Here is a 115,343-nt window from a genome sequence, read left to right on the forward strand (position 1 = left end):
GAAACAAAGAGAGTCAAGAGAACAAGAAATTGTTTAGGAGATAGACAATGGAGAGTTTGATCCTGGCTCAGGATGAACGCTGGCGGCGTGCCTAATACATGCAAGTCGAACGCACTGATTAATCAGTGAGTGGCGAACGGGTGAGTAATACATAAGTAACCTGGCCTTGTGAGGGGGATAACTGCTGGAAACGGCAGCTAAGACCGCATAGGCAGAGGGGTCGCATGACCTCACTGTTAAATATCCCACGGGATAGCAGAAGGATGGACTTATGGCGCATTAGCTAGTTGGTGAGGTAGAGGCTCACCAAGGCGACGATGCGTAGCCGACCTGAGAGGGTGGACGGCCACACTGGGACTGAGACACGGCCCAGACTCCTACGGGAGGCAGCAGTAGGGAATTTTCGGCAATGGGCGAAAGCCTGACCGAGCAACGCCGCGTGAGGGAGGAAGTACTTCGGTATGTAAACCTCTGTTATAAAGGAAGAACGGCATATGTAGGGAATGACATATGAGTGACGGTACTTTATGAGGAAGCCACGGCTAACTACGTGCCAGCAGCCGCGGTAATACGTAGGTGGCGAGCGTTATCCGGAATCATTGGGCGTAAAGAGGGAGCAGGCGGCAATAGAGGTCTGCGGTGAAAGCCCGAAGCTAAACTTCGGTAAGCCGTGGAAACCAAATAGCTAGAGAGCAGCAGAGGATCGTGGAATTCCATGTGTAGCGGTGAAATGCGTAGATATATGGAGGAACACCAGTGGCGAAGGCGACGATCTGGGCTGCAACTGACGCTCAGTCCCGAAAGCGTGGGGAGCAAATAGGATTAGATACCCTAGTAGTCCACGCCGTAAACGATGAGTACTAAGTGTTGGGGGTCAGACCTCAGTGCTGCAGTTAACGCAATAAGTACTCCGCCTGAGTAGTACGTTCGCAAGAATGAAACTCAAAGGAATTGACGGGGGCCCGCACAAGCGGTGGAGCATGTGGTTTAATTCGAAGCAACGCGAAGAACCTTACCAGGTCTTGACATACCGATAAAAGCCTCAGAGATGAGGAAATAGCTATATCGGATACAGGTGGTGCATGGTTGTCGTCAGCTCGTGTCGTGAGATGTTGGGTTAAGTCCCGCAACGAGCGCAACCCCTGTTGCCAGTTACCATCATTAAGTTGGGGACTCTGGCGAGACTGCCTCTGCAAGGAGGAGGAAGGCGGGGATGACGTCAAATCATCATGCCCCTTATGACCTGGGCTACACACGTGCTACAATGGACGGATCAGAGGGAAGCGAGACCGCGAGGTGGAGCGAAACCCATAAACCCGTTCTCAGTTCGGACTGCAGTCTGCAACTCGACTGCACGAAGCTGGAATCGCTAGTAATCGCGAATCAGAATGTCGCGGTGAATACGTTCTCGGGCCTTGTACACACCGCCCGTCACACCATGAGAGTTGGTAACACCCGAAGCCGGTGGCCTAACCGCAAGGAAGGAGCTGTCTAAGGTGGGACTGATGATTGGGGTGAAGTCGTAACAAGGTATCCCTACGGGAACGTGGGGATGGATCACCTCCTTTCTAGGGAGAAGAGAAGACGTGGAGATCTGTTTAGTTTTGAATGTGCGTTGCGTGCATTCAAGGCAGGAACATTGAAAACTGAATAGCAAACTAGCAAAAACTTTTTACAACAGAAAAGAAGATAGATGAAGAAGAAACGAGATCAGGAAAGAGATTGAAGGTCGATTCATCTAGTTGCAAAAAACTAAGATAAACAAAAGAGAAAACAAGAAAAAGAACTTGAACACTTTAGGTTAAGCAAGAAAGAGCGTATGGCGGATGCCTAGGCACTAGGAGGCGAAGAAGGACGCAGCAAACGGCGAAACGCGGCGGCGAGCAGTAAGCAGGCTAAGACCCGCTGATGTCCGAATGGGGGAACCCGGCACATCGAGAGGTGTGTCATCATGCATTGAATATATAGATGCATGAGGCAAGACGCAGGGAACTGAAACATCTCAGTACCTGCAGGAGAAGAAAGTAAGAACGATTCCGTAAGTAGCGGCGAGCGAAAGCGGAGGAGCCCAAACCATCATAGCGATGGGGTTATAGGGGTGTCAGCAAAGTTGAGCGAGCATGATAGGAGAAGCGCAGGGGAAGGCGCAGCGAAGAGGGTGAAACTCCCGTATCCGAAATTGTGGGAGTGAGACGAGACAGACCCTGAGTACGTCGGGGCACGTGGAATCCTGACGGAATTATCGAGGACCATCTCGAAAGGCTAAATACTCCCTAGTGACCGATAGTGAACCAGTACCGTGAGGGAAAGGTGAAAAGAACCCCGGGAGGGGAGTGAAAGAGAACCTGAAACCATATGCTTACAAGAAGTCAGAGCCCGTTAAAGGGTGATGGCGTGCCTTTTGTAGAATGAGCCGGCGAGTTATGATATGGAGCGAGGTTAAGCAGGAGATGCGGAGCCGAAGCGAAAGCGAGTCTGAAAAGGGCGGAAGTTGCATGTCATAGACCCGAAACCGAGTGATCTAGCCATGATCAGGTTGAAGTTGGGGTAAAACCCGATGGAGGACCGAACCGACCCCCGTTGAAACGTTGGCGGATGAATTGTGGCTAGGGGTGAAATTCCAAACGAACTCGGAGATAGCTGGTTCTCCCCGAAATAGCTTTAGGGCTAGCGTCGCAGGAAGTGTCATGAAGGTAGAGCACTGAATATGTGATGGCCTCATCCCGAGGTACTGAGCATAATCAAACTCCGAATGTCATGAAGACATATGCGGCAGTCAGACTGCGGGTGATAAGGTCCGTAGTCAAGAGGGAAACAGCCCAGACCATCAGCTAAGGTCCCAAAATATATGCTAAGTGGAAAAGGATGTGGAGATGTCCAGACAACTAGGAGGTTGGCTCAGAAGCAGCCATCCTTTAAAGAGTGCGTAACAGCTCACTAGTCGAATGACTCTGCGCCGAAAATTTACCGGGGCTAAGCATAATACCGAAGCTATGGATTTATACGAAGTATAAGTGGTAGGGGAGCGTTCCTGACAGCGAGGAAGCATGATCGCAAGGACATGTGGAGCGTCAGGAAGAGAGAATGCCGGTGTGAGTAGCGGAACGTGGGTGAGAATCCCACGCACCGAAAACCCAAGGTTTCCAGAGGAAGGTTCGTCCGCTCTGGGTAAGTCGGGGCCTAAGGCGAGGCCGAGAGGCGTAGTCGATGGATAACGGGTGGAGATTCCCGTACCTGGCGAAGAGGCAATGGAGTGACGGAGAAGGCTAGGCGATCCAGCTGCTGGAATAGCTGGTGCAAGCGAGGTAGGGGACATCCAGGCAAATCCGGATGTTGAAACCCGAAGGCGTGAAGCGTATGGAACATTACGATAAGTACAGAAGTCGCCAAAGCAAGCTTCCAAGAAAAGCTTCTAGCAATAAACTCTTTGTCAGCCCGTACCGAAAATGGACACACATGGGTGAGGAGAGAATCCTAAGGTGAGCGAGAGAACTATAGCTAAGGAACTCTGCAAAATGACTCCGTAACTTCGGGATAAGGAGTGCTCAGTGAAAGCTGAGCCGCAGTAAAACGGCCCAAGCGACTGTTTACCAAAAACACAGCTCTCTGCCAAGACGCAAGTCGAAGTATAGGGGGTGACGCCTGCCCGGTGCTGGAAGGTTAAGAGGAGTTGTCATCCGCAAGGAGAAGCAATGAATTGAAGCCCCAGTAAACGGCGGCCGTAACTATAACGGTCCTAAGGTAGCGAAATTCCTTGTCAGGTAAGTTCTGACCCGCACGAAAGGCGTAACGATTTGGGCGCTGTCTCAGCTGTAGACTCGGTGAAGTCTTAGTACCTGTGAAGATGCAGGTTACCCGCGACTAGACGGAAAGACCCCATGGAGCTTTACTGTAGCTTGATATTGGATCTTGATGCATGATGTACAGGATAGGTAGGAGACTGAGAGACGGATACGCCAGTATTCGAGGAGTCGCCGTTGGGATACTACCCTTGATGCATTGAGGTTCTAACCGGACATCGTGAAGCCGATGACGGGACAGTGTCAGGTGGGCAGTTTGACTGGGGCGGTCGCCTCCCAAAGAGTAACGGAGGCGCCCAAAGATACCCTCAGCATGGATGGAAACCATGCGCAGAGTGCAAAGGCAAAAGGGTGTTTGACTGCGAGACCAACAAGTCGAGCAGGGACGAAAGTCGGGCTTAGTGATCCGGCGGTGCCGAATGGAAGGGCCGTCGCTCAACGGATAAAAGCTACCCTGGGGATAACAGGCTGATCTCCCCCAAGAGTTCACATCGACGGGGAGGTTTGGCACCTCGATGTCGGCTCATCGCATCCTGGAGCTGAAGTCGGTTCCAAGGGTTGGGCTGTTCGCCCATTAAAGCGGTACGCGAGCTGGGTTCAGAACGTCGTGAGACAGTTCGGTCCCTATCTGTCGTGGGCGTAGGAAGTTTGAGGAGAGCTGCCCTCAGTACGAGAGGACCGGGGTGGACAGACCAATGGTGCACCAGTTGTCACGCCAGTGGCACAGCTGGGTAGCTAAGTCTGGAAGGGATAAACGCTGAAGGCATCTAAGTGTGAAGCCCCCTCCAAGATGAGACTTCCCATTCAAAGCGAAGTAAGACCCCTCTAAGACGAAGAGGTAGATAGGTCATAGGTGCAAGCATAGCGATATGCTGAGCTGAATGATACTAATCGGTCGAGGGCTTAGCCTAGAAGAAGGGTTCAAGGAGAAAGAAGCTAGAGAGCTGTTCAGTTTTGAGTGCTCGTGCATTCAGGAGAAGGAAAGAGATCCGGTGGCGATAGGGTGATGGAGACACCTGTACCCATACCGAACACAGAAGTTAAGCATCACAGCGGCGAAGATAGTGCGCAAGTGCGACAATAGCAGGCTGCCGGTTCAATCCGGGAGAGACGTCAGTCTCTCCCTTTTTTCTTTGCAGAAATGTGGATAACTAAAAAACTATGATCATGAGGTCATAGTTTTTTTAGTTATCTTCAAGTGGATTCGAATGATCAATATCGAGTCTTTTAGTAAAGAGAATCATCACAATAGCAATTGATACGATAATAGCACCAATGAGGAATAGTCTGTAAGAACCGAAATAGTAATAGACATTTCCAAAGATATAACCAAAGACTGCCTTTCCAATATTCATTGCAGCATTAAGCAATGTAACTGCAGTACCAAAAACTGCTGGATTAACTGTTTCTTGAATATAAGCGAGAGCAGCAACTGTCGAACATGCGACACCAAGACAATGAACGATGCTCACAATAACGAATACATATGAATTAGGAACGAGTGCATATGTAAACATACGAATAGCCATTGGAATAGTTGCAAGTAAGAAGAACTTCTTATAACCTAGCCTTTTAATGACTTTTGATGCAATCATAAGGAATAAAAATTCAGGTAAGACTTGAACAAATGTCAACCAACTGATTAATGAATTATCCCCTTTTAATGTAACAATTAAATGGTTACCAGCGAAAGCACCTGAACTATCAACAACAATTTGGGTTATAATAACAAGCACTAACATAAATAAAAAGTTTTTATTAAGAAGTAAATCTTTAAAATTTCCTTTTTGTGGTTTCTCTTTATCAATATCCTTTGAATCAGCTTTAGGAAAGGTAAAACAAATGAGTAAAGCAATTCCTAATAATAACATATAGCTTGTAAACAAAGGACCATCTAAACCGAAAATATCAGCTAAAAAACCAACGGCCATACTTCCTAACATATAACCTAATGATCCCATTCCTCTAATGGAACCATAATTACCGTTCGTTTTTGCAGTATAATTCATTGCAATTGTATCTGCCATAGGTGTTGAGCCTAATCTAACAAGTTCTAACAATAATGCAAAGACAATACAGCCAATATAAACGGTCTGTTTTGAATAAAAATATAAAACAACAATACTAGCAGCTAATGAAAACATCAACAATAAATTGTATTTTCTTGTTTTATCACCAATAATCCCCCATAAGGGAATAACGCAGACACCTAATATTAATGAAATTGCAGTAATCAATCCTATCTCTGAACCATTAAGACCAATACTTTTTTCCAAATAAACATTAATATAAGGAGTAAAACATCCCACAGCCCCTATCAATAAAAAATAGAAGACTTGAAATTTCAGTATATTTTTATCTTTCATAAAAATTCCTCCCATATCATTTCTATTATACTGAATTCGTTTTGTAAACGCTTTATTATTTCAGAAATAGAAAATTTAATTTTACATAAATAAATAGAAAAATGTAAAATTAACTTTACATTAAATGTAAAGTGTACTATACTAATTGTAGGAAGTGATGAAATGAAGACAAAGATAAAAGAATTAAGAAAGAAAAATAAAGTGTCTCAGGATGAACTTGCTTTAGCTGTAGGGGTAACAAGACAGACGATTATATCTCTAGAAAAAGAAAAATATGTAGCTTCACTAGTTTTGGCATACAAAATAGCACGATATTTTGATTTGTCAATTGAAGAGGTATTTGATTTTACAGAAGTAGAGGAGGAATATAATGGAAGAATTTAGTAAAGATATTAAAAAGAGAAGTTTATTGATTAAAATTGTTTTATGTATTTTAATTATTTTTAATATTGTTTTATATTTATTTCAAAAAGATGCATCAAGTTTAGAATTTGGTTTAAGTTTTCAAATGGGAATATGTACAGGTTTAGTCCTCATGGGTGTGATTATTGTTTATAAATATGAGTCCGCTGTTAAACAAGATGAACAGTTAATGAAACTTTATATTCAAGAACATGATGAAAGAAAAATATTAATTAAACAGAAAATGTGTCAGTCTTCACTGATTGTTATTGTGTTATGCTTATTGATTGCTGATAGTTTGGCAGCTTATATAAATTTAGTTGTTGCGTATACTTTAACTATAACGATTTTTATGATGTTGTTTATTATTCTTGCTTTTAAGATTTATTACTTTCATAAATATTAAGGAGTGATTTATATGTGTCAAAGATCAAAGAAAACAAATTATTATCTTGTTGTGGGGTTATTGATCAGTTCTACGACATATCTCTTATATGATGCTGATATGATTCCACATTGGTTAAGATTAACATTATTAATAATTGCTATTGTAGTGATGTTATATGGTGTAATAAAGAAAAATACATGTAAAAATTAGGGATAGTCGTAAAAAACTATTCCTTTTGTTTTATATTTAGAAAAATTTCTTAATAATTTTGCCTTATAATAGTTATATCTATGATATAATAGAAAAAAAGAGAAAGGGGAATAGTTATGAATTTTGTATATGTATCACCTTCCTTTCCAAAAAATTTTTATCAATTTTGTGATTGTTTAAAAGAGAAAGGTGTCACAGTTTTAGCGATAGGAGATACACCTTATCATCAATTATCTGAAGAATTGAAGAATGCTGTTGATGATTATTATCAAGTATTTTCAATGGAAAATTATGATGAGATGGTGAAAGCAATGGGATATTTTATATTTCATTATGGTCATATTGATTGGTTAGAATCTAACAATGAATATTGGTTAGAACAAGATGCGAGATTAAGAACTGATTTCAATATAACAACAGGAATACATACTGATCATATTGAAGATATTAAATGTAAATCTAAAATGAAAAAGTTTTATGAAGAGGCTGGAGTTAAAACAGCAAGATATCATTTAACAACAACATTAGAAGAAGGTTTAAAATTTATTAAAGAGGTTGGTTATCCAGTTGTTGTAAAACCAGATAATGGTGTAGGAGCAGCAAAGACATATAAGATTTCTTCTGATGAAGAATTAAAGGCTTTTTATTTGGAAGATCATCCAACTCAATATATTATGGAGGAATTTGTTAATGGGTTGATTATATCATATGATGGTATAGCCAATCTTGAAAAAGATGTTATTTTTGAAACATCACATGTTTTTCCAAATCCAATAATGGATGTTGTGAATGATGCAAGTAGTATGTATTATTATTCTTTAAGAGAAATACCTTATGATTTAAAATTAGCTGGAAAAGCATGTGTTAAGACTTTTTATACAGCTGGAAGATGTTTCCATATGGAATTTTTTAGATTGTTAGAAGATAAAGAAGGATTAGGTAAAAAAGGTGATATTATTGGTTTAGAAGTGAATTTAAGAACACCAGGAGGATATACACCTGATATGATGAATTTTGCAAATGATATTAATGTATATGATATTTATGCAGATATGGTTGTAAAGGGAGAAAGTGAATATAATCATCATAGACCTTATCATTGTGTTTATTGTGGAAGAAGAGATTATTTGCATTATCAACATACTCACAATGAAGTTATGGAAAAATATCAATTTGATTTATTAATGGCTGAAAGAATGCCAGATATTTTAAGTGGTGCAATGGGGAATTTTACATATACAGCACGTTTTGAAACAATGGATGAAGTGAATGCTTTTGTGGATTTTGTGCTAGGATAGGAGGAATCAATATGAAAAAAGAATGGTTTAAGGAATATAGTGAGTGTTTAAATAGGGATATGGAGTTTATGGTATATGGACATGCTGGTCAACCTATTTTAGTCTTTCCAGCGCAGGATGGACGTTATTTTGATTTTGAAAATTTTGGGATGGTACAGACTGTTGAACATTTAATTGATGAAGGACGAATTCAATTGTTTTGTTGTGATAGTATTGATCCAGAATCTTGGTCTGGTAAAGGACTTGATCCTAGACATCGTACATATATGATGGAACAATGGTATTATTATATTGTTAATGAATTGGTACCAAGAATTTTTGAGATTAATTCTTATGGTAATGGTGGCGGATATGCTGATGGTATTTTTACAACAGGATGTTCTATGGGAGCGACGCATGCTGCTAATTTTATGTTTAGAAGACCAGATATTTTTAAGGGAACAATTGCATTAAGTGGATATTATGATAGTGATTTATTCTTTGATGATTATCATGATGATATTATTTATCGTAATTCACCTATTCAATATCTTCATGGGATGAGTTATGATCATCCTTATGTTGATATGTATCGTCATTGTAAGATTGTTTTATGTTGTGGTCAAGGAGCCTGGGAAGATGATATGATTAGAAGTACTGCACGCATGAAAGAACTTTTAGAATATAAAGATATTCCTGCATGGATTGATTTTTGGGGAAATGATGTCAATCATGATTGGGATTGGTGGCAAGTACAATTTCCATATTTTGTAGAAAGGGTGATATAATATGAATTTAATTTTTATTTCACCACACTTTCCTCTCTATTTTTATAATTTTTGTGATCGATTAAAAGCTCGTGGTGTGAATGTTTTAGGAATTGGTGATGCAAGTTATGATAATTTGCCATATCATACTAAAATTGCTTTAACAGAGTATTACAAGGTTGATGATTTAGAAGATTATGAGGAAGTTTATCGTGCATGTGCATATTATACTTGGCATTATGGTAAGATTGATTGGATTGAATCACAAAATGAATATTGGTTAGAATTGGAAGCAACATTACGTAATGAATTCAATGTAACAACTGGAACAAAGATTCAACATATGGCACCAATGAAATATAAATCAAAAATGAAAGATGTTTATAAAGCAGCTGGAATACCTACTGCACGTTTTAGAATGGTGGATGATTATCAGGCAACAAAAGCTTTTGCGAATAAGGTAGGTTATCCTGTTATTGTTAAACCGGATAATGGTGTGGGAGCAAGTTCTACTTATAAATTAAAAAATGATGATGAGTTAGATTATTTCTTTGCAACAAAAGATCCAGTGATTCAATTTATTATTGAAGAGATGGTACCTGGACATGTGGAGACTTTTGATGGTATTACAGATAAAGATAAAAATATCTTAATAGCGACAAGCCATGTTATGTTAAATTCAATCATGGATAATGTCAATGAAGCCTCTGATACAGCCTTTTATTCACAGCCAGTTGAAGGTTTGGATATTGCAGAGGTTGGAAAAAGAGCAGTCGAAGCTTTTGATACAAGAAGTCGTTTTTTCCACTTTGAATTCTTTCGTTTAGATGAGGATAGAGAAGGATTAGGTAAAAAGGGTGATATTGTTGGCTTAGAAGTGAATATGCGTGCTCCTGGCGCTTATATGCCTGATATGATGAATTTTGCTTATAATGTAGATGTTTATACAATATGGGCAGATATGATTAAGTATAATCAATGTTATTATGATATTAAAAGAGAATATTGGGTTGCTTATACAGGTCGTCGTGATGGTATTTGGTATATGTATAATTATGATCAGATTAGAGCAGTTTATGGTGAAAACATTGCTTTAGAAACAGATGTACCAGAAGCTTTATCAGCAGCTATGGGAAATCATGTTTTCATTGTCAAATCACGTACTCAAGAAGAACTGTTTGCAATGATTCGCTATATACTCAAACGAGAAGATGGAACTGATTGGATGTAAATAGTATTCATCCTTATGAATGATACTTATATTAAAAAAACAATGTAAATGTGTCAAAGGGAATGATTCATATTATTCCCTTTAAAATTAAAATAGAGACAAGAATTTGATTGTGATTTTCAATAGAAATGTTATGATAATAATGTATGCGTTTATGTTATAAAGAAGAAAAGAGATGGTTATATGGTAAATAAAAAGAATGAAAGACTTTCAACAAGAGGAGTTTATGTAATTAATGAACAATATCAAATTGTTTATTTTGATAATTCTTTAAAAGAGTTATATCCAACATTACAAAATAATTCTATCTGTTATCGATTATTAAGAAATCGTAGTGAGCCATGTTCAGATTGTCCACTTGTATTCTTAAATAATAGTCAAACAGTTATTCATACATCCATAAAATATAATGAATTGTATTGTGGATGGGATAATTGTACGACTTTAAGATTGAATTGGCCTCATGAAGGGGAATGTATTTTAGTAACCATGTATCCAATTAATGATGAAGAACATAAAGTCTTTTTAAATATAAATCAAGATCAGCACTATGATGAACTTGTTGAATTAAATGTTAATACACAGACATATCGTTATCTTTGTAATGATGGTTCAGAGGTAGATATTGCTAATGAAGGAGAAATTAAGGATTTAGTTGAACAATTTAGCACCAAATATATTTATCCAGAAGATATTGAAAGATTTAAAGCTTTCTTTGATTTAATTACATTAGAATATCGAACTGAGAATATGGGGCATATAGTAGATGATTTCCGAGTTTTAAGATCAGATAATAATTATCATTATTTTTCTTTATATTTGCAGCCAGTTGAAAAGAATATCAATGAAAAATGCTATCTTTGTTATGCTGTGAATGTCGATGAAAGATATAACGGACTTCAAAAACAACTTGATAATCGTTACCAGCAACAAATAGATCCATTAACATTTCTTTATAATCTGAACACTTTTCAAGAACTTGTTAAAGATAGATTAGCTAAAGATTTAGATACAGAATATGCAATTGTTTCTATTGATATAGAACATTTCAAACTCTTTAATGAATGGTATGGAACTGATCAAGGAGATAATTTATTAAAATATGTTGCGAGTTGTATCCGTCGTTTTGTAGAGTCAAATAATGGTTATGCTGCACGTAATGGGAATGATGATTTTCTTTGTCTTATTCCTTATGAATGTTGTCATGTAGAAATGTTAGAAAATGAAATTGTGAATTGGATTCAAAATTACAATATTGAATATAGATTTTTACCAGCTGCTGGGATTTATCCGATTCAAGATAGAAAAACACCTCTGACTTTGATGTGTGATCGTGCTATTATGGCTGAAAATTCAATTAAAGGAAATTATATTAATAGAGTTGCTTTATATCAAGAAAAAATGAAATTGAAATTAGAGAATGAACAGGAAATTTTGTTTAGTGTGAAAAATGGACTTGAGAATAAAGAATTTGAAATTTATTTTCAACCACAATGTAGTGCTAGAACTCAAAGAATCATAGGTGCAGAAGTCTTGGTGCGTTGGAATCATCCAACAAAAGGCTTATTAATGCCTAATACATTTATTCCGATATTAGAAAATAGTGGCTTTATTTATAAATTAGATTATTATGTATGGGAAAAGACTTGCCAGTATCTTCATGATAGAATTGTGAAACAGCAAGTGATTGTTCCATTATCAGTTAATGTTTCAAGATTAGATATTTACCAGTATAATCTGGTACAAGTCTTTGAAAATTTATGTACAAATTATCAAATACCTAAACGCTACTTAGAAATTGAAATTACTGAGAGTGCATATAGTGATAATTTTGTACAATTAATTGAAACAATATCTCAATTAAGAAGTCATGGTTTTAGAGTTTTAATGGATGATTTTGGAAGTGGTTATTCTGCACTAAATATGTTAAAGGATATTGAAGTTGATGTCTTAAAATTAGATATGAAGTTTTTAGATATGGATGAAAATAGTCTTAATAAAGGATTAAGTGTTTTAGAATCATCTATTCTCATGGCTAAATGGTTAAAAATGGGGCTTATTGCTGAAGGTGTTGAAACTGAAGAACAAGTTAAACATTTGTTGAATATGAATTGTGAATATATGCAGGGATTCCATTTTTACAAGCCGATGCCAGCGAGTGATTTTGATGAACTTCTTTCTCACTTACAAAATGTTGATACAAGAGATATTATGGTAGAAAGTTTACCAACATTGCAAATAGATGATTTATTTAAAAAAGATATTACAAGTGAATCTATGCTAAACAATATCATTGGTGGCGTTGCGATTTATTCTCTTGATGATCATGATAATGTGACATTGAAAACAGTTAATGATGGCTATTATCGTATTACTGGATGTAATCCAGTGGATCTTAATGAAAAAGCAGATTCGATTCTTTTGCAGGTACATGAAGAAGATAGAGATTATGCGATTGATATATTTAAACGTGCTGAAAAAAATGGGCATTTGGGTGCAAGTGGAACATTTAGAAGATATCGTTTAAATGGTGAAATTATGTGGATGAATCTAAAAGCATTTTTCTTACATAGAGAATCTCATCAACGTATTTATTATGGCGTAATTAATGATTATACTGAGCAGATGAATAGACAAAAAGAACTTCATATGATCTTAGATTCAATACCAGGAAATATCATTGAATATCGTGTGAAAGATGATCATCTGGCTTGTCATATTCTTAATTATGGACTTAAAGATTATTTAGGATATAGTCAACAGGATATGAATCAAATGGTTGGCAGTCAACTTGGGCTAGAGAGTATTTGTCCAGAAGATAGAGAAGCAGTAGAAAAAATCTTTGTTGATTTCAAGACTTGGGGAAAAGGGATGGATTTCTATTATTCATGCTTTAATCTTCAGGGTGAAAAGGTGTATTTACATCAACATATTGTCTATTATGACCAAGAAGAAGATACTAAGATATATTGTGGTTTATGTATGGTTATGAACAATGGATAATTAAAAAGGGAGTTCATAATTGATTTATGAATTCCCTTTTTAAACAAGAAATGGTAGAAATAAGTTAGCTAATTCTAAAAATATAAAGAATCCTAAAACATCAGTTGCTGTTGTTAAAAAAATAGAAGAAGCCAAAGCAGGATCGGCATGTAGTGCTTTTAAAACGACTGGTATAACAAATCCAAAGAAGCCGGATACTACTAAGTTTCCAATCATAGCAATACAAATAATAACACCTAAATAAAAGTTACCATAGAGTGCATAAACAATAATTCCTGTGACAAGTCCAGTAACAAAGCCATTAATAATCCCTAAAAAGATTTCTTTTCTCAGTGCCGGAAAACAATCTTTAAAATGGACTTCACCTAAAGCAATACTTCTAATCATGATGGACAATGTTTGACTTCCGGCATTTCCACCCATTCCTGTCACAATTGTCATTGTGGCTGATAAAGCTACAATTTGTTCAATTGTACTTTCAAACATTTTAACAGTAAATGATGCTAAAAAGGCAGTTGCAAGATTGATAACTAACCATGGAAGACGCATTTTAATAGACTCAAATAATGTTGAATCCAAAGATTCTTCCTTATTTACACCATGCATCTGTAACATATCTTCTGTATGTTCTTCTTGAATAACATCGATGATATCATCAACTGTAATAATCCCAAGTAATCCATTATTTTTATTAACAACAGGAATAGTTGCTAAGTCATATTTGGATACTAATAAAGAAACTTCTTCCTGATCTGTTTCAGGAGTTACAGAAATAACCTGATCATCCATAATAGATTCCAATGTTGCCTTTTCATCAGCAACTAATATATCTCTTAAATCAGCAGTTCCAATTAATTGCTTTTTATCATTTAAAACAAAAATAGTTTCAATGACTTCAGTTTTAGGAGCAATTTCTTTAATTTTCTTAAGTGCATTCATCATTGTTAAATGATCATTTAAAGCAATATACTCTGTTGTCATTAAACCACCAGCAGTATCTTCCTCATAACCAAGTAATTGCTCTATGATTTTCTGATCATCTGTTTTCATTAAAGTCATTAATTGCTTACGTTTACCAATTGGAAGTTCCCCTAAGATATCAACAATTGTATCCTTAGGAATCAAATTAAATAATCTTAAAATTCTTTGATTATTTAAACAATCAATAATATCAACTTGTAATTCTTCATCAGATTCTTCTAATATTTCTGATAATTTTTCATCATCAATATGATTACATAAATATTCCAATTGATTATCTTCTAATTCTTCAATTTCTTGTGCTAAATCAATTGTCTGAACATGATCGTAAATATGATCAATCTCTTTTGTATCATGTTTAATTAATGCTTGTAATAATTTTTCTAATTGAATTTGTGTTTTGTTTTCCATTTTAGACCTCCTTTTTTAAGAAGATCTCACATATGTGAGATCAGTTTTATACGGTTTGGGCTTGCCTTTATCCATAATCTCACATCCTTTCTCATACATTCAAAGTATGATAAAAATGAAGTCGAAAGTCAAGTTAAATATATATTTATTTTCTGGTTATTAAAGACTTATAAGTATGATATATTAAACACATTATACCGTTAATATTTAAAAGTATACTCTATAAAAGACAAGTTTAATGGAGAGTAATGGTACAGAATATATTATCAAATCAGAATGAAAAAGCCTTATAAAACGGAAAAACAAGTTTGACAGCGCTTTCAACGTATGTTATACTGAACTTGTAAAAGGATTGTCACTTCTTTGAAGGCATTACCTTAAATAGTAGATACTATTTTTGTGTATGTTTTTAAAGAAGTTTTTTTGTGTTAAGAAAGGATGAAAAAATGTTTGATTTTTTAAAAAAGAAAGATTTATCTTTGTATGCCCCAATGACTGGACAAATGATTGAGGTTAATAGTATTCCAGATGAAGTCTTTGCTTCTCAAATGCTTGGGGAGACAGTTGCATTTATACCTCAAGATGACTATATCTGTGCACCATGTGATGGAAAAATAACAATGATTGCTCATACTTTGCATGCATTTGGAATGGTGAGTGATATGGGAGTTGAAATTCTTATTCATATTGGTTTAGAAACTGTTCATTTTCATGGGAAGGGTTTTGAAATATTAGTTCATGAGGGCGAAAGGGTGAAAAAAGGACAGATGATTATGAGAATTGATAGGCAGTTTTTTAAAGAAAAAGATGTTTGTCTGATAACACCGATGGTGATTACGAATAAAAAGAATTATCATGTCCATATTGATTATAGAGATCATGTTATAAAAGGGGAAAATCGAATTATTGAACTTATATAGAAAGAAGGGAAATTCATGAAAGTGATCAAAAAAATAAACAATAATGTTGCTATATGTTTAGATAGTCATCAACATGAATTAATTGCTTTTGGTAAGGGCATAGGTTTTCCTAAAACACCTTATGAATTAAATGATTTAAGTCTTATTCACCGTACATATTATGGGATTAGTTCAAGATATTTAGCGCTTATTGATGAAATACCTGAAGAAATATTTGATATTTCTGCAAGAGTGGTAGATATTGCGAGAAATTATATTCGTTGTGAACTCAATAATAATATTGTTTTTACACTTGCAGATCATTTACACTTTGCGATTAAAAGACATCAACAGCATTTAAATCTTAAAAATCCATTGATTTATGATGTTCAATATTTTTATGAAAAAGAAATGGAAATAGGAATGATGGCTGTTAAAATGATTTCTCGTGAACTACATATTCATCTACCTAGAGAAGAAGCAGGGAATATTGCACTCCATTTTGTGAATGCTGAAGCGATGGGAGAAAGAAATTTAGATGATAATATGAATGAAGACATTATTAATGAAATCACACTTATATTGGAAAAAGAATTAAATGTTCATATTAAAAGAGATGATTTTAATTATTCAAGGTTTGTTTCTCATTTACAGTATTTATTAAAAAGAAAGAATGTAGGAGTAAGTATTTCAAGTGATAATATTAAAATGTATCAGAATATGAAGAAAGAATTTCCAAAGATATATCATTGTGTATTAAAGATAAAAACATACATAGAAGAAAAACTTCACTGGGTACCCAGTGAAGAAGAGCTACTCTATTTAATGTTGCATGTCAATCGATTATATGCAAGAGAGGAATTGTAACCGAAAGGGCATTATCCAACAAATAAAGAGACAATAGTCTTTTAATTGTTGGTTTTTATTTTAAAGATGAAAAGAGGAGAAAATTATGTCAAAAAAAGAAAAGTATGAACAACTCGCTAAAGAAATTGTTCAATGTGTTGGTGGTAAAGACAATATATCATTTGTGACGCATTGTATGACGAGATTAAGATTAAGTTTAAAAGATAGTAGTCTTGCCCAAACTGAACAAATTAAAAAGATACAAGGGGTTTTAGGTGTTCAATATGTTGGTGGGCAATTACAAATTATTTTAGGCCAAACAGTCCAGCTTGTTTATGAAAATGTTTGTGAATTAGGAGATTTTGCTATAGAAGAGCATCGTCATGATCAAGTAAAAGAAAAACTAAATATAAAAACATTAGGAATGAAAATATTAGATGGGTTAGCAGGATGTATGACACCACTCATTCCAATTATGATTTCAGCATCAATCTTTAAAATGTTGACAACAGTATTAGGACCAATGATGTTGAATGTTTTAAGTGAAAGTAGCGATTTATATATTCTCTTTGCATTTGTAGGAGATGCTGGATTTTATTTCTTACCTATTTTTACAGGATATACGGCAGCTAAAAAATTTGGTACTTCACCTATTTTAGGAATGTTTTTAGGAGCCATTTTGATTCATCCGACATTACTTGAATTTGTTGCACAATCGAAGAGCTTAAGTATATATGGGATGCCAGCAAGCTTACAAAATTATACAAGTTCAATACTACCTATTATTATGTCTGTATGGGTAATGAAACAGGTAGAAAAAATACTCAATAAAATCATCCCAAATATGCTTTCAACAGTCTTTGTACCAACACTTACAATCGCTATTATGTTGCCTGTCAGTTTATGTGTCTTAGGACCTTCTGGTGCATTTGTAGGACAATTTATTAGTGGAGGATTATTAAGCCTTTCTCAATATGGTGGTTTATTTACAATTATCTCCATCGCAATGATTGGAGCATTGTGGCAGATATTGGTAATGACAGGGATGCATGTTGTTTTAATGTCAGCTTTATTTGTTGTTTTTTCATCAACAGGATCAGATACAATCATTATGCCAGGGGCATTGGTTGCAGGAGCTGCTGTTTATGGGATGTGTCTTGGAGCTATTTTAAGAATCAAAAATAAACAAGAAAAAAGTTTAGTTATTGGTTACTTTATTTCCTGTTGTGTTGGGGGTGTCACAGAACCAGCTATGTATGGACTCGGATTACGATTTAAACGTCCACTTATTGGAATGGTTGCAGGTGGTTTTGTAGGAGGGATAATTATTGGTATATTTGGTGTAACTGTTTATAATTTGATTCCTGTTGCTAATGTTTTACATTTAGCCAGTTATGTTGGTGGATCAACTATGAATATTATTATAGGTGTATCAGCTGAAGCTATTTCAGTGATTGTTGCGGCTATTGTGACTTATTTCTTTGGCTTTGCTAAAGATGATCCACTTGTTCAAAAAAGTATAGAGGAGGTTTCAAAATGAAGAGTGCAATAGAAGTTGTTCGACATCATAGTTCTGTCATGCGTAGTCAGGATATCAATATAATTTTAGATGATTTTTCAAGTGATGCAATTGTGATAACCAATTTATTAGAAGAACCAGTTGTTGGACATGATGATATCAAAAAACTTATTGATGCAGAAGTTCATAAAAGAAATGAAAAAAAAGATGTTCCTCATTCTGAAATTTTATTACAAAAGGACTATGGAAGTTATGTTTTGCACGTTTTTAAAAATGAACAAAGGAACATTTTAGGAATTGAAACATTTGTAGTTGAAAATGAAAAAATTATATTTGAAAGTTCATATATTACAAAATTAAACAAGTAAGAGAGTCTCATTCATATTAAACAAGAGACTCTCTTGTTTTCATATAAACAAAATGTTTCAACTTTTGAAAAAAGAAAGCAGGTCTTAGTATTTTGATTATAATAAATTTAAATAAGAGGAGGAATAATTTATGACAAGAAAGTTTCCTGATGGTTTTTTATGGGGTGGTGCCACTGCTGCCAATCAATATGAAGGTGGATGGAATGAAGGAGGAAAGGGAGTTAGTGTCTCTGATTGTGCTAGACATCATTTAGATGTTGATGTTCAGGATTATAAGGCACATAATAGTATCACAACTCAGGATATTGAAGATGCTTTGTTATCTAAGGATGATTCTCTGTATCCTAAAAGACATGCATCTGATGGATATCATCATTATAAGGAAGATATCAAGATGTTTGCTGAAATGGGATTCAAGGTTTATCGTATGTCCATTGCCTGGACAAGAATCTTTCCTAATGGTGATGACAAGGAACCTAATGAAGAAGGCTTGAAGTTCTATGATGATATCTTTGATGAATGTTTAAAATATGGGATTGAACCATTAGTGACAATGTCACACTATGAACCGCCAATCAATTTGACACTCAATTATGATGGCTGGGCATCAAGAGAAGTGATTGACATGTTTGTTAGATATGTAGAAGTGATCTGTGAAAGATATAAGAACAAAGTGAAATACTGGCTGACATTCAATGAAGTGGATTCAATGATCAGACATCCGTATACAACAGGAGGACTGGTGGAAGATCGATTCCCAGGTCGCAATTTCCAGGAAGTGATCTTCCAGGCGATGCATCATCAGTTTGTAGCAAGTGCTTTGGCGACAAAGATATGTCATGAAAAGATACCAGGATCAAAGGTAGGATGTATGCTGACAAAATTAACATATTATCCATATACATGTAAGCCAGAGGATGTCTTACAGGCACAGCAGGATATGAGAAGTACATACTGCTATAGTGATACACAGGTCTTTGGGGAATATCCAGCATATCTACTGGCGAAGTTTAAGAATGAAGGATTGAATATCAAGATGGAAGAAGGAGATCTTGATATTATGAAAGCATATCCAGTTGATTTTGTTTCATTTAGTTATTATTCTAGTAGTTGTGTAGCTAAAGATGACGCTGGGCTCAAGAAAACAGCAGCTAATACAATGACAGCTATTAAAAATCCATATATACCAAGTTCTGACTGGGGATGGCAGATTGATCCAATTGGTTTGAGAGTTTCGCTAGTAGATTTATATGATCGCTATAGAAAGCCATTATTCATAGTAGAAAATGGACTTGGAGCTAAGGATGAATTAGTAAATGGAACAGTTGAAGATGATTATCGTATTGATTATTTTGATAAACACTTTAGAGAAATGTTAAATGCGATAGAGATAGATGGAGTTGATTTAATGGGATATACATCATGGGGATGTATAGATATCGTGAGCGAATCAACAAAACAGATGAGTAAAAGATATGGATTCATATATGTAGATTGTGATGATTTAGGAAATGGAACATATAAGAGATATAAAAAGAAATCATTTGATTGGTATAAGAAAGTTATTGAAACAAATGGTGCTTATTTATTTGAAGGAGAATAGAAATGTTAGAATTTAAATTTGATACACAGTTATTAATTGAAGGACAGAATCTAAATGAAGATGAAATCAATGATTATATAACTGAGAATTTTAAGGGAGATTGTTTGTTGGCTGTTGGTGATGATGAATTAATTAAGATTCATTTTCATACCAATGAGCCTTGGCTTGTTTTAGAGTATGCAGCAACACTTGGAGAGATTTATGATATTGTTGTGGAAAACATGGAAAGACAAGCAAAAGGATTAAAGGGATAGGGGGAAACTGTTGTGGATATTCAAGTTATATTGATGCAGATGATTCAATTGTTTTTAGTGATTGCTTTAGGTTATTTCTTGTTTAAAGTAAAGATATTAGATGTTGATTTAAATAAAAAATTGACAACTTTATTACTAACTGTTACAACTCCAGCAATGATTGTTTCATCTGTATTATCTACAACTGTTACACAAAGTTTTAATGATATTCTTTTTGTTTTCTTGATTGGTTTTGCAATTTATCTGATTATGCCAATATTAGGATTTATCATTGTTAAAGTTATGAAAATTCCTTTGCCTCAACAAGGATTATATATATTTATGACTGTATTTTCTAATATTGGTTTTATGGGATTTCCAGTGATGAAAGCAATATTTGGCAATGAAGCCGTTTTCTTTACAGCTATTTTTAATATGATTTTTAATCTGTTTGTTTTTACTGCTGGTATTGTTATTATGAATTATGGAACTGGTCAGAATGTGAAACTTGATCCTAAAAATTTATTATCTCCTGGAGTGATTGCTTCACTTGTTGCATTGTTGATTTACTTTACTGGTATTCATTTTCCAGATGTTATTTCTTCAACTGTAACAATGGTGGGAGATATTACGACACCTATGGCGATGTTACTGATTGGTTCAACATTAGCAAATATACCATTAAAAGAAGTCTTTACTGAATTAAAGATTTATCCCTATACAATTATCAAACAAATTATTGTGCCTGTCATAGCCTATCCTATTTTAAAACTGATTATAGGTGATCCATTAATTTTAGGGATAACATTGATTATGATTTCTATGCCAGTTGCTAATAGTGCAGTTTTGTTTGCTACTGAATATGATGGGGATGTTTCATTGGCAGCCAAAACAGTCTTTATGACTACGCTATTATCAGTTGTAACAATACCTTTAATTGTGGCTTTGTTCCTCGTTTAAGGGTGTCAATAAAAATATAAAATACGAGATAGAATTATTGGTAGAAGATCTAAAATAATTCCCCCCCTCGTATTTTTTAGTGTATAATAAACTTAGATAGGGATGAGAAGGACGTGCTATATAATGAGATTGTATGAACATGTAAAAAAAGTATTATATGCGGATGAATTTGTGACAATACATCGTGCAAAAGAGGAAAGACGAAATCAAAGAGGAATTGCTTTAATTGCTTCGGTTGCATTTTTAATTATGAGTATTTTAAATATTCGCCAGCAGTCTTATATAATGTTATGTTCTACAGTGGGATGTTCTCTATTTTTATTTATTGGTTATTATATGAGCAAATATCATAATTGTGATATATTTTTAAAAGCTGTTTATATTGTTATTTGTGTGGTGATTTTTACAAGTTATACAATTCTCGGTGGAAATGATGGTTTTGCTATCTTGTGGATTCTCATTGCAACTTATGCTTTTATGATCTCTATTGATTTTAAGGCTGGTTTCATCATTAATGTTTATTATTTAATTATGTTATTACTAGTGTTTATTGGACCTTTATCATTTTTATTACAATATCAATATAGTCCAACGTTTCTCTTAAGATTTCCTTTTTTATATGTCATTAATTTTGCTTTTGCAACATATATAGCTATTCGTATTCGAACTTATCAATATGAAATTCTTATAAATCAACAAAAACTAGAATTTCAAAGTCATATGGATTTAAGTACTGGAGTTAAGAACCGCAATAGTTTTATTCAATATGAAAAAAACTTTCAGTCAGCAGATATAGATCATTTAATTGGTGTTTTTATTGATGTGAATGGTTTACATGAAGTAAATAATCTACAAGGTCATTATGCTGGTGATCAAATGTTGAGATTGATTGCTGATTTATGTAAAGAACATTTTTTAAACAGCGAGATATTTCGGATGGGTGGCGATGAGTTTTTAATCTTATGTCCCAATGCATTGCTTGATGAAGTTGAAAAAACAATCAAAGAAGTGTCAAATAAGATTGATGAAGCAGGCTATTCTATTTCTTATGGTATTGCTTTACAAACAGAAGCATTAGATATTAATGAGATTGTAAAGATGGCTGATTATAAGATGAATGAATATAAAAAACATTATTATAAAAGTGTTAATTCTCGTAGACGTTAATTATGAGGATAAAAAAGTTGCTGAATATAAAAATGAAGCACTTTTTTTGTGTTTTTGAAACTGTAAATAGTGTTTTCATATTATCACAATGTTTACTTTTCTATTGTAAATCGTATAATAATAGTGAGTTTATTCATCATCAGATATGACAATAAAGAGAAAGGAGTTTAGAAATGAAAATACTTGTTGAAAATGGAAAAGTTCTTATTGACGGGGAAAAGGAAATAGAAAATGGAGCAGTTCTTGTTGAAGGAAATAAAATTATAGGTGTTTATAAAGATTATCAGAATATCATAGCAGATCAGGTCATTGATGCAAAAGGGGCTTATATTATACCAGGACTCATAGATACACATACACATGGAATTCATGGGTATGATTTTAATACTTGTCAAATTGAAGATATTGACACAATGAGTCAGGCTTTATTAGATGAAGGAGTGACTTGTTTTATGGCAAGTTTAACTGTTGAAAATCATGAAGATATGTTAAAAATATTAGATATGTATGATAATTGTGGGAATGCTCATTTATTAGGTGTTCATATGGAAGGACCGTTTTTAAATAAGAATAATAAGGCTGTTATGAAAGAAGAAGGGTTGATAGAACCAGATTTTCAAAAATTTGATGATTATTTGAATCATTGTAAAAAATTAAAAGCTATGACAATTGCCCCTGAATTACCTCAAGCTTTAGAACTGATTACATATGGGAATAATCATGGTATCGTTATGAATGTCGGTCATAGTAGTGCAACTGCTCAACAAGTTCTTGAAGCACAAGCTTATGGGGCAAAAGGGATTACTCATCTTTATAATGCAATGAGTCAACACTTACATAGAGGACCAGGAGTTGTTACAGGGGCTATAATATCAAAATTGTTTTGTGAATTAATTGTAGATGGATTTCATATTCATCAGGATGTGGTTAAAGCGACTTATCAGGCTATTGGAAAAGAGCGACTGATTTTAATTAGTGATGCGAACCCATGCAAAGGATTACCGGATGGACTTTATCAGTTTTCAGGAAAAGAGATAGAAATAAAAAATGGCAAAGCACGTGTAAAAGCAACAGGAAGAATAGCTGGCAGTACTTTAACATTAAATCAAGCATGTCATAATATGATGAAAATATGTGGATGTTGTATGAATGATGTTGTTTTCATGGCTTCTACTCACCCTGCCCAATTATATGGGTTAAATAAAGGAAAGATTGAAGTTGGCTATGATAGTGATATTTTGGTTGTTAATGATCATTTTGATATTTTAGCAGTTATGAGTCAAGGTGAAGTCAAACGAAACCAATTGTAATCAACTGTAAGTTGTATTCATATCAACGAAAAAGAGAGTCATTCAACTTATAGTCGCTTCCTTTTTAAGCATACATTTTCTATAATCTATTTATCAAAAGAAAAGAGGTTAATAATGAAAAAAACTTTAGGAAATAAAATGAATGAATTAAGAAAACAACATGGAATGACACAAGATGAAATAGCTGAAAAAATGGGTGTATCATCTCAAGCTGTCAGTAAATGGGAAAATGATTTAAGTATACCGGATCTATCTATACTTATTCAATTGGCTGATTTTTATCATATTTCATTAGATGAACTTGTAAGAGAAAAAGAAGAAACAGTTCACCTTGTAGCGAAAGAAGATCGTAAAAATATTAATGATATGTTATTAAGAGTTCATATCAATACTACTGCTGGTGATAAAATAAAAGTTAATTTACCATTAGCTCTTATAAAGATAGCGGCTGATATGAATGTTGAACTTCCTGAATTTAATGGCAGTGAGATATTAAAGCAAATTGATTTTCATATGGTTATAGCATTAATTGAAAATGGAGTTATGGGGACATTAGTAGAGGTTAATACTGCTGATGGAGATATAATTGAAATAACTGTAGAATGATGAGATTGAAGATAAGGACTAAAAAAGTTAAAATCAGTCTTATATTACCAAGATTTTTAGTTATCAATAGATTCTCTATTTGGATAGGAGCATTCATTGTTAAAAAATATATATCATTAACAAAAGAACAGCGAAAAATAATGAGAATAGGATTACATAAATGTTGTCAACAACATAAGAATCTATTAATTGTAGATATAAAGACACAAACTGGAGAAATTATAGAGATGAGATTATAATGTCATCTCTATAATTAAAGGTGTGATGAAAAACATGTTATAAAGGAACATAAAATGTTTGAGAAATGTTTAATGTATTGACAATTTCGCTTATTTTTGACTATAATAAATAAGGATAATTCATTTATGCCCAGAAATGAGGCGTTTTTTTATGCAGAAAAATTATGATGTTATTATTGTTGGGGCTGGACCAGCAGGAATTATGGCAAGTTATGAATTTTATTTAAAAGATCCAAGCAAAAAGGTCTTATTAATTGATAAAGGACAAGATGTTATGTTTAGGCATTGTCCAATTAAAGATAAAAAGATTAAAAGTTGTCCAATTATCAAAGATAATGAACCAGGATGTTTACCAGCATGTTCAATTACTTCAGGATTTGGTGGTGCAGGGGCGTACTCTGATGGAAAATTTAATATTACAAGTGAGTTTGGTGGTTGGTTAACTGATTATATGGATAATCAGGAAGTAGAAGATGTTATTCATTATGTTGATGAATTATATTTGAAACATGGAGCAACATTAGAAATTACTGATCCAACAACTGATAAAATTAAAGAGATTGAAAAAAGAGGATATGCAGTTGGTTTAAAATTATTGCGTGCAAAAGTTCGTCATTTAGGTACAGAAGAAAATTTACGAATTATGACAGAAATGTCTAATGAATTAAAAAATCATATTGATGAACAATTTAAAACAGCTGTAAAAGATATTATAGTAGAAAATAATGCTGTGAAAGGGATTGTTTTAGAAAATGGTGAAGAAATTTATGCACCCAATGTTGTTTTAGCACCAGGTAGAGATGGTTCAACATGGTTAACAAAAGTTTTGAAAAATCAAGGATTAGAACTTTATAATAATCAAGTTGATATTGGTGTGCGTGTTGAAACAAGCAATATTGTTATGGATGAAATTAATAGTAATCTCTATGAAGGAAAGTTTGTTTACAATACATCTGTAGGAACAAAAGTTAGAACATTTTGTTCTAACCCTAGTGGACATGTGGTTGTTGAAAATCATTCAGGAACAATGTTAGCAAACGGTCATGCTTATCATGATCCAAAACTGGGAAGTCCTAATACTAATTTTGCATTATTGGTATCACATATCTTTAGTGAACCTTTCAATGAACCTAATGAATTTGCCCATGAGGTTGCAAGACTTGCCAATATGTTATCACACGGAAGCATTATTGTGCAAAGATATGGTGATATCAAAAGAGGTAGACGTACAACTGATAAACGTTTAAAGGAAGGATATACAAATCCAACTTTACCAGAGGCAGTACCAGGTGATTTAGGATTGGTTTTACCATATAATACAATGAAATCAATTATCGAAATGATTGAAGCATTAGATCATGTCACTCCAGGAATTGCTAATGAACATACATTATTATATGGAGTAGAAGCAAAATTCTATTCAGCAAGACCAAAAGTGAGAAAAGGATTTGAAAGTGAAATTGATGGTTTATATGTTGGTGGTGATGGAGCTGGTTTAACAAGAGGACTTGCTCAAGCGGGAGCCAATGGTATTATTATTGCAAGAAGTATTATTGAAAAAAATAAATAGTGAAAAAGCAGGAAGTTTGACTTTCTGCTTTTTCATATAAATACCCATCCAAAAAAGAAAGAAAATATATTAGCAACAATTGTATAAGTGAGAATATCATTCTTTTTATGTGATATTAAGACCTTTTTATAAATGTATTTTTCAATTAGAATAACTAGAGTTTCATATATGAGATAGAAACATAATGCAAAGATACCAATAATATAAGCTCTACTCATTTCTAATAATAAATTAAGAATAATTTGAGTTAATATGTTTGCTCCTATAATACATAATATTTCTTTTTGAGTACGGAATTTCATTATAACAGCAACCAGCAATTCAATTATGATTGTTATTAACATTCTCATTACAAGCTCAAACATGGCTTCATTCCATATGTAGTTTGCTTCAACAGTGATTTCTGGAGTAGATATTGAATGAGATTCTACATTTAAATTCTGAGAGTTTAATGTAACTGTATAAAAACTATTGAAAGCATATCTTTGGTATATTTCTTTACTGACAATAAAAGTATCTGATTGAGGAAAATAAATTAAGACTTTAAATTCATCAGGTGGATAATAAGTCCATTGAAAATAATCAACACATAATTGGAAATATTGTAAGAAATAAAAACCATCAACATCTTTATAATCTACAAATGCCTGCCATACTTCTTGTGGACCATAATCCCCAAAATATCTACTATCATCATTTTGTGTTTCATAAACACCAAAAGGACCAGATTGTTTTTCCTTAGATAAAAGTGTCATATAAGCTTTTTCTTGAATACCATTAACATCGATTTTAACAGTTGGCTTTGGTCCCATGTCTGCTGATACATGCGAAGGCAGTAACATTACTGCCAAAATAAGGAAAATAAGTGTTTTTTTCATAATTTTTATAACCTCCTAGGATTGAAGATGGGTATAAGTGATAAAAAAGGCTTCATTATTTTCAATAACATTTTGATTAAGTTCATGATTATAAGCATATAGAGTTTCTTGATAGACACCAATTTTTTGATAATGGTATTCGCTTAATGCCTGAACTCCAAAGTCATCTCTAGTTGTGTCATAATAAATTGTCACACCTTTTTCAGGATTAAAATAAACTTCTGTTAAAATAGGATCACCTTCATCTGTTGAAATAGCAATACGAATATGGCAGGGTTGATTTTTATAAATATCATTAATAAATGAATCTAAGATATCTTGATGGAAGACTCTCGTATTAGCATAAACATAAAAATTCATATTTTGAAGTTCAATATTAGAAACATCATGAGGGATATCATTTAAAGTACAATTTATTTGATTGGTATTTTTGGGATTAATAAGTGTATTTTCTTTTTTTGATTGATTAAAATATGTGGAATGATAATGAATGCAATAATGCAAATTGTAACAATTGATAGAATCACTTTTGAATGTTTAAAAGATGTTTCATGACTAGAATTATGCAAAAGAAGATTATGTAATAGAATCTCTTTTCTATGGGGAGAAAGAGTTATTTCATCATAAGTTTGTTTTATTGTTTTCATATCATATTTTCACCTAACTTTCTTTTTAGTATTTTTCTAGATCGAGCAAGACGATTACGAACTGTAGAAGAAGGAATTTTGAGAATATGAGCAATTTCCTGATTATTATAACCCTCATAATAATATAAATAAGTCACCATTTTATAACGATTAGGAAGTTCTAAGACAGCTTCACGTGTTTTGTCTTTATCAAAAGGGTCAGTTGTAAGAATAATTTCTTTATCAATTCTTTTCTTATACCACCATTGTTTTAACATATCTTTACAAGTATTTTTGGCAGCTACAATAAACCAAGCTTTTTCATGTTCTAAAGAAAGAAACGGCTTATGATAATTTAAATATTTTATAAATGTCTGTGAAACAGCATCTTCACTATCGACAATATTTTTCATATAAGAAAAACAAATTCTATAGACCATATCAACATTTCTTTCATAGACATCAATAATTTCCTGTTCACTATGACTTTTATTTACATCCATGATTATCTCTTCTCTCATTATTAATACGATTGAAAGATTGAAAATGTCTCCTTTTTTATTATTTTAACATAAAAAGCCTCAAAAGAGGCTATTTTGTTTTTGGATTCACATGAATCATACAATGTTTAATATCAGGAAATTCTTTTTCTAAAGCATCATGGGTTTTATGAGCAATCATATGAGCTTCTTTCAAAGAAAGATTTTCATCAACACCAATCTCTAAATCAACATAATATTTCTCACTAAACATTCTTGTTTTCAAAGAATCAATACAAATAACATAATCTTGTTTTAAAATAAAATGAATAAGGGCATTGTTAATTTCATCAGAACAGCTATGATCAACCATTTTGATTGTTGCATCATAGAAAATACTAATACCAGGTTTTAATATAAACAAACAAATAACAATTCCAGCTGCTGGATCAAGCCATTTAAAGCCAAGCATAGCCCCACCAATTCCAATGAAACTTCCAATTGAAGATAAAGCATCACTACGATGATGGAAAGCATCAGCCATTAAGGCAGGAGAATGTATTTTAAGAGCATAATAACGGGTATACCAATACATGGCTTCTTTAATAATGATAGAAACAATAGCTGCAATGAATGCAATGAAATGAGGAATAACTATAGTTTGAGGATGAAATAGTGATAATAAACTATTATAGCCAATTTGAAGACCTGTAAAAACTAATAGAACTGATAAAAGAATAGCTGCAATACATTCCATTCTTTCATGTCCATAAGGATGTTCATGATCAGAAGGCATACTTGAAAAATGTGCCCCAATCATCACAATAACTGTACTGACAACATCACTTAATGAATGAATAGAATCACTTATCATTGCATGAGAATGACCATATAGTCCTGCTAGAAATTTAAAAATAGAAAGGATGAAGTTTCCAATCATTGTAAGATAGGAAACATGATAAATTGTTTCTTTATAAGTTAATTCCATAAAATCACGTCCTTTTATATCTTATGTTAATATTATGGAGATGTGATAAAAACAGATTTCTTCTTTGAGTTTACAAGAAACTTATTTTACATTATAATAAATACAACCAAGAGGGGGATTATTTTATGAATATTAACGGTAAAGAGATTTCATTAAAAAGAAAAGATGAATTAAAAATAAAAATTAATCAATTAAAAGAACAAGGAAAAAGAATTCCTAAATTAGTTGTTGTTTTGGTGGGAGATAATCAAGCAAGTCAAACATATGTACGTAATAAAGAAAAGGCATGTACATATGTTGGCATGTTATCAGAGGTTATTAGATTGGAAGCATCCATTTGTGAAGAAGAATTAATTGATGTTATTGAGAATTTAAATAAAGATGAAAATGTTGATGGGATTTTAGTTCAATTGCCACTACCACAACATATTCATGAAGAGAAGATTCTTGATTTAATTGATCCGGCTAAAGATGTTGATGGATTTCATCCATCAAATGTTGCTAAATTATTACTAGGTCAAAATGGACTAGTTCCTTGTACTCCACAAGGAATGATGGTTTTGTTAGACGAAATTAACTATGATTTAACTGGTAAAGAAGTTGTAGTTGTGGGAAGAAGTAATATTGTTGGAAAACCAGTTGCACTTTTATGTTTACATAAAAATGCAACAGTGACAATTGCTCATTCACGTACAGCTAATCTTAAAGAAGTCTGTCAACGCGCTGATGTTTTAATTGCAGCAATTGGACAAGCTAAGTTTTTTAATCATGAATACATCAAACCAGGTGCTGTTGTATTAGATGTTGGAATGGATCGTGATGAAAATAATAAATTATGTGGTGATGTTGATTTTGATGATGTTAAAGATATTGCTTCATATATTACACCGGTTCCAGGTGGCGTTGGACCAATGACAATCGCTATGTTATTAGAAAATACATTACAAGCATATCAACAAAGAGAGGGATAGAATATGGAATATGGGTTAAATGATATTGTAGAGATGAAAAAACAACACCCATGTAAAAAATCAAATCAGTGGCAAATTATTAGAATGGGTGCTGATATTAAGATTAAATGTTTAGGCTGTGGTGCAATTATTATGTTTTCACGTCGTGATTTTGAAAAACGTTTAAAAAAGGTTGTTGTTCATCATGTTGATTCAGTTGATTAAAGAAGAAGATAATGCTGAAGTAGAAAAACTCATTCGTGATTGTCTCATTGAATATGGTTGGAATAAACCTGGTTGTGCTTGGGATGATCCTGATTTGGGTCAATTTTATCAAGTGTATCAAGGGCAAGGTAAACAATATTTAGTAGCTAAAAAGAATGGACATGTGGTTGGTGGCTGTGGGATTGGACCGGTCAAAGGAAAAATAGGAGTTTGTGAGCTACAAAAAATGTACTGCTATAAAGAAGTACGTGGAACGGGATTGGCTCAGCAGCTTTTACAATTATCATTAGAATTTGCTAAAAAATATTATCAACAATGTTATTTAGAAACATTTGAAAACATGATTCCAGCCAATAAGTTTTATCTTAAAAATGGTTTTCGTTTATTAGAACAACCATTAATACAAAGTGATCACTACGCATGCGATAAGTGGTATATCAAGGATCTATAACAGATTGATTTTTCAGTCTGTTTTTTTTATTGACGTGCATACTATATTGTAATACAATATAGATGTAAAAGGTATCTTGCAATACAATATAGAGGAGTGATATGATGATATCGTCACAAATGTTAAAAGGAACATTGGAAGGATGTATTCTTGCGATTATTAGTCAGAATGAAACATACGGTTATGAAATTTCACAACAATTAGAGCAGTATGGCTTTGGGAAAATTGTTGAAGGAACGATTTATCCATTATTATTGAGATTAGAAAAAAATGGTATGGTTATGGCGACATATCGTCAATCAGATGTAGGACCAAAACGTAAATATTATTCATTGACCGAAAAAGGAAATGAAGAAATGAAAAGATTTCAACAAAGTTATGAAGAATTATCTACAGCTGTAGATAAATTGCTAGAGGATATTAAGGGGGAAAATAATGATGAGTAGAAAGGTAAATCAGTTAAGAAAACAAAATAATCAATTAGAAGAGAAGCTCAGTCAGGATAATCAAAATGTATTAACTGATATCATTGTTTATTTGAGAACTTCTCAAATAAGTGATTATCAGCAGGAAATCATTCGTAATGATATTACACAAATGATGATAGATGGGGAACAAAGAAACATGGATATGCATGATGTTATTGGTAATGATTACAAAGAGTTTTGTGATAATATTTTAGCAGAAGTTCCTAAACAAAGTATAACTGAAAAAATATTATCCATGATAGCTCCTATTTGTTTATATTGCTGGATTGTTCTTGTGATATGGCTAGTAACTTGTATTTTGGAAATCATTTTTGATCAAAATACTTTGCCATTATTGGTTTTAAAATTAGGAGATTTTGTGAGTTATGGGACTTTGATATTTGTATCTATTTTTATTGTTGATTATATTTGTAAAAATTCTTTTGAGATAAACAAAACAAAGTATAAGTTTGTTTTTATGCTTATTGTATGGATGATTGTTTTTAGTATAAGTCGTCTATTGCTTAATGATTTTGTTTTCTATATTCATATTTATATTGCGATTGGCTTATTTATGTTTTTGTTAATTGGTTATAAGGTATTTGATGAATTGTTTAATTAAAATAAGTGATTAGAGAGACTTCATAAAATATGAAATCTCTTTTTTTATTCATCTGATTTAAAATATTTAGCATAAACAGAAAATAATAGAAAAATATTTGTATTTATAAAATATTAACCTATCAGTGATATAAATTGTGAGAATAGAACGGACGTGCTATGATAATTTTAAGGAGTGGGATAATGTGTCATATTTGATCATATGAAAAGGAAGTGAAAGAATGTTATTTTTGAATGATGAAGTTGATTTAAAGCCAACAGAGATGGAAATTTATAATTATATTAACGCTAATTTAGATAAAGTTGTTTATATGCGTATTAGGGAATTAGCAGATGCAACATTTGTGAGCACAACAACTATTTTACGCTTTTGTAAAAAATTTGGCTGTCAAGGTTATTCGGATTTTAGAGTTAGATTACTAGATTATAGAAAGAGTATTAGAGAAAATAATCGATTAATTCAAGAACTTGATGAGACTGTATTTATTGAATATTTTAAACGTACAGCTTATCATGATTTTAAAAATATGATTCAAAAAGCAACTGATATTATTCTTGAATCAGATTTGTTATTTTTTGTCGGTACTGGAACATCAGGAGTTATGGCAACTTATGGCTCTATTCTCTTTTCATCACTTTTTACATTTTCACTTCCTGTCATTGATCCACAAAATAGTCCGGTTTATTACTTACCAGATCAATTAGATAATCATATTTGTTTAATTGTCTTTTCTGTAACAGGGCATAATGCTGAAGTGTCAGATTATATTAATCGATTCAGAGTTCATCCAATTAAGATTATTTCTATTACCAACAGTGCAAATTCACAAATCGCAAAATCATCTGATTTAAATATACCTTATTATATTAATACTGAGATGTATCAAGATACTAATATTACATCACAAATACCAGTTGTTTATATTCTAGAACGTTTATCTAGAGAAGTTTATTATCAAAAACATCTTCAAAATCAAATTTAATGGAAAAAGTCAAATTTATTTTGGCTTTTTTCTTATATCATATTTTGATGATTGATATTTGTAACAGAGTGTTTTTTTATGGTAAAAATAACAATTTTGTTAACAGTTTCCAATGTCCTTTGGAAATGTTTACATTATAATTAATGATTTATATAATCAAGGTAGAAAGAAGTTATAGAAAAGATGGGAGGACAGTATTATGAACAAAATGATGGATTGGATACAGGATAAGCTTATGCCACCATTAATTAAAGTTGCTAATCTTAGATATTTAGTAGCAATTAGGAACGGATTGGTTGTCACATTACCAGCAATTATTAGCGGAAGTGTTTTCTTGATTGTTGGAAACATTCCAATTGATGCATGGACAAATTTTTTGGAACCATATCAAGGAATGATTAATGCGGCTGTTAATGCGTCATTTGGAATTATTTCTTTGTTAGGTGTTGTAGGTATTGGTTATGAATTGGCTAAAAGTTATGATTTAAGTGGTATTTCTGGTGGTGGTTTGGCTTTAATGGCTTTTATTATTACACAATTAACGAATGATTTTGAATTATCAGCAGTAGGATTTGATTCAACTGGGTTATTTACTGCTATTATATCAGCTATTGTTGCAGTTGAGATTTATCATCTTTGTATTGTTAAGAATTGGGTTATACATCTTCCTGAAGGTGTTCCACCAGCAGTAGGAAATTCATTTGTTGCTTTAGTACCAGCATTCTTAACGTTAATATTATTTTGGATTGTGAGAGTTCCATTCCATTTTAATATTAATGCATTTATTCAATATATTTTTTCACCATTATTATTCGCATTGAATACATTACCAGGAATATTGGTTTATACGTTACTGGTTAGTTTGTTATGGTGTGCAGGTATTCATGGTGATATGACACTTGAAGGTGTTGCTGATCCAGTCTTTATTCAATTTGTTTCAGCAAATGCATTGGCTTATGCTAATCATACACCTATCCCCTATATTACTGCTTCAGGGTTTAGTTCATTGTTTGTCAATGTCGGTGGAACAGGTGCTACTTTAACATTGGTTTTCCTGATGTTAAGATCACGTAGTAAAACATATAAACAACTTGGAAAAATTTCATTACCTTCAGCAATATTTGAGATTAATGAACCAGTTATTTTTGGATTTCCAATTATTATGAATCCATTAATGATGATTCCATTTGTTCTTGTTCCATTGGTTTTAACAACGACTTCATTTTTAGTTATGTCTATTGGCTGGGTAAATCCACCAGTTGCCCAAATTCCTTGGACAATGCCACCAATTATTGGACCATTAATGGCTACAGGATGGGATTGGCGTGCCACTATTTGGTCAGCTATTGAAATTGTTATTGCAATTGTTCTTTATTTACCATTTTTCAGAGTAGCTGAAAAACAAATGCTTGCTACTGAAAAAGAAGAGCCAAGTGAATAAGTTATTAGACAACTTTTAATAAAGTAAAAACAATATATAATTATACTGCTTCCTAAAATTAAGATAATAATTTAATGGTTTGGAAGCAGTTTTATTATAGCTAAGTTATATAAGTATTTAATGCTGATATGGTAAAATATAGCTGTTATAGCTGTAAAAATAAAATTATGACATTTTTCATAATTTGCAAATAATTTGACGGTTAACTTTGTTGTTTCAAGTTGACAGTTATCTACTTTTATGATATGATTTTTTTGTCGATAAGGATTGTTACTCTTCGAGGCTTTACCTTTATAAAACATAATTATGTTTTATGGAGCCTCGAGGAGTTTTTATATTATAATCAATTATTGGAAAGGAAGTTCAATATGTTTAGATTTAAAAAAAATAAAAGTTGTGTTCTTTATTCTCCCGTTAAAGGAAAGAGTATTTTACTAGAAAATATTCCTGATAAAGTATTTGCAGATAAATTAATAGGAGATGGTATAGGCTTTTCTTTTGATGACAATGTTATTTATTCACCATGTGATGGCGAAATTATAATGATCGCAAATAGTAAACATGCAATTGGTATGAAAACAGAAAATGGTGTAGAAATTTTATTACATGTTGGATTAGAAACAGTTAATTTAGATGGTCAAGGTATTGAGGTACTCATCAATATACATGATAAAGTCAAAGCGCATGATCCCATTATGAAATTAGATAGGCAGTTTATGGATATGCATCATGTTGATCTTACCACACCATTAATTATTACTGATTTAAAAGGATATCATTTGGTAATTAGTCATCCTCAAAAAGTAGATATTTCAGATGTTGTTATTCAAATCAATTCTAAATAAGGGGTGAATGTGTATGAAAGTTATAAAAAATATCAATAATAATGTTTCTCTATGTTTAGATAATAATAACAATGAAGTTGTTGCTTTTGGAAAAGGTATTGGTTTTACAAAACCGCCTTATGAAATACCTGTTTCACAAATTCAGAGAACTTATTATGATATTGATCCTGTCTATATAAGTATGATTAATGATATTCCAATAGATATTATTGAAATATCAACTCAAATTATTGAATTTGCAAGAACACAGATAGAGAGTCCTATTAGTTCAAATATCATTTTTACACTTGCAGATCATATAAATTTTGCTATTCAAAGATATCAAAAAAATATGAATATTAAGATGCCTATTATTTATGATATTGAGCATCTTTACGAAATAGAAATGAAAATTGGACTTAAAGCAATTGCATTAATTAAAAAGAAAATGGAGATTTATTTACCGAGAGAAGAGGCTGCTTATATTGCTATTCATTTAATTAATGCTGAATCAATGAATAAAAATAATGTTCAACGAATAGATGAACAGCATATTCAAGAAATGACTGGAATTATTGAAAAGTATTTTCAATTTGTAATTGATAAAAAAGGATTTAATTATTCTAGATTTGTAACTCATATGCATTATCTTTTAAAAAGAGGACAAAATCATCATATGATACAAAGTGAAAATGTAGAATTGTTTGATATTTTAAAAGAAAATTATCAAAAGACATATGAATGTTCAATTTTAATTAAAAATTATATTGAAAAAGTATTAGATTGTTCTTTATCGCAAGAAGAATGTTTGTATCTTATTCTTCATATTAATCGTTTATGTTCAAGAGAGGATTGTAACCAGTAAGGGCTTTACCTCAGTACATGAAAACAACATGTTTTTGTACTGGGGTTTTTATTTTAGCAAATACAATAGGGTGCACACTGTTGTGGAGCAAATATATATTAATAAAAAAAGGAGGACAAAGAAATGTCGAAAAAAATGTATAAAGATCTGGTGAACAATGTGTTAGATCTGATTGGAGGAAAAGACAACTTAGTTAGTTTGACACATTGTGTAACACGTTTACGCTTTAGCGTGAAAGATAAGAGCTTAATCGAAAAAGAAAAAATAGAACAAACTCAAGGTGTTATGGGCGTTCAATGGGTAGGTGAGCAGTTGCAAATTATTATTGGCAGAGATGTTGATGAGGTTTATAAGCAAATCTGTGAAAATCATCATATAGAAGTTCTAGCTACTATAGAAGAAGATTTAGATGATGGTCAGCCACATAAAAAGTCAAATCAGTTTTTAGAAGTATTGGCTAATATTTTTACTCCATTAGTATATGCATTCAGTGCAGGAGGGATGATTAAATGTATAGCAATGTTTTTAGAAATGTTAAATATATTACCTACTAATGATGGAACTCTTATTGTATTAAATGCATTAGGAGATGCACCATTCTATTTCATGCCTTTTATGATAGGATATACAACAGCTAAACAATTTAAAATCAATGAAATTTTTGGAATTATGGTTGCAGGGTGTTTGATGTATCCAACTTTCTTAAATCAAACAGCAGGGCAAGAAATACAATTTTTGTTTTTAAAAATTCCATGTTTATCTTATGCATCAACAGTTTTGCCAGTGTTGTTAAGTGTTATTTTATTTTCGTTTGTATATAAGTTTGTAGACCGTTTTGTACCAAAAAGTCTTAATATTATTTTTACAGGATTTTTAAGTATGGCAATCTCAGCACCTATTATGCTTTGTCTAATAGCACCGGTTGGGAATTATTGTGGTACATTTTTAGCTCAATTTTTAGAAACTTTCTTTACAACATTTGGACCAGTTGCAGGAGCGGTTTTTGCTGGATCTTTATCATTCTATGTTATGACTGGAATGCACTATGCATCAATGACACTCATGATGCAAAACTTAGCATTGTTAGGTTATGATTATTTAATGCCTGCAATTTTTATAAACAATATCGCTGTTGCAGGAGCAACGTTAGGTGCTTCTTTACATATTAAGAAAAAGGAAATGAAGTCAGCAGCAGTTTCTAATGGTGCGATAGCTTTACTAGGAATATCAGAACCGGCATTATATGGAATAGATTTTAAGTATAAGTATCCACTTGTTGGCATTGTGGCAGGTGGTGTTGTTGCTGGTGCATTGTATATGATATTAGGTGTTAAATGTTATGCTTTTGGACCAGTAGGACTAACGTCATTTCCACAATATATGAAAACAACTGCTAATTTAATTGGAATAGTTGTTTGTGTTGCTGTTTCATTTATAGTTTCGTTTTTAAGTTCATATTTCTTTGGTAGAAAGTATAGAGGTGATGAGTAATGAAAATGTCCAAAGATTTTTTATGGGGTGGCTCATTGGCAGCTCACCAATGTGAAGGTGCTTATAAAGAAGGAGGAAAAGGTTTAAGTATTTCTGATATTCTACAAAAATGTGACAGTCATGGAGAAAGAGATATATTTCAAGGGTTACAAGAAGGAGTCTATTATCCGAGTCATAAAGCTATTGATTTTTATCATCGTTATAAAGAGGATATTCAATTATTTGCTGAAATGGGATTTAAATGTTTAAGGGTCTCAATTGCATGGACGAGAATTTTTCCACATGGTGATGAAGAAGAACCAAATGAAGAAGGATTGTTATTTTATGATCAGTTATTTGATGAGTTGAAAAAATATAACATAGAACCTATTGTTACTCTTTTACATAATGACTTACCATTATATCTTGTTGAACATTATGGTGGATGGAGTAATAGAAAACTCATTGACTTTTTTGAAACATATTGTCGTACTGTATTCATGAGATATCGAAATAAAGTTAAATATTGGATAACAATTAATGAAATCAATAATTTACTTAATGATGATTATCTTTTACTTATGTTTGTTTCAGCGGGAATTAGACTTGCCGAAAAGCCAGACAATAAAGATATTATTTATCAAGCGCTTCATCATCAATTTGTGGCTTGTGCAAAAGCAGTAAAAGTAGGGCATGATATCAATCCTGATTTTCAGATAGGATGTATGGTAGCTCATTTATCCATTTATCCAGAAACCTGCTATCCAGAAGATACTATTATAATGGAAAATGATTATAAGATGGAATACTTTTGTACAGATGTACAATGTAGAGGATATTATCCGAGCTATATGAAAAAGTATTTTGAGAAAAATAATATTCATATTATTTGGGGAAAAAATGATCAACAAATACTGAAAGAGGGAACTGTTGATTATATAAGTTTTAGTTATTATGTAAGTAACACAGTCAGCCATGATCCAGGTGAGCGTAAAAATAAGGCAGCTGAAAAGCTCATTAAAGGTGTTGTTAATCCGTATTTGCAGATTAGTGAATGGGGGTGGACAATTGATCCCGTAGGTTTAAGAGTTGCATTAAATCGCTTATATGACCGTTATCAAAAACCTTTATTTATTGTTGAATGTGGGTTAGGTGCACGTGATCATTTTGAAAATGGGACAGTCGAAGATGATTATCGTATTCATTTTTTAAAGGAACATATTTATCAATCAGAATTGGCAGTTAATGAAGATGGAGTTGATTTAATTGGACTAAGTACATGGAGTGCTATTGATATTGTGTCTGCTTCAACAGGAGAGATGGCAAAGCGTTATGGCTTTATTTATGTTGATGTAGATGATTATGGTTGTGGAACATATCAGCGTTATAAGAAGAAATCTTTCTATTGGTATCAAAGAGTCATTGCAACTCAGGGTGAAGAATTAGAGTGAACATAAATAACCTTTCTTTATAGTATGAAAAAAGTAACTATATTGATTGACATAATAGTATTAAATTTAATTTAGAATAAGGTAGTGTCAAAAATATTATAATGAGCAGTATATTAACATTGGCTATATCTAAAGATGTCTAATAAAAAAGTTAATATATTTAAAATTAAAATATATTTCAATCAATTTATAATCCTTCCAAGAGCATGAACTTAGTTATTATTTCTAAACTTCATGCTTTTTTATAATAGAAAAATATTTGTTTTAATGGAAAACTTTAGCCAACTACAAGTTATTCTTTAGGTACCTTGACAAATGGAAATAAGAGGTTTAAGATATAATCGTTAGGTACCTAAAGGGAGAGAAGTTTATGAATAAAGAAAAAATGGAAACAGGTAAAATTTTACCATTATTAATTGAATTATCAGTTCCTGCAATGATAGGAATGATTGTTAATGCAATCTATAATATTGTTGATAGGATGTTTATTGGAAATGCCCCACATTTAGGCTCAATAGGATTGGCAGGGATTACAATCTCTTATCCAGTGACCCTGATTTTAATGGCATTAAGTTTAATGGCAGGAGTTGGTGGAGCAACGCGTTTTTCAATTGCTTTAGGAGCAAAGCAAGATGATGATGCGAAATATTATCAGGGGAATGCTTTGATGATTACGGTTATCTTTGGTTTGTTTTTTATGATTGTTGGAAATTTGTTTATGGATCCTATTTTGACTATATTAGGAGCAAGTGATCAAGTTTTACCACATGCTAAGGCTTATTTAAGTATTATTTTATATGGTGCTGTTTTTCAGTGTGTGGCTATGTGTGGGAATAATTTTTCAAGAGCACAAGGAAATGCAAGAAATGCCATGGTATCACAATTATTAGGAGCTGGATTTAATATTCTTTTTGATTATATACTGATTGTACAATGTCATATGGGTATGGAAGGTGCTGCCCTTGCAACAATTGGTGGACAATTTTTAAGTATGGTCTGGCAGTTAATGTTCCTGTTTGGAAAACGTGGTCTTATTCAATGTCAGTTTGAACATATGAAATTAAAGAAACATTTTACATATATGATTATAAAAACAGGATTACCTGCATTTTTAATGCAGATGTCAACAAGTGTTTTAAATATTGTGATTAATGGAACATTAGGCACATATGGTGGTGATACTGCTATTTCTACAGTTGGTATTATTACAAGTGTACAAACGTTAATGTTGATGCCATTAACAGGAATGACACAAGGACAGCAGCCAATCATTAGTTATAATTTTGGAGCAAAATGTTATCATCGTGTCAAGGAAACATTAAAATATACCATTATTGGAGCAAGTCTTATCGCAGTAGCTGGATTCTTAGCGATTGAACTTTTTCCAGCACTCATTATTTCTATGTTTAATCAAGAGGCAGAGATTATTCATTTAGGAAGTACGGCACTGAGAATTTGGTTTCTATGCTTACCATTAGTAGGTTGTCAAACAATGTGTGCAAACTTTTTTCAGGCTATTGGTATGGTGAAACAGTCAAGTTTTCTTAATTTATTAAGACAATGTTTATTGCTTATTCCATTGATATTGATATTATCATTTGCTTTTGGATTGTATGGTGTTTTTGTAGCTGTTCCAATTGCCGATTTGGTTGCTTTTATAATAACAATGTATTTAATTAAAAAAGAAATGAAAACTTTTGTTGTACAGGAGAATGAATCATGAAAGAAATATGTACGCTTTGTAGTCAGCATTGTCATAAAAATCAATTACAATGTGCAAAAGGTGTTGCTTATTTTCAACAAAGTTCAGTTATCGCTCAAAATGATTTAACAGGAAAACTCATGAAATGTGGACATATTTTAATGCATAAGACCGGTAAAAAAAGAGGACAAGAAAATATTTTAGAAATCTTATCACAACATGATCAAATATCTCAAAAGCAACTGCAAGAAATGTTGGCTATTGAAGCAGGGTCATTAAGTGAAATTCTATCTAAATTGGAACAAAGAAATCTTATTCAACGTAGTAAAGATCAAAATGATAAACGAAAGTCTATTATTGCTTTAACACAAATGGGTTATGATAAAATAAAAAATAAGAAATCAAATGATGAGGACTTATTTGATATGTTAACAATTCAGGAAAAACAACAATTAGATTTGATGTTAGATAAAATATTGGAAGAATGGCATAAAAGACATATGAATATGCATAAGAAAGCATGATGAAGGACGATAATTGTCCTTTTTTAATTTAAGCTTAAAAATAATATTTTGAGTATAATTTATTTCTTTTTTTCACAAAAAAAGGGAAGATTTTTTATCATAATACATGAATATGTTATAATATTGTAATCCTTATGTAATCCTGTATTGTTTACAATATAAGAATACCTATAGAGAGGAGTTAGGCTAAAATGATAAGATATATAAATATTGCTTTAGAAGTTTTTAGTGGTTTAATTTCTCTATTAGTTGTTTTGAGTATTATTGCTGGTAATGATAAAAAAGATCGTCTTAATCAAAAATTTGTTTGTATGTTAATTTGTAATATTTTTGTTTTATTTAATGATTCTATTGCTTTGATTTTCAAAGGTCATATGGATTTAGGGAGTATTATTTTAGTTCGTATTGGAAATTTTTGTGCATTTGTTTTCAGTTATTTAATTCTCGCTACTTTTACAGATTACTTAATCTCATTTTTACAAACAAAAAAAGAGATATCAAGAATGCCTGCTAAGATAATGTGGGGACTTTCTATTATTGCTATTATTTTAGTATTTGTTTCACAATGGACAAATATTTATTATATTATTGATGAACATAATGTTTATCATCGTCAAGGTTTATTTTGGTTATCTCAAAGCTGGGGAATTATTTGTTTACTTATTAATAGTATTGTTATTTTAAAAAATCATAAAGTTTTAAGTAAACGGGAGACAATTTCTTTGATGGGATATATTCTTTTACCTGTTGTAGCAATGTTTATTCAAATTTTTGTTTATGGAGTTGCATTATTGTATTTATCAACTTCAATCTCATGTTTAGCTCTTTATTTGAATATGCAAATTGATCAAGCACAAAAAACAAAAGAGATTGAATTAGAATTAGAAAGACATAAGATTGAAATGATGATTAATCAAATTAAGCCACATTTCTTATATAATACATTAAGTACGATTCGATATCTTTGTGAAAGTAATCCTCAACAGGCTCAAATAGCTATAACACAATTATCACAATTTTTAAGATTAAATATAGAATTTCTATCAAGTACAGATCAAATTCCTTTTGTCCAAGAGTTAGAACATATTAAAAATTATCTTAATATAGAATGTTTACGTTTTAAAGATAAATTAAATATTCAATATGATATTCAAACAACTGATTTTACATTACCACCATTAACAGTTCAGCCAATTGTAGAAAATGCAGTGCATCATGGTGTATTAAAAAATAAAGATGGTGGAACTATTTGGATTCAATCTCAGGAAACAGATAATGATTATCGAATACTTATTAAAGATAATGGTGTAGGATTTCATTATCAGGAAATAGATTCTCAAAATGAAACTCATATAGGTATTTGTAATGTGTCTGAGCGTCTAAAACTTGTACGTCATGGGACAATTGAAATAGAAAGTTCTGATGGAGAAGGAACAACAGTAACACTTATCCTTCCAAAGGAGGAGAAATAACTTGAAAATATTAATTATAGATGATGAGGAAATGGCTTTAAAGGATTTAATGAGTATTCTTCAACAAGTTATTCCTTATTCTGAAATTTATCCTTGTCACTCTTATCAAGAAGCCCTAACTATTATAAAGACAACCTCTATTGATATTGCTTTTCTAGATATTGAAATTGGAGAAAAAAATGGAATTGTACTTGCTAAAGAAATGAAAGATTTACAAACAGATATTCATATTATTTTTGTTACTGCTTATGCAAAATATGCTATGGATGCATTTGCTGTACATGCTAATGGCTATTTATTAAAACCCGTTCAAAAAGAAGATATTCAAAGAGAATTAACTTTTGCTTATCAGGTTATCGCTCATACACGAATTAGAGTTCAAACATTTGGTGGATTTGAAATCTTTGTAGATGGTAAACCATTAATATTTAAGCGTTCTAAAGCAAAGGAACTACTAGCTTATTTGGTAGATCGGCGTGGAATAGGTGTCACAACACGTCAAGCTTGTAGTATTTTATGGGAAGATGAACCATATGATGTTAAACTTAAAAATTATTATCAAGTCATCCTTATGGAACTAAGGAATACTTTAAAAAAAGCAGGGATTGAGGATATCATAAGAAGGCATCGTAATTTCATTGCTATTGATCCTAATAAGATTGACTGTGATTATTATCGCTTTATTGAAGGGGATGCATGGGCAATTAATACTTATCGACGTGACTATATGATCTGTTATAGTTGGGCGGAGTTTAGTATGGGTGTTTTAGATGAACAAATAGATAATATGAATGATCAAAAAAATGATGGGGAGGAGGGTGTATGTTTAAAAAAGATAATCCTTTAATAAGAATTAATTTGTTAATATGTATTATTATTGTTGCAGGTTTTTCATTAATCGCATTTTTGAATTATCACAGTGATTATTATGCTTCTTTAGAGAGTATTGAAAGGGTATCATCCCTTGCTTCTCAAAGCATATATTATCAATTAGAATCAGTTCTATCTAAACCTCTTCATGCCTCTTTAATGATATCAAATGACAATGTATTAAAAAATGACTTGAGTCAGGAATTAAAGAATCAAGAATTTACTGGTATAGTGACTCAATATCTACAAAAATGTCAAAATCAATATCAATGTGATTCAGTTTTTCTTGTTTCAACACAAACAGATAGATATTATTGTTTTGATGGTAAAAATCGAATTTTAAATAGTCAAGATATTTGGTATTACTCGTTCTTAGAATCTGATCAAGATTATACTTTTCATATGAATGATGAAGAATCATCAAAAAATAATATAGCTTTATTTATTGATTATAAAGTCAAAGATACAAGAGGTAATGTTATTGGTATTATTGGTGTAGGAATTCATTTAGATTCGATACAGAGTATCTTAAAAACTTATGAAGATGATTTCAAAGTTAAGGCATATTTTATTAATGAGCATGGAAATATTGAAATTTCAACAAAATATTTGGGATATCAAAATAAAAATTTCTTTCAATTAATGAATTTAGAATCATTAGAAGAAAAAGTATTGAATAGTTGTGATGAAAAACAAGTGGGTAAATATTGGATTCATTCAAATCATTTAGGGCAACAAGATGATTTTATAGAGAGTCGTTTTATTAATGACTTATCATGGCATTTCATTATTGAAAAAAGTAACCAAGAAGCATTACAATTATTAAATAAACAATTATATACTACAATAGCAGTGATAGCGAGCATTTTAATTTTAATATTATTTGTTGTTACTTATGTTATTAAGGGATTTAATAAACTTATTGAAGAACGAAATATTGCCTTTAGAAAAGCAACTGAAAAATTATATGATAATATCTATGAATTAAATATTACCAAGAATTGCTCTGCTAATGTAAGTACACAAAGATATTTTGAGAGTTTAGGTGCTCCACCAAGTCTTCCTTATAATGAGGGACTTAAAGTTATTGCTCAAAAACAGATTAAAGATGAGTATAGAGAAGGCTATATTCAAACCTTTTGTACTGAAAATGTTTTAAAGCAATATGAATTAGGAAATACCGATTTAAGATATGATTTCTTAATAACAGAAGATGGAACACATTATTATTGGATGCGTATAGATGCACGTGTTTATTATAATAAGGAAGATAATTGTATTCATATGTTTACATATCGTAAAAATATTGATAAAGAAAAACGTCAAGAGATAGCTATGATGAAAGAAGCGAGAATTGATAATTTAACCCAATTATATAATCGAGCTTCAATCCAGACAATTATTGAAAAAAGATTATTAACAGATCCTCATCATCTTCATGCATTCTTTATCTTAGATATAGATCATTTTAAAAAAGCAAATGATTTATATGGTCATGCATTTGGAGACTATGTTTTGATGCAATTTGCGAAAACATTAAAAGATAATTTTAGAAGTGAAGATATTGTAGGTCGTTTGGGTGGAGATGAATTTATTGTCTTTTTACCTATACCAAGTATTGAATTCGTATATAAAAAAGTGAAGAGTCTACAAAAAGCATTAAATCAAGAAATTAATTTTGATGGAAGTCAGATGGAAATATCAGCAAGTATTGGAGTATGTATTGCTCCACAAGATGGTGTTGATTTTGTGACATTATACAAAAAAGCAGATCAAGCATTATATATTTCTAAGGAAAGTGGTAGAAATACTTTTACAATTTATAATGAGAAGTCATAAGTCATAAAGGAATTTATGGCTTTTCTCATATACAAATAAAAATATAATGATTATAATGATTGATAAGGAGATGAGTTGTATGCAAAAAATACTCATTATAGAAGATGATAATGATATTAATAATATGATTAAAGAATTTTTACAGGAGAATGGTTATCTTTGTTTTCAGGCATTTTCAGGAAGTGAAGGGAAATTGCTCATATCTATGAATCATTATGATTTGGTTCTTTTGGATTTGATGTTACCAGGATTATCAGGTGAGGAGTTGATCAGTGAGCTGGTTAAGCAAACAAAGGTCATTGTTCTTTCTGCGAAAAGTGAAATAGAAACAAAAGTGAATTTACTTGAATTAGGTGCAAATGATTATATTTGTAAACCATTCGATATCGATGAACTCTTAGCAAGAGTCAAAGTCCAGTTGCGTCAGGATGTTAATAAACAAAGACAACTGATCTATAAAGATTGGCATATTGATTTAGATTTGATGACTCTTGAAGTTAATGGGAAAATCATAGAATTAACAGCCCGTGAATTTAAAATTATTGAGTTACTTATGCACTATCCTCAAAAAGTATTTACCAAAGAAAATATTTATGAATATGTTTGGGAAGATGATTATATAGTTGGTGATAAAACAATCAATGTCCATATCAGTAATATTCGTACAAAACTCAAAACTACAGGAACAGATCATTATATTCAAACTGTATGGGGGATGGGGTTTAAACTTATAGAATAAAACTTTAACCTTTCTTAAACATTTCTTTACGTTTATTGAAACATTATCCTTTATTCTATAGTTAGAAAAGAAAGGGGTGTTGATATGAACACACAATATGTTGTGGAAACACATCAATTATGTAAACAATATGGTCAACAGTATGCTGTTCATCATATTGATATGCATATTCAAAAAGGAGACATTTATGGTTTTATAGGAAGAAATGGAGCAGGGAAATCAACAACATTAAAGATGATTGCAGGTCTTATTCATCCAACAATGGGTGAAATCAAACTCTTTGGAGGTCCAGCTCATGATCAAATGGCTCATCAGAGAATAGGAATTTTGATTGAAGAAGCAGGATTATATCCGCATATGAGTGCTTATGATAACCTTGAATTACAGGCTTTGTCATTAGGAATTATTGATAAAAATGTTATTCATGATGTTTTAAAGTTAATGAATTTAGAAAATGTAGGAACCAAGAAAGTTAAAAACTTTTCAATGGGTATGAAGCAAAGATTAGGTATTGCAATGGCAATGTTAGGAAATCCTGATTTTTTGATTTTAGATGAACCGATTAATGGATTAGATCCAGAAGGTATTAGAGAAATGCGAGAAACGCTTATATCATTGAATAAAGAAAAAGGGATGACAATGATTATCAGTTCACATATTTTAGGTGAATTAAACAAACTTGCAACAACTTTCGGAATTATTAAAGAAGGTGTACTGATTCAAGAAATCACAAAAGAAGAGCTAGATGATAAATGTAAAGAGTATTTACTTATAGAAGTTGATAATATTGAAAAAGCTTGTTTTCTTTTAGAAGAAATGCCTGAAAAAATAGAATATGATGTTTATGATCAAAAATGTCTTCATATTTATCAATATACAGATTCAGCTAAACTTATATCTGAGTTCATTAAACATGGTATTGCAGTATATTCATCTTCATTTCATAGCCAGGATTTAGAAGAATATTTTCTTAGCCTAATGGAAGGAGGAACATCACATGTTTAATCTTCTTCGTATGGATTTAAAAAGATTACAAAAATCAAGATCATCATATGTTATTTTGATTTTATCTATGTTGGTATCATTGATATTCTTTATGGCACTTTATATTGCATTGAATCCTGATTTACAGGCATGGATGAAAACTCATGGATTTATTTTTCAAGTGAGTGGGATGGATTCAACTCAACCTGCTATTTCTTTTATTGAATTATTTCATTTAACATATACTCAAAATTTCTTAGCCATTTTTATTGGAATTGCCGTTGTTCTTTTCAATTGTCATGAACATGAATGTGGTTTTTCAAAGAATGTTTTAAGCATTCATGTGAATAGATTTCATTATATTTTAAGTAAAAGTATAGCATTGAGTTTATATGTATTGGTGATGATGAGTATATGCTTTTTAGAGGCTATTATTCTTAATTTGTGTGTGTCAGCATTCTTTATATTTCCATCTGTTCAAGATATGTTGCTTTATGTTGGGTTATTATGCCTCATAGCAATTGCATTTGTTTGTATGTATACTGCATTAACAATTTGGCTTAAAAGCAAATCAGGATGTATTGGAACAGTGATTGTTTATGCAACTGGCATTTGGATGTCAATTGTTAATCCACTATTAGGAATACTTGGCTGGCAGAAGATTCTTGACTATACATTGATGAGCCGTTTAGGTATGTTAAGTCGTTATGTTCAATCAATAGATATGAATCAGATATTCATGATGATTTTCAATGTTGTTTGTTTTATCCTAATTTATACATTCTTAAGTACACTAAGATCTTATAAAAAAGATATTTAAAGGAGGAAAAGTCTATGGTATACCTGTTGATTTTATTGATAATTATCATTGTTTTATTGGGAGGATATTTAATACGCAGTCATTATGAAATCAATCATCTCATTCAACAATTAGATACTATCGCAACAGGTAGCCATATTCATTTCACTTCTCAGATTCATACTCAGGAATTTCATGAAGTCTATTTACGATTAAATAAGTTATTAGCGATTTATCAGCAACGAGAATATAAAACCGAACAAGCAGAACAACAACTTAAAATGACTATTCAAAATATGGCACATGATTTAAGAACCCCATTAACAAGTTCAATGGGATATATGCAAATGATGAAGAAAAGTCAGGATATAGAAAAAAATCAAAGATATCTTGAGATTTCTTTAGCAAAGATGGAAGAACTCAAGAATATGCTAGAAGAACTTTTCTTATATACGAAATTGACATCAGAACATTATGAATTAGAAAGTGAACCATTGTCAATCTATCCACTTTTAATGAATAGTCTTTTTCACTATTATGAATTTTTTGAAAGTCACCATACTGAACCACAAATCATATTTGAAGATCAAAATATTCAATTCTTTGTCAACCAAGAAGCAATAGAACGTGTCTTCCAAAATATTATTAATAACGCATTGATACATGGTGAAGGTGATTTTAAAGTCTATCAAAAAGGTCATGCTCTATGTTTTTATAATACTATGAAAAAAGATCATATTCCTGACATTGGACATATCTTTGAAAGATTCTATAAAGCTGATGTTGCAAGACATAAGACATCTTCGGGTTTAGGATTAGCTATTGTTAAAGAGTTTGTTGAAAAAATGGGTGGAACAGTACAAGCAAGAATTGAAGAGAATCAGTTTGTGATTGAATTGAATTTAAATTAAAAAAGAGTTCTTGATGGAGAACTCTTTTAAATACACTTTTTTGCTATATGTAGATTATAACTTCTTTGATAAAGTGCTATACATCTTCCAATGAATATGGCAGAAAGAATAGTCCCAATACCAATGCCAATAATATATCCTTTTGAGATTAAACAAAGGATGGTTGTTAATAGTATGGCTGTGATATCAAATATGTTTTTTATAGTTCCAAATTCTTTTTGATAAACTTCACTGATAGTATGAACAATGCCATCAGCTGGGTTTAAAACAATATTCGCTAAAATCATCATGAAGGCACCTAAGGCGGTTAAAATGATAGCTAATGAAAGAAGTAAAAACTGAGTCATTAGTGTATGTGGAATAATATTGAAAAAAACATCATAGAAATCTAATAAGATACCAAAGAGAAAGGAATAAGGTAATTGCATAATAATTTGCATATCTATTTTTTTGATTAAGATGAATTGAAGAATGATAAAAACACTATAAACAATCGTTGTAACTGTACCAAGGCTAATATTTAGTATATTTGATAAGGCATAAGGTATTGTATTAATTGAACCAACGCCTAGCATTGATTTGGTATTTAAAATGATGCCAATAGCTAGAAAATTCATTCCAGCAATAAAAACAATCCATCTCTTTATCACGATAAATCCTCTCCTTGACTAGCAATGACCTTTTTATACCAATAAAAAGAATCCTTTTTCATTCTTTTTAAAGTTCCATGTCCTTGATCATCTTTATCAACATAAATAAAACCATAACGTTTTTTCATTTCACCAGTAGAAGCACTTACTAAATCAATACATCCCCAAGGAGTATATCCCATTAAATCTACTCCATCTATTTCAACAGCATCTTTTAATGCTTGAATATGTTGTTTTAAATAATCAATACGATAATCATCATGAATCTGACCATCTTCAACTGAATCAACAGCACCCATACCATTTTCAACAATAAATAAAGGTATTTGATAACGATCATAAAGTTCATTTAATACACTTCTTAATCCTAATGGATCAATTTGCCATCCCCATTGTGTTGCAGGTAATAATGGGTTTTTACCACCAGTAAAAACATTTCCCTCAACTTGTTGTAAATCTTTTCCCTCAATTGAAGAAAAATAATAGCTAAAACCTATATAATCAACAATTCCTTCACTTAAAACTTTTTCGTCATCCTTTGCCATCTGCACTTTAGTGTGATATTTTTTCCATAATGACTGACAAGTATTTGTATATCTTCCTCGAACATGGACATCTCCATAATAGAATGTTAAGGCCATCTTGTTTCTTCTGGCAATCTGATCCTCAGGAGAACATGAAGCAGCATACGATTCTGGAATCAGCAACATACATCCTACTTGATTATGAGGATCAATCTCATGAGCAAGTTTAACAGCTTTAGCTGAGGCGACTAACATATGATGTGATGCTTGTATAGCCGTTTGCCAACGATCCTCATTTTCTTGATAAACAATGCCAGCTTGATGCCAAGGTCTAGGACTCGCAAGTGTTGCATTAATCTCATTAAATGTCATCCAATATTTGACTTTGCCTTGATAACGATTGAAACATGTTTGAGCATAATTCACAAAAAAATCAATTAATTTTCTATTTCGCCAAGAACCATATTCTTGAACAAGGACTAAAGGCGTTTCATAATGTGATAGTGTAACAATTGGTTCAATGTTATATTTTAATAATTCATCAAAAACATCATCATAGAACTTTAACCCTTCTTCATTAGGTTTTTCTTCATCACCTCTAGGAAAGATCCTTGTCCATGCGATTGACATTCTATAACATTTAAACCCCATTTCAGCAAATAAAGCAATGTCTTCTTTATAATTATGATAAAAATCAGTAGCTACATGTGAAGGATAATAAACACCCTCTATAACTCTATCATCAATTTGACGTGTTACACCTAATTGACTGCCTCTTTCAACATCAGCAATACTTAACCCTTTACCATTTTCGTTATATCCGCCTTCATATTGATTAGCGGCAGTAGCGCCACCCCATAAAAAATCCTTTCTCACTTTTCATTCCTCCTTGATGACTTTATTATAAATAAAGAGTCTTTACCTTTCTATATTTCAAACGTCACTTTAAACGCTGTTTAAATAAATTCAATATTTTATTTATTATTTATTAAATAAGATTTATAATAAACAAGAGGTGATGACATGCTTATTACACAAAAAATGGAACTTATGAAATTAAGTTCCAATGAAGAATTAATCTATCAGTTCATTCTCAACCATCCTGAACAATTAGAAAGATTAACAATTAAACAAATAGCATCACAAATTTATGTTTCACCTGCTTTATTTATTGTCTTTGCAAAAAAATTAGGATATTCAGGGTGGAATGAATTTAAACAGGATTTTATAGAAGAAAGAAAATATTTAGATAGTCATTTCCAACAAGTGAATCCTAATAAACCATTTTCTTCTCAAGATAATATTATGAATATTGCCTATAAAATTGCGACTTTACAAAATGAGACTATTCAAGATACTCTTCAACTCATTCATCATGATAATCTTCAAAAAGCCACTCAATTATTAAAAAAGAGTTCACATATTTATCTTTTTGGAAGTAATATGTCTTATATAGCATCACAGGAATTTTTTTATTCTATGAAACGATTAGGTGCTCATATTGAATATAATATCGATCCAATTGAACAAGTTTTTCAAGCTCAAATAATGCCACCACAAAGTGTAGCTATAGTCATTTCCTATACAGGTGAAACTGCACATGTTTTAAAAATCTGTCAGGATTTGCATCGACAGAAAGTTCCTATTATTACAATTACTGGTTATGGTGAAAATACAGTTATGCAATATAGTGATGTAGCCTTATATATGAGTACAAGAGAAAATGTTCATACAAAAATAAGTACATTCTCTACAAGACAAAGTATTCATACGATTTTAGATATTCTTTATAGTTGTTATTTTGCATTTCATTATCAAGAAAATTATGAAAAAGTTGTTGAAATAAATAACTCTGTTGAATATAGACGTTTTTCTTCTAATACAAAAATCAATCAATGATATAAGAAAAGTAATAATCACTTCATAAGATTAATTACACTGCGGACAAAATAAATTTTGTCCTTTTTCTATTTATTCCATATTGGAATAAATAGAGCCTGAATCGGAATTGCTATGAAAACGCTTTTATTTTAAAATGATAGTGTCAAAGGAGGGAGATAAATGTGGTAATTGATGCCAACATGTATTGGTTTGATGAACATATCTTTGAGGAATCACAAGAAACTGAACGTTTTTTATCAGAAATTCCTATTAGTTATGGAATTCATGGATACATGAAAGAAAATGAAGATCAATTCAAACAGATTGTCATTGAAAAACCCAAAGGCTATCAAAATTTAAATTATTTGGAAGGAGACTATTTATTAGAAAAACAACTTGCTGATATGGATGCAGGTAATGTTCAAAAAGCCATTCTTAAATTACCTGGGTGTCATGAATGGATGTCATTAGATATGTGTAAAAAGTTTAATGATGGAATGGCTGATTATGTTAGAAAAAGTCAAGGTCGATTGGTTGCCTTAGCAGTTGTTCCACCATTAGCTAGTGAAGCATGTTTTCAAGAAATTGAGAGATGCAGAAATGAATTAGGAATGTCAGGTGTACAATTATGTGCACATTATGGAAATCATTATTTAGATTCGGATATTTTTAATGACTTTTTTAAAAAACTGAATGAACAAAAAACAACAGTTTACATTCATCATACACCTGTTCCTGTACAATATGACTGTTTATATGATTATAATAATCTAAGACGTTCATATGGTCGATGTGTTGATCAAACAACAGCTATCTGTAGAGAATTATTTAGTGGTTTTTTTGATAGGTTTCCTAATCTTACATTTGTTCATTCCATGCTGGGTGGAGGATTCTTTGCCATTGAGAATATGCTTTTTCCACCTCATGCAAAGACTACTGAAAAGGTAGCAAGATTTGAGAGTAATCAAGATAATGTTTGGAAAGTGTATAAAGAACATATTTATTTTGAAACATCTCATGCACAGCCATGGGGAAAGCAACAGTTAGAATGTGCGATTCAAGTATTAGGTGCAGATCATATTATTTTTGGTAGTTCTTATCCAGTTAGGAGAGAATGGTTATTAGAAGGTGCAGAGTTTATAAAGATGTTAGATATTAGTGATGAAGAAAAAGACATGATTTTATATAAAAATGCATGTCAAATCTATCATATTGATGAATAGGAGATATAAAAATGAATGAAGATAAGTCATTAAAGGTTGGTTCGGCAAAAGAAAAATTATTATTTCCAAAAGATTTCTTCCCTGTTGAAAATTTTAGTTATATACATGATGATCTTTATGTTAGAGTTCTCTATTTAGAAGCTAACCAACCATTTATTCTCCTTTCATTTGAATTAACATCATTAAGAGAATATGTTATAGAAGAATTAAAAAAACGTATTTCTAAACAGACAGATATACCATTCAAGAACATTTGGATATGTGTAACACATACTTTTTCAGCACCTCATTCTCGTTCTGTAGATGCTCTTGAAAAAGGTGATCTCACTATAAAACAAAAAAATAAAGTCTTCTGTGATATTCTCTATAGTTCAGCAAAAAAAGCAGTGACTCTTGCTATTCAACAAAAGCAAATTGTATATGTTGGCTTTGGACACGGATTTTGTTCAGTCAATGTGAATCGAGATATTTCTACAAAAGATGGCTGGTGGTTAGGGGCTAATGATTTAGGAATATCTGATAAAAGCGTACCCATTATTAAATTTGAAAATAAACAGCATCATACAATTGCTCTTCTTTATAGTTATGATGTTCAATCCTCCATTATGGAGGGGTCTTTACAAAAAGATGGACGATATGCTGTTACAAGTGATCTTACTGGTGTAACAAGTCAATATATAGAAAGCCAATATGATGATTGTGTAGCAATGTATATTGTAGGAGCTGCTGGAGATCAGGCACCATTGTTTCAGGCTAAACATCATATTATTGATAAAGAAGGACAGATACAAGTCACAGATATACATGAAGATGGTTTTGTGTTTGTTAAAGCTTTAGGAACAAAATTAGCAACGCAAGTGATTAGGGCATGTGAAAGAATAAAAACAGTTCCATATATGGGAAAAATTCAGAATATTCAAACTCAGTTTATTTGTCCAGGACAGAAAATAAGAGATAGACAAGAATTGAAACCCACTCACCACTATAATTATTTGAATGATCAAGATCAGATGGTAGGAGTTGAAATCATTCAATTTGGTTATATTGTGATAGTAGGGGTTCAACCGGAATTATCTAGTGTAACTGCTATGGATATAAGAAAACAGTCTCCTTTTCCTATAACTATGATTTTAACAATGGTTAATGGAGGAGCAAAGTATATGCCAGATCAGACTTCGTATGATCGAATCACATATGAGGCTATGAATTCAAAATTTGCTAAAGGATCAGCTGAAATGCTGACTGAACAAATAGTGAAAACACTAGAAAATATAAAAATATAAGGAGGAAAATATGAGAATAGGACATGCAAGATATTGTATTTCACCAAAGCAGGAGTTTTATTTGATTGGATATCGAAGTGATAACCGAATGTATCCAGCCATTGGAATTCATGATGATATTTATTGTCAATCATTATTGTTTGAAAATAATGGTCAAATGTTATTTCTCTTTTCAGCAGATTTTTTAGAGTTTGAAGAAGAAATGGCAGAGGATGTGAAGACATTGCTGGCAGATCAGTTTGGCATTGAAAGAGATTGTGTTTTATTAAGTGCAACACATAATCATTCATCTGTCGTCTCTTATCACAAAAGTTGGTATACAGGTAAATTTAATCAAGATTATTATGATTATTTGATAAAAATGATTATAAAGAGTTTCCAAGATTGTCTTGAAAGTTTACAAACAGCATATGCAAAGTATGGGAAAGCAAACATTTATGGATATTATGGAAATCGTAATCATCCTGGACAACCAGCAGACAATGAGGTGATTGTTGTCAAGTTTTATAATGAAAATCATGAGGCTTTTGCAGGCATTGTGAATTGGGCTGTACACTCTACAGTCATTAGTGGTGAAAATACTTATTTAACAAGTGAATTAGCAGGACATGTTTGTCAATGTTTGTATGATGAATTCAAGTTTTATCCAATTATGATGGTTGGGGCGGCTGGAGATTGTAGTAATCGCAATGAAAGACAAGGTAATGATTTCATAGAACTTGAGAGAGTTGCACCATTATTAGCATCTGATATTGCACAAATTGATGTGAGTAAAACAATACAATTAAAAGAAATAAAATGTCAAACTCTATTTCATACAATTCATCATGATATGTCATTTGTTCATGATGAGTTAAGAGATGAAATTATGAACATGGAAAAACAGTTAGAAAGAGAAAATCAACAATCTAAAAAAGATTTTCTTATGAAAAAGATAAATAACCTTAAAACACAATTAGATATTCATGCTTTTCATCTTGATGCTAAAGCATCTGTTATCCAATTAGGAGATTTGCAGATTTTTGTCTTTCCAGGTGAATTAGGGTCTGCTTTTGGTATTCAAATGAAGAAAGAGTGCCCTGTATTAGGACTCATTTGTGGATATACAAATGGATATTATGAATATTTTATGCCAGAAAGTGAATATGGTTTATCTTTTGAAACAATGGGTTGTGCTATTCCCAAAGGGGAACCGGAAAAACTGGTACAAAAGTTTATACAAGCTTCAAAGTTATTGAATGGAGAGGGTTAAAATGGAAGAAAAGAATGTTTTATTAGCTCCTGTGGATGGAAAATGTGTTTCTTTAAACGAAGTTCCTGATGAAATGTTTGCTGAAAAAATCATGGGAGATGGAGTTGCTTTTCGTTATGAAGGAGATGCAATCTATGCACCGTGCTCAGGAATAGTAAGGGTTGTTGCAAATACAAAACATGCTATTGGAATTCAAAATGAGGAAGGACTGGAAGTTCTTATTCATGTGGGTGTGGATACTGTTAATTTAGCTGGTAAGGGTTTTGAAACACTTGTTGTACAGGGGCAAAAGATTAAACAAGGGCAGCAAATCCTTAGAATTGATAGAGCATTTATGGATCAGCAGCATATCAATCTCATAACGGCTATGGTTTTAACAAATTACAAAGATTTTCAATATGATATATTAAGTCTTGATCAGAACGTTGTTCATAATCAAACTGAAATCATTGAATTTTCTAAAAATAAAATAAAAAAAGTTGAGGAAAAGAAGATGAAATATAAGAAATTATGTGAAGATATTATTCAATATGTTGGAGGACGTGAGAACATTATTAATGTGACACATTGTATAACACGTTTACGATTTAAACTGAAAAATGAAGACAAAGCAGATACCAAAGCACTCAATCAATTAGATGGTGTTATGAAAATTATTCAGACAGGTGGGCAATATCAGGTTGTGATAGGGACACATGTTGATGATGTTTATGATGAATTGGTTGAAATTGGTCAATTAAATAAGGAAGTGCCATTGGATATAGATGAAGGAGATACTGAACAAAAGAGTATTCTCTCAAGATTTCTAGTTTTAATGAGTGGTATTTTCCAACCGATATTAAGTATTTTAATGGCAAGCGGGATGATCAAAGCTTTGTTGAAACTTGTTGTTTTAGCAGGTTGGTTGAATGAAACAAGTGGAACTTATACAATTTTAAATTCTCTTGGAGATGCATTATTTTATTTCTTCCCAGTTGCAATTGGATGGTCAGCAGCTAAGAAGTTTGGTATTAAAGAGATATATGGAATTACATTGGGTGCGTGTTTAACATATCCTGCCATTGTCTCATTATCTTCTGCAGAACCACTATATACACTTTTTGCTGGAACAATTTTTGAAGCAAGTGTTTTTACAGAATTTTTAGGAATACCTGTTATTCTACCAGGGGCAGGATATGCAAGTTCTGTCATTCCAATTATTTTAATTGTCTTTGTAGCAGCAAAAATCTTTAAATTCTTAAATAAAAAATTACCTGCAATGATTAGATCTTTCTTTGTTCCATTCTTAACATTAATTATTACTCTTCCACTAGCTCTCATTGTGATTGGACCAATAGCGATGTTTATTCAAGACTTATTGGGAGAATTAGTTCAATTAATCGTTGGATTAAATGCCGGAATAGCTGGTTTATTCTTAGGAACATTCTGGTCAGTCTTGGTAATGTTTGGATTACATATGCCTATCATTATGATGTTCAATGTCAATATTTCAACTTATGGTTATGATATCATAAATCCATTGATTTTCTCAGGTGCTTTAGCAACTATGGGTGCGGTTTTAGGCGTTATTATCCGTACAAAATCAGTTCAAGAAAAAAACATTGCAGTTCCTGCCTTATTTTCAACTTTCTTTGGTGTCAATGAACCATCATTATATGGAGTCTTAATTCCTAGAAAGAAAATCATGTTTAGTTGTTTCTTATCTGCTGGAATTGGTTCAATGATTGCTGGTTTCTGTGGAGCAAAATTATATGCATTTGGAGCTTCAGGTCCTTTAGGATTACCTTGCTTTATTAATCCTAATGGTATTGATATAGGATTTATTGGATTATGTATAGGGGCAGTTGTTAGTTTTGCTTTAGCATTAATTGCAGCTTTAATTATTGGTGATAAAAAGGATGCAAATGCAATTCAATTAGGAAAAGAATAAGAAAAATAGAAACTGTTATAATTCCATTATTCTAACAGTTTCTCTTTCTTTTTATGCGTATTTTTCTGATATTTTATTCTTGACAATTTTTCGAAAAGTTTTAAAATAGGAACGTAAAATAAAATCAAGCAACAACAATGTGTAGTTCAAAACGTAAACCCAATTGTTTTGAATTATGCATTTTTTTGTTGCTTATTTTTATACAGGAGGAAAGAAATGAATAAACAAAAAAGCGAAAAATTATGGACAAAGAATTTTATTATTATCATCATTATTAATTTCTTTGTATTTTTAAATCACTTGATGATTTTATCAACTTTTCCATTTTTTATTTCATATCTCGGTTATTCCGATAGTATGTCAGGAGCTTGTGCAGCAATTTTTTCACTAATTGCAGTTCTCTCAAGACCATTTATTGGATGGATGTTGGATAATGGAAAAAGAAAACAGATATTATTAGTGGGATTATGTGGTATGGTTCTGATGCCTATGGGCTATATCTTTATTTACACGACCTTAGTATCTATTGGACTGGTTATTTTGCTGAGGATGGCCCATGGCTGCTCATTGGCATGTTCAAACACATCAACTTCAACAATAGCAACAGATATTATTCCAAAGTCGAGATTTTCTGAAGGAATGGGTATGTTTGGGATGGCAACAGCTTTAGCTACAGCATGTGCACCAACTATTGGAGAAACTCTTATGAATATCAGTTTTGAACTTTTGTTTGTTGTTGCAACTGTTATTATGGTGATTTCATTAGTTCTTTTTTCATTATTAAAAACACCAAAGATAGAAATTACAAAAAAACCATTAAAAGTAAAAAACTTAATTGATAAAAATGCACTACCAGCATCATTTGTTGTTCTTATTTTTCTTTTGACTTATGGGTCGTTAGAGAATTATATTTTAAAATTTGCTTCTGAAGAAGCTGCAATAACAATTTCAGGAGGACTTTATTTCACAGTGATGGCGATTATGTTACTTTTGACAAGAATTTTTATTGGAAAAGTAGCTGATCAAAAGGGAGAAGCTATTTTCGTATATAGTTGTAATGCCTTTATGCTGGTGGCTCTCATATTATTAGCTTTCATTCCAAACAATATAACATTCCTATTGTCTGCTGTTTTATCTGGCTATGCTTTTGGAGGATTAGAACCTTCTTTACAGGCTATGGCAGTCAGTATTGCTCCCCTTGAAAGAAGAGGTGCTGCTAATTCAACATTTCTTTGTGCTTATGATATAGGTATTGGTATTGGTGGTGGAATAGCAGGCGTACTTATAGATATTTTAGGATATCATTATATGTTTGGAATATTATCAATCGCAAATATTATTTCTATTATTGCTTATATTATTTTTGGTAAAAATCATCCATCATCATTAACATTAAGGATAAAACAACAAAATCAAGAATCTATATAAATTGAATGAAATTATTGAAAAAGGATTGTAAGATATGCAATCTTTTTTTGATAGATAAAAAAAACATCTTAAGCCAGTTAAGATGCTTTGAATTGTTATTTATGCATTTGGATAGAATTAATAAAATGTCTAGCAGGTTGTGAGAGAACAACATCTTTTTTGTAGTAGATTTTAATCTGAGTTGATATTTTAGGATAAATATCAACTAATGAAATTTTTGGGCTTGAGAGATACTCAATTGGTTTTTTCATAAGTAATGAGACGCCCATTCCTTTTTCTATAAGATCAATGATATTTTCTGCTCTTTGCCCAGTATAAATAATATTTGGTGTGAAACCAGCTTTTTGACATTCTTGTTGGCATAGATTATATAGTAATGATGTTGGCTGCAAAAAAAGAAAATCTTCAAAACGAAGTTGTGTTAAAGAAATTTGTTTTTCTTGTGCTAATTGATGATATGCTGGTAAAACAGCAACCAGCTGATCCTCTTCATAAGCAATTTTTGCAAATTCATCGTTATTTTCATCTTCATCACGTATAAAAGCGAGTTCGCATTTATTATGTCTTAAAAGTTCTTTAAGTTCAGCAGATTCACCCTCAATAAGATTTACATAATAACTTTTATTTTCTCGTTTAAACTTAAGTATCTCATCAGTAATATGATAAGGGGCCATGACTGGAATAGAGCCTATTGTAATAGAATGTTTAATATTTTCTGATTGATTGTTTAAGGCGGTTGTATATTGATATTGTAGACTTGCGATTTGCTTTGCATATCCTAATAATATTTTACCATATTCATTGAGGTGAACTTTGCGTGTTGTTCGATCAAATAATGGATAACCCATTTCATTTTCTAGAACTTTTATATGTTTAGATAAAGAAGATTGAGATATAAATAAAGAATCAGAAGCTTCTAAAAAATTTTCTGTTTCAGCTAAAACAACAAACTCTCTTAAGTAATTTATTTCCATGAAATCACCTCTTTTTAATATTGTACAATATTAAAATAAAAAAAGCGAGATATCTTGTTCAAATGTTTTATTCATCCTTATTTTATTATCATGAAGATAATTATCTATGTTTTGAAATGAACTAATTAAAAAATAAGGATTTATAAATATAATATTTTTTGTTGACAAGGAAATAATTTTATCCTATATTGTATCCATGGAAACAATATAGGAGGTAAGATTATGTTTTATGATTTAACTTTAAAAATAACACCACAATTGATGAAAGATGCTAATGGAAATGAAAAAAAGTCATTAGTAGGACATCTTGGAACACATTTTGATGTGATGAATAAAGAATTTCCGTTATCTTATTTTCATTTACCAGCAATTATTTTTAATGTTTACAATAAAGAAGAGATAGATTGTAATGATATTGATTTCAATCAAATACAAGAAGGAATGTTTGTAGTATTTGCAACTGGCTTTATTGAAAAAGTAGGTTATGGTCATAAAGATTATTTTTCTCACCATCCACAATTATCAAAGGCATTAATTGAACAGCTTATTCAAAGAAAAATTGCTATTATAGGAATTGATAGCCCTGGTATTCGAAGAGGGAAGGAACATACACTAATGGATCAATATTGTGCAGATCATCATGTTTTTGTGGTTGAAAATCTATGTCATCTTGATATAGTTCTAAATCAGAAAAGTTTTCAATCTTGTTATATCAATACATATCCAGTGAATTATAGTGATATGACAGGATTACCATGTCGTGTTGTTGCGGAGTTATAATATGTATCAGGAATTATTGAATTTATTTGCTGAACAGTTAGAAAAGCAAGATCAACTCTCTAAATTAACAGAGAGTCACATTTTACATCCATATGGATATTCAGATGTTCACAGCATTGATTATATTGGAAAAAACAAAGATATGAATGTTACTAAACTCGCAGATTGCTTAAAAATGACGAGAGGGGCAGCTAGTAAGATTGTTAAACGCTTATTGCAACAAGAACTTATTGAAGTCTATACAAAAGAGAACAATAAAAAGGAAAAATATTATCGCTTAACAAAAAAAGGTCGAAAAATCTATAAAGAACATGAAAAAAGGCATCAGTTATGGATTAAACGTGATACCCAATTCTTTAAAAGATACTCAGCTATAGAAATTCAATATATTAAAGAATTTATGAAAGACTATAATCAGTATCTAGAAGAACAAATTGATGAGATTGGAAAAATGTAATAAATAATTAGTGTTTTTTCTTAATTGCTAACAAAAAACGTAAAATGAAAAACATGAAGCTATTTTCTTCATATTTTTTCATTTCATTAAAAAGCATTATTTGCTTATATAAGCAATTAAACGTGCACCAGGTCCAGCGTGTGTTCCAATAACAGGACCTACAAAGCCATGTAAAACTTCACCAAAGCCAAATTCATCACGAAGCGTTTGTTCAAATTTGTCTAAACCATCATCATGACCAGTATAACCAATACAAATAGGTTCATCAAAATCAATTTCACCATCTTCATGAATCAAATCAATAATTTTACTTGTTGCTTTTTGAGTTCCACGTGCTTTCGCAAACATTTCAAGATTACCTTCTCTTAAACCAATAATAGGTTTGAACTTTAATAAAGTTCCTGCTGTTGCAGCTGTTTTTGATAAACGTCCACCTTTATATAAATATTCTAAAGTATCTACAAAAGCAACAATTCTAATTTTGTGTTTATAATCTTCTAAGATATTGACAATATCTTTAACATCAGCACCAGAGTCTCTTAAACGAACAGCTTTTAAGACAAGTAATCTTAACATTTGAGTTGTAGCTAAACTATCAATAACATAAATATCATCATATTCAGCTAAGTCTTTAGCAATGTTTGCACTTTGATAAGTTCCACTGATTGTACTTGATAAAGTCATCACAATCACACTATCACCAGCTTTTTTCGCTTCTTCATAAAGGTTTAAAAATTCTTGAGGTGAAGGTTGTGAAGTTGTTGGTAACACTTCGCTACTTGCTAATAAATCGTAAAACTGTTGAGGCTGTAAATCAATTCTATCTTTATATTCTTTCCCATCAATAATGACTTTTAATGGAATAATATCAATATTTAATTCTTTGGCATAATCTAAATCAATATCAGCAGTTGAATCTGTAATTATTTTAATCATTTTTATCTCCTTGTGTCATATGCATTCTGACTGTATGTAACATTTTTTCGAGAAGTTGTACTTCTTCAGGACTAAAAATATTTTCGATATCACCAAGAACTTTTTTAATAAAACGATCATTATCACGATAAAATACTAAGAACTTTTTTGTAACTTGTAAACGATAAGATCTTTTGTCTTCCTTACTTACTTCTTTAATAAGATAGCCTTTTTCAATAAGTTGATTAATTTTATATGTCGCATTGGGTTGAGAAATTCCCATATACTTAGCATATTCAAGAATAGTTGGATGTCCTAGCATATAAATAATATCTAGGCTAAATGCTTCTTGCATTGTTAATTCAGTTGAATTCGCACACATAGAGGCATAGAAATTCATTTTGAAGAGGTTATAAACCGATTGAAATTCTTTAGTTAACATGTTGCACCTCCTTTGATGATACTTAAAATATTTTAAGTACAGTATAATCTATTTTTTATCATTGTCAACTAAATAATTAAAATATTTGAATTAAATGAAATAAAAAAGTAAAGCAATAATCACAGAAACCAAAACGTCACTTATATAATGAACACCAGCTAAAATCCGACAAAGACTCATCATACTTGCTACAATCAATGCAAAAACACCAAGATAAAGATTAACAGGTAAACAGACTAATGCAATAATAAAAGCACTCACAGTATGACGACTAGGGAATGATTCACCATGTTTATGACCAATAAGAGGCTGAATATTCATTGCATCATATGGTCGCGGACGATTCACGATTTTTCTAAAAAGAGTGACAACACTAAATGCAGCCAATGGTTTCCAAATGGTTTCTATAAGTAAAGGATTCCCAGACCATAATAAGTATAAACATACACAAGGATATATCATAAAGGTTATTAATGGAAAAAATTTTGTAATCAATAGAATCGTTTTTTCCAATAAAGGAAATTGACGAATATAAGCTAACATTGTTCTATAAAACGTTTCCATCCTATCACCCTTTCTTTCTTATTATAGCGAAAAGTATAGATAATGACAAACAAATTAAGGTAAGAATGTATACGTTATGAAAAACAAAAAGTTATACCTCTTTTTGTAAAGAATAAGTATAACTTAAAATGCATGGAATCATCTATAAATACGTATTATTTTCGATTTTCAAAACGCTGTTTTTCAATAGAGGAAATAATATCCCAAAGAGTTTTTTGACTTGTTTCTATCTGATTGAAAATATGATAAGGATCTTTAATAACTAGAGATGATTTTTTCAATACTTGAATAAAAGAAATCAGTTCATCTCTAGTGGTATTATTGAAGAATATAGTAGTATCGACACTTGTTTGATTTTTAAGTTTTATAGTCAATGTTATAGTTATTGTTGAACTTCTAAAGAAATCCTGTATTCCATAAGTGACAAGACATTCTTGAATATCTTTAAAATAAAAGATCTGCTCCTGTTTCTTTCCTTTCAATCTTTCAAGATTACTTAACAAATCATAATATATTATAACTTGTTGCTCATTATCAATAAGACATCCATGTTTTTTTGAACCAATTAAATATTTATTCATTTTTAATTCCTCCTATAATCTATATTATAATTGAATAATAAAAATCAATCCTATTTCTTAGCATGAAAAACAAATAAATATCATGGAGTACAATGATGAATAATAAAAAGCTTTGAGTATATTTTCAAATCATCGTTTAAATATCTTTTATGTCTAAAGAACAATGCAGAGAGAAATGACTTGTATTTTAGAGTGTTTTTAGATAAAATGAATAGGAAGTTAAGGAGTGATATGATATGGCATTAACAGCAGGTATTGTGGGGTTACCAAACGTAGGAAAATCAACATTATTTAATGCAATTACAAATGCACAAGTTGAAGCAGCGAATTATCCATTCGCAACGATTGATCCTAATGTAGGTGTGGTTGAAGTTCCAGATCATCGTTTAGATGAACTGACGAAAATTTTTAAACCTAAGAAAACAATTCCCACAACATTTGAATTTACAGATATTGCAGGGCTTGTCAAAGGGGCTAGTCGTGGTGAAGGTTTAGGTAATAAGTTTTTAGCGAATATTCGTGAAACAGATGCAATTTGTGAGGTTGTTCGTTGTTTTAGGGATAAAGATATTACCCATGTTGATGGTGATGTTGATCCAATAAGAGATGTTGAAACAATTAATTTAGAGTTGATTTTTGCTGATCTTGAAACAGTTGATAAGCGTATTGGAAAAATTGAAAAGAAAGCAAAATCAGGAGACAAAGAATCTAAAGCAGAAATGGATGTTTTAGCACCAATTAAAGAAGTATTAGAGGCTGGTAAACCAGTACGTACGATTGATTTTAGTAAAGAAGAAATCGATATTGTGAAACAATATACATTATTAACAATGAAGCCACTTATTTATGTTGCTAATCTAGGTGAAGAAGATTTAGAGAATCCTGAAAGTAATCCTTATTATGTTCAATTAAAGAATTATGCTGAAAAAGAAGGATGCGATGTTGTTCCTATTTGTGCTAAAATTGAAAGTGAATTAGTAGGATTAGATAAAGAAGAAAAAGATATGTTCTTAACAGATTTAGGAATTGATGAAAGTGGATTGGATAAGTTGATTAAAGAAGCTTATGCATTGCTTGGATTACATACTTTCTTTACTGTGGGAGCAGATGAAGTCCGTGCATGGACATTTAAAAAAGGAATGCTTGCTCCTGAAATGGCAGGTATTATTCATACAGATTTCCAAAAAGGATTTATTAAGGCTGAAACATATAGTTATGATGATTTAATGAAATTTGGTAGTGAACATGCTTTAAGAGATGCAGGAAAGATTCGTCAAGAAGGGAAACAATATGTAGGACAAGATGGTGACATTATGTTCTTCAAGTTTAATGTCTAATGAAAGAGAGATTAAGAAAGATTGTTCTTGTTGTTTGTGTCATTGTCTTTGTATATTCAGCAGTTCAGTTAGGAATAATTTTTTATGATTATTATATGATTGAAAAAGAGTCTACAGAATTGGTAGAGGAGTATGTTGAGCAGATAGAAGACAATAATCCAGAGCATCGTACGATTCATTTTGATGAACTTTTAAAAACTAATAAAGATGTCATTGGCTGGCTCTATATTCCAGATACAAAAATTGATGAACCTATTTTAAAAGGAAAAGATAATGATACATATCTATATACTGATATCTATAAAAAAAGTAATAAAGCTGGGTCAATCTTTATTGATGAAATTAATAAAGGTGATTTCAGTGATGATAATACAATTATCTATGGACATAATATGAAAAATGGTTCACGTTTTCATGATTTAAGATATTTTATAGAAAATGATTATTTCCAAAAGCATCCACTTATATATATTTATTTGCCTGATGGAACAGTCAATGTATATAATGTTTTTGCTTCATGTGTTATTAAATCAACAAGCGATTTATATCAAAAAGGAATTCAGTATTCAAAATATATTCAATCTGTTTTAAAACAGGCTTCTGTTAAAGGAACTGTTAGTGATGAAGAAAAACCACTTATTATGTTAAGTACATGTTATAATGGAACAGATAATCGTTATGTTGTTTATGCACAATTAAAAGAAAATGTAAAAGAGTCATCGGTTCAATAAACCGATGGCTCTTTTTGTCTATCCGAAGATAGCTTAGGAAGATTGAGTTTCAATAATGCTTACATGATAGTATTCACATAAAAGTGAGAACTCATATAAGTGATCTTCATTAGAAAATAAGCGTTTAAGATTGTCAACCAGAATAATATCAATACGATTTGTCTTGATATATGGTAACAGTTGGATAATGGGGTATCTTTGAAAACTGTTTCCAGAATTCGTTTCTTTAGTTACACCAATAATCTCCATGTTTTTCTGTTTGGCAAATGAGAATAATTTATCTTCTTGATAGTTCAAGAGATATGAGTGTGAATGAGATAAAACGCGACAATAGATCCAAACTCTTTGTTTCAATAAATCAGCCTCCTTTTCTTGTTATAAAAGCAAGCGAAGAAACTAAGACTTGAATCGACCTTTCTTAAGAAACATAACTTATCATCCTCCTTCTGATATCATTATCTCATAAATCATAAAATAATGTTTTTAAAAACCGTAAATGAACACCGATATATTGGTGTTTAAGATATTTTTTTGAGAATAAAAGTTCCATTTTTGTTGATGAAATGAGAAAAAATATGAATAGATGGAATAAAAATCCCAATATATACCAAATAAATAAAACACTATTTCCTTTTTGAAATAATTGTGCTAGTTTATAAATGTAACGTAACCTAGGCCGTACAAAAATAATTTGAGGAGGAAATATATGTTAGAAAGAATTGCTAACAAACTTTTACCAATTGCAACCAAACTTTCACAACAACGTCATTTGAGTGCAGTAAAAGACAGTTTTATTATTTCAATGCCATTAGTTATGGCAGCATCTTTATTTGTTTTGTTAAATGCATTAGGAACAAACTTCTTCAATACTGATATATTTTCAGGAATTGCTACTGTTGTTAATCAGGGGACACTTGGTGTTTTATCAGTTCTTATTGCTTTTACAACAGCTAATAATTTAGCTGAATATTATTTAAGTGTTAAGCCTGAACTTGCTGATTCAGGATTTACAAAAATACATGCTGGGGGATTAGCAGTGGCTTTAATGTTTATGTTAATGCCAGTAACACAGCAAATTGCAGTTGAAGGATTAACTGATCCAGCTGTTATTTCAGGAATGTTTGCACAGGAATTAACATCAAGTAGTGGATTGATTTATTCTTTATTGACTGCTTTGATTGGAACTGAAATTTTTGTGAGATTCGCATCTATTCGATGTTTAAGAATTAAAATGCCAGAAAATGTTCCACCTGCAATTGAAAAATCATTCAATGCATTAATCCCAGAACTGATTACAATTACTATTTTTGCTATGGTGGTTTTTGGATTGGATCAAATTTGGGGATTAACAATTCCAGATATTATTACAGCGGTTATTTCTAAGCCGTTAAGTAGCTTTGTTTTATCATCACCAGGATTGATTTTCTTACAGTTTATATCTGATTTATTATGGGTATTTGGAATTCATGGTTCTTCTATTTTATCACCTATTAGAAGTGCTCCAATGTTAGATGCATTAACACAAAACATTGCAGCCAGTGGAGCCAATGCACCAATTCCTAATATTGTCACTGAACCATTTATGAATATGTATGGATTAATTGGCGGTGGTGGATGTATCCTTGCCTTAGTTATTGCTATCTTTGTTGTATCAAAACGTCAAGATCATAAAACTGTTGCGAAACTTGGACTTGTTCCTTCTTTATTTAATATATCAGAACCTATTATGTTTGGGTTACCTGTTGTCATGAATCCTATTTTTATGATTCCAGCTATTATTGTGCCATCAATCAATTTGGTGATTGCATATATTTTAACTAATATGAATCTAGTAGGAAGAGTTGTTGCACAGGTACCATGGATTACACCACCAGGATTCTATGCTTTCTTTGCAACTGGTGGAGATATTTGGGCAGCAGTATTATCTATTGCATTATTGATTTTAGATGTCATCATCTATATTCCATTTGTAAAAGTAAGTAATAAAGTTGAAGAAAATATAAAAAATTAACAAAAAGTAGGGAAAAACAATGAACAATGAGATTATTATAAAAATTAAAAGTTTATTTCCAGATCTAACCAAATCAGAAAAAAGAGTCGCACTCTATGTCAATGAACATTTTCATCAAATCCTCTATTTAAGTATTGGGGATTTAGCAAGTCAATGTGAAGTAGGTGAAACAACAATACTCCGTTTTTGTAAACGTCTGGGGTTTTCGGGATACTATGAGTTAAAACAGCAAGCTATTTTGCAAATTGAAAAAGAAGATCAACATGAAACAAAATATTCTCATAAAACATTAAATAATATTCATACTATGGTTCAAGAAACAACACAGTTATTAGATAATGATAAGTTGAGTGAAACAGCGAAAATGATTATGAATAGTCAGACTATTTATGTTTTTGGAAGTGGATTTTCTGGTTTGACGGCTAAAGCCGCACAAATGCGTTTAACATCTTTTGGATATAAATGTATTGTTGCAGATGATAAATATTTACAAGTTTTATCAGCGAATGTGATGGGAAAAGATGATGTTGCATTAGGATTAAGTATTTCAGGAGAAAACTCATCAACAATTGAATCAATTCATTTAGCTAAACAAAATGGTGCAAAAATTATTGCTATAACAAATCATGAAGAATCTTCATTAGCTAAACTTGGACATATTGTTCTTTTAACTGCTGGAAAAGAGATGGGAAGAGAAGGAAGTACTTTAATTACTGAAATGTCTCAGTTCATTGTTTTAGAAATGCTTTTTGAAAAGTTACATGAATTAGATAAAGAGAAAATTGAAGATATGAATTATAAGGTTTCATATTATATTAGAGGAGAGTAGTGAATGACTATATCGAATGATAAAATAGATGAACTCATATCCCAAATGACATTAAATGAAAAAGTTGGTCAATTAAATCAACATCTTTATGGATGGCAATGTTTTTATAAGAATAAAAATGGAGAGTATGAATTAACACAGTTTTTTAAAGAACATGTTAAAAAATTTGATGGGATTGGTGCCATTTATGGAGTTTTAAGAGCTGATGCCTGGTCTGGTATGAATGAAGTCAATGGAGTGACAAAAGAAGAAAGTGCAAAAGTTATTCAAATGATTCAAGATTATATTCAAGAAAATACCAGATTAAAAATACCTGCACTTATTACTGAAGAATGCGTCCATGGTCATCAGGGATTAAATAGCATGATGTATCCTACAAATATAGGTATGGGGATGAGCTGGAATCCTCAGTTATTACAAGATATTTGTCAGGAAGTTAGCTATGAATTGGCGAGTAAAGGTGGACATTTGGCTTTGTTTACTGGATTGGATGTTATGCGTGATCCACGCTGGGGACGAAGTGAAGAATGTTTTAGTGAAGATAGTTATTTGACAAGTCAAATGACCAGTGCAGCAGTGAAAGGATTTCAAGATAATGATTGGCAGGTAGGGGTTGTTTTAAAACATTTATGTGCCCAAGGAGCCTGTGCTGGCGGACATAATTCTGGAGCAGCATCAATAGGACCACGAGAATTGCGGGAAATCTTTTTACCACCAGTTGAAGCCGGAATAACAAGTGGCGCAAAAGGTGTGATGGCAGCTTATAATGAAATAGACGGAATACCCTGTCATATCAACAAGCCATTATTAACAGATTTGCTCAGAGGAGAATATGGCTTTCATGGAATTGTCATGGCTGATGGATGTGCTTTGGATCGGCTATCAATGATGGATTTAAATATTCCTAAAATGGCGGCAAAGGCAAATCAGGCTGGAGTTGATTTGAGCTTATGGGATCATGTGTATGTTCATCTTGAAGAAGCGGTTAAGCAGGGATATTTAACAGAAGAAACACTCAATAAAAGTGTATATAGAATTTTGAAGTTAAAAAGTGAGTTAGGTTTATTTGACAAAAAACAGATGAGTAAGAGAGTATCTCATTCAAAAGAGTTAGCTTTACAGGCAGCTAGAGAATGTCAGGTTCTGCTAAAAAATGATGGGATTTTACCATTAAGACAAGATATAAAAAAAATTGCTGTTATTGGACCAAATGCTAATAATATCATGAATATGCTGGGAGATTATACATCATTTCAAAAAGAACAAGATGTGATAACACTTTATCAGGGGATTCAAGAGTTAGCAGGTCGTGATATTCAGGTTGAGTATGCATTAGGCTGCCATATTCGTGATTGTTCAAATGAATATCTTGAAGAGGCTATTGAACTAGCACAAAAAAGTGATGTTGTTATTTTGGCGATTGGTGGTTCAAGTGCACGAAATTTTAAAATGGAATTTGAAAGTAATGGGGCTGTAAAAACAAGCTATGATAAAAATGAGATGAATTGTGGTGAAAATGTTGATATGGCTTCATTAGAATTAGAAGGTTTACAAGTTGAATTGGTGAAACGTATAAAACAGGTTAATGATCAGATTGTGACTGTTTTAATTCAAGGACGACCTCATGCGATTGAGAACATTGTTGATGAAAGTCGGGCAATATTAGCAGCGTGGTATCCTGGAAATCTAGGTGGTCAAGCTATTGCAGAAACACTATTTGGTCAAAATAATCCAAGTGGAAAATTATCTATGTCTTTGCCACGTTCATCAATGCAATTGCCATGTTTTTATAATGGTAAGTATTCTGGAGCGAAGGAAGATTATATTGATATGTCTGGGAAGCCATTATACCCATTTGGATATGGATTGAGTTATAGTCAGTTTGATTATACTGATATCAAATTATCTCAAGACACTATAACTATCAATGAATTAGAAAGTCAGGGATTAGACATTCGTCTAAAAATAAGTAATTTAAGTCATTATGACGGTTATGAAATTGTTCAGATTTATTTGATTGATAATGAATCTTCTATTACACGAAGATATAAAGAACTCAAAGCATTTCAAAAAGTTTTTATAAAAAAACAAAGTCAACAGGAAATATCTATTCATTTAAATAGCGATGCATTTAAAATATGGGATTATGAAATGAAGCATATTATTGAAAGTGGTACAGTAGATATTTTAATCGCTAAAAATTCAGAAGATTATATAACAAAAACATTAACAATATTAGAAGTATAAAATATTTTTGACTCCCTTAATGAAACAAACACAAATTGATTTTAATAAAGTGTTTGTTTTTTTCTTATAAAATGGAAAATAATACTAATCAATAAATTGATTAAATCAATAGAAATCGTTAATAATTTCAATTAGAGTTCATATGATAGAAAGGAAAAGAGGTGTAGTATGCTCACACAATTTCATGAAAAGGCACAAAAAGCAATTGTGATTGCTGAGAGTATTGCTTTTGATTTAGGACATAGTAGTGTTGGAAGCGAACATCTTCTCTTGTCTCTTTTAAAGATGAAAGATAGTCCTTTTTCAAAAATATTAAAGGCATATCAAGTTGATGATGAAATGATATATGAGGATATTGTAAGGTTGTTTGGAGAAAAAGATATTCAACCTTTTTATATGGAATATAGCGAAGTTGTCAAAAAGATATTAGAAGATGCAATGAGTATGAGTAATGCAAAAAAAGAAAATAAAGTTTCTTTAAATACATTATCAATTGCTATGCTAATGCAAAGAGAAAGTGTTGCTGTTGAATTATTAAATAAGTATCATGTTCCTTTTGAGGATGTTAAAAAAGAATTAAGTGAAGAAAAATCATTACTACATGAATTAGATTTAATTCATGAATTGACGAATTTTAACACATTGGTAAAAAAACAAGAGAAACTCATGATTGGACGTGATCAGGAATTAGAACAACTTTTTTTAACTTTATGTAAAAAAGAGAAGAATAATGCATTATTAATTGGTAAGGCAGGGGTAGGTAAAACTGCTCTTGTTGAAAAATTAGCTTTAAAAATTAATAATCATGAGGTTCCAGATGCACTCAAGAATAAAGTGGTTTATGAATTAAATTTATCAAGTATTGTTGCTGGAACAAAATATCGTGGTGAATTTGAAGAGAAGTTTAAAAAAATTATTGATAAAGTGATTCAAGCCAAAGAGGCTATATTATTTATTGATGAAATTCATAATTTAATTGGTGCTGGAGGAGCAGAAGGGGCTATAGATGCTTCCAATATTTTAAAGCCATATCTTGCTAGAAAAGATTTAACAATTATTGGAGCAACCACAATTGAAGAATATTATAAATATTTTGAAAAAGATCAAGCAATGAATAGACGTTTTGCAGTCATTAAATTAAAAGAAAATACACAAACGGAAACAAAAGCCATATTACAAGGATTAAAGCCTCAATATGAAAATTATCATCATATTCATATTGAAGATCAATTACTTGATGATGTTATTCAATTATGTGATGATTATTTAATCCAACGTGTTTTTCCAGATAAAGCATTAGATGTTTTAGATTTAGCTTGTGTTAAAGCCAATTTTCTGCATCAGGATAGTTTAGAAAAATCAAATATCGAAAAAGTTATAGAAGAAATAACAGGTATGACACTTAGTCCTTTTTCTTATCACAATCTAGAACAAGAATTGAAAAAAGTCATTATTGGACAAGATCAGGCACTTCATACAATTGTAGAATCTTTAGAATCATTAGCTCAATATCCGCATGCCCATAAACCTAAAGGTGTTTATTTGTTGGTTGGAAGCAGTGGTATTGGGAAAACACAAACAGCGAAAGAACTTGCAAGATTGTTAAATAGACACTTTGTTAAACTGGATATGTCAGAATATAGTGAACCAAGCAGTGTTTCTAAAATTATTGGTTCACCTCCAGGATATGTAGGTTATGATGATCATTCTTCATTATTGCATGAAGTCATTTTACATCCTAATAGTATTCTATTATTAGATGAAATTGAAAAGGCTCATCCTCAAGTTATGCATTTATTTTTACAGGTTTTTGATGAAGGTGTCCTTAAAGATAACCATCATCATCAAATATCATTTAAAGATACATTAATTATTATGACTTCAAATGTCATGTCGCAAAATAAACCAAGTGTTGGATTTAAGAAAAAAGCCTATTCAAAAGATAGTTTAAAAGAAGTATTTAGTGAAGAATTCTTAAATAGAATTGATGAAATCGTTCCATATCAATTATTGCATAAACAAGCGTTAAAAGATATATTGATACAAAATGCACCCATTCATCTTTCAACGACTATGATTAATGATATTTTAACAGATTATGATTATACAATTGGAGCACGTGGAATACTGACCAAGATGAAGAAATATATTGTATCAAAAAATAGATAGTTTACAATGATGTGCACCCCATAATTTGGACAAACAAATTATGGAGGTGTATTTTATTATCGTTAATTTATGGTAATCTGATTTTCAATTCTAATAATAATATCTGGAGAGATACTAAATTTTTTAGAAGTCAACATTTATATAAATAATATTTTTGTTATAAGGCTTTGATATATTCATTTCAACTCATATAATAAGATAAGGTGCATTTATGACACACACATGATATACTTGAATTATGTTTAAATATATATGCAAAAATAAAACGAGGTGCTATGATGGAAGAATATGTTTTACAAGCTAAGAATTTAACAAAAATATATGGACTTCATACAGAAAATGAGTTTGAGGCCTTACATAGTATTGATTTTGCAGTCCGTTTGGGAGAATTTATTTGTGTAATGGGACCAAGTGGTAGTGGGAAATCAACTTTTATTAATAATATTTCAACAATTGATATCCCAACATATGGATCAGTACGTATTCATGATATAGACATAAGAACAATGTCATCTCAGGAAATTGGTCGATTTCGTTATCAAAACTTAGGTTTTGTTTTTCAGGATTTTAATTTGCTGGATACTCATACACTTTATGAAAATATTGCTATGCCTTTGGCTTTGGCAAAAGTGAAACAGGCAGATATTAGCCAGCGTGTCAAAGAGATGGCAGAGCAGTTTAATATTGCGCATCTGTTAAAGAAATATCCTTATCAATGTTCAGGTGGACAAAAGCAACGTGCAGCTATTTGTCGTGCTTTAATAGCAAATCCACAGATTATTATTGCTGATGAACCAACGGGTAATCTTGATAGTGAAAATTCGCATGAACTGTTAATGTTGTTAAAGAGATTAAATGAACAAAATCATGTGACGATTATTATGGTTTCACATGATCCACTTATTGCTTCCTATTCATCACGTTTAATCTATATTAAAGATGGTTATATTGAAGAGACATTAGAGCGTCATCAGTTAAGTCAGGATGAATATTTTGAACAGATTGTTGAATTGAATTCAGTAGAATCAAGGAGGCTTTTTCAAAAATGATAAGGGAAGCTTTTCAATCTATTCAAGAAGATTTACAACGTTCTCTTTTTTACTGGCTAACTTTTGTTTTAACAACTTTATTAATCTTTGTTTTCTTTCAAATTGCTTGTTCACCAATGATTGGAATGACTTTTATTAATAGTCAAAATAATATTGTGACTTATTTAAGTGTTTTTGTGTTAGTGATTTGTCTTTTATCAGTCTTTTTTGCGAATGATTTTTATGTTAAGAAAAAAGCAAATGATTTAGCTGTTCGATTGGTTTGTGGAGCGACTTTTGTTCAATTGGCTGTTTTCTTATTATCACAGACTGTTATTTTGTTTATACTGGCTATTCCTTTTGCAATGGTGATTTCTGTTATTATTTTATGGCTTTTACCATTTACAGTGCCATTAACTCAAGAAGGGTTTTGGGTTATGATAACAATGCTTTTATGTGAGATTTTCTGGTGTACTATTTTGAATTTAGGGTATGCTTATCGTAGTTCTATTGTCATGCTGATGCAAGGTGACCGTGCTCAAAAAACAACACGTATTGCTTTACCTTTTCATTTTCATATATCAACAAAAAAACGTTTAAGTCTGATTATGTTTATTGGACCTCTTGTTTTTATTTATATATATGGAGATGTTCCATCATCTTTTATTCTTTTTTCTATGGTTGGAATGATTGGGATGCGGCAATGTTTACGACAAATATTGATTCCTTATATTGATGATTATATTCAAGAACATTTAGAAAATCCTTATCAGTTAGCTTATTTAGGTTTTTTAAGACGAGATATTATTTATATGGAAAACTATATTGTTTTTTTAATTACAAGTGTGATTTTAATGATAGGTTTATTTGTGATGGGGTTAGATGATACTGTGTATCAAGCATTGATTTATATGACTTATGTTGCAATGAATTGTTTGTTATCATTAACGATACTGTTTCGTTTTGCAACAGAAACAGTAGGACGTCAAAAACTTTTTTTGACATTAATGCGAATTGGTTATCAAAAACATGATTTATATAAAATGATTCAAAAGGAAATAACACTTTTTTATAGTATAATATTAGGATTGAATTTATTTTATATGTTACATATATTTATATCTTTATTGATTCATCAGTTTATGAATATTTATATGGTGATGTTGCTTACTATAGGAGTATGTATACCATTATTATTATGTGGATTTATTAATTACTGGCAATATAAAAAACAGATGGAAATGTAGAAAGATCACTCAAGTTATAGTGATCTTTTTGAATGATTTGTTTTTAATTTATATTTGATGAAATAGTGGAAGAAAATAGATGGAATCTGCTTTTTGTAAAAGCATAGAAAAAGTTATGATTTAATGGTAGAATATACATATCGTAGACATTTATAAAATGGAGAAATAAAATGATTGTGTTGATAACCGGTGCCTCACATACAGGCAAAACAGCCCTTGCTCAAAGAATGCTTGAAAAATATCAGTATCCCTATTTATCAATAGACCATTTAAAAATGGGATTAATTCGTAGTCAAAATACAAAACTAACACCAATGAGTGATGAACAAGCCCTGACTCAGTATTTATGGCCTATTGTTTGTGAAATGGTTAAGACTGCTATAGAGAATGGACAAAATTTGATTGTAGAGGGATGTTATATTCCTTTTGATTGGTCAAATGATTTTGAAAAAGAGTATCTTGATTATATTAAATATTATTGTCTGGTGATGAGTGAGGATTATATTAAAAAATATTTTGAAAGTATTAAAGGGTATGCCAATATCATAGAAAGACGTTTAGAAGATGAGAGTTGTACTTTAGAAAGTGTTTTAGAAGATAATGCTCGCTTCTTAAAGCGGGCTCAAAGTCATAATGTGAATTATTTACTGATTGATGATAAGTATGAAATCAATATTGATGAATAGTTATAAATTGGTATTAATGATAGTAAAAATAGGAGGCAATGAGAATGTATAGTGTAATTATTTTATGTGCTGGTAAGGGAACAAGAACAGGTTTGCAATACAATAAGATGCTTTATCAAATAAACGACAAAACAATATATGAAATGACTCTTGATTGTTTTAGACAAGATTCTAGATGTCAACAAATTATTGTTGTGACACAACCCTATGAAAGAGATACATTTAAGCAGTTATCTGATGATCAAAGAATTATATTTGTTGATGGTGGAGTAGAGCGACAAGATAGTGTGTATGAAGGACTTCAGCATGTGACATCTCAATATGTATTGATCCATGATGGCGCAAGACCTCATTTGAAAAAACAATCTATTGATGCATTACTGACATGTCTAGATACCCATAAAGCATGTTTATTAATGGTCCCTTGTAAAGATACAATTAAAAGAGTTGTTGATGGACAGGTTATTGAAACTTTAAAGCGAAGTGAATTAATGCAGGCTCAAACACCTCAGGCTTTTCATACTGATATTGTAAAGGAAGCTTATCGTCAAGGAATTTTGGCTCATTATGAAGCTACTGATGATGCGCAGATGGTAGAGATGTTTAGTCATGAAAAGGTTTATGCTGTAATGGGTGATTATGAGAATTCTAAAATAACAACAAAAGAAGATTTGATATAATTTATTTGTTTATGCATAGAATGATTAATGGAAATGTTTATGTAAATGAAATGGGGGAAAGAAAATGAGAAAAAAGCGACAAAGTATAACTGTTATTCTCATTTTGTTGTGTATAAGTTTTATTGTTTATTTCTTTTTTCCACAAGTTTCATGTACCCTTTCTTCCTTTAATAAAAGAGCTGTTTGGTTAACTTATTCAGATTTAGCTAAGTTTTCATATGAATCAAAAAAAGCATTTATTAATGATTTTGAAGAAGCAATAGACAATGTTGAAAAATATAAAAATAATACAGTCATCGTACAAGTGAGACCTTTTGCTGACGCTCTCTATCAATCTCAAATATTTCCTATTTCAAAAGTGATTACACAAAGATCATCATTATCTTTTGATCCTTTAGAAGAGATGGTTAAAATTGCTCATGATCATGGTTTATCTATAGAAGCATGGATTAATCCCTATCGAATTTCTCTCAATAAAACAACATATCAGCAATTTATCCAATTATCACCAAAAAGTTCATGGTTAGAAGATACAAGCAAATCTATAGGATATGCCACCTTTAAATATATTTTGAATCCTGCAAGTCAGGATGTAAGAGATTATATTGTTGCTGGAGTGAAAGAAATTGTAGAAAATTATGAAGTAGATGGCATTCATTTTGATGATTATTTTTATGTTGATGGAACACATACAGGAACAACGCAGAATCAGAGACTAGATAATGTGAATGTCTTGATTCAAGATGTTTATCAAAGTATTAAAGCAATTAATCAAAATGTCACTTTTGGAATTAGTCCTCAGGGTAATTATCAAAATTGTATCAATGAAGGTGCAGATGTTGATACATGGTTAAAGGAAGAAGGGTTCATTGATTATCTTATGCCACAGATATATTGGAGTGATCAATATGGAACTGATGGAAAAACAAAGATGTTTACAAATCGAACAAAACAGTTTGCTGGATTAAAGCGTCGAGATGATGTTATTTTGTATGCTGGTTTAGCTTTGTATCGTGCTGGAGAAGAAGCTGATGTTGATCAAGGATGGCAAGCAACATCTGATAATTTATCTCAACAAATTCAAATTCTTTATCAAAATAAATATCAGGGATATAGTTTGTTTAATTATTCTTCATTATTAAAAAGGACTGGTCAAAAAGAAATGGATGAACTGATTAGAGCCCATCCCTATAATTAATTCTTGACTTATCTAAAAGTTATGTTAAGATAACAACGAGCCGACATAAAACCTATTTCGCCTTTATAGGTGTCGAGAAATAGGTGGATGTTAAAAAGAAAGATGAGTTTCATCTTTCTTTTAATTTTCTAAAGAATCAAGAAATTTTTCCCATTCTTCAGGATAATCCACAAAATATTTAGGACATATTTTTTTAGTGACGTCATAGTGTCTAATAATATTGTCTTGACCTAGATGATAAGTTTTCATTAATGCCTGAACAAGTTTTTGAAGGGATTGATAAGTTTGGGTATTGAATTTTCCACTTTTATCAGGATGACAGCATTCAATAGAAATTGTATCTTTATTACGGTTATTAGAAGCATAAGCAACTTCATTTAAAGGAATACACTGAATAATTTCTCCTTTTAATCCAATAATAAAATGGCTTGATACAGAAGCTGTTTTTTTATTTTTAAGACTTTCAAAATAATCATGATTATTTTGTGCAGTAGAGCCTGGATTCGCTGTGTAATGAACAACAATGCCATTAACTCTCGGTAAATTTTTTCCACTTCTTGAATAAGGATTAACAGTTAAAAACTGATGTTGAATAGATAAACCTTCAACATTATATTCTTCGATGTCATTATGTCTTGTTGTAATATAGTATCCCCCGCCAATTCCTAAAATAATGAGGAAAATAAGCATAAATAATATTCCTTTTTTTAGTTTCTTTTTCTTTCTTTTCATTTTTTCACCCCATTTGTCGATTCCATTATGACAGAAAATATAGATAATGTATTAATAAATAAAGAATAACTTCTTAAGAAATATGAAATAATGATAAAGTTATTGTAAATCATTTGATAAAAAATGTATAGTATTCATATGAAATTGATAAAGAAAGTTGAGATGAGATAATGATGTATAGAATAGGAGTCATTTCTGACACACATAATGTTTTAAGAGAAGAAGTTTTGGATATTCTTAAAGATTGTGATTATATTCTACATGCTGGTGATATTATGCAAGAGGATATTCTTGATAGATTAAAAGCATTGACGCAAGTGATTGCAGTTAAGGGCAATAATGACCAATTAGATTTAGATGATGAGATATTTTTTAGTATAGGGGGATTTCGTTTCTATATGACTCATCAGATAAAAGAATGGCAGGACACAGACTTTTATATATATGGCCATTCCCATCGGTATGAATGTTATCAGAAAGAGGGGATTCAATATTTGAATCCTGGGAGTTGTGGTCGAAAAAGATTCTCTTTACCATTAACATATGCTTTGATTGATATTGATGGTGATCGTTATACAATAACTCAGATGCGATTATAAAGAAATTATAGTCAATAGAAGCTTAGCGTTGTCTTATTTTTAATGATAAAAGGACAAAATGATTATATGTTATAATTGTATTATTATGTTCATTACTTTTAAGAGAATGAAGTAACTATGAAAATGCAAAAATAATGATAAATTCATTGTAATTTGAATTTCTTTATGATATAATGCATAAGCATGTAAAAATATTTACTGCCTGTCTGCATATGAGTATGTAGACCATAGACCATAGGAGGAGGTAAAAAGATGAACAAATATGAAATTATGTTTATTGTAAAACCAGACGTTGAAGAAGATGCAAGAAATGCAATTATCGAAAACTTCAAAAAAGTATTAACAAATACTGAAGGAACTGTAGATAATGTAAACGAATGGGGATTACGTGATTTAGCTTACGAAATCAAAGATTATACTAAAGGATATTATGTTGTTATGGATACAACAACAACTCCAGCTAATATTGCTGAATTCGAACGTTTATCACGTATTAATGCAAGCATGTTACGTCATTTAACTCTTAGAAGAGATTAAGAGGTGCGTAATATATGATTAATCGTGTCGTACTCGTTGGTAGAATGACAAGAGACCCAGAACTAAGAAGAACAAATACTGGTGCTGCTGTAACAAGTTTTACATTGGCATTAAATCGTAATTTTCAATCTGCTGATGGACAACAAGCTGATTATATCAATTGTGTTGTTTGGAATAAAGTGGCTGAAAATGTTGAGAGATATTGTTCAAAAGGATCTTTAGTTGGTGTAGAAGGAAGACTACGTTCTCGTAGTTATGATAATGCACAAGGACAAAAAGTATATGTTGTAGAAGTTGTATGTGATAGCGTTCAATTCTTAGAAACGAAAGCTGCTAGGGAAAGAGCACAGCAACAACAACCTCAAGTGGAACAAGATAATTTCTATGATATGAAAACAGTGGATTTAGAAAAGGATTTTGATAATTCTTTTGATTCATTTGATATCATGGAAGATGACATTCAATTTTAAGGAGGATAAGACTTATGGCATTCAAAAGACAAAGAATGGGTAGAAAGAAAGTTTGCTACTTTACAAAAAACAAGATTGATTACATTGATTATAAAGATGTTGAATTATTAAAAAGATTCGTTTCTGCAAATGGAAAAATCATTCCTAGACGTGTAACAGGAACAAGCGCTAAATACCAAAGACAATTAGCATCAGCTATTAAACGTGCTAGACAAATGGCATTATTACCATACGTTGGTGAATAATTAAAGTAAGAAAACCTTGATAAATTCAAGGTTTTTTCTTTTTATATTAAAATCTATTAACTTTATATAATATAAAAAATCATAAAATAAGAAAAATATACTCTTTGATATATCCATATAACTAAAAAGTTTAATACATAAAAATGACATAATATGATAAAATTCCTGATGAAAACAGACATTTATAATAAATGTTATCTTTTCAAATCAAGTTCTATCCTTTATAATGAAATTTATCCTTTAAAGGAAGTCAATTGAGATATATTCAGTTAATCATATTATGTTATAATGAGACTGTTTAAGAAAGGAGTTCCTATGGGAAAAACAAATACAAAGAAAATGGTTCAAGGGGCAATGATTGCTGCCATCTTTGGTGCTTTGTCATTATTGAATACTTATACTGGAAGTATGTTTGATATATTTATTTGTTATGTTATGGTGATACCGCTTGTATGGTATGGTTACACATATACACTCAAAGACAATGCAATTGTGTGTGTTGTCGCAATGATTGTGATTGCAATGATGGGATTACCATTCTTTATTATCTCTTCTATTTCTTCATGTCTGGCAGGACTATTTATTGGTGAAGCGTTAAAACGTCAGGCAAAAAAGGAAACAATACTTTTAGGAACCTTGGTTGTTACTTTTTTGAATAATATTTTGATTTATGAAGTGTTTTCAGGGTTACTAGGTATTCATTTTATGGCTGAAATGGAAGAAATGTATATGACAATGATTCAACCAATCACGGCATTGTCACAAAAGATTTCGCTTGATTTCTTTTTGTCCATGGCACCATTAGTGATCTTATTAACATCAGTTATGGAAATGTATGTTATTTTACTATTATGTCAAATCACTTTAACGAGATTAAATATTCAGTTTCCTGGATCATTTCATATTGCAACTATGCATTTAAGTCGTAAAACGGGTTTGATTTTAGTTGTTTTATTGTTTGGATCATATGTTGTACAGAATTTTATTGGATATCAAAGTGTTTATCTTTCTTATGCTTATACAATAGCAGTGGTGACGTTTGCATTACAGGGACTTTCTTTTTTATCATGGTTGTTGATTATGAAAGAAAAGCCAAGATGGATGATTCTTGTTTTTATAGGAATCCTTATACCAATGGTCAATAGTTTATATGTAGTCGTAGGAATCATAGATATATTTAGTGATTTAAGGGCAAATTTATTGTATAATGGACATAGCAACGATTAAGGAGGGATGAATCATGACAAGAAGAATTATTCAGATAAGAAATCTTATTGTAGGTTTATTAATTGGTGAATCAGTCTTATTATTTGGATTGTATCTTCTTATTAACCACTCTATGTTGTTTGCTTTTGCTGTATATGCTCTTGTAAAGAATATTATTTTATTTATTATTTTTGCTTATTTGTCATATCTTTTAGAAACAAATAATATGAGTGTTTCTGAGGCTTTGAATATTGATGCAAAGAATGCTTTGATTTTTGGTGGTATTGCATTGATTCAGTATGATGAGACAAGAAATGTTGTTTGGACAAGTGATTTGTTTAAAGAAATGAATATTAATATTGTGGGAGTAAAATTACTGGAATGGCAACCACATTTAGCTTCATTATTTGATGATGAAGATATTAAAGTGATTGATATTAAAGGAAAACGTTTTGAAGCGTATAATAGTAAGGAAACAAAATTAATTTATTTAAAAGATGTGACACAATTTTTATCTTTACAACAGGATTATTTAGATCAACAGGTTTGTATGGCTTACATTACAATAGATAACTATGAAGAGACATTAGAAAATGCTGATGAACCTAAAATGGCACTTATTCAATCAAAATCAAGACAAGTTATTGTTGATTGGGCTTATTCTAACGGAATTATTATTAGAAGGTTTAAGTCCGGTGGTTATTTGGCTTTTTTTAATGAAAGAATTTATAAAAAGCAAGTTGAAAATAAGTTTGCTATTTTAGATACATTTAAAGAAATGTCTAGAGAACTTGATGAGGTTATGACTTTAAGTATTGGAATTGGACGAGATTCACGTGTTTTAAGAGAATTAGATGATATGGCATCAAATGCTTTAAATCTGACTTATTCTCGTGGTGGAGATCAGGTGGCTGTCAAATCTGGTGATGATAATGTTAAGTTTTTTGGTGGAAATAGTGATACATTTGAAAAAAGTAGTAAAGTACGAGCAAGAGTCATTGCCCAGTCTTTAGCTGGCTTGATAAAGAATTCTGGATTGGTACTGGTGATGGGACATAAAAATTCGGACTTGGATTCATTTGGAGCATCATTAGGTGTGGCTAAGATTGCGAAGGCTTATGGAAAGAAAACGAATATTGTTTTGGATTTTGATTCAATTGAACAAAAGACGAAGAATGTTGCAAATTTAGTAAAATCTGATGAAAGATATAAAGGGCTTATCGTCAGTTATACTGAGGCTATGGAACGTATTGGAAAGAATACTTTATTAATTATTGTTGATAACCATAAGCCAAGTTTGGCTATTTCTAATGCATTGCTTGAGCGAGTGAAAAATAAGGTCATTATTGATCATCATCGACGTGGTGAAGAGTTTATTGAAGCGCCTGTTTTAACTTATTTGGAACCAGCGGCTTCAAGTACGGTTGAATTGGTTGTAGAATTATGCGATTATCAAAATACAGAAGTTGATATGAATGAATTAGATGCAACAATTATGTATGCTGGAATGCTTGTGGATACAAATAATTTCAAGCAAAGAGTGGGAGTGCGTACTTTTCAATCCGCAGCATATTTAAAAGAATTACAAGCAAATGTAACTCAGGCATATGAATTTTTAGAAGATTCATATGAAGAAACTTTAAAGAAACTTTCTGTAACACAGAGATCATATCAATATAATCCATATATATTAATTTCCTGTGGGGAAGAAAATGAAGATTATACAAGAGCGATGCTTTCAAAGGCGAGTAATTCATTATTAGAAGTGAGTGGAATTAAAGCATCATTTACGATTGGACGTGTGTCAAAATCAGTTGTTGCAATTAGTGCAAGAAGTGCTAAAGATATTAATGTTCAAATTATTATGGAAAATATGGGTGGTGGTGGTCATTTTAGTATGGCAGCAGCCCAATTTGAAAATCAGAGTATAGAAGATGTACGTCTTTTACTAGAAGAAAAAATTAAAGAATATTTAGATGATAGAGGTGAAGTATAATGAAAGTGATTTTAACACAAGATGTAAAGAAAGTAGGAAAGAAAGGGGAAATTGTTAATGTTGCTGATGGATATGGTCAAAACTTTCTAATTAAGAATAAAATGGCTGTTTTAGCAACTGAACATGGGAAAGAAATTGTTGCACAGAATAAGGAAAAAGAACGTTTGCAAGAATTAGAAAATAAAAAGAAAGCCCAAGAGTTAAAGGATGTTTTAGAAGGGATTACATTAGAATTTTATTTATCTTCAGGGAAAGATGGGAAAACTTTTGGAAGTGTTTCTACTAAAAATATTGCTGAAGAATTATTAAAAAAACATGATATTAAAATTGATAAGAGAAAATTTATTAATGCAAGACCAATTCAAGCTTTAGGGTATACAAGATTAGAAATTGAATTATATAAAGATGTGATTGCAACGATTAAAGTGCATTTACAAGAAAAATAAGGAGGTAGGAAGATGGCTAGAGAATATCCACATGATATAGAAGCAGAAAGATCTTTATTGGGATCAATGTTAATATCAGGTGATGCATGCCAAAGTATTTTAAGCCTTGCGACAAAGGAAGATTTTTATTTAGATAGCCATCGCCTTCTTTTTGAGGCTATGCAATTTATAGATAGTCAAAATAATCCTGTGGATGTAACAACATTGACATCTTATCTTATTGATAAGAAACTATTAGAAAAAGTTGGGGGAGTAGAATATTTATTGCAATTAAGTGAATCTGTTCCTACAACTGCTCACAGTGAGTATTATTTGAAGATTTTGAATGAAAAATCTTTGTTAAGAAGATTGATTCAAGAGTCAACTGAAATTATTGATCAGGCTTATGGTGATATAGGGAATTTAAATGATTTTATTGGTGAAGCAGAAAAAAACTTTTTAAATGTCACAAGAGATCGTAATGCTGGAGAATTTCAGGATGTAAAATCTGTTATTCAAAAGGTTACAGATCGACTTGTGATGTTACAAAAATCTGATGGAAAAATATCAGGTGTCAAAACAGGATACTATGATTTGGATAAATTAACATCAGGATTTCAAAAAGGTGATTTAATCATTTTAGCAGCAAGACCATCTGTAGGTAAAACTGCTTTTGCATTGAATGTGGCTTATAATGTATCTTATAAATCTGATGAAGCAGTTGCTGTTTTTTCATTGGAAATGCCTGCTGAACAATTAATTCAGCGTATTATTTGTTCGGCTGGTAGTCTGAATGCAGAATCTTTACGATCAGGTTCTATTTTAAAAGAGAATAATGAAAGATATTATGCAGCAGCAGATAAAGTTTCAAAATGTAATCTTTATATTGATGATACGCCTGGTATTCGTGTTGGGGAAATTGCTGCCAAGTGTCGTAGATTAAAGAGAGATCACGGCATTAAATTAATTGTTATTGACTATTTACAATTGATTTCAGGACCAGCCAATAGTCGAGAATCTCGTCAACAGGAAGTTTCAGATATATCAAGACAATTAAAAATGATTGCCAGAGAATTAGAAGTCCCTGTTATTGCATTAAGTCAGTTATCACGATCTGTTGAAAAACGTGATAATAAGCGACCAGTACTATCTGATTTAAGAGAGTCAGGAGCAATCGAACAAGATGCCGATATTGTTTCTTTTATTCATCGTGAAGATTATCAAGATCCTAAAAAAGAAGCAGAAACACAAGGGGCTACAGATATTATCATCGCTAAGCATCGTAATGGTGCTTTAGCAGATATTCGTCTTGTTTTCTTAAAACAGTATAGTAAATTTGCTAATCCTGCCCGTGGCGATCAGCAGATTAATCCACTTGAGGGTGTAAAAGATATAAGAACATAAAGTAAGGATATCGAATCTTTACTTTTTTTGTTATACAAAATAGTGTGTTATAATAAAGAAAAAGGATAAGGGGAATCAAATATGAATATAGCAATTATTGATAGTGATAAGAACTTTTGTAGTCATTTATCTCAAATGATTAAGAACTTATATAATCATGAACTATTGGTTTATGTTTTTGATGATATCGTTGATATGGAAAATGTAGACCAGGAGTTTAAAATTATATTTTTGAATGCAGATGATCCCAAAATATCAGGCTTAAAGTACAGTAAGATGAACTACGATAAAATTATAGTTTTTATCGCTGATACAGGTAAAAATATGAAAAAAGCATTTGGTCCAAATGTTTATGCATTTATATTAAAAACTGATGACTGTGTCGAAGCGGAAGTTGAAGAAGTACTAGCTATGATAATAGAGCAAAATTATATTGTATTGAATATTCATAGAGAGAACAAATATTTCTTTTTTAAAGATATACTCTATGTTCAATATATTGGTAGTAATAATGTTGCTTTTGTCTATCATAATCAACAATATATTTATAAAGGGTGTTCATTAAAGAAAATGCAATCTCTTTTAAAAAATCAATTTATCCATGTTGATCAATCAACACTTGTGAATAAAGACAAAATGATTCATTTTAATGGTCGTCAACTATATATAGATGGAATTAGACAGTCATTTGATGTAAGTGTCCGTAATAGAACTAAAATTAGAAAGGCAATGTTCAGACAATAAACGAATAACAATAAAAAGCAAACGAATAACTATAAAACTAAAAATATTAATAAATGATATGATATAATAAAATTAAAGAAAAAGGATACTGATTGCGTGATTTGATAATAGAGATTGAAATTGGGGAAGGTAGTATTGATATGATTCGTATAAAAAACATGACTTTTTTTACAAAAAGTGAAATTGTCTCTCATTTCTATTGCGCTTGTTGGTTCACTAGGGTTTACAAATGTTTTTGCCAGCAAAACAACAATAAGTAGGGTTCAGTATAATGCTAAAAATACTCTGTTTGAAACCAAAACAACAAACACAGGTAAAACTGGAGCAGAATTTGAATTGGTGACTGGGAGTCCAAGGCGTATTATTATAACAACTTTTAGTGAAGATATGAAAAAATTATATCAAAGTGGATTAGTTGTTACTGAGAATGGTGGGGAAAAAAAACCAAGACTATATTGCTGGAAGTTTTTCTAGCAAAGGAACGAAAATTGCTATATCATATGGCGATTGTGATGGTGGAGTTGGCATATCATATTCAACAAACGGCTATATTGATTATTATTAGAATTTATTGTATCCTTTTTCTCTTTCTTAAAAGTAATGGAGGCTATTTATATGCTAAGACAGTTACGTTATGATTTTTCAATGTTTTTTAAAAGAACACCATTTTTAATCATTTGTTCAATACTTATCCTTTATATTTTTCTGTTAACTTTTTCATCTATATACGATAGAAATAATATTCAGTTACAATATTATGGATCAGCGTATATGGCTAATTTAATTATGAGTCAGAGTTCGCTGTTTCGCTACACATCATTAGTTTTGGTTTTTCCATTAATTGTTGCGATTCCGATTGGCATAATGATGATAAAAGAGAAAAGCAGTCTTACTCATATATTGATAAGGAAGAATAAGAAAGTTTATATTATTTCTAAATTGATGACATCTTTTATAATTGGTTTTCTGATGATGTTTATGACTGTAGGATTTGCAATCTTATTTGGGTATATTATTTTTGGAGAAGAACAAAGCTTTTATAATCATCCTATGAGATTGTTTTTTGGTTATAGCACGAGAGGGATAACTACAACCTTACGTTATTATAATCTGTATTTTCTTAATCCTGTACTTTACCTTGGTATGTATTCTTTGTTATCTTCGATAATGATGGGTATTGTGGCACAATTAACAATGGTTATTGCCTTGTTTACAAAGTTTAAGGTTGTTATATATGGTGGTGTATTCATGCTTTCAATGCTAACTGTTTTTGTTCATCCGATGGTTGTTCCTTTTTATGAACTTCTAGCACCATATTGTTATGTTTCTAACAATTTGATGAATGCCCAATATTTTTATCCTATTGCGTTTTTTCTGATATCAATTATCGCAGCGATTGTATTTGTAAGAAAAGATGTTATGTTAAAATGAATAGTCGATTATATAATAGGATAAAAAGTTGCCTCTATATATTTGCATTTATGATATCCATTGCAATGAAATGGACTGTTCCTGGAGAGGATGGACCATTTGCATTTATTGTTATTAATCAAATTATTTATTTTCCTATGTTATTGATGATTGGATTTATGTATTTTCATTATCGTTATTATCGTAATACATTTATACAGACAAGATTTAAGAGTTTACAAGAAGTGAGATACCATCATTTTCAATCAAATATTTCAGAAGCAATAGAATTCTTGGTGTGGCAAATAGTCATTGCAATCATTCTAGGGTTTCAGACATTTTCATTGGAAAGTTTTTATTCATTAGCTGTTATTATCTTGACTTTATTATTGATGTACCTTGCTTATACAATGATTTATACAACAATTCTAGAAATAACAAAACAATATTATTATGCATTTATAACGTGTGGAGTTCTACTCATAGCATTTCGTATTATTGTGCATACTCAGTTGAGTCTTGGGTCATATACATTGACTTATGAGGGACTAAGTGGAAATTATATTTTAATAGTTGCTTATTTATTTGTGATTGTATGTTGTGTAGTGATTAATAAACTTTATTTTAATCAAAAAAGGAAACTGAGAATAGATAAGAGAATAATGATGTTAGCTGGTTGTATTTTTGTAGAAATTGTTTCTGAATTATTTTTACGTAATCAATCATTGATAGATACATCGTTGTCATTAAATAATTATTATGGTTTTATGCAAAGCAATGAATTGTTTGTGACTTTGATATGGATGATTCCAAAAATTATGTTGATGTATATAGGATTTATGATGTTTTGTGAGAGATATCGATTAAATTATACTTTCTATGCTGTTAGGATTAAGAGTAAAAGAAAATGGGTTCATCAAATCATGAAAGAACTTTATTTGTTTATATTCATTGTTGTTTGTAGTAAATTTGTTTTTCATTGTTTGTTTTATCAAGTATTTGATTTCTCATTAGTATTAATGTCCTGTCAGTATTTTTTCTATAGTATTGTATTGTTAAGTTTATTGATTGTTGGTTATATCATTACAAAATCTGAAAGTATATTTAATTCAATTATTATTGCTTATGTCATTGTTGTTACATTTATAGGTATGATGGAAATTGTACCATTACAATTCTTATTATTGGATGATCATCTTATAACAACACTATGTTATCTTTGCTTTATATTTATCATCTATAATATCATTGTTTATCTTATGAACCATCATGAATATTATTAGGAGGTCATTATGAAAATAGAACTTACCAATATTTCCAAAGTCATTAAAAATAGAATTATATTACAAAATGTGAATATGGAAATGGAAAGTGGACATATTTATGCTTTTGTAGGAACGAACGGTAGTGGCAAAACAATGTTAATGAGAATATTATGTGGGCTTGTTTATGCAAGTGAAGGAAAAGTGATTTGTGATGGTCAAGAGGTTAATTTTCATAAAAGGGTTCCTTATTCTTTAGGTGTGATTATAGAAAAACCAGAGTTTTTTAATGAAATGGATGCACAAGAGAATTTGATGACACTAGCAAGATTAAATCATAAGATAGGGATACAAGAGGTTTCACAAGCTATTGAAAAGGTGGGTTTGAGTGCGAGTGATACAAAAAAAGTAGGTGAGTATTCATTAGGAATGCGACAAAGGCTAGGGATTGCTCAGGCAGTTATGGAAAGTCCTGATGTTATCATTTTAGATGAACCGACGAGTGGCTTAGATGAAGATGGTGTACAACTGATATATCATATTCTTAAAGAAGAAAAAGCCAAAGGGAAATTAATTATTATATCATCTCATCAAAAAGAAGATATTAAAGAATTGAGTGATATGATCTATTTGTTTAAGAATCAGACGGTGATATCTAATGAATAAGAAAATAATAGTCTTTGTTTTAACAATTATTCTTACCATTGCAGGAAGTTTCTATTTAAAGTCAAAAACAGTATCAACAACATTTGAAGAACAATATCAGAAATTTAAGACAGTACAGTTTAATGATGCTTATTGTAATTTTGGTCCATCTAGAGTTAATGATTTTGATATTTATCATGATGTTCAAAATATTGATGAATTGGTCCGAAAAAGTCAAATTATAGCAAGAATTCATTTTGTTGAACGACAACAGAAATATAGTACATTTTATTCAAAAGTGAAAGTTGTTCAGTTATTTAAGGGAAAATTATCAAGCGAAGATATTGTTATTTATGAGCCAATGTCTATTCGAAGTGATATATTATCTATTGAAGTTGTTCATAAACCAATGGATGATTCATGTGATTATATTGTTTTCTTGCAACAAGCGATTCCTGATGATAATCAGCATTTTAATTTAGTGAATAGCGCTTTAGGAATGATACCAATGAAATCTCAGTTTAATGTTAAAAGATTAAAAACAAAATTATATGATGAACAAGTTAAAATAGCGAGAACGGAATTTGAAAAATATGATTTTTTTGACATTCAGTATCATTTTTCAAAGGATGAAGTCACTGTAAATATGGATGGTTATTCTGTGATAGATGATATTGAGGTTTACGAAAAAACAAAACAACTTCTTTTTGATTGCTATAGTCAAATATTAAAGGAATATGGAGATATGGAAGGGAAGATTGTTTTTGAAGATTCATAAAAGTTTTTTGGAAAGTTATACGAAAAAACAGCATCCAACTGATGCTGTTTATGTTCTTTGATCAAATTGTTGATGGCATGAAGGACAAGTGACTGTAATTTCACCTTTTCCTTTAGGAACTCGTAAATATTGATGACAGTGAGGACACTTTAAATATTTATGAGTTTTTCTATATTTCCATTTGTTTTGTTGTCGTCTAAAGAATTTTCTAATTCCTTCTGTCTTTTGTAAAAACCAATCATTTTCTGCACGTCTTTTATAATATTGTTTAGAAAGCATTCTAAACAATGTATATATAATTAATCCATAACAGATAAAAGAGAGGAAAGGAAAGAAGAGGGACAATACTGCCATAATAATATAAGTCACAAATAAAAAGTTACCAAATTGATCAACGCCATATCTTCCGTACATAAAATTTCTAAGCCATTTCATTTTCATCACCTGCATTCTATTATAAAGTCGAATTATGAATGAAATATGTACAACATTATATTTCTGTTTTTTAATAAATCAGAAAAATATTGATTTAATCAATATAAATTTAATTGTATGAATATTTAAAATTAATTTATTTGTTTATTTGGGGTAATTTTGGGGTAATTGACATTATCTTTGTTATTAAAAACGCTATTAATAGCCATTCGTTCAATATCAATATTACTATGCGTATAAATGTTTAGGGTTGTTTGTACATCGGCATGTCTTAGTAGTTTTTGTGCCACTGTTGGGTTTACACCGTGCATAACTAGATTACTAGCGTAAGTGTGTCTAAGCATATGAAAATGAAATCTAAAAGGAATGTGTTTGTTTAATTCACTTATTTTCTCATTTATATAACCATGTTTAATATATCTCCCATCTTTACGAACGCATATAATATCATAAGGATTTTCGTCAAACCAATCAAGAAGAATGTTTTCTAAAGGCTCGGCAAGTGGAACAATTGCATATGAGGTTTGAGTTTTCATTTTCCCTATGTATGGTTTATTTACCCTATTTTCTAGTTTCTTATTAAAAGAGATAGTATGATTATTAAAATCTATATCATTTTTTTCGAGTGCTAGTATTTCGCTAATTCTTGCACCAGTATACCAACCAATTTGCAAAGCAATATATATGCTACGTAGATCAAATTGATCATTTATAAAATAATTGGATATTAAAATAAACTCATTCCATGTAATTGTTTTTTTATCTTGGTCATTGTTTGTTTTGTTTCCTTTAACAATTATATAAGGCATAGGATTGTTTTTTATATATCCACATCTAATCGCATGTTTAAAGACAAGATTAAACACAATTTTATAATGATTACATGTATATCTATTTTTTTCTTTACCAATCTTATTGAAAAATTCTTGGATCATATTGTAATTGATGTTTATAATCCATGTTTTATATATTTTCTCTTTTTTCATTGATCTGATAACTTGCTCATAAGCTCTACATGTAGCAGGGGCATATCTATCTTTTTCAAGTTCATAGTATTCATTCCAAACAATTGCAAAAGTTTTCTTGCATGGTTCAAAATATGAACCATTCTTATTTACGTCATATTTAACTTCTATTTCCCAATTTTCAGCTTGTCCTTTTGTCTTAAACCCACCTTTCTTATATCGTGTACCCTTGTACATAAAAGCATTGTCATACACAACTTTCCCATTCTTTAGTTTTCTTTCTGTAATACTCATATAAAATCCTCCTTTTTAACTTCTTGAATAATGTGTTATCTTAAGTTATAATAGGAGCATAAATAAAAACGTACGCCAATATGTTTTATTTATACTCGAGCGTTCCCTAGTGCCAATAGGGGCGCTTTTTTATTTGTTTTTAAAATATTCTTCTATTTCTTTTGCATTATTAAAAACTACAGTTTCAATTTCTCTGCTATCAATTTTTGTTTGTAAATCGTTTAAATGTTCTTTCTCTTTTTGTATTTTTAAGTTTATATCTTTCATTCTTTTTTCTAGTTCTTCTATTCGTTCTTGCTTTGAATTTGATATATAGGAACCGTTATCATAAGTATAATCTTCATAATCGTATTCAATTAGCCAATGATTTAATTGAGTACTTTTATAATCAAATAGTAAATCTTCAATATGTGTGCTTGGATCTTTATTTGTAAATGAAACATTTCCACCTACTGTGTACATAGGAATATCAGCCGATAACTCTTGTGACTTGTCAATGCCATAATTTGTATAAAAATCTTCTTCTAATTGTGCTAAAAGATCTGTTAATAGAAAATCTATTTTTAAAGATTTTATATACTGTTGAAATTCATCTAACAAAGGGTAGCTATATTCTTTATGAAATGTTATAAAGTAATCTTTTATACTGTTAAAGAAATCAAGTTGTTTCTTAGTTGTTTTTAAAGAGCGTTGTAAACTATCGATTCTATCTTTATCATTATAATCTAATGGCAATAAGTCATAATCTACCATATATTTATCGTCTTCCTTGAGGTATTGAGGAATAACGTTTATACATTTTGCTAATTTTTCTAAGTTGGAGTAACTTGGTTCTGATTTGCCACTTTTATAGTTGTTTAACGTACTAATTGAGAAGTAGTAATCAGTATTTTCAGAGTCTTTGACAATATCTTCTAGTGTTCTGTTATAGAAATATTTTTCCTTTGCTATTGCTATCCTAACACGTTTAGCAAATACTGATTTATCATGTTTATTATCTTTTTCATTATTTTCTCTATCATATACTTTAAATAATGTCTCTAATGTATTAGTATAATGTAATTTCTCTTTACAATAGTTAAATATTATAGTTTTCTGTTCATATGTAAGTTTTTTTCGTAAATAAATAATATTACTAAAATAGTTATCTTTGTTTTCTATATTTCTATTTAGTAAATTTATTATATTTATTCGATCTTCTTTTGAAACAATTTGTTTAAGCTGTTTATATTCTTTATTTTTCATAATACCTCCGCTTATAGTTGATAATATAAAATATTAGATAAAAGTTGATATATACAAATATTTATATTTATCTTACAATGTAATTGTACTTGATGATGATTAAATAGTCAATAGATAATCAAGTATTGATGTCAAATAAAGTTAAGGAGGGTTAATATGAATAACAGGGACATTAGAAATCTATTAAAAGAGAAAGGTTTGTATCATTGGCAATTAGCTGATTGTTTGGGAATTAGTGAACCGACATTAACAAGAAAACTTAGAAAAGAATTATCGCAAGAAGAAAAAGAAAAAATCATCAAAGTTATTAATGAAATGGAGGCATAGAAGAATGGAAGAATTGAAGATGCTATCACAAGATGAAGTTGCTGAACTTTTAAACACAACAAGACAACATGTATCAATACTACGTGATATTGGTATCTTGAGAGCGACAAAGACTGGTAAGGGGTATATGTTTAGTCAACAAGAGATTAAGGAGTTTCAAGAGCAATACAAAGGTTATGATGTAAGTAATAAATTTAAGGCTATCGAGAGCTATAAAGCAGTAAACAACATAAATTAAATACATTGGCGTACGTTTTTATGTTGTTAGAGAAAGGAGGTTGCTTGATTTGTCAAAAGGTACATTTTTATATGATAGTATAGTTAGACAAAAGGATATTAATATAAATGCAAAAATTATTCTTTGTCAATTGATCTATCTCACACAAAGTAATGATAATGAGTCATGCAATCCTAGCTTTAACTATTTAGCACAATATTATAATATTTCAAAACGTAATGTAATAAGGACAATTGAAAAGTTGATAGAAGAAGATTATATAAGCAAAGAACCAATCTATGAAACAAATACAAAATGTAATAAATCTAATGCTTATTACATGACTGAAAAAACTTTAAATTTAATGAATGTAGATAGTGACAGAATGTCACCACGTGATGACAAAATGACACCACATGAGGTAGTGACAAACTGTCATCAGGGTAGTGACAAATTGTCCAAAGGTAGTGACAAAATGTCACCCAAAATAAATATAAATAATAATTTAAATATTAATAATACTATTATGTCAAAAGTGCCTTATCAAGAAATAGTAAATTTGTTTAATGAAGTATGTTGTAGATTGTCTAAGGTTACTAAATTAACAGATGCTAGAAAGAGAACAATTAAAGCAAGATTTAACGAATATGACCAAGATATAGAAGTATTTAAAACTCTATTCAATAAAACAAATGAGAGCGATTTTCTATGTGGTGTAAATCAAAACAAATGGAAATCTAATTTTGATTGGCTATTAAAACAAAACAATATGGCTAAGGTATTAGAAGACAGGTATAAAAATAAAAATGAAAAACAAAATAAATTAATTGAAAGAGAGGTTATAGATTATGAACCAATTGAACCAGAGTTCAGAGATGATCAAATTAAATTTTAATGAAGTAAGTAGAAAGTTAGTGAGACAATGTTCAACATGTGGCGAATATATATACCATGTTACACGTACTGATGGCAAGGAATTTAATACTGAATGTCGTTGTATTGAAAGAGTAAGAGATATTGAAGAAATGGAAAGAATGAAAAATGATAAAACTACAATCATTGAGTATAATAAACAACATTGTGGCTTTACCAAAAGAGATATAGAAGATGTTAATGCTACTTTTAGAACATCAAAAGGCAACATTAAAGCATATAATACATTAATTAGCTATGCTAATGCTTTTAGTGATGATACATCTTTAGGTTTCTATATCTACGGAAATGTTGGAGTAGGAAAAAGTTTGCTTGCTAAAAAGGTGATGAAGATATTATTGTCTAATGGATATAGCACATATATAACAAATATTATTCAGCTGATGAAAGATATAAAAAGTGAGGTTCCAAAGTTTAAAAGTGATACATTGAGAAAGTGTCAAGAAGTTGATCTATTAGTGATTGATGATATTGGAACAGAAAAGCCAACTGATTTTGATATGGAACAAATGTTTTTAATCATCAATAGCAGATATGAGAATAAAAAACCTATAATATTTACATCAAATTGCAAGTTAGATGATATAGTACAAAAATATGATATGTTTGGTAGAATATACTCACGTATAGTAGGCACAACACAATTCTTAGAAATTGTTGATAATGACAATAGAGTGCATAAACAGTAATATTTTACATAGTGATAGAACCTTACAAAACCTTACTTTTTCATTTATGTAGCAACTAGACAAAACCCAACATTTTAATGTTATGAAGTCGAGCTAAGTCGAGGATAAAATATTTAACACCGAAGTAACACTGAGAAATTGATGTTTTAGATTGGAGAAGCAATATATGTTGATGTATATTTATGAATAGAAAAGATAAAATAGCTTATCTAGAACGATATAAAAAATTAAAAGATAAATTCGAGTATTTGGATAATAAATTGAAAGATCCTGATACATTTAATTATCATCATGTTAAGACAACAGTACATCAAAGTCTTGAAGAAAGAATATATGAGCGTGATAAGGCATATGAAGATATGATATATGCTCATATAGAAATTAACAGATTGGTTGAACATGATTTGTTATTGGGCTATAAGTATACAACGGATATGTATGATTATGAGATTGCTAAAATGCTAGGTATAACAATGAAACAATTTAATAGGCAATTAAGAGAGTCGTTGGACAGACTAGAAATTAAATGATTAAAAGTGAGTAGAATTGTATGAAATCGTTAATAAAAATACGAGAAAAGTTGAACATAAAAAAGAATGATTTAATTCAATATTTAGATATTTTAGAGTCTCCAAAAAGAGGACGGTTTAAAATTGAGCTATCCTAAACCAATCGAAAAATTGGTTCGCTTGCTTTCCAAAAAAGGAAAGGGAAAAATTACCCAATCATATTCTAAACGAATGATAATTCACTTCGTTAGATTTCTAAAATTTTAGAAAACGTATTATTGCTTTCTCAAAATTGAGTAACCAATGAACCTAAAAGCACATAGGTTATAGTCATTATTAACTAAGAGTCGCATAACACAACATTAGCAATACTTGAGGTGTGAAAGTTTTAGCACCCTAAACAATACTTAGGGCGGGAATACTCATTCTCTCATTCATTAGAAATGATATGGGGTCTTGAAAGCACCTACCCCTTTGAATAAAATTATCTATAAAGCTTACTAAAAATTTAGTAAGTAATAATTGAAATGTTTATAGGGCTTTCGCTCGATTTTGAGTAAAAGTACATTTTTTTAATCGATTTACAATGAATGAAAGTGTATAATATAAAAAGGGGTTAAGATGTATGGTAATTAAAATAAAAGATAGTGATAAATTAAGTACCAATATGATAATGAATATTAGAGTGCAATATCTTATTAAGAAAAAGAGAGTTCATTTGATTATAAAATATTGTATACTACTTATAATAGGTATGCTAAATTGTTTTATGTATCAAAAGTTAAGTTCGGTAATGTTTGTTTTAGATTCTAATTCTGTTTTTTCAACAATTTCAATTACTGTTAGTTTAACAGCATTTGCTTTCTCTTACTTAATATATCAGTATCAGATTATTGATTTATTAGATAAAGAATTATATGAGCTATGTACAGATTTATATAAAAAAGACGCTTTATATTCAAACGGTGAAGAATTTTATTTAAAAAGAATATTGGATATAAAAGTAAAAAAAGATAAAAAATAATGTATACTTTTTGAGAAGTTCACACAAAAAGATTGCAACTAATTTATCATAATAATGAATTCCAAAATTTTAGAAAGAGTATTATTGTCTGCTTAAAATTGAAATATCAATATAGTTGGGCAACTCAAAATGTAATATACTTAAAAGTACATAATATGTGAAAAAAGAACCTAAGATGCTAAATCTTAAGTTCTTTTAAATTGGCTCAAATTTCAATTCTAAGAGACTTTTATATAAATTGGTATAAATGTTCATGATTATATAGTTACATTTGTAAGGTGTTGAAATTTGATGGTTTATATATAATTGTAATGTCTTGCATTGGAATTCTATTGTAAAATAAAAGAATAGCATATAACATGCTATTCTTTATCAAGAAAATATTTTCTTAATTCATTAGATAATTCTTGAAATTCTTGATCTTCTTTTGATAAATCATAATCACTCATTGTTTTAGCGTACATTTCGCTTAAATCTTGATCTAGTGCACCTGATAAAGGATAAGTTTTGTGATTTAAACAATATAGCAAAGCAAGTAATTTTTTTGTATATTCTTCCATGTTATCCATTTTTTTACCTCTTTTTAGATTAATGGGATTAAGTAATTTAGTAATATCTATTAATCTATTATTTTATTAAATTTAATAGTACCTTTAAAAATGTTAATTTCATATTGTTTTAAATAAACATATTGTCCATCATTGCTGATAAATTCTTTCATTCTCATTAAATCTGTTGTTGGATTATGTAATGTACATTCAAAAGATAAATTATAAGCCTCAACGATATCTCCAATATATCCGAATAATATTGATGTAATCAAATAGTGTGATTTTTGTTTAATTAAATCATGATAATCATCTTTTCTAATCATTAACTGATTAAGTGTTAACGTTTCTTGACCATATGGATATGGGTAGTGAGTCAATAATTCAATTAATTGATTATTGCTTAAAGAATTAATTTCTAAATGAACATCTTTTTCAATATTGTTATTTTTATTTTTCATTTGTATTTTATAAGCCATTTTTACTTTTGTAAACATCTTATCCCTCCGTATAATTTTCCTTTTTATTCTTTACTTGTGATATCTTTTTTGTCAAATTCAATAATAATCTTGTCTGTTCCTTTATCAGCAAAACATAGTTTAGTATCTGTTAATTCAGCTAATTTGATAAGATCATCACTTGTAAATGAGTCTCTAGCATATTTAGTTGTTAATGCTTGAGGTTTAGACAATCCTAATGCATTTGTTAATTCAATGCTTTTTTTATTTTTTAATGATAATAATGCTTTTATTTTATTTGATTTAACCACAATATCACCTCCATATATAACATTGTATCATAAATCATAATGAATTAAATAGAAATATAAATAGATTATAATAAAATCATATTAATTTATACAAATATATTGAAAAATAAATCAATTTGATTTATACTGTTGGTGTAAGATAAATAAATCTTACAAGAACGGGGCTTATTTCTTATACAACTGAATATAAAAATGAAAGGAATTTAGCGATGACTATGAAAGAGGTGTTAGTCTTGGTTATAGATTTAATAAAACCAAACGAACACATGACATTGGAAAAGATAGTCATAGATAAAGAAAAGGTCATTATTACATTTAAAAGATAATGACCAACAGAAATAAAAAAGGCAAGTTACTCCGCTAAAAGTCACTTGCTTGCCTCGTTCTCTATTATAATGATTTAAAAGATAAAATCAAGGTGGAGGCGATAATAAAAATAACAATTTAAGAAATTAATCTTATTCTAGTCATTATAAGTATGTTTGAATTATTTATATCTTTATTCATTAAGTACAAAGATATTAATTAAAAGAAGTGTCCCTATCAATAATAAGGACACCTTAAGGTTATTTACTGCTACCAACAGTATTTAACCTAAGTGTTATAAAAACACCTCTACAAAGTAGATTATAACACTCCTATCAAAAAAATGAAAGAGAGAAAATGTTATGAGTATTTATGAATTTAATCAATTGTTATTAATAGATAGTGTGTTTGAATTATTTGTTATATTAGCACTGTTAGGTATGAAGAGAGGTAAAAGATGATAAGCAGAATTTCTGATATATGGTTAGAAGAATTAGGAAAAACTACCATTCCAGGTATTCCAAATTACATTACAACTATCAAACGAATACCAGAATTTTTTAACGAAGAAAATTTATTAATGTGTATGATCTTAGCTTTTAATTTTGGAGAATTAAGAGGTAGAGAATGTGAAAGAGATCTCATTAAGCGAAATGCTTCAGCTTGTTTTTATAATATGCGTTCTTATGCAGATGCACATAATGGTGAATTGCCTAATAGTCAAGAAGACTTAAAAAAGTGGGTACATCACCATGATTAAGATACAACAAGCACCAATTAGTTTTATTTATAACCCTAAGGGTACAAACAGTTTCCTTGTATGTTATGCTCCTGAAGATGATAAAATCGAAGTATTTAGAAGAGCTTATCAATATGTTAAATATTCTTTGAAAAAGAAAGGTGAGAAAAATGAATGATATAAAAAAAGAAGAAGTCGAGAAATTGTATTATCAATGGGTAAATGAAAATATAAATAACACATATGAAGAAAAAGAGTCATTATCAAAAATAGATTATTTAGTTCAACAAAACTTAAATAGTATATTATCAAAGAGGTTTCTGGATGATCTGGCAGATGTTCTTATAGAATGTTGTGCATCAAGTGAACGATTAGGGTTTATTTATGGTTTTGACAAAGCGTCACGACTTATATTAGGTAAAGTTGTTAAATGACAGAAAAAGAAAGGGTTATCTTAAAACACTGATAGTTCTCTAATGCTTATGTAAGTTTAACCAATAGTGATCATACGCTTAATTGTGAAAGATGAGATAATATTAATATGGGAATATCTGAAATATTAAAAGAGATTAAAGAAATTAGAAAAGTTGAATGTAATTATTTATACAAACACTTACTTATTGTTAGTAGGTGTTTTTTTTTATAAAAATGACAGTTGAGTATGTTATACTTGATTTAAGAGGTGATATTAATGGAAGAATGGCAAAAGCAATTTTATGATAATTATGTCAATAATAAATTAAATGATGCAGAATCTTTACTGTGTAAAAATATGCCAAGTTCATTTATTAAATTTTATCCTGGTATATCAGATAAAAACAAGAATTACTCATTAAAAGCACTTAAAGATGAAACTTTGTGGATGTCATCACCAAATGAATTTAATGATCCTTTTGATTGTCCAATGTGCATTGGAGAAGAAAATATTATTAATCAGATACTTGAATACTTAGAAAATTGTGGTATCAATAAATTTAAAGAGCAACTCTTAAATAATATTAGTAAAGATATGAAAACTAAATCTGAGATAGCATCAATGATTTTTAACAAACAATTAAAAGATATACGAGAACAATTATTTATTAGTTGTTTAACAGATATAAATAATTTAAAGTCTTCTGTTATGTGGGCACATTATGCAAATAATCATAGAGGTTTTTGTATAGAATATGACTCAAAAAAATTGAAAGAGTTGAATTATGTTTACATTCCAATTAAATATAGCACTTTATTTGAACCAAGTTGGATGTATTCATTTCATAATTCAATAAAAAAATTGATATTTAACTCTATATATGTAAAGTCAAATGAGTGGGGGTATGAAAAAGAGTGGAGATTTCATGATATTAATGAAAAGTATAAGAATCAAAAAGGTTATACAATTAAGGTTCAAGGAACAATCAAAAATGTTTATTTAGGATATAGAGTTGATAAACAATTGGAAAAAGAAATAATAGAAATATGTAGGAAGAAAAAAATAAATGTTTATAAAATGAAAATGAAAAATAACTCATTTCAATTACAATGTGAGCTTATTGAAGATAAAAAAGATAGTAAGTAAATTTACTATCTTTTATGGGGTAATTTTGGGGTAATTCTATTTAACTTAAGATAACACTTTTTAACACAAAATTTTAAAATCTTAATAAATATTGCATAAAACAACTCAAATTAACCTCTATTTACTTATTTCATTTTTTACATCAATAAGAATGAAATATGTACAAATTCATTTTATTTTATAGTATAATGATATCTTGTGGAGGTTGAGATTGCTATGTATAATCAATATCGAGAAGGATGGCTAGAAGTTATTTGTGGATGTATGTTTGCAGGAAAAACTGAGGAACTGATTAGACGCATTAATGTCCTTTCTTTTGCTAAGAAAAATATAATTGTTTTTAAACCAAAAATTGATAATCGTTATTCAGAAACTGAAATTGTTTCTCATGCAGGAACCAGAGTTCCTTGTATTGTTGTAGAAAATTCAAAGGAAATATTAAAATATATTAAACCTAATACAGATGTTGTTGCGATTGATGAAGTGCAATTCTTTGATCAGGATATTGTAGATGTATGTGAATATCTAGCTGATAAAGGTTTACGTGTAATGGTTGCAGGATTAGATAAAGATTTTAGAGGTGAACCTTTTGGTGTGTTGCCAGAATTATTGACACGTGCTGAATTTGTAACTAAACTAACTGCTGTTTGTGCAAAATGTGGAGCACCAGCAACACGTACACAAAGACTTGTCAATGGTAAGCCAGCTTCTTTTGAGGACCCAATAGTATTAGTAGGAGCTGTTGAACATTATGAGCCAAGATGTCGACATTGCCATGAAATTTTAAATAAACCACATAAATTTTAAAAGTTCATAATCAAGACATATTTATCGTTTATATTAATAGATGTCGAAAGACAAATACGATAGTATTGATTCCCCTCAAATCTATCATATATCCCTAAGAAAGAGATGCCTCCCCAAAGCATCTCTTTCATTTTGTATAAATGTATATTTTTAAATAATAAAGTGATAATAAATAAGGTGAGAATATGAGACTATGGCATCAGAATTTAATCAATAAATTACCATCGCAACAATTGTTAGGCCAACATCGAGAAATCTGTGCATTACGTGGATTAGCTTGGAACAAGAGACATCGTATAGTGAATTATGTATTTGAACATCCATATGAATATTTATTTGCATTTCATTTATTGGTTATTGCTGAAATGGAAGAGAGAGGATATCATGTGGATGAGTTATGGAAAGATATAAGGTATCGTGGAAAAAGAGTTGGTTATGATGAATCATTGCTAAATAAGGATGTGGTTGTCATTAAAACACCTATTTATTGTGAACATAATGAAGACTATTTGAAGGAATGTATTATGAATTTACATCAAAAGGGTGTCGATATTTGAAGATGAAATTCACAACAATTCCAAATAATGTTCATATATCGTTCATATTGACAAGGTATATTAAAGGTGTAAAGATAATAGAATTCATAAAAACTCCCTTTAAAATATGTATTCTAAGGAAGAACTGGATATTCATTCAGTTCTTCTTTTCGTTATAATTAAAATTCAGTATAATAGATTTGTGAGGTAAAAATATGAATTATAATATTGAAAGTTATACAGGTCCATATATTCAAAAAACAAATAATCATTTATATATTGCTCCATCTCCTTCTTTAAAAAGTATTGTTGCTCATTATACAATTACTTTTTCTAATGAACAAAATACCATTCCTGAAGGCAGTGTATTGAATCTTATACCAGATGTAAGTGGCTGTTTTGTATTTAAGTTTTTTGATCAGTTAAGTATTAAAGTATGGGGACCAACGACAAAGGTTGTGACTGTGCCTAATGATCTTAATACTTTTCCTTGTCGCTTCTTTGTGGAATTTTTGCCAGGAGGATTATATCGTATTTTAGGTCAATCTGTTGGACAATTGTTAGATTTGAAAAAGGAATTAGTAGAAATCAATGCACTAGTTTATCAGGAAATTGTACAAGAAATATCACATTTTCAGACTTTTGATGAAATCGTTCCTTTCATTGATCAAATATTATGTAGAGAAATGAAGAAACACTCTATTCATAAAGAAATATATCAGTGGATAGAAAAAGTTCATTTATCATCAGAAGATATATCAATGCAACAAATTGCTCAAAATCTTCATATGAGTGAAAGACAAATCAATCGTTATTTTCATAAATATATTGGTATGAGTATGAAAAAGTTTTCTAAGATTATTAATGTTAATCGTTTGATTCAAGAGATTTCAGACAAGAAATTATTAGATTTAGCATATGATTATGAATATTTTGATCAAGCTCATTTTAATCATGTTTTTAAAGAAATATGTGAAACAACACCTTCACATTATCTTGAGAATATGTCCGATTTTTACAATGAATTATATAAATTTTAATTATAATAAAATGTAAGGAGGACAATATATGGTAGAGTCAAGATGTGGTATTTTATGTAGTCAATGTGAATATAAAGAATCAATGGGATGCTTAGGATGTTTGAATATAAGTCAACCATTTTGGGGTGAACAATGTGTGATTAAAGATTCTTGTGAAAGTAAAGGATATCAACATTGTGGAGAATGTGATACTTTTCCATGTGCGTCATTAAAAGCTTTTGCTTATGATGAAAAACAAGGTGATAATGGTTTAAGAATTGAACAATGTAAAAAATGGGGGAAGGAATAAAATGAAGTATTGTGGAAGTTTATATGTTATTGATGATGCACAAAGAACAAAACAATTTTATAAAGATCTTTTTGGTTTAAGAGTCATTCAGGATTTTGGAGCGAATTTTGTCATGACTGGTGGTATTTCTTTTCAAACAAGAGATAGCTGGAAAACATTTATTCATAAAGAAAATGAAGATATCGTTTATGGTGGGTGTGATGGAGAAATTTATTTTGAAACTGATGATATGGATGGATTTGTAGAATTGTTAAAAAATTATGATGATATTCAATATGTTCATCCTTTGCAAACTCATGATTGGGGTCAAAGAGGAATTCGTTTTTATGATCCAGATCATCATATTATTGAAGTTGGTGAAAAATTGAGTTGTGTTGTCAAACGTTTTTATCAAGAAGGTATGAGTGTTGATGAGATTTCAAAGAAAACAATGTTATCAGCAAAAATAGTAGAGAGATTAATGAAAAAATAAAGGACGCTTTTATCATGAAATATTGATAAAAGTTTTTTTGTTTGTAAAAGAATATGTTATACTAATGAATATAAGGAAGTGGTTAAATGAGTTGCATAATTAGAATTCATGAAGCGAGACCGATATTAACAGATACTGAAATTGAAATTGCAGATTTTATATTAGAAAACAAGTTTGACATTGTTAATGATTCAACACAAACATTAGCGCTAAAAACCAAAACGTCACCAGCTGCTATTATTCGCTTTTCAAAAAAAATAGGATTTTCAGGGTTTTCGCAATTAAAAATAGAATTAGCTAAAGATTTGTCTAACGATTCCATGGAATTTGATAATTTATTAGATCCTCATGAAAATATAGATTCTTTAATAAAAAAAGCATATCATTCAAATATTCAAACAATTGAAAAAACTTATGGTTTAATTGATCCTAAGGTTATTGAAAGAGTATCACAAGAGATTATTTTATGTCGTAATATTTATTTGTTTGGAATTGGGGGATCTGGTACAGTATGTGAAGATTTCCAACATAAGCTTTTAAGAATAGGGAAGACATCCATTTATTATGCAGATACACATCTCCAATTAACTGCAGTACCAAACATGCAAGAAGATGATTTGGCATTTTTTATTAGTTATAGTGGAAAAACAAAAGAAGTTGTGACTGCTGCAAAATGGGTGAAACAAATGGGAATGAAGTCTGTTGCAATCACACAATCAGCTTATAATGATTTAGGAAAATTAGTAGATATGGTGATTACAATTCCCATTGAAGAAAAAGAATTAAGAATTGGAGCGACGTCTTCTAGGCTTTCTTCTTTGATTGTTATTGATTTGTTATATTATGCAATTGCAAGACATGATAAAGAAGAGACTCATAAACGAATAGTGGATACAAGACAAATTATCGATGAAATACAGAAGTAAAATTCTGTATTTTTTGTATAAAAAAAGCCATTTTAAAATGGCTTAGGAGTTATTTGTCCAAGAATAACATAACGCTTTGCACCAGTAGATGATTTGACATTAGAAGGATGATGGTTCAATGTTTCATTTCCCAATATAGCAAAAGCAATGGCTTCTTTAGCATCGCTAGAATAACCAATTTCATCTTGGGTATAAACAGGAATAGGTGATAATTCATCTTTAATGAATTGAATTAATGTGTCATTGTGACTACCGCCACCACCAATAATGACATCATCTAAAGAATATTTTGAAAGAATGTCCCTTTGGTAATGAAAGGCTATACTTTTAGCGGTAAACATTGTAAATGTTGTAATAATATCTTCTTTTTTACAGTGAGCGTATTTTTGTAGAAGATTTTTTACAAAGAATTCCCCGAAGTCTTCTCGACCAGTTGATTTAGGAGGAATTTTTTGCATATAAGGATGATTCATTAATTCATCAAGTAATGATGGAATTATTTCTCCTTGTTTTGCAATTTGTCCATGGTCATCATAAGGAATATTGTATAAAAGATGACAAGCTTCATTAATCATCATGTTTCCAGGTCCTGTATCGAAAGCAAAAATATCATCAATATCTAAAGAACCATTTAAGAATGTTAAATTACCTATTCCACCAATATTTTGAAGAACTCTGTTTTTATGTGGCTGGCTATAGAGAATATATTCACTATAAGGGACCAAAGGAGCTCCTTGACCACCAGCTGCCATATCCATCACTCTAAAATTAGAAATAACAGTTGTTTGAAGCTGATAGGCAAGAATCGCTGCTTCACCAATTTGTAAAGTAGATCGACATAAAGATTTTTTATCTTCTGGAATATGAAAAATTGTTTGTCCATGACTAGCGATATAGTCAACCTTTTCTAATGGGAAATTGGCTTTTTTTAGTAATGTTTTTACAGCATCAGTGAAAACATAACCTAATTCAAAATTCAAACTACAAATAAGATCGCTATGAGAATGTTTTAAGGAACATGCTTTTTTAATCCTTTTCACAAGTTCTTTGTTGAGTGGATACTCATTATAGTCGATCACTTCTAATTGTGTGCTTGTGCCAAATCCAGTTATTTTTATAAGAACAGTGTCAATTCCATCCAATGATGTTCCTGACATAATACCTATACCATACATAAATGTACCTCCTTTTTATGAATATTGTATTATTTATGAAATAAAATTTCAATATTAATATTGATATATTATAATAAATATGTAAAAAATACGCAAAAAGGAATAAAATTTCTGTTTAATAAAGAATAATATGAAATAAATTAACAAATATTTAATAAATATATTGAAATAATATTTCAAATGATGTAGAATGAAGTTGAAAGGAGGGGAAAGTAAATGCCAAAAGATTTAAGTTTGCTGATGACAGAACAACAGAATACAAATACGCTACATATAGATGAGATGGATACTATGGAAATCTTAAAGACAATTAATCAAGAAGATCAAAAAGTTGCATTGGCTGTAGAAAATGAACTTGCTGCTATTTCTAGAGCTGTAGATGCAATTTATAAAAAAGTATCATGTGGTGGAAGGCTTATTTATATTGGAGCGGGAACTTCAGGACGTTTAGGTGTACTAGATGCATCAGAGTGTCCACCGACCTATGGCGTTTCACCATCACTTGTGCAAGGTGTTATTGCCGGAGGACCTCAAGCATTATTAAATGCAATAGAAGGTGCAGAGGATTCTCTAGAACTTGCTAAAAAAGATTTGGAGGACATTGCATTATCTGAGCATGATGTTGTTTGTGGTTTAGCTGCTTCAGGACGTACACCATATGTTATAGGTGGACTTGAATATGCAAACCAGCTAAAGGCTACAACTCTATCAATTTGCTGTGTAGAAAATGGATTGATTTCAGGTGTTGCTCAGTATCCAATTGAGGTGAAGGTAGGACCAGAAGTCATCACAGGATCAACAAGAATGAAGGCAGGAACTGCGCAGAAGATGGTGCTTAATATGTTATCGACTTCAGTCATGATCAAACTTGGTAAAGTCTATGGTAATTTAATGATTGATGTTCAGCCTACAAATGAAAAATTAAAGGAAAGAGCAATTGGGATTGTTGAAACCTGTACAGAACTTTCAACAATAGAAGCGAAAAAATTATTAGAGACGACAGGCTACGATGTTAAATGTGCTATCTTGATGGAAAAAACTGGATTAGATTTTGCATCATGCCGAGATTTATTATTAAAATATCAAAACAACGTTGCAAAAGTGATAAGACAGTATAAGAAATAATAAAGGAGTGATTGAAATGGCGACAAAAGTTGTAACACCTAATTATAAAAAAGTGAAGAGAATAAAAAAAGTAGATGTAGATACATCTCCAATTCCAAAATTTAGTTATAAAAGTGCCTTTATCATTGTCATAAGTGCTGCGTTCTCTTGCTTTTTCCTCCCAAACATGCTTGCAATTTTTGGAGTAGATACAAGAATCACAACAATGATAGGAAATGCTGTTATTATAAGTTTTGCCGTTTGTTATTGTCATTATTTTATAGAAACGGATAAAGGTTTTCATAAAAACTTTATCAGAATGTATTTGGGATTTTTTATAGCAATCGGAATTATTAGTTATTTCTGGTTGTATATTGGACTTTATATGTAAAAGAAAGGGGATTAAGTTCATGATAGATAAATTAACAATGTTTTTTGATCAAAAATTATCTGGACCTATGGAAAAACTAGCACAACAAAGACATTTGCGTGCTGTTAGAGATGGTATCGTTGCAACCTTGCCATTAATTATTGTAGGTTCATTCTTCTTAATTATTGCTATGCCACCACTTCCACAAGATTGGGAAATATACCAATTTTTAAATGGAAATGCAGCAACAATTATGCTTCCATATCGTATGACTATGTTTATTATGACGGTTTATGCGACATTTGGGATTGGATATAGTTTAGCTGAATCTTATAAGTTAGATAGATTAACTGGTGGGATTTTAGCAATGATTGCTTTCTTGTGTACAATTACACCTATATCTGTAGTACCAGAAGCAGCAGAAGTTGCTGGCGTTTCTGGATGGGTTATGCCAATGGCTAATTTAGGTGGTGGTGGACTCTTTGTTTCCATTATTGTATCATGCTTAGCAGTAGAGATTTATCGTTTAACATCAAAATCTAAGTTTAAAATTACAATGCCAGCTCAAGTGCCACCAGCAGTAGCACGTTCATTTGAGGCATTAACACCAACAATTGTTGTGATTGTGGGAATGGCTTGTATTACATATTTTATAGGATTCGATTGGCATGGGGCAGTCGCAACTGTTGTATCACCTCTTGTTAAAGCTGCTGATAGTTTACCAAGTGTCTTATTATTAATTTTCTTAATTACAGGATTCTGGTCTTTTGGTATTCATGGTGTTTCGATTATTGGTTCATTAGCAAGACCTTTATGGTTGCAATTAATTGATGCCAATACAGCAATGGCTGCTGCTAATCAAGCACCTACAGCAATCGCTGCTGAACCATTTTTCCAATGGTTTATTTGGATTGGTGGTTCAGGATGTACAATAGGACTTGCTATTTTAATGGCATTCCGTGCTAAATCTAAATATGCAAGTTCATTAGGAAAAACATGTATTGTTCCATCTTTATTCAATATTAATGAACCAGTAATTTTTGGAACACCAATTGTTTTAAATCCAATTCTAATTATTCCATTTATTGTTGTTCCAATGGTATGTGCAACGATTGCTTGGATATTTACTTCACTCAATTTTGTAGATAAAGTCGTTATGACAGCACCTTGGACATTGCCAGGGCCAGTAGGAGCATATCTTGCAACTGGTGGAGATTGGCGAGCTGCCGTCCTGAATATTTTCCTAATTGCTGTATCAGTTATTCTTTACTATCCTTTCTTTAAAATTTATGATAATAATTTATTAAAGGAAGAACAAGGACAACCAATTGAAGAATAAAAAAGAATAGCCTGGCAAATGCTGGGCTTTTGCTATAGAAAGGGAATTATATGAAAAAAATATTATGGGGTGGAGCAACTTCATCAAGTCAATATGAGGGTGGGTATCATCTTGATTATAAAGGGTTAGATACTCAAGATTGTCGTCCTTATTTTCCTAGGACTACGCATTCAACAACTCAGACACGTTTATTGAATAAACAAATAGTTAATCAAGCAAAAGCTTATCAAGGAGTTGGTAATTATCCTTTTCGCCAAGGAAGTGATGGTTATCATCATTTTCAAGAAGATATTGAGCTTTTAAAAGAGTTAGGAATTGATATTTATCGTTTTTCAATATCATGGGCAAGAATATTTCCCAATGGTGATGAAAAATACCCTAATGAGATAGCATTACAATATTATGATCAAATGATTAAACAATTAAAAGAAGCAAATATAAAAATATTTATAACGATTAATCATTATGCTATACCTTTATATTTAATTGAAAAATATGATGGTTGGAAGAATCGTCAAATGATAGATTATTATTTCCGATTCGCAAAAGTTTTATTGGATAGATGGAAAGATGATGTTGATTATTGGTTACCTTTTAATGAAATTAATGCTGGATATTTTAGTCCGTATAATGGTGTTGGATTAATGAAAGATAATGATGAAGATTATAATCAATCAGAAATATTTCAATCATTACATCATCAATTTGTTGCTAGTGCGAAGGTTATTGAATATGGTCATCAGCATGTTAAAGGACAGTTTGGGTGTATGGTTGCGAGTTTTTGTTACTATGCTTTGACACCTAAACCAGAAGATAATTTTAAGTTGATTCAAGATGAAAATTATTATCAATGGTTTTGTATGGATGTCTTATCAAGAGGCTATTACCCTACATATATGAGACGTTTCTTTTTAGAACACCATATTGATATTAACGTAACACAATCAGATGAAGAATTATTATTACAGCATACTTCTGATTTTATTTCTTTTTCATATTACTCATCGAGCGTAGTTGCAGCTAAAGCGGCTGATCAGACTGCAGGGAATCTTGTATCTACAATTAAGAATCCATATTTAAATGCTACAAAATGGGGCTGGCAAATTGACCCTATTGGAATAAGAGTGACATTAAATCAATTTTATAATCGTTACCAAAAGCCGATTATTATTGCTGAAAATGGATTGGGCAGTCAAGATGTGTTAGAATTAGATAAGACTGTTCATGATTTGTATAGAATTTCATATTTACAAGAACATTTTCAACAGATTCAAGAAGCCCAAAATGATGGAGTTGACATTATAGCTTATTGTTTATGGGGAATTATTGATATTGTTTCAGCAGGAAGCTGTGAAATGGAAAAAAGATATGGTGTTGTTTATGTTGATGCCAATAATGAAGGTGAAGGAAGTTATTGTAGATATAAAAAAGATAGTTTTTATTGGTATCAGAAATTTATTGAAAATTATCATCAATAGGAGGAAATAAATGAAAAAGTTAGGAATTTCATTATATGTAGAAAAATCTAATCTAGAAGAAATGAAAACATATATAGATAAAGCACAAAAAGCAGGCTTTTCTCGTATCTTTTCATGTTTATTATCAGTTAATGAAAGTGTTGAAAAAATAAAATCTGATTTTTCAATTATTAATCAATATGCTCATGAAAAAGGATTTGAAATTTTTGTAGATGTCAGTCCTAAAGTGTTTGATAAGTTAAATATCAGTTATCAGGATTTAACATTTTTTAAAGAAATAGGTGCTGATGGAATTCGTTTGGATGCTGGATTTAGTGGGAGTGAAGAAGCACTTATGACTTTTAATTCTCAAGGATTAAAGATAGAAATAAATATGAGTAATGATACACATTATATTGATACAATAATGGATTATTGTCCTAATCGTAGTCAATTAGTCGGCTGTCATAATTTCTATCCACATCGTTTTAGTGGTTTGTCATTGGAGCATTTCTTAAAATGTACTCAAAATTTTAAGAAATATGGATTAAAAACTGCAGCTTTTGTATCAACAAATCAGCCAAACGCTTTTGGTCCATGGCCTACAAAAGAAGGATTACCAACATTAGAAATCCATCGTGAATTACCTTTAGATGTTCAAATTAAACATATGATATCGTTAGATGTCATTGATGATATTATTATTTCTAATTGTTATCCAAGTGATGAGGAGCTTAAAAGTATTTCACATATGCGATTAGATCTTGTGACATTTAATGTTCAACTTGTGGATTGTTTACCTGAAATTGAAAGAAAAATTGTTTTAGAGGAATTGCATTTTAATCGTGGTGATTATAATGAAAATATGATTCGTTCAACACAAAGTCGGGTTAAATATAAAGGGCATCATTTTAAACTTTTCAATGTTCCTGAATATATTTATCCTGGTGATATTGTTATTGAAAGTTCAAAATATGGACATTATGCTGGAGAATTGCAAATTGCTAAAACAAAAATGAAAAATAGTGGTAAAAGTAATGTTGTAGGGCATATTGTTGAAGCAGAAAGATTTTTATTGGAATATATAAAACCGTGGCAAAAATTTACATTTTATGAGGTGAATTAAATGGATTATATAGGAATTGATGGTGGTGGAACCAAAACTTCATTTGGATTATTTGATGAATATGGTCAATGTTTATATCAAGTGAATTATCCAACGTGCCATTTTTTGCAAGTTGGGTTTGATGGTTGTGCAAAACTTTTGAAAAAAGGTATAGAAGATATCTTAAAACTGTATCCTCATTCATCTCAAGATTTAATTATCGGTATTGGTATTGCTGGTTATGGTAATGATAAAGTGATTCGTGAACAATTGGAATCTCATATTGAAAATGAGTTGATGGGATATCATTATGTTTTAACAAGTGATATGCATATTGCCTTAATTGGTGCGCTCAATGGACAAGATGGAATTGCTGTAGTGGCAGGGACGGGATCTATTGCTATGGCACAAGCTGATTCACAAATATATCGTTGTGGGGGATGGGGCTATCAGTTAGGAGATGAAGGTTCAGCTTATTGGATTGGCAAGCAATTGTTAAATGAATTTTGCAAGCAGGCAGATTTACGTCAACCAAGAGATGAAATATATGATTATCTTTTAGAATATTTTAAAATAGAAAATCCTTATCAATTAATATCTGCTATTCATGGTATGAAAAATGAAAGAACAGAAATAGCAAAACTTGCAGTGGTATGTAGTGATTTTGCTAAAAATGGTCATACTGTTTGTCAGGACATTCTTAAGCAGGCTGGCAATCATATATCGCAATTAGTTAAAGGCTTATTGCCATACTTTGAACATGAAAAGCGTGTGACTTATTATGGTGGGGTTTTTCAAAGTGATATATTTAAGCAATCCTTTTGTTCGCAATTGAGTGATTGTGAATTGATAGAACCTATAAATAATGCTCTAGTAGGAGCGTATATGTTTGCAAAATCGAGTCTCTAAGACTCTTTTTTGTTTAAAAGGAATATGGTATAATATCCAAAAATAGAGGGGGAGTCTGTATGAAAAATATATTATTTGATTTAGATGGAACAATTACTGATCCTTTTTTAGGTATTACAAAGTCAGTTGCTTATAGTTTGAAATCATATGGCATTGAAGTGAATAGTTTAGATGAGTTAAAAGTTTTTATTGGTCCACCATTAGATGTGTCTTTTCAAGAGTATTATCATATGAGTGAGAAGCAAAGTTTAGAAGCAGTTGAGAAATATCGAGAATACTTTTCTGATAAAGGATTATATGAAAATAAAGTTTATGAAGGGATGGAAGATTTTTTACAGGCTTTGATAGATGATGGTATGAATTTGTATGTATGTACAAGTAAACCTTATGTTTTTGCGAAAAAGATATTAGAACATTTTCATTTGGATCAATATTTTAAGGGTATCTATGGTGCCAAATTAGATGGAACAAGGAAGAATAAAGGTGATGTAATTGCTTATTGTCTTAAACAAGAGGAACTGGACCCAAAGTGTTGTATTATGGTTGGTGATCGTCAGCATGATATTATAGGAGCACATGAGAATCAAATTCCATGTATTGGAGTTTTATATGGTTATGGAAGTCAAGATGAATTTGAAAGATATCAATGTGATTATATTGTACAAGATTTAAATGAATTAAAGGATGTTATTGAAAATGGATAAAAGAGTTGTAAAAGAAGCTTTTTTGTCTTCTATTCCAGTGATGATGGGTTATATTGTATTAGGGATTGCTTTTGGAATGTTACTGGAAAGTAAAGGGTATGGTGTTATCTATGCACTATTGATGAGTGTTTTTATTTATGCAGGCAGTATGCAATTTGTAGCTATTAATCTTTTAACAAGTGGGGCCAGTTTAATCAGTGCAGCAATCATGACACTTTTAATTAATGCAAGACATATGGTTTATGGTTTATCAATGATTAAAAAGTTTGAAGGAATGGGAAAACTAAAACCATATATGATTTTTTCTTTGACAGATGAAACTTATTCTTTACTTGTTGGCTCTCAGGTTCCAGATGGATGTGATCAAAAATATTATCTATTCCTTATTTCTTTCTTTGATCAATGTTATTGGGTTATTGGAAGTTTAATAGGTTCTTTGTTAAGTTCGTTTTTAACAATCAATACAACTGGCTTAGATTTTGCTATGACAGCCTTGTTTGTTGTAATTGTAGTAGAACAGTTTTTAACAAGTGATAAACATTTTTATTCCTATCTAGGATTTGGAGTGAGTTTGATTTGTCTTGTTCTATTTGGAAGTGAAGCATTCATTATTCCTTCAATGATTGGTATTCTTATTGGACTTATCATGATGTATCAAAAAGGAGGAAGAACAAATGCATGAATTGATATTAATTGCTGTTATCGCGTTCGTTACATTATTAACTCGTTTATTACCTTTTGTTCTTTTTAAAAAGCATTCTAGCCCTCTTATTGAGTATTTAGGAGATGTTTTACCATATGCTATTATGGCTATGTTAGTTGTTTATTGTTTGAAAAGCGTTAATCTATTGTCTGGCAATCATGGGATCTGTGAAATATTAGGTGTTGGAACAGTTATTTTATTACATATTTTCAAAAGAAATACATTATTATCTATTTTTGGTGGAACACTTATTTATATGTTATGTGTTCAAGTTCTATTTGTATGATTAAAAGTGTTTTGTAACACTTTTTTTGTTATAATGAAGATAAGGAGGCTGAGATTATGCGTGAAAATATGAAATATGACACAAATCAATATCAATTAAGAGAATCTGTTTTAAAGAGAATGATGCAAATTATTGCTCAACAAAGATATAAAGAAGCTGGTGGTACAGTCTTTTTTGGTGATTCTATCATTGAATATTGTGATTTAGATAAATGGTTTCCCGATATAAAAAATAAGTATAATTGTGGGATTGGTGGCATCACTTCTGATATGTTATTGCATTTTCTTGATGAAGGTGTTATAAAATATGATCCCAAACAAGTATTCTTAATGATTGGTACCAATGATTTAGGAAATACAATGATGGCGAGTCCAAGAGATATTGCGTTAAATGTTAAGGAGATAGTAGAAATCATTCACTATAATTTACCTGATTGTCAAATTTATCTTTTGAGTTGTATCCCATGTTTAGAAAAAGTTCATGGCTATAAAGCAACGAAACAGGGAATGAGAAGTAATGATGTATTAAAGATGATCTATAAGGAATATAAACGTAGCATTCCTTATGACTATGTTCAGTTGATAAATATCTATCCAGCATTATGTAATAAAAAAGGTGATCCAATTGAAGATTATTATGTTGATGGATTACATATTAATGATGAAGGCTATATGAATTTAACAAAAGAAATATATCAGGGAATGAATAAAAAATGAAAAAAATGATGATAGGGATTGTTTCTTTATCAATAGCCTTGGGTTTAATAGGAATAGGTATTTATTTTAAACAAAATGATGGATATGAATTTAAGTATCAAGAAGATGTGATTGATGTTATTAAAGATGATTTACAAATGAGTGAAACGGAATTAACATATTTAAATGAAAAACATTACAAAAAAGATGGTTTACATCTTTATATGATAGCTTTAGAAAATATAAACAATTATTATTTTTATATTTTTGAAGAAAAGTCAAATCAAAGGTATCAGAAGTATTATCATTTTTCTTATTCAAAATCAGATGAATTGAAAGTTATTCATGATGCTAAAAGTCAATTGACAATAGCTTGTGGAAGTAATGAAGCAGGGAAGATAGCAGGCTTTGAAATTTGTAGAGCAGGTGCTGGTATAAGAACGATAGATGATAATGCTTATATTATTGAAGTATTTGATAATAATGATATTGATATTTTACCTGTTGATGATCAAAAAGAAATCGTTAATGATTATACGATGAGAAGAACTTATATCAATGAAGGAGAACAATGATGCAAAAGTATTGTGAAATAGAAACATCAAAAGGTGTTATGCGTGGCTTTTTCCATACCCCTAAAAAAGAACGAT

General features: G+C 30.6%; 123 protein-coding genes and 3 rRNA genes (1 of these 126 running past the window's edge). 103 read left to right on the forward strand and 23 right to left on the reverse strand.

From position 1 onward, the window contains the following. Positions 1-44: 44 nt before the first annotated feature. The 3 genes from BN1865_RS12425 (at position 45) to rrf (ending at position 4,897) form a co-directional block, all read left to right on the forward strand. Positions 45-1,568: ribosomal RNA gene (locus BN1865_RS12425) — 16S ribosomal RNA — on the forward strand. A gap of 231 nt (positions 1,569-1,799) precedes the next feature. Continuing rightward, positions 1,800-4,711 (forward strand): 23S ribosomal RNA (locus tag BN1865_RS12430). Positions 4,712-4,788: 77 nt separating this feature from the next. Then, positions 4,789-4,897, forward strand: a 5S ribosomal RNA gene (rrf, locus tag BN1865_RS12435). Together the 16S, 23S and 5S rRNA genes form the textbook arrangement of a ribosomal RNA operon. A gap of 87 nt (positions 4,898-4,984) precedes the next feature. Here rrf and BN1865_RS12440 read toward each other — a convergent pair. Further along, positions 4,985-6,166, reverse strand: a complete 1,182-nt coding sequence (locus tag BN1865_RS12440) for an MFS transporter (protein WP_050637589.1) — start codon at positions 6,164-6,166, stop codon at positions 4,985-4,987. Between the two features lie 162 nt (positions 6,167-6,328). On the opposite strand from BN1865_RS12440, the gene BN1865_RS12445 reads away from it, so the two are divergent. The 7 genes from BN1865_RS12445 (at position 6,329) to BN1865_RS12475 (ending at position 13,444) form a co-directional block, all read left to right on the forward strand. After that, positions 6,329-6,550: a helix-turn-helix transcriptional regulator gene (locus BN1865_RS12445; RefSeq protein ID WP_050637590.1), complete on the forward strand. Its 222-nt coding sequence runs from the start codon at positions 6,329-6,331 to the stop codon at positions 6,548-6,550. Continuing rightward, positions 6,537-6,974, forward strand: coding sequence for a hypothetical protein (locus BN1865_RS12450; RefSeq protein ID WP_050637591.1), 438 nt, complete (start codon positions 6,537-6,539; stop codon positions 6,972-6,974). The genes BN1865_RS12445 and BN1865_RS12450 overlap by 14 nt, the downstream gene beginning before the upstream one ends. A 12-nt stretch (positions 6,975-6,986) precedes the next feature. Next, positions 6,987-7,166, forward strand: a complete 180-nt coding sequence (locus BN1865_RS12455; protein WP_050637592.1) for a hypothetical protein — start codon at positions 6,987-6,989, stop codon at positions 7,164-7,166. A gap of 116 nt (positions 7,167-7,282) precedes the next feature. Then, a complete protein-coding gene (locus BN1865_RS12460; RefSeq protein WP_050637593.1) occupies positions 7,283-8,464 on the forward strand; it encodes an ATP-grasp domain-containing protein in 1,182 nt (393 codons plus the stop codon). Positions 8,465-8,475: 11 nt separating this feature from the next. After that, positions 8,476-9,231 carry an esterase family protein gene (locus BN1865_RS12465; RefSeq protein ID WP_050637594.1) on the forward strand — a complete coding sequence of 252 codons (756 nt, stop codon included), beginning with the start codon at positions 8,476-8,478 and terminating at the stop codon, positions 9,229-9,231. Position 9,232: 1 nt separating this feature from the next. Further along, entirely contained in the window at positions 9,233-10,441 is a 1,209-nt protein-coding gene (locus BN1865_RS12470) for an ATP-grasp domain-containing protein (protein WP_050637595.1), read from the forward strand. A 183-nt stretch (positions 10,442-10,624) separates the two neighbouring features. Next, a complete protein-coding gene (locus tag BN1865_RS12475; protein ID WP_050637596.1) occupies positions 10,625-13,444 on the forward strand; it encodes an EAL domain-containing protein in 2,820 nt (939 codons plus the stop codon). A gap of 39 nt (positions 13,445-13,483) precedes the next feature. Here BN1865_RS12475 and mgtE read toward each other — a convergent pair whose 3' ends face one another. Beyond that, positions 13,484-14,836 (reverse strand): magnesium transporter, encoded by a 1,353-nt coding sequence (gene mgtE / locus BN1865_RS12480; RefSeq protein WP_050637597.1) that lies wholly within the window; start codon positions 14,834-14,836, stop codon positions 13,484-13,486. Positions 14,837-15,282: 446 nt separating this feature from the next. Here mgtE and BN1865_RS12485 point away from each other — a divergent pair, with 446 nt between their 5' ends. The 12 genes from BN1865_RS12485 to BN1865_RS12540 all read left to right on the forward strand — a co-directional run bounded on the left by BN1865_RS12485 (position 15,283) and on the right by BN1865_RS12540 (position 26,156). Continuing rightward, the gene (locus BN1865_RS12485) at positions 15,283-15,756 is read left to right on the forward strand and encodes a PTS sugar transporter subunit IIA (protein ID WP_050637598.1); all 474 of its coding nucleotides are present in this window, start codon (positions 15,283-15,285) and stop codon (positions 15,754-15,756) included. A gap of 15 nt (positions 15,757-15,771) precedes the next feature. After that, positions 15,772-16,602, forward strand: coding sequence for a PRD domain-containing protein (locus BN1865_RS12490; protein WP_050637599.1), 831 nt, complete (start codon positions 15,772-15,774; stop codon positions 16,600-16,602). A gap of 85 nt (positions 16,603-16,687) precedes the next feature. Further along, positions 16,688-18,121, forward strand: coding sequence for a PTS transporter subunit EIIC (locus BN1865_RS12495; protein ID WP_050637600.1), 1,434 nt, complete (start codon positions 16,688-16,690; stop codon positions 18,119-18,121). Continuing rightward, positions 18,118-18,468: a hypothetical protein gene (locus tag BN1865_RS12500; RefSeq protein ID WP_050637601.1), complete on the forward strand. Its 351-nt coding sequence runs from the start codon at positions 18,118-18,120 to the stop codon at positions 18,466-18,468. The genes BN1865_RS12495 and BN1865_RS12500 overlap by 4 nt, the downstream gene beginning before the upstream one ends. A 130-nt stretch (positions 18,469-18,598) precedes the next feature. Then, positions 18,599-20,071, forward strand: a complete 1,473-nt coding sequence (locus tag BN1865_RS12505; RefSeq protein WP_050637602.1) for a glycoside hydrolase family 1 protein — start codon at positions 18,599-18,601, stop codon at positions 20,069-20,071. A 2-nt stretch (positions 20,072-20,073) separates the two neighbouring features. Continuing rightward, positions 20,074-20,325: a kinase to dihydroxyacetone kinase gene (locus BN1865_RS12510; RefSeq protein ID WP_050637603.1), complete on the forward strand. Its 252-nt coding sequence runs from the start codon at positions 20,074-20,076 to the stop codon at positions 20,323-20,325. 12 nt (positions 20,326-20,337) lie between these two features. Next, complete coding sequence (locus BN1865_RS12515) at positions 20,338-21,264, forward strand: AEC family transporter (protein WP_050637604.1); 927 nt, start codon at positions 20,338-20,340, stop codon at positions 21,262-21,264. 123 nt (positions 21,265-21,387) lie between these two features. Beyond that, positions 21,388-22,431 carry a GGDEF domain-containing protein gene (locus BN1865_RS12520; RefSeq protein WP_050637605.1) on the forward strand — a complete coding sequence of 348 codons (1,044 nt, stop codon included), beginning with the start codon at positions 21,388-21,390 and terminating at the stop codon, positions 22,429-22,431. A 173-nt stretch (positions 22,432-22,604) separates the two neighbouring features. After that, the gene (gene nagA, locus BN1865_RS12525; protein WP_050637606.1) at positions 22,605-23,741 is read left to right on the forward strand and encodes an N-acetylglucosamine-6-phosphate deacetylase; all 1,137 of its coding nucleotides are present in this window, start codon (positions 22,605-22,607) and stop codon (positions 23,739-23,741) included. Positions 23,742-23,855: 114 nt separating this feature from the next. Then, on the forward strand, positions 23,856-24,347 hold the full coding sequence (locus BN1865_RS12530; protein WP_050637607.1) for a helix-turn-helix domain-containing protein: 492 nt from the start codon (positions 23,856-23,858) through the stop codon (positions 24,345-24,347). Next, on the forward strand, positions 24,347-24,586 hold the full coding sequence (locus tag BN1865_RS12535; protein WP_050637608.1) for a hypothetical protein: 240 nt from the start codon (positions 24,347-24,349) through the stop codon (positions 24,584-24,586). The genes BN1865_RS12530 and BN1865_RS12535 overlap by 1 nt, the downstream gene beginning before the upstream one ends. Positions 24,587-24,737: 151 nt before the next feature. After that, positions 24,738-26,156 carry an NAD(P)/FAD-dependent oxidoreductase gene (locus tag BN1865_RS12540; protein ID WP_050637609.1) on the forward strand — a complete coding sequence of 473 codons (1,419 nt, stop codon included), beginning with the start codon at positions 24,738-24,740 and terminating at the stop codon, positions 26,154-26,156. A gap of 32 nt (positions 26,157-26,188) precedes the next feature. On the opposite strand, the gene BN1865_RS12545 is transcribed toward BN1865_RS12540, so the two are convergent. The 5 genes from BN1865_RS12545 to BN1865_RS12560 all read right to left on the reverse strand — a co-directional run bounded on the left by BN1865_RS12545 (position 26,189) and on the right by BN1865_RS12560 (position 29,127). Further along, on the reverse strand, positions 26,189-27,034 hold the full coding sequence (locus BN1865_RS12545; RefSeq protein ID WP_050637610.1) for a hypothetical protein: 846 nt from the start codon (positions 27,032-27,034) through the stop codon (positions 26,189-26,191). Positions 27,035-27,049: 15 nt separating this feature from the next. After that, on the reverse strand, positions 27,050-27,394 hold the full coding sequence (locus tag BN1865_RS12550; protein ID WP_157844126.1) for a DUF4362 domain-containing protein: 345 nt from the start codon (positions 27,392-27,394) through the stop codon (positions 27,050-27,052). Positions 27,395-27,447: 53 nt separating this feature from the next. Further along, complete coding sequence (locus tag BN1865_RS18440; RefSeq protein ID WP_157844127.1) at positions 27,448-27,681, reverse strand: hypothetical protein; 234 nt, start codon at positions 27,679-27,681, stop codon at positions 27,448-27,450. After that, entirely contained in the window at positions 27,678-28,163 is a 486-nt protein-coding gene (locus BN1865_RS12555; RefSeq protein WP_050637612.1) for an RNA polymerase sigma factor, read from the reverse strand. The genes BN1865_RS18440 and BN1865_RS12555 overlap by 4 nt, the downstream gene beginning before the upstream one ends. Positions 28,164-28,251: 88 nt before the next feature. Then, positions 28,252-29,127, reverse strand: coding sequence for a cation diffusion facilitator family transporter (locus BN1865_RS12560; protein ID WP_232780396.1), 876 nt, complete (start codon positions 29,125-29,127; stop codon positions 28,252-28,254). Between the two features lie 125 nt (positions 29,128-29,252). Between BN1865_RS12560 and folD the strand changes: the two genes are divergently transcribed. The 20 genes from folD to BN1865_RS12660 all read left to right on the forward strand — a co-directional run bounded on the left by folD (position 29,253) and on the right by BN1865_RS12660 (position 48,715). After that, positions 29,253-30,098: a bifunctional methylenetetrahydrofolate dehydrogenase/methenyltetrahydrofolate cyclohydrolase FolD gene (folD, locus tag BN1865_RS12565; protein ID WP_050637613.1), complete on the forward strand. Its 846-nt coding sequence runs from the start codon at positions 29,253-29,255 to the stop codon at positions 30,096-30,098. A 3-nt stretch (positions 30,099-30,101) separates the two neighbouring features. Then, positions 30,102-30,302 carry a DUF951 domain-containing protein gene (locus BN1865_RS12570; RefSeq protein ID WP_050637614.1) on the forward strand — a complete coding sequence of 67 codons (201 nt, stop codon included), beginning with the start codon at positions 30,102-30,104 and terminating at the stop codon, positions 30,300-30,302. Next, positions 30,283-30,753: a GNAT family N-acetyltransferase gene (locus BN1865_RS12575; protein WP_050637615.1), complete on the forward strand. Its 471-nt coding sequence runs from the start codon at positions 30,283-30,285 to the stop codon at positions 30,751-30,753. The genes BN1865_RS12570 and BN1865_RS12575 overlap by 20 nt, the downstream gene beginning before the upstream one ends. 104 nt (positions 30,754-30,857) lie before the next feature. After that, positions 30,858-31,199, forward strand: a complete 342-nt coding sequence (locus BN1865_RS12580; protein WP_050637616.1) for a PadR family transcriptional regulator — start codon at positions 30,858-30,860, stop codon at positions 31,197-31,199. Then, a complete protein-coding gene (locus BN1865_RS12585; RefSeq protein ID WP_157844128.1) occupies positions 31,192-31,842 on the forward strand; it encodes a hypothetical protein in 651 nt (216 codons plus the stop codon). The genes BN1865_RS12580 and BN1865_RS12585 overlap by 8 nt, the downstream gene beginning before the upstream one ends. A gap of 220 nt (positions 31,843-32,062) precedes the next feature. Beyond that, positions 32,063-32,824, forward strand: coding sequence for a MurR/RpiR family transcriptional regulator (locus tag BN1865_RS12590; RefSeq protein WP_050637618.1), 762 nt, complete (start codon positions 32,063-32,065; stop codon positions 32,822-32,824). Between the two features lie 199 nt (positions 32,825-33,023). Further along, on the forward strand, positions 33,024-34,265 hold the full coding sequence (locus BN1865_RS12595) for a PTS sugar transporter subunit IIC (protein WP_050637619.1): 1,242 nt from the start codon (positions 33,024-33,026) through the stop codon (positions 34,263-34,265). 368 nt (positions 34,266-34,633) lie between these two features. Beyond that, complete coding sequence (locus BN1865_RS12600) at positions 34,634-35,110, forward strand: PTS sugar transporter subunit IIA (protein WP_050637620.1); 477 nt, start codon at positions 34,634-34,636, stop codon at positions 35,108-35,110. 13 nt (positions 35,111-35,123) lie between these two features. After that, positions 35,124-35,954 (forward strand): PRD domain-containing protein, encoded by an 831-nt coding sequence (locus BN1865_RS12605; RefSeq protein ID WP_050637621.1) that lies wholly within the window; start codon positions 35,124-35,126, stop codon positions 35,952-35,954. Between the two features lie 123 nt (positions 35,955-36,077). Next, the gene (locus tag BN1865_RS12610; RefSeq protein WP_050637622.1) at positions 36,078-37,445 is read left to right on the forward strand and encodes a PTS transporter subunit EIIC; all 1,368 of its coding nucleotides are present in this window, start codon (positions 36,078-36,080) and stop codon (positions 37,443-37,445) included. After that, a complete protein-coding gene (locus BN1865_RS12615; protein ID WP_050637623.1) occupies positions 37,445-38,875 on the forward strand; it encodes a 6-phospho-beta-glucosidase in 1,431 nt (476 codons plus the stop codon). Before BN1865_RS12610 ends, BN1865_RS12615 begins: the two co-directional genes overlap by 1 nt. Positions 38,876-39,245: 370 nt before the next feature. Continuing rightward, positions 39,246-40,598: an MATE family efflux transporter gene (locus BN1865_RS12620; RefSeq protein ID WP_050637624.1), complete on the forward strand. Its 1,353-nt coding sequence runs from the start codon at positions 39,246-39,248 to the stop codon at positions 40,596-40,598. Then, positions 40,595-41,101, forward strand: a complete 507-nt coding sequence (locus tag BN1865_RS12625; RefSeq protein ID WP_050637625.1) for a MarR family winged helix-turn-helix transcriptional regulator — start codon at positions 40,595-40,597, stop codon at positions 41,099-41,101. Before BN1865_RS12620 ends, BN1865_RS12625 begins: the two co-directional genes overlap by 4 nt. Before the next feature lie 191 nt (positions 41,102-41,292). Next, positions 41,293-42,573, forward strand: a complete 1,281-nt coding sequence (locus BN1865_RS12630; RefSeq protein ID WP_050637626.1) for a sensor histidine kinase — start codon at positions 41,293-41,295, stop codon at positions 42,571-42,573. A 1-nt stretch (position 42,574) separates the two neighbouring features. Further along, the gene (locus BN1865_RS12635; protein ID WP_082189992.1) at positions 42,575-43,420 is read left to right on the forward strand and encodes a response regulator; all 846 of its coding nucleotides are present in this window, start codon (positions 42,575-42,577) and stop codon (positions 43,418-43,420) included. After that, a complete protein-coding gene (locus tag BN1865_RS12640; protein ID WP_050637627.1) occupies positions 43,396-45,282 on the forward strand; it encodes a sensor domain-containing diguanylate cyclase in 1,887 nt (628 codons plus the stop codon). The genes BN1865_RS12635 and BN1865_RS12640 overlap by 25 nt, the downstream gene beginning before the upstream one ends. Positions 45,283-45,361: 79 nt before the next feature. Beyond that, positions 45,362-46,021: a response regulator transcription factor gene (locus BN1865_RS12645; protein ID WP_050637628.1), complete on the forward strand. Its 660-nt coding sequence runs from the start codon at positions 45,362-45,364 to the stop codon at positions 46,019-46,021. 84 nt (positions 46,022-46,105) lie between these two features. After that, a complete protein-coding gene (locus BN1865_RS12650) occupies positions 46,106-47,026 on the forward strand; it encodes an ATP-binding cassette domain-containing protein (RefSeq protein ID WP_050637629.1) in 921 nt (306 codons plus the stop codon). Beyond that, the gene (locus BN1865_RS12655; RefSeq protein ID WP_050637630.1) at positions 47,019-47,825 is read left to right on the forward strand and encodes an ABC transporter permease; all 807 of its coding nucleotides are present in this window, start codon (positions 47,019-47,021) and stop codon (positions 47,823-47,825) included. Before BN1865_RS12650 ends, BN1865_RS12655 begins: the two co-directional genes overlap by 8 nt. A 14-nt stretch (positions 47,826-47,839) precedes the next feature. Further along, the gene (locus BN1865_RS12660) at positions 47,840-48,715 is read left to right on the forward strand and encodes a sensor histidine kinase (RefSeq protein WP_050637631.1); all 876 of its coding nucleotides are present in this window, start codon (positions 47,840-47,842) and stop codon (positions 48,713-48,715) included. A gap of 26 nt (positions 48,716-48,741) precedes the next feature. Here BN1865_RS12660 and BN1865_RS12665 read toward each other — a convergent pair whose 3' ends face one another. Both BN1865_RS12665 and BN1865_RS12670 read right to left on the reverse strand, forming a co-directional pair. After that, a complete protein-coding gene (locus BN1865_RS12665) occupies positions 48,742-49,365 on the reverse strand; it encodes a YczE/YyaS/YitT family protein (RefSeq protein WP_050637632.1) in 624 nt (207 codons plus the stop codon). Continuing rightward, positions 49,362-50,765: a 6-phospho-beta-glucosidase gene (locus BN1865_RS12670; RefSeq protein WP_050637633.1), complete on the reverse strand. Its 1,404-nt coding sequence runs from the start codon at positions 50,763-50,765 to the stop codon at positions 49,362-49,364. Before BN1865_RS12670 ends, BN1865_RS12665 begins: the two co-directional genes overlap by 4 nt. A 147-nt stretch (positions 50,766-50,912) precedes the next feature. On the opposite strand from BN1865_RS12670, the gene BN1865_RS12675 reads away from it, so the two are divergent. From BN1865_RS12675 to BN1865_RS12700, 6 genes are all read left to right on the forward strand, one after another. Next, positions 50,913-51,788, forward strand: a complete 876-nt coding sequence (locus BN1865_RS12675) for a MurR/RpiR family transcriptional regulator (RefSeq protein WP_050637634.1) — start codon at positions 50,913-50,915, stop codon at positions 51,786-51,788. A 164-nt stretch (positions 51,789-51,952) separates the two neighbouring features. Continuing rightward, entirely contained in the window at positions 51,953-52,993 is a 1,041-nt protein-coding gene (locus tag BN1865_RS12680; protein WP_050637635.1) for an amidohydrolase family protein, read from the forward strand. Between the two features lie 11 nt (positions 52,994-53,004). Next, on the forward strand, positions 53,005-54,276 hold the full coding sequence (locus tag BN1865_RS12685; protein ID WP_050637636.1) for a hypothetical protein: 1,272 nt from the start codon (positions 53,005-53,007) through the stop codon (positions 54,274-54,276). Positions 54,277-54,286: 10 nt separating this feature from the next. Beyond that, positions 54,287-55,528, forward strand: a complete 1,242-nt coding sequence (locus tag BN1865_RS12690; protein ID WP_050637637.1) for a neutral/alkaline non-lysosomal ceramidase N-terminal domain-containing protein — start codon at positions 54,287-54,289, stop codon at positions 55,526-55,528. A 1-nt stretch (position 55,529) separates the two neighbouring features. Next, positions 55,530-57,458 carry a glucose PTS transporter subunit IIA gene (locus BN1865_RS12695; protein WP_198527285.1) on the forward strand — a complete coding sequence of 643 codons (1,929 nt, stop codon included), beginning with the start codon at positions 55,530-55,532 and terminating at the stop codon, positions 57,456-57,458. A gap of 216 nt (positions 57,459-57,674) precedes the next feature. After that, a complete protein-coding gene (locus BN1865_RS12700) occupies positions 57,675-58,886 on the forward strand; it encodes an MFS transporter (RefSeq protein ID WP_050637638.1) in 1,212 nt (403 codons plus the stop codon). A 95-nt stretch (positions 58,887-58,981) separates the two neighbouring features. On the opposite strand, the gene BN1865_RS12705 is transcribed toward BN1865_RS12700, so the two are convergent. After that, positions 58,982-59,860, reverse strand: a complete 879-nt coding sequence (locus tag BN1865_RS12705; RefSeq protein WP_050637639.1) for a LysR family transcriptional regulator — start codon at positions 59,858-59,860, stop codon at positions 58,982-58,984. 222 nt (positions 59,861-60,082) lie between these two features. Here BN1865_RS12705 and BN1865_RS12710 point away from each other — a divergent pair, with 222 nt between their 5' ends. Both BN1865_RS12710 and BN1865_RS12715 read left to right on the forward strand, forming a co-directional pair. Beyond that, positions 60,083-60,640 carry a cyclase family protein gene (locus BN1865_RS12710; RefSeq protein WP_050637640.1) on the forward strand — a complete coding sequence of 186 codons (558 nt, stop codon included), beginning with the start codon at positions 60,083-60,085 and terminating at the stop codon, positions 60,638-60,640. Position 60,641: 1 nt separating this feature from the next. Beyond that, the gene (locus tag BN1865_RS12715; RefSeq protein WP_050637641.1) at positions 60,642-61,097 is read left to right on the forward strand and encodes a MarR family transcriptional regulator; all 456 of its coding nucleotides are present in this window, start codon (positions 60,642-60,644) and stop codon (positions 61,095-61,097) included. A 96-nt stretch (positions 61,098-61,193) separates the two neighbouring features. Here BN1865_RS12715 and BN1865_RS12720 read toward each other — a convergent pair whose 3' ends face one another. From BN1865_RS12720 to BN1865_RS12735, 4 genes are all read right to left on the reverse strand, one after another. Further along, positions 61,194-62,033, reverse strand: coding sequence for a DegV family protein (locus BN1865_RS12720; protein ID WP_050637642.1), 840 nt, complete (start codon positions 62,031-62,033; stop codon positions 61,194-61,196). Continuing rightward, complete coding sequence (locus BN1865_RS12725) at positions 62,026-62,454, reverse strand: MarR family transcriptional regulator (RefSeq protein WP_050637643.1); 429 nt, start codon at positions 62,452-62,454, stop codon at positions 62,026-62,028. The genes BN1865_RS12720 and BN1865_RS12725 overlap by 8 nt, the downstream gene beginning before the upstream one ends. Positions 62,455-62,544: 90 nt before the next feature. After that, positions 62,545-63,018, reverse strand: a complete 474-nt coding sequence (locus BN1865_RS12730) for a phosphatase PAP2 family protein (RefSeq protein ID WP_050637644.1) — start codon at positions 63,016-63,018, stop codon at positions 62,545-62,547. Between the two features lie 155 nt (positions 63,019-63,173). After that, entirely contained in the window at positions 63,174-63,599 is a 426-nt protein-coding gene (locus BN1865_RS12735) for a hypothetical protein (protein WP_050637645.1), read from the reverse strand. A 236-nt stretch (positions 63,600-63,835) separates the two neighbouring features. Between BN1865_RS12735 and ychF the strand changes: the two genes are divergently transcribed. Together ychF and srtB are read left to right on the forward strand one after the other, a co-directional pair. Beyond that, positions 63,836-64,936, forward strand: coding sequence for a redox-regulated ATPase YchF (ychF, locus tag BN1865_RS12740; RefSeq protein ID WP_050637646.1), 1,101 nt, complete (start codon positions 63,836-63,838; stop codon positions 64,934-64,936). Continuing rightward, a complete protein-coding gene (srtB, locus tag BN1865_RS12745; RefSeq protein WP_050637647.1) occupies positions 64,936-65,667 on the forward strand; it encodes a class B sortase in 732 nt (243 codons plus the stop codon). The genes ychF and srtB overlap by 1 nt, the downstream gene beginning before the upstream one ends. A gap of 33 nt (positions 65,668-65,700) precedes the next feature. On the opposite strand, the gene BN1865_RS12750 is transcribed toward srtB, so the two are convergent. Beyond that, entirely contained in the window at positions 65,701-66,021 is a 321-nt protein-coding gene (locus BN1865_RS12750; RefSeq protein ID WP_050637648.1) for a recombinase family protein, read from the reverse strand. 352 nt (positions 66,022-66,373) lie between these two features. Here BN1865_RS12750 and BN1865_RS12755 point away from each other — a divergent pair, with 352 nt between their 5' ends. The 9 genes from BN1865_RS12755 (at position 66,374) to BN1865_RS12795 (ending at position 77,762) form a co-directional block, all read left to right on the forward strand. After that, complete coding sequence (locus tag BN1865_RS12755; RefSeq protein ID WP_050637649.1) at positions 66,374-67,678, forward strand: PTS sugar transporter subunit IIC; 1,305 nt, start codon at positions 66,374-66,376, stop codon at positions 67,676-67,678. Positions 67,679-67,697: 19 nt separating this feature from the next. Further along, on the forward strand, positions 67,698-68,507 hold the full coding sequence (locus BN1865_RS12760; RefSeq protein WP_050637650.1) for a MurR/RpiR family transcriptional regulator: 810 nt from the start codon (positions 67,698-67,700) through the stop codon (positions 68,505-68,507). A 3-nt stretch (positions 68,508-68,510) separates the two neighbouring features. Continuing rightward, positions 68,511-70,754: a glycoside hydrolase family 3 N-terminal domain-containing protein gene (locus tag BN1865_RS12765; RefSeq protein WP_050637651.1), complete on the forward strand. Its 2,244-nt coding sequence runs from the start codon at positions 68,511-68,513 to the stop codon at positions 70,752-70,754. Positions 70,755-70,922: 168 nt separating this feature from the next. Then, entirely contained in the window at positions 70,923-72,923 is a 2,001-nt protein-coding gene (locus BN1865_RS12770) for an AAA family ATPase (RefSeq protein WP_050637652.1), read from the forward strand. 278 nt (positions 72,924-73,201) lie between these two features. Beyond that, complete coding sequence (locus BN1865_RS12775) at positions 73,202-73,972, forward strand: ABC transporter ATP-binding protein (protein WP_050637653.1); 771 nt, start codon at positions 73,202-73,204, stop codon at positions 73,970-73,972. Further along, complete coding sequence (locus BN1865_RS12780; RefSeq protein WP_050637654.1) at positions 73,969-75,198, forward strand: FtsX-like permease family protein; 1,230 nt, start codon at positions 73,969-73,971, stop codon at positions 75,196-75,198. The genes BN1865_RS12775 and BN1865_RS12780 overlap by 4 nt, the downstream gene beginning before the upstream one ends. Positions 75,199-75,368: 170 nt before the next feature. Further along, positions 75,369-75,884: a phosphotransferase-like protein gene (locus BN1865_RS12785; protein ID WP_050637655.1), complete on the forward strand. Its 516-nt coding sequence runs from the start codon at positions 75,369-75,371 to the stop codon at positions 75,882-75,884. 44 nt (positions 75,885-75,928) lie between these two features. Then, positions 75,929-76,564, forward strand: coding sequence for a 2-C-methyl-D-erythritol 4-phosphate cytidylyltransferase (ispD, locus tag BN1865_RS12790; RefSeq protein WP_050637656.1), 636 nt, complete (start codon positions 75,929-75,931; stop codon positions 76,562-76,564). Positions 76,565-76,628: 64 nt separating this feature from the next. Then, positions 76,629-77,762: a glycoside hydrolase family 10-like protein gene (locus tag BN1865_RS12795; RefSeq protein WP_050637657.1), complete on the forward strand. Its 1,134-nt coding sequence runs from the start codon at positions 76,629-76,631 to the stop codon at positions 77,760-77,762. 120 nt (positions 77,763-77,882) lie between these two features. Here the strand turns inward: BN1865_RS12795 and BN1865_RS12800 are convergent, their stop codons facing one another. Further along, positions 77,883-78,494, reverse strand: coding sequence for a peptidoglycan recognition protein family protein (locus tag BN1865_RS12800; RefSeq protein WP_050637658.1), 612 nt, complete (start codon positions 78,492-78,494; stop codon positions 77,883-77,885). A 173-nt stretch (positions 78,495-78,667) separates the two neighbouring features. Here BN1865_RS12800 and BN1865_RS12805 point away from each other — a divergent pair, with 173 nt between their 5' ends. From BN1865_RS12805 to BN1865_RS12870, 14 genes are all read left to right on the forward strand, one after another. Further along, complete coding sequence (locus tag BN1865_RS12805; protein WP_050637659.1) at positions 78,668-79,093, forward strand: metallophosphoesterase family protein; 426 nt, start codon at positions 78,668-78,670, stop codon at positions 79,091-79,093. A 252-nt stretch (positions 79,094-79,345) separates the two neighbouring features. Then, complete coding sequence (gene rpsF / locus BN1865_RS12810) at positions 79,346-79,630, forward strand: 30S ribosomal protein S6 (protein ID WP_050637660.1); 285 nt, start codon at positions 79,346-79,348, stop codon at positions 79,628-79,630. 14 nt (positions 79,631-79,644) lie between these two features. After that, the gene (gene ssb / locus BN1865_RS12815) at positions 79,645-80,100 is read left to right on the forward strand and encodes a single-stranded DNA-binding protein (RefSeq protein WP_050637661.1); all 456 of its coding nucleotides are present in this window, start codon (positions 79,645-79,647) and stop codon (positions 80,098-80,100) included. A gap of 14 nt (positions 80,101-80,114) precedes the next feature. Continuing rightward, positions 80,115-80,345, forward strand: a complete 231-nt coding sequence (gene rpsR / locus BN1865_RS12820) for a 30S ribosomal protein S18 (protein ID WP_050637662.1) — start codon at positions 80,115-80,117, stop codon at positions 80,343-80,345. Positions 80,346-80,660: 315 nt separating this feature from the next. Next, positions 80,661-81,572, forward strand: a complete 912-nt coding sequence (locus BN1865_RS12825) for a DUF2232 domain-containing protein (protein ID WP_050637663.1) — start codon at positions 80,661-80,663, stop codon at positions 81,570-81,572. 13 nt (positions 81,573-81,585) lie between these two features. Beyond that, on the forward strand, positions 81,586-83,547 hold the full coding sequence (locus BN1865_RS12830) for a GGDEF domain-containing protein (RefSeq protein WP_050637664.1): 1,962 nt from the start codon (positions 81,586-81,588) through the stop codon (positions 83,545-83,547). Beyond that, positions 83,547-83,993: a 50S ribosomal protein L9 gene (rplI, locus tag BN1865_RS12835; RefSeq protein WP_050637665.1), complete on the forward strand. Its 447-nt coding sequence runs from the start codon at positions 83,547-83,549 to the stop codon at positions 83,991-83,993. The genes BN1865_RS12830 and rplI overlap by 1 nt, the downstream gene beginning before the upstream one ends. A 12-nt stretch (positions 83,994-84,005) precedes the next feature. Continuing rightward, complete coding sequence (gene dnaB / locus BN1865_RS12840; protein ID WP_050637666.1) at positions 84,006-85,376, forward strand: replicative DNA helicase; 1,371 nt, start codon at positions 84,006-84,008, stop codon at positions 85,374-85,376. 81 nt (positions 85,377-85,457) lie between these two features. Then, positions 85,458-86,120 (forward strand): LytTR family transcriptional regulator DNA-binding domain-containing protein, encoded by a 663-nt coding sequence (locus BN1865_RS12845; protein ID WP_050637667.1) that lies wholly within the window; start codon positions 85,458-85,460, stop codon positions 86,118-86,120. A gap of 177 nt (positions 86,121-86,297) precedes the next feature. Next, complete coding sequence (locus tag BN1865_RS12850) at positions 86,298-86,594, forward strand: hypothetical protein (RefSeq protein WP_157844129.1); 297 nt, start codon at positions 86,298-86,300, stop codon at positions 86,592-86,594. A 141-nt stretch (positions 86,595-86,735) separates the two neighbouring features. Next, positions 86,736-87,551: a hypothetical protein gene (locus BN1865_RS12855; RefSeq protein ID WP_050637669.1), complete on the forward strand. Its 816-nt coding sequence runs from the start codon at positions 86,736-86,738 to the stop codon at positions 87,549-87,551. Positions 87,552-87,601: 50 nt separating this feature from the next. After that, positions 87,602-88,813: a hypothetical protein gene (locus BN1865_RS12860; RefSeq protein ID WP_050637670.1), complete on the forward strand. Its 1,212-nt coding sequence runs from the start codon at positions 87,602-87,604 to the stop codon at positions 88,811-88,813. A 9-nt stretch (positions 88,814-88,822) separates the two neighbouring features. Further along, positions 88,823-89,458 carry an ATP-binding cassette domain-containing protein gene (locus tag BN1865_RS12865; protein ID WP_050637671.1) on the forward strand — a complete coding sequence of 212 codons (636 nt, stop codon included), beginning with the start codon at positions 88,823-88,825 and terminating at the stop codon, positions 89,456-89,458. Further along, positions 89,451-90,215, forward strand: coding sequence for a hypothetical protein (locus tag BN1865_RS12870; protein ID WP_050637672.1), 765 nt, complete (start codon positions 89,451-89,453; stop codon positions 90,213-90,215). The genes BN1865_RS12865 and BN1865_RS12870 overlap by 8 nt, the downstream gene beginning before the upstream one ends. 48 nt (positions 90,216-90,263) lie before the next feature. Here the strand turns inward: BN1865_RS12870 and BN1865_RS12875 are convergent, their stop codons facing one another. The 3 genes from BN1865_RS12875 to BN1865_RS12885 form a co-directional block, all read right to left on the reverse strand. Continuing rightward, entirely contained in the window at positions 90,264-90,629 is a 366-nt protein-coding gene (locus tag BN1865_RS12875) for a hypothetical protein (RefSeq protein ID WP_232780397.1), read from the reverse strand. 152 nt (positions 90,630-90,781) lie between these two features. Next, the gene (locus tag BN1865_RS12880) at positions 90,782-91,909 is read right to left on the reverse strand and encodes a site-specific integrase (RefSeq protein ID WP_050637674.1); all 1,128 of its coding nucleotides are present in this window, start codon (positions 91,907-91,909) and stop codon (positions 90,782-90,784) included. A 129-nt stretch (positions 91,910-92,038) separates the two neighbouring features. Next, entirely contained in the window at positions 92,039-93,154 is a 1,116-nt protein-coding gene (locus BN1865_RS12885) for a helix-turn-helix domain-containing protein (RefSeq protein ID WP_050637675.1), read from the reverse strand. 156 nt (positions 93,155-93,310) lie between these two features. Between BN1865_RS12885 and BN1865_RS18635 the strand changes: the two genes are divergently transcribed. From BN1865_RS18635 to BN1865_RS12910, 6 genes are all read left to right on the forward strand, one after another. Next, positions 93,311-93,481 (forward strand): hypothetical protein, encoded by a 171-nt coding sequence (locus tag BN1865_RS18635; RefSeq protein ID WP_198527286.1) that lies wholly within the window; start codon positions 93,311-93,313, stop codon positions 93,479-93,481. 4 nt (positions 93,482-93,485) lie between these two features. After that, a complete protein-coding gene (locus BN1865_RS12890; protein WP_050637676.1) occupies positions 93,486-93,719 on the forward strand; it encodes a helix-turn-helix domain-containing protein in 234 nt (77 codons plus the stop codon). Between the two features lie 49 nt (positions 93,720-93,768). Beyond that, positions 93,769-94,593, forward strand: coding sequence for a helix-turn-helix domain-containing protein (locus BN1865_RS12895; protein WP_050637677.1), 825 nt, complete (start codon positions 93,769-93,771; stop codon positions 94,591-94,593). Next, positions 94,547-95,320, forward strand: coding sequence for an ATP-binding protein (locus BN1865_RS12900; RefSeq protein WP_082189995.1), 774 nt, complete (start codon positions 94,547-94,549; stop codon positions 95,318-95,320). Before BN1865_RS12895 ends, BN1865_RS12900 begins: the two co-directional genes overlap by 47 nt. Before the next feature lie 182 nt (positions 95,321-95,502). Then, positions 95,503-95,850, forward strand: coding sequence for a hypothetical protein (locus tag BN1865_RS12905; RefSeq protein ID WP_050637679.1), 348 nt, complete (start codon positions 95,503-95,505; stop codon positions 95,848-95,850). Positions 95,851-96,454: 604 nt separating this feature from the next. Further along, positions 96,455-96,853, forward strand: coding sequence for a hypothetical protein (locus BN1865_RS12910; protein ID WP_050637680.1), 399 nt, complete (start codon positions 96,455-96,457; stop codon positions 96,851-96,853). Between the two features lie 362 nt (positions 96,854-97,215). On the opposite strand, the gene BN1865_RS12915 is transcribed toward BN1865_RS12910, so the two are convergent. From BN1865_RS12915 to BN1865_RS12925, 3 genes are read right to left on the reverse strand one after another with little or no spacing between them, the layout of a single operon-like run. Beyond that, positions 97,216-97,422 (reverse strand): hypothetical protein, encoded by a 207-nt coding sequence (locus BN1865_RS12915; protein WP_050637681.1) that lies wholly within the window; start codon positions 97,420-97,422, stop codon positions 97,216-97,218. Between the two features lie 50 nt (positions 97,423-97,472). After that, complete coding sequence (locus BN1865_RS12920) at positions 97,473-97,898, reverse strand: hypothetical protein (RefSeq protein WP_050637682.1); 426 nt, start codon at positions 97,896-97,898, stop codon at positions 97,473-97,475. A 26-nt stretch (positions 97,899-97,924) separates the two neighbouring features. Then, positions 97,925-98,170 carry a helix-turn-helix domain-containing protein gene (locus BN1865_RS12925; protein ID WP_050637683.1) on the reverse strand — a complete coding sequence of 82 codons (246 nt, stop codon included), beginning with the start codon at positions 98,168-98,170 and terminating at the stop codon, positions 97,925-97,927. Positions 98,171-98,933: 763 nt separating this feature from the next. Here BN1865_RS12925 and BN1865_RS12930 point away from each other — a divergent pair. The 10 genes from BN1865_RS12930 (at position 98,934) to BN1865_RS12970 (ending at position 104,846) form a co-directional block, all read left to right on the forward strand. Beyond that, positions 98,934-99,236, forward strand: coding sequence for a hypothetical protein (locus BN1865_RS12930; protein ID WP_050637684.1), 303 nt, complete (start codon positions 98,934-98,936; stop codon positions 99,234-99,236). Next, a complete protein-coding gene (locus BN1865_RS18445) occupies positions 99,229-99,393 on the forward strand; it encodes a hypothetical protein (protein WP_157844130.1) in 165 nt (54 codons plus the stop codon). Before BN1865_RS12930 ends, BN1865_RS18445 begins: the two co-directional genes overlap by 8 nt. Further along, the gene (locus BN1865_RS12935) at positions 99,386-99,649 is read left to right on the forward strand and encodes a hypothetical protein (protein ID WP_050637685.1); all 264 of its coding nucleotides are present in this window, start codon (positions 99,386-99,388) and stop codon (positions 99,647-99,649) included. Before BN1865_RS18445 ends, BN1865_RS12935 begins: the two co-directional genes overlap by 8 nt. A 257-nt stretch (positions 99,650-99,906) precedes the next feature. Continuing rightward, complete coding sequence (locus tag BN1865_RS12940) at positions 99,907-100,776, forward strand: DUF2971 domain-containing protein (protein ID WP_050637686.1); 870 nt, start codon at positions 99,907-99,909, stop codon at positions 100,774-100,776. Positions 100,777-100,992: 216 nt separating this feature from the next. Next, positions 100,993-101,583: a thymidine kinase gene (locus BN1865_RS12945; RefSeq protein WP_050637687.1), complete on the forward strand. Its 591-nt coding sequence runs from the start codon at positions 100,993-100,995 to the stop codon at positions 101,581-101,583. 185 nt (positions 101,584-101,768) lie between these two features. Further along, positions 101,769-102,140 carry a TIGR02328 family protein gene (locus BN1865_RS12950; RefSeq protein WP_050637688.1) on the forward strand — a complete coding sequence of 124 codons (372 nt, stop codon included), beginning with the start codon at positions 101,769-101,771 and terminating at the stop codon, positions 102,138-102,140. Between the two features lie 194 nt (positions 102,141-102,334). Further along, complete coding sequence (locus tag BN1865_RS12955) at positions 102,335-103,159, forward strand: helix-turn-helix domain-containing protein (RefSeq protein ID WP_050637689.1); 825 nt, start codon at positions 102,335-102,337, stop codon at positions 103,157-103,159. A 28-nt stretch (positions 103,160-103,187) separates the two neighbouring features. Further along, the gene (locus BN1865_RS12960; protein ID WP_050637690.1) at positions 103,188-103,448 is read left to right on the forward strand and encodes a DUF3795 domain-containing protein; all 261 of its coding nucleotides are present in this window, start codon (positions 103,188-103,190) and stop codon (positions 103,446-103,448) included. A gap of 1 nt (position 103,449) precedes the next feature. Continuing rightward, the gene (locus BN1865_RS12965; protein ID WP_050637691.1) at positions 103,450-103,920 is read left to right on the forward strand and encodes a VOC family protein; all 471 of its coding nucleotides are present in this window, start codon (positions 103,450-103,452) and stop codon (positions 103,918-103,920) included. Positions 103,921-104,006: 86 nt separating this feature from the next. After that, entirely contained in the window at positions 104,007-104,846 is an 840-nt protein-coding gene (locus BN1865_RS12970) for a MurR/RpiR family transcriptional regulator (protein WP_050637692.1), read from the forward strand. A 32-nt stretch (positions 104,847-104,878) separates the two neighbouring features. Here the strand turns inward: BN1865_RS12970 and anmK are convergent, their stop codons facing one another. Further along, positions 104,879-106,021, reverse strand: coding sequence for an anhydro-N-acetylmuramic acid kinase AnmK (anmK, locus tag BN1865_RS12975; protein ID WP_050637693.1), 1,143 nt, complete (start codon positions 106,019-106,021; stop codon positions 104,879-104,881). A gap of 216 nt (positions 106,022-106,237) precedes the next feature. Between anmK and murQ the strand changes: the two genes are divergently transcribed. The 12 genes in view from murQ to BN1865_RS13035 are tightly spaced (at most 59 nt apart) and all read left to right on the forward strand, a layout consistent with a single transcriptional unit that may run on beyond the window. Further along, a complete protein-coding gene (gene murQ, locus BN1865_RS12980; RefSeq protein WP_050637694.1) occupies positions 106,238-107,146 on the forward strand; it encodes an N-acetylmuramic acid 6-phosphate etherase in 909 nt (302 codons plus the stop codon). Positions 107,147-107,162: 16 nt separating this feature from the next. Then, on the forward strand, positions 107,163-107,516 hold the full coding sequence (locus BN1865_RS12985; RefSeq protein ID WP_050637695.1) for a hypothetical protein: 354 nt from the start codon (positions 107,163-107,165) through the stop codon (positions 107,514-107,516). Positions 107,517-107,535: 19 nt separating this feature from the next. Further along, positions 107,536-108,834 carry a PTS sugar transporter subunit IIC gene (locus BN1865_RS12990; protein WP_050637696.1) on the forward strand — a complete coding sequence of 433 codons (1,299 nt, stop codon included), beginning with the start codon at positions 107,536-107,538 and terminating at the stop codon, positions 108,832-108,834. A gap of 50 nt (positions 108,835-108,884) precedes the next feature. Then, entirely contained in the window at positions 108,885-110,312 is a 1,428-nt protein-coding gene (locus BN1865_RS12995) for a glycoside hydrolase family 1 protein (RefSeq protein WP_050637697.1), read from the forward strand. 10 nt (positions 110,313-110,322) lie between these two features. Further along, a complete protein-coding gene (locus BN1865_RS13000; protein WP_050637698.1) occupies positions 110,323-111,417 on the forward strand; it encodes a DUF871 domain-containing protein in 1,095 nt (364 codons plus the stop codon). After that, a complete protein-coding gene (locus BN1865_RS13005; protein WP_050637699.1) occupies positions 111,418-112,305 on the forward strand; it encodes an N-acetylglucosamine kinase in 888 nt (295 codons plus the stop codon). It begins immediately after the preceding gene. Positions 112,306-112,364: 59 nt separating this feature from the next. Further along, entirely contained in the window at positions 112,365-113,009 is a 645-nt protein-coding gene (locus BN1865_RS13010; protein WP_050637700.1) for an HAD family hydrolase, read from the forward strand. Next, positions 113,002-113,691 (forward strand): AzlC family ABC transporter permease, encoded by a 690-nt coding sequence (locus BN1865_RS13015; RefSeq protein WP_050637701.1) that lies wholly within the window; start codon positions 113,002-113,004, stop codon positions 113,689-113,691. The genes BN1865_RS13010 and BN1865_RS13015 overlap by 8 nt, the downstream gene beginning before the upstream one ends. Next, positions 113,684-113,998 carry a branched-chain amino acid transporter permease gene (locus tag BN1865_RS13020; protein WP_050637702.1) on the forward strand — a complete coding sequence of 105 codons (315 nt, stop codon included), beginning with the start codon at positions 113,684-113,686 and terminating at the stop codon, positions 113,996-113,998. Before BN1865_RS13015 ends, BN1865_RS13020 begins: the two co-directional genes overlap by 8 nt. A 56-nt stretch (positions 113,999-114,054) precedes the next feature. Beyond that, positions 114,055-114,714 carry a GDSL-type esterase/lipase family protein gene (locus tag BN1865_RS13025; protein ID WP_050637703.1) on the forward strand — a complete coding sequence of 220 codons (660 nt, stop codon included), beginning with the start codon at positions 114,055-114,057 and terminating at the stop codon, positions 114,712-114,714. Beyond that, positions 114,711-115,268 carry a hypothetical protein gene (locus tag BN1865_RS13030; protein WP_050637704.1) on the forward strand — a complete coding sequence of 186 codons (558 nt, stop codon included), beginning with the start codon at positions 114,711-114,713 and terminating at the stop codon, positions 115,266-115,268. Before BN1865_RS13025 ends, BN1865_RS13030 begins: the two co-directional genes overlap by 4 nt. After that, positions 115,268-115,343, forward strand: the 5' portion of a protein-coding gene (locus BN1865_RS13035; protein WP_050637705.1) for an alpha/beta hydrolase. Its footprint extends 659 nt past the window's final position; the window shows 76 of its 735 coding nt (coding positions 1-76); the start codon lies at positions 115,268-115,270; its stop codon lies beyond the right edge, outside the window. The genes BN1865_RS13030 and BN1865_RS13035 overlap by 1 nt, the downstream gene beginning before the upstream one ends.

Source organism: Candidatus Stoquefichus sp. SB1 (genome assembly GCF_001244545.1).
Lineage (GTDB): Bacteria > Bacillota_I > Bacilli_A > Erysipelotrichales > Coprobacillaceae > Stoquefichus.

Bases quoted from the DNA above. Each gene is read 5' to 3' on its own strand.
- BN1865_RS12440 (WP_050637589.1), bottom strand. From the start codon at position 6,166: ATGAAAGATAAAAATATACTGAAATTTCAAGTCTTCTATTTTTTATTG.
- BN1865_RS12445 (WP_050637590.1), top strand. From the start codon at position 6,329: ATGAAGACAAAGATAAAAGAATTAAGAAAGAAAAATAAAGTGTCTCAG.
- BN1865_RS12450 (WP_050637591.1), top strand. From the start codon at position 6,537: ATGGAAGAATTTAGTAAAGATATTAAAAAGAGAAGTTTATTGATTAAA.
- BN1865_RS12455 (WP_050637592.1), top strand. From the start codon at position 6,987: ATGTGTCAAAGATCAAAGAAAACAAATTATTATCTTGTTGTGGGGTTA.
- BN1865_RS12460 (WP_050637593.1), top strand. From the start codon at position 7,283: ATGAATTTTGTATATGTATCACCTTCCTTTCCAAAAAATTTTTATCAA.
- BN1865_RS12465 (WP_050637594.1), top strand. From the start codon at position 8,476: ATGAAAAAAGAATGGTTTAAGGAATATAGTGAGTGTTTAAATAGGGAT.
- BN1865_RS12470 (WP_050637595.1), top strand. From the start codon at position 9,233: ATGAATTTAATTTTTATTTCACCACACTTTCCTCTCTATTTTTATAAT.
- BN1865_RS12475 (WP_050637596.1), top strand. From the start codon at position 10,625: ATGGTAAATAAAAAGAATGAAAGACTTTCAACAAGAGGAGTTTATGTA.
- mgtE (WP_050637597.1), bottom strand. From the start codon at position 14,836: ATGGAAAACAAAACACAAATTCAATTAGAAAAATTATTACAAGCATTA.
- BN1865_RS12485 (WP_050637598.1), top strand. From the start codon at position 15,283: ATGTTTGATTTTTTAAAAAAGAAAGATTTATCTTTGTATGCCCCAATG.
- BN1865_RS12490 (WP_050637599.1), top strand. From the start codon at position 15,772: ATGAAAGTGATCAAAAAAATAAACAATAATGTTGCTATATGTTTAGAT.
- BN1865_RS12495 (WP_050637600.1), top strand. From the start codon at position 16,688: ATGTCAAAAAAAGAAAAGTATGAACAACTCGCTAAAGAAATTGTTCAA.
- BN1865_RS12500 (WP_050637601.1), top strand. From the start codon at position 18,118: ATGAAGAGTGCAATAGAAGTTGTTCGACATCATAGTTCTGTCATGCGT.
- BN1865_RS12505 (WP_050637602.1), top strand. From the start codon at position 18,599: ATGACAAGAAAGTTTCCTGATGGTTTTTTATGGGGTGGTGCCACTGCT.
- BN1865_RS12510 (WP_050637603.1), top strand. From the start codon at position 20,074: ATGTTAGAATTTAAATTTGATACACAGTTATTAATTGAAGGACAGAAT.
- BN1865_RS12520 (WP_050637605.1), top strand. From the start codon at position 21,388: ATGAGATTGTATGAACATGTAAAAAAAGTATTATATGCGGATGAATTT.
- nagA (WP_050637606.1), top strand. From the start codon at position 22,605: ATGAAAATACTTGTTGAAAATGGAAAAGTTCTTATTGACGGGGAAAAG.
- BN1865_RS12530 (WP_050637607.1), top strand. From the start codon at position 23,856: ATGAAAAAAACTTTAGGAAATAAAATGAATGAATTAAGAAAACAACAT.
- BN1865_RS12535 (WP_050637608.1), top strand. From the start codon at position 24,347: ATGAGATTGAAGATAAGGACTAAAAAAGTTAAAATCAGTCTTATATTA.
- BN1865_RS12540 (WP_050637609.1), top strand. From the start codon at position 24,738: ATGCAGAAAAATTATGATGTTATTATTGTTGGGGCTGGACCAGCAGGA.
- BN1865_RS12545 (WP_050637610.1), bottom strand. From the start codon at position 27,034: ATGAAAAAAACACTTATTTTCCTTATTTTGGCAGTAATGTTACTGCCT.
- BN1865_RS12550 (WP_157844126.1), bottom strand. From the start codon at position 27,394: ATGAATTTTTATGTTTATGCTAATACGAGAGTCTTCCATCAAGATATC.
- BN1865_RS18440 (WP_157844127.1), bottom strand. From the start codon at position 27,681: ATGAAAACAATAAAACAAACTTATGATGAAATAACTCTTTCTCCCCAT.
- BN1865_RS12555 (WP_050637612.1), bottom strand. From the start codon at position 28,163: ATGGATGTAAATAAAAGTCATAGTGAACAGGAAATTATTGATGTCTAT.
- BN1865_RS12560 (WP_232780396.1), bottom strand. From the start codon at position 29,127: ATGGAATTAACTTATAAAGAAACAATTTATCATGTTTCCTATCTTACA.
- folD (WP_050637613.1), top strand. From the start codon at position 29,253: ATGAATATTAACGGTAAAGAGATTTCATTAAAAAGAAAAGATGAATTA.
- BN1865_RS12570 (WP_050637614.1), top strand. From the start codon at position 30,102: ATGGAATATGGGTTAAATGATATTGTAGAGATGAAAAAACAACACCCA.
- BN1865_RS12575 (WP_050637615.1), top strand. From the start codon at position 30,283: ATGTTGATTCAGTTGATTAAAGAAGAAGATAATGCTGAAGTAGAAAAA.
- BN1865_RS12580 (WP_050637616.1), top strand. From the start codon at position 30,858: ATGATATCGTCACAAATGTTAAAAGGAACATTGGAAGGATGTATTCTT.
- BN1865_RS12585 (WP_157844128.1), top strand. From the start codon at position 31,192: ATGAGTAGAAAGGTAAATCAGTTAAGAAAACAAAATAATCAATTAGAA.
- BN1865_RS12590 (WP_050637618.1), top strand. From the start codon at position 32,063: ATGTTATTTTTGAATGATGAAGTTGATTTAAAGCCAACAGAGATGGAA.
- BN1865_RS12595 (WP_050637619.1), top strand. From the start codon at position 33,024: ATGAACAAAATGATGGATTGGATACAGGATAAGCTTATGCCACCATTA.
- BN1865_RS12600 (WP_050637620.1), top strand. From the start codon at position 34,634: ATGTTTAGATTTAAAAAAAATAAAAGTTGTGTTCTTTATTCTCCCGTT.
- BN1865_RS12605 (WP_050637621.1), top strand. From the start codon at position 35,124: ATGAAAGTTATAAAAAATATCAATAATAATGTTTCTCTATGTTTAGAT.
- BN1865_RS12610 (WP_050637622.1), top strand. From the start codon at position 36,078: ATGTCGAAAAAAATGTATAAAGATCTGGTGAACAATGTGTTAGATCTG.
- BN1865_RS12615 (WP_050637623.1), top strand. From the start codon at position 37,445: ATGAAAATGTCCAAAGATTTTTTATGGGGTGGCTCATTGGCAGCTCAC.
- BN1865_RS12620 (WP_050637624.1), top strand. From the start codon at position 39,246: ATGAATAAAGAAAAAATGGAAACAGGTAAAATTTTACCATTATTAATT.
- BN1865_RS12625 (WP_050637625.1), top strand. From the start codon at position 40,595: ATGAAAGAAATATGTACGCTTTGTAGTCAGCATTGTCATAAAAATCAA.
- BN1865_RS12630 (WP_050637626.1), top strand. From the start codon at position 41,293: ATGATAAGATATATAAATATTGCTTTAGAAGTTTTTAGTGGTTTAATT.
- BN1865_RS12640 (WP_050637627.1), top strand. From the start codon at position 43,396: ATGTTTAAAAAAGATAATCCTTTAATAAGAATTAATTTGTTAATATGT.
- BN1865_RS12645 (WP_050637628.1), top strand. From the start codon at position 45,362: ATGCAAAAAATACTCATTATAGAAGATGATAATGATATTAATAATATG.
- BN1865_RS12650 (WP_050637629.1), top strand. From the start codon at position 46,106: ATGAACACACAATATGTTGTGGAAACACATCAATTATGTAAACAATAT.
- BN1865_RS12655 (WP_050637630.1), top strand. From the start codon at position 47,019: ATGTTTAATCTTCTTCGTATGGATTTAAAAAGATTACAAAAATCAAGA.
- BN1865_RS12660 (WP_050637631.1), top strand. From the start codon at position 47,840: ATGGTATACCTGTTGATTTTATTGATAATTATCATTGTTTTATTGGGA.
- BN1865_RS12675 (WP_050637634.1), top strand. From the start codon at position 50,913: ATGCTTATTACACAAAAAATGGAACTTATGAAATTAAGTTCCAATGAA.
- BN1865_RS12685 (WP_050637636.1), top strand. From the start codon at position 53,005: ATGAATGAAGATAAGTCATTAAAGGTTGGTTCGGCAAAAGAAAAATTA.
- BN1865_RS12690 (WP_050637637.1), top strand. From the start codon at position 54,287: ATGAGAATAGGACATGCAAGATATTGTATTTCACCAAAGCAGGAGTTT.
- BN1865_RS12695 (WP_198527285.1), top strand. From the start codon at position 55,530: ATGGAAGAAAAGAATGTTTTATTAGCTCCTGTGGATGGAAAATGTGTT.
- BN1865_RS12700 (WP_050637638.1), top strand. From the start codon at position 57,675: ATGAATAAACAAAAAAGCGAAAAATTATGGACAAAGAATTTTATTATT.
- BN1865_RS12705 (WP_050637639.1), bottom strand. From the start codon at position 59,860: ATGGAAATAAATTACTTAAGAGAGTTTGTTGTTTTAGCTGAAACAGAA.
- BN1865_RS12710 (WP_050637640.1), top strand. From the start codon at position 60,083: ATGTTTTATGATTTAACTTTAAAAATAACACCACAATTGATGAAAGAT.
- BN1865_RS12715 (WP_050637641.1), top strand. From the start codon at position 60,642: ATGTATCAGGAATTATTGAATTTATTTGCTGAACAGTTAGAAAAGCAA.
- BN1865_RS12720 (WP_050637642.1), bottom strand. From the start codon at position 62,033: ATGATTAAAATAATTACAGATTCAACTGCTGATATTGATTTAGATTAT.
- BN1865_RS12725 (WP_050637643.1), bottom strand. From the start codon at position 62,454: ATGTTAACTAAAGAATTTCAATCGGTTTATAACCTCTTCAAAATGAAT.
- BN1865_RS12730 (WP_050637644.1), bottom strand. From the start codon at position 63,018: ATGGAAACGTTTTATAGAACAATGTTAGCTTATATTCGTCAATTTCCT.
- BN1865_RS12735 (WP_050637645.1), bottom strand. From the start codon at position 63,599: ATGAATAAATATTTAATTGGTTCAAAAAAACATGGATGTCTTATTGAT.
- ychF (WP_050637646.1), top strand. From the start codon at position 63,836: ATGGCATTAACAGCAGGTATTGTGGGGTTACCAAACGTAGGAAAATCA.
- srtB (WP_050637647.1), top strand. From the start codon at position 64,936: ATGAAAGAGAGATTAAGAAAGATTGTTCTTGTTGTTTGTGTCATTGTC.
- BN1865_RS12755 (WP_050637649.1), top strand. From the start codon at position 66,374: ATGTTAGAAAGAATTGCTAACAAACTTTTACCAATTGCAACCAAACTT.
- BN1865_RS12760 (WP_050637650.1), top strand. From the start codon at position 67,698: ATGAACAATGAGATTATTATAAAAATTAAAAGTTTATTTCCAGATCTA.
- BN1865_RS12765 (WP_050637651.1), top strand. From the start codon at position 68,511: ATGACTATATCGAATGATAAAATAGATGAACTCATATCCCAAATGACA.
- BN1865_RS12770 (WP_050637652.1), top strand. From the start codon at position 70,923: ATGCTCACACAATTTCATGAAAAGGCACAAAAAGCAATTGTGATTGCT.
- BN1865_RS12775 (WP_050637653.1), top strand. From the start codon at position 73,202: ATGGAAGAATATGTTTTACAAGCTAAGAATTTAACAAAAATATATGGA.
- BN1865_RS12780 (WP_050637654.1), top strand. From the start codon at position 73,969: ATGATAAGGGAAGCTTTTCAATCTATTCAAGAAGATTTACAACGTTCT.
- BN1865_RS12785 (WP_050637655.1), top strand. From the start codon at position 75,369: ATGATTGTGTTGATAACCGGTGCCTCACATACAGGCAAAACAGCCCTT.
- ispD (WP_050637656.1), top strand. From the start codon at position 75,929: ATGTATAGTGTAATTATTTTATGTGCTGGTAAGGGAACAAGAACAGGT.
- BN1865_RS12795 (WP_050637657.1), top strand. From the start codon at position 76,629: ATGAGAAAAAAGCGACAAAGTATAACTGTTATTCTCATTTTGTTGTGT.
- BN1865_RS12800 (WP_050637658.1), bottom strand. From the start codon at position 78,494: ATGAAAAGAAAGAAAAAGAAACTAAAAAAAGGAATATTATTTATGCTT.
- BN1865_RS12805 (WP_050637659.1), top strand. From the start codon at position 78,668: ATGTATAGAATAGGAGTCATTTCTGACACACATAATGTTTTAAGAGAA.
- rpsF (WP_050637660.1), top strand. From the start codon at position 79,346: ATGAACAAATATGAAATTATGTTTATTGTAAAACCAGACGTTGAAGAA.
- ssb (WP_050637661.1), top strand. From the start codon at position 79,645: ATGATTAATCGTGTCGTACTCGTTGGTAGAATGACAAGAGACCCAGAA.
- rpsR (WP_050637662.1), top strand. From the start codon at position 80,115: ATGGCATTCAAAAGACAAAGAATGGGTAGAAAGAAAGTTTGCTACTTT.
- BN1865_RS12825 (WP_050637663.1), top strand. From the start codon at position 80,661: ATGGGAAAAACAAATACAAAGAAAATGGTTCAAGGGGCAATGATTGCT.
- BN1865_RS12830 (WP_050637664.1), top strand. From the start codon at position 81,586: ATGACAAGAAGAATTATTCAGATAAGAAATCTTATTGTAGGTTTATTA.
- rplI (WP_050637665.1), top strand. From the start codon at position 83,547: ATGAAAGTGATTTTAACACAAGATGTAAAGAAAGTAGGAAAGAAAGGG.
- dnaB (WP_050637666.1), top strand. From the start codon at position 84,006: ATGGCTAGAGAATATCCACATGATATAGAAGCAGAAAGATCTTTATTG.
- BN1865_RS12845 (WP_050637667.1), top strand. From the start codon at position 85,458: ATGAATATAGCAATTATTGATAGTGATAAGAACTTTTGTAGTCATTTA.
- BN1865_RS12855 (WP_050637669.1), top strand. From the start codon at position 86,736: ATGCTAAGACAGTTACGTTATGATTTTTCAATGTTTTTTAAAAGAACA.
- BN1865_RS12860 (WP_050637670.1), top strand. From the start codon at position 87,602: ATGATATCCATTGCAATGAAATGGACTGTTCCTGGAGAGGATGGACCA.
- BN1865_RS12865 (WP_050637671.1), top strand. From the start codon at position 88,823: ATGAAAATAGAACTTACCAATATTTCCAAAGTCATTAAAAATAGAATT.
- BN1865_RS12870 (WP_050637672.1), top strand. From the start codon at position 89,451: ATGAATAAGAAAATAATAGTCTTTGTTTTAACAATTATTCTTACCATT.
- BN1865_RS12875 (WP_232780397.1), bottom strand. From the start codon at position 90,629: ATGTACGGAAGATATGGCGTTGATCAATTTGGTAACTTTTTATTTGTG.
- BN1865_RS12880 (WP_050637674.1), bottom strand. From the start codon at position 91,909: ATGAGTATTACAGAAAGAAAACTAAAGAATGGGAAAGTTGTGTATGAC.
- BN1865_RS12885 (WP_050637675.1), bottom strand. From the start codon at position 93,154: ATGAAAAATAAAGAATATAAACAGCTTAAACAAATTGTTTCAAAAGAA.
- BN1865_RS18635 (WP_198527286.1), top strand. From the start codon at position 93,311: ATGAATAACAGGGACATTAGAAATCTATTAAAAGAGAAAGGTTTGTAT.
- BN1865_RS12890 (WP_050637676.1), top strand. From the start codon at position 93,486: ATGGAAGAATTGAAGATGCTATCACAAGATGAAGTTGCTGAACTTTTA.
- BN1865_RS12900 (WP_082189995.1), top strand. From the start codon at position 94,547: ATGAACCAATTGAACCAGAGTTCAGAGATGATCAAATTAAATTTTAAT.
- BN1865_RS12905 (WP_050637679.1), top strand. From the start codon at position 95,503: ATGAATAGAAAAGATAAAATAGCTTATCTAGAACGATATAAAAAATTA.
- BN1865_RS12910 (WP_050637680.1), top strand. From the start codon at position 96,455: ATGGTAATTAAAATAAAAGATAGTGATAAATTAAGTACCAATATGATA.
- BN1865_RS12915 (WP_050637681.1), bottom strand. From the start codon at position 97,422: ATGGATAACATGGAAGAATATACAAAAAAATTACTTGCTTTGCTATAT.
- BN1865_RS12920 (WP_050637682.1), bottom strand. From the start codon at position 97,898: ATGTTTACAAAAGTAAAAATGGCTTATAAAATACAAATGAAAAATAAA.
- BN1865_RS12930 (WP_050637684.1), top strand. From the start codon at position 98,934: ATGATAAGCAGAATTTCTGATATATGGTTAGAAGAATTAGGAAAAACT.
- BN1865_RS18445 (WP_157844130.1), top strand. From the start codon at position 99,229: ATGATTAAGATACAACAAGCACCAATTAGTTTTATTTATAACCCTAAG.
- BN1865_RS12935 (WP_050637685.1), top strand. From the start codon at position 99,386: ATGAATGATATAAAAAAAGAAGAAGTCGAGAAATTGTATTATCAATGG.
- BN1865_RS12940 (WP_050637686.1), top strand. From the start codon at position 99,907: ATGGAAGAATGGCAAAAGCAATTTTATGATAATTATGTCAATAATAAA.
- BN1865_RS12945 (WP_050637687.1), top strand. From the start codon at position 100,993: ATGTATAATCAATATCGAGAAGGATGGCTAGAAGTTATTTGTGGATGT.
- BN1865_RS12950 (WP_050637688.1), top strand. From the start codon at position 101,769: ATGAGACTATGGCATCAGAATTTAATCAATAAATTACCATCGCAACAA.
- BN1865_RS12955 (WP_050637689.1), top strand. From the start codon at position 102,335: ATGAATTATAATATTGAAAGTTATACAGGTCCATATATTCAAAAAACA.
- BN1865_RS12960 (WP_050637690.1), top strand. From the start codon at position 103,188: ATGGTAGAGTCAAGATGTGGTATTTTATGTAGTCAATGTGAATATAAA.
- BN1865_RS12965 (WP_050637691.1), top strand. From the start codon at position 103,450: ATGAAGTATTGTGGAAGTTTATATGTTATTGATGATGCACAAAGAACA.
- BN1865_RS12970 (WP_050637692.1), top strand. From the start codon at position 104,007: ATGAGTTGCATAATTAGAATTCATGAAGCGAGACCGATATTAACAGAT.
- anmK (WP_050637693.1), bottom strand. From the start codon at position 106,021: ATGTATGGTATAGGTATTATGTCAGGAACATCATTGGATGGAATTGAC.
- murQ (WP_050637694.1), top strand. From the start codon at position 106,238: ATGCCAAAAGATTTAAGTTTGCTGATGACAGAACAACAGAATACAAAT.
- BN1865_RS12985 (WP_050637695.1), top strand. From the start codon at position 107,163: ATGGCGACAAAAGTTGTAACACCTAATTATAAAAAAGTGAAGAGAATA.
- BN1865_RS12990 (WP_050637696.1), top strand. From the start codon at position 107,536: ATGATAGATAAATTAACAATGTTTTTTGATCAAAAATTATCTGGACCT.
- BN1865_RS12995 (WP_050637697.1), top strand. From the start codon at position 108,885: ATGAAAAAAATATTATGGGGTGGAGCAACTTCATCAAGTCAATATGAG.
- BN1865_RS13000 (WP_050637698.1), top strand. From the start codon at position 110,323: ATGAAAAAGTTAGGAATTTCATTATATGTAGAAAAATCTAATCTAGAA.
- BN1865_RS13005 (WP_050637699.1), top strand. From the start codon at position 111,418: ATGGATTATATAGGAATTGATGGTGGTGGAACCAAAACTTCATTTGGA.
- BN1865_RS13010 (WP_050637700.1), top strand. From the start codon at position 112,365: ATGAAAAATATATTATTTGATTTAGATGGAACAATTACTGATCCTTTT.
- BN1865_RS13015 (WP_050637701.1), top strand. From the start codon at position 113,002: ATGGATAAAAGAGTTGTAAAAGAAGCTTTTTTGTCTTCTATTCCAGTG.
- BN1865_RS13020 (WP_050637702.1), top strand. From the start codon at position 113,684: ATGCATGAATTGATATTAATTGCTGTTATCGCGTTCGTTACATTATTA.
- BN1865_RS13025 (WP_050637703.1), top strand. From the start codon at position 114,055: ATGCGTGAAAATATGAAATATGACACAAATCAATATCAATTAAGAGAA.
- BN1865_RS13030 (WP_050637704.1), top strand. From the start codon at position 114,711: ATGAAAAAAATGATGATAGGGATTGTTTCTTTATCAATAGCCTTGGGT.